Raw genomic sequence first — 115,343 nt, 5'->3', positions numbered from 1 at the left:
GGCTCCGATCACCTCACAGCCGTCCAGACATACAATGGTGTCTATGATAATACTGCTTATATACTGCTTCGCCATAACGCTGGCTGCCTCTGCCGCCTCACTCATTCGGGTCTTCATTGTAGTCAGGTCAATATACTGGTTAATATGGGAGTTACTGGTTGCAAAATGCCCGTGAATAATCTTCATTGCTACTCTCTTGTTCATGGGTGCATAAATCCGGATTGCTCTACTTTCCATTGAATTCCCCCTTCGGTATACATAACTGCATGATCGGCACCTGAAAGCTACTGATTACATTCCTATTATATTCCATAAACCATGTGAAAGCAAGCTCTTCTGCCCATAGAAGGGTGTCAGGCACCATAAAACGAAATCATTTTATGGTGCCTGACACCCTTTCTCTTCTTATGACAGCCACTCCAGCACTCGCTGTATTTTCTCATCCCAGTATTTCCACTGATGGTCACCAGGCGACTCCTCATAGGTCAGATCATAACCCAGCTCCTCCAGGCGCTTTTTTGCGGCACGGTTCTGTTCATAGAGAAAATCCTCCGTTCCGCACCAGATATACACCTTGGGGAGGGGCTTTTTGCTTTCCTTCAGCCTTCCGGCAGCCGCCATCAGGTCATTCTCCGAATTCTCCAGCTCCTCAGGAGATCCGAAAATATTGAGGAACAGCTCCTTATGGTTATCCATCTGACCGCTTCTTAATCCTCCTACCATGTCCAGAGCACCGGACAGACATGCTACCGCCCCAAAGGTCTCCGGGGCGCAGAGCCCCAGCTTCAGGGCCCCATACCCTCCCATGGAAAGGCCGGCGGCAAAGGTATCCTCCCTCCTGTCGGAGATATTCGGAAAGAACTCCCGGCAGATGCCCGGCAGCTCCTGGGAGATGAAGGTCCAATATTTTAACCCGAATTTCATATCCGTGTAGAAGCTGAGATGCACCGCGGGCATCACCACCGCTATCCCCATCTCACTCACATAACGTTCAATCGAGGTTCTTCTCTGCCAGATGGTGTGATCGTCACTCATCCCGTGCAGCAGATACAGCACCGGATATTTGCCGTCCCGACGGCTTCCCTCCATTCCTATCTGCCCTCTTGTGCGCTGGGGCAAAATCACATCCATATTCATATTCATTCCTAATACTTCCGAAAAAAAGTTTACATGTAACAGTGCCATAATTTCTCTCCTCTCATATTACTTCAGCATGCATATTCCAGCCCGGCCCTCCGTATCGGAGATCTTGTACGCCGGAAATATACTTTCCTTTGTATTCGCTTTTATTATAAATGATCCGTCTGTCAAATTCTATAGTATTTTCATGATATCTCTGTGCAGCGGCGGCTTCCCTCAATTAATTTGCCGCCGCAGAATACAGTGTGGTATAATGTCCACGATGAGCAGATTAGTCCTTGAGTTCCTAATCTGCGGATGTTATGATCTAATGAAAGCGTACAAGCTTTACCACAGAAGGAGGCCGCATCGTGTATTATCAAATCCAAGGGAAAATCAGCAAAATTCATCAGAAGGATGTCAATCCCGAGATCTTAACCGTTGGTATCATCAGCCTGGAGGAACTGGAAGCCTGCTATGCGAAGTTCGGCTTTTCCAATCTCACCCTGACTGAATGCAAGGGTGATGGCAGACAGATTCATGGCCCCTTAAACACTTACAATGACTATCTTTTCGGAACGATTACCGGGCTTAATCCGGACCGGATTATCCAGGTTCAGGACCGGATCGCCATTTATATCAAGAAAAACCTGCTGCTGATCGCGGTTATTGAAGACCGGGACGACAGCACCAGAAGAAAGCTTCTGGACCTGATGAAGCATCTGAATCTGTCTAAAATTTCGCTGGAACGCCTGATCTCCGGCTTCCTGGAGCTCTTTATCAATGAGGATTATGTGCTGCTCCTGGGCATTGAGAAGGAGATTGGCGAGCATGAGGAAAAGATCAATGAAGGCCGGCTTGAGAAGAATTTTCAGCGTGAAATTACGGACATAAGAAAGAGACTCATCCTCCTTTATAATTATTATCAGCAGTTCACCGCCGTGGGTGAGGAGCTGGAGGAGAACAGCGCAGACCTCTTTACCGGAGATGCCCTGCATTTCTTTCATATTTTTTCGGACCGTGCCCGGCGCCTGAGTGATAATACCCGGATGCTTCAGGAATACTGCGTCCAGGTCCGGGAAGCATACCAGGCACAGCTGGAATACAATCTGAATAAAACCATGACGATCTTCACGGTGATCACCGCTGTCTTTCTGCCCCTGACCCTGATCGTGGGCTGGTATGGCATGAACTTCACCACTATGCCGGAGCTCACCTGGAAATACGGATATCTCTATGTCATTGTATTAAGTACTGTCATTGCGGTCCTATGTCTGCTTCTTTTTAAAAAGAAAAAATTGCTGTAGGGACTTGTTTTGCCGTTCCGTCACTCAGGCATGGGACAGCACCGGAAGTCCGCCCTTTTGAATAAAATTGTTCCCCATTACAAAAAAGGTGTCCTCTGTGTCTAATAATTCACACTGAAAGGAAGCGGTATCCAAGGGGGTAAAGCCCAGCGTAACCTTTCTCTCCGGCTGGTCCAGCAGGCAGGAAATCACCTCTTCCAAGGAAAACTCCCTGGTACTGAAGATTTCATTGACAGTCATACTCTCTTTTTCATACTCCACTACCGCTGCCAGATCCAATTTCTCGCAGTAATAAATGCACTCCGCCAGGAAGGAGGTCAGATAGAACATGGGCAGATACGGGTTATCCACTAAAGTATACTTTGCAGAAGGCACATTATTCTGCAAGAGCCTCAGCAGCAGCTTCTGATTCTCCGGGGATCTCCCGTCCAGCTTTCGGAAATGATACCCCGATTTCCTGGTGCAGGTTTTGGAATAGATGTACTCCTCCGTCTTCTCAAATCCAAACCGGGGATAGAATTCCCTGACAGAGGAATTGGCGTACAGATAGATCAGATCATACTTCCCCTTGTGCTCCGCAAGAACACACTCAAGCAAGACCCGGCTCAGCCCCTTGTTCCGGTAATCCGGATCTGTCATAACCGTGCCGATCTGCAGGGTTCGGTAGCGCTTTCCCTCAACCGCAAATTCCATGGGATTCACGGATACATTTGCAACAATCCGGTTATTACGTACCAAGGAGTAAGGACAGTACCGATGTGTCCAGTATCCCAGGCTGTACCAGGTCTCAAACTCCAGACCAAAGACTTTCTCTGCCAATTGGCTCATTCCGGTCCGGTATTCGGGAATTTCTTGATACCCGCTGATTAATAAAAAATCATCCTCACCTATCCTTGTCTTTGTTCCCGTCTCTGTCTTCATCCCAGATTCCATATAACCAACCCTGCCTTTCCTACTCTCTGCTATCTGTAGATATCATGAACAAAGACATGTCCATGATATCCTGCTCCAATCGCATGATTAGAAGCAAGCTTGTATCATTCTCATCCCGCTTTATTATTTTATAGATATCATCCGCAGATTAGGAACTCAAGGACTGCGTCCTTTCGTTCATGCTGCGCTTATCCATAACAGCTATAGCATTGATTTAAACGAGCTTGATCAATGCCACACCTGTCATGGACTAATCTGCTCACCGTGGACATTATACCACAAAAAAACCCGGAAGCCTATAGCGTCCCTCCGGTGTACAAGGGAAATCCATAAGCCTCCAGGCCCTCTTATAATACAGCACACACTTATTCATCTGTTCTGCTTATCTTTATCCTTTTTATCCGGGTCTGCCCAGTCAAGGATATCGTTTGCCTTCTCCGCCATCTCTTCCTTCATGTCCTCCAGCTTATTCCCTGCCTTGGATTTCATTGTTTGAAGCTTGCCTTTCAGCTCCAGGCGGTCATTATCCATATACTGCCCCGCAGTTTCCTTTACCTTGCCCATAAAATTATCCTTTGAATTTTTCAAATCCTCTTTTAGCATAGAAACCTCCACAATATCTGCAAAACCCTTGATCCCTGTTTCCGCTGCGGTCTGGTCAAACCGCAGTCCAGGATTATGTGGTTAGGATGTGTAAAAACAGGATAAATATACGGATTTCCTCAGCCTTTTATAGCTCCTGCCGTCATTCCTTTGATGATATACTTCTGCAGGAAAACATATAAAATCAAAATCGGAATTACTACCAGCGTCACCGCAGCGGCCATCAGACCATAATTGGTTCCCTCCTGGGAGGTCAATTGATTCAGCAATACGGTAATCGCCCATTGATTTTTTGTACGCAGGAAGAACATCTGGGTAAACAGATCATTGTAGCTCCATAAGAAGGAGAAAATGGCTACCGTGGCGAAGGACGGCTTTGTCAAAGGTACGATAACCCGGAAGAAGATATGAAGAATATTGCAGCCCTCCATATATGCCGCTTCTTCCAATTCGATAGGAATACTCTTTATATATCCCATTAATACAACAATGGCGAAGGACATATTCCCGGCAATCTGCGGAAGAATGGTGGAAAGCAGGGACAGCCCCAGCTTGTTCGTGTTCACGATTCCCCAGGAATACTGCATCTGGAATACCGGAATGATGGTTGAGAACACGGGAAACATCATACCTGCGATCACTAAACTATATAGCGTTTTTTTAGAAAAGAATTCGTAACGAACCAGCACATAGGATGCCAGGCCTGCCAGCAAAAGTACGATAATTGCCACACTGCCGGAGATAATCAGGCTGTTCTTATATGCGCTTAAGATATTAACACGCTGAAATGCCAGCCGGTAATTGTCCATCGTGAAGAATTCGCCGAAGGGAAGGCGAAAGGAATTGGACAGGATCACTCTTCTGTCCTTAAAGGAGTTCAATACAACCCAGATAATCGGGTAGGTGGTGGTTAAGGCCCAAATACTCAACAAGATAAAAATCAAGGGCTGCCCTAAGGATATTTTGCGCCGTTTTCTGACTTCTGCAGTTTTCATAAGCAACCCTCCTTTTAATATTCTTTTTCTTTAAAGATTACATTTACAGCCTTAGACAGCAGAATTCCCAGCACTACTATAATAACCGCTATGGCCGAGCTGTAATCCACATCATTTGCATTAAAAACCTTATAATACATATAGGTTCCCGTAAGCCAGGTCTCCCCGCTGGGCATTCCCTTCGGGAACATGGTCCAGGGAAGGTCAAACACCTTAAGAGAACCGGTAACAGCAAGAACAATACAGCTGTTAATTACATTGCGAAGAAGGGGAACGGAAATCGATATTACCTGCTGATATGGTGTTGCTCCATCAATTGCCGCTGCTTCATACAGCTCGGCAGAAATGTTATTCAGCCCGGTAACCAGTATAATAAAATAAAAGCCTACATACTGCCACATAACCGGCGTCATCATTGTAATCAGCGCCAGGCTGTTGCTCTTAAAATCAACCAGGCCGGTTGCTCCGAAGACCTGGCGAAGCTGGTTAATCATTCCTTTATCATAAAGGAAAATCAAATTAAACAAAAGGCCGAGAGCTGTTGCAGAAATAACAATCGGGAAGAAATAAACAACTCGGAAAAACTTCGCACCATGAGCAACACGATCCGTTAACAGAGCAAGGATAATCGCAATGCCTACCTGACCGAATACCGTAACGAGCAGCATAATCAAAGTATTTCTGAATGCCATCCACATTTCCGCATCTTTGAATAAGTCAACATAATTACTGTACCATGGATCCAGCCATCCCTTCGCTGCCGTTCCAAGTCCGCTGATCTCCTGAAAGCTGTTAAAAATATTCTTGATAAACGGATAATACAGGAATACAAACATAAATAGAAACGCCGGCGCCAGGAAAAAAATAATTGGTTTTTTATTTTTATAAATATGAGCTGTCATAGTTTTCTCCATTTCTGCGCACGCGCATGAATGCGCGGACTCTTCGCTTATGACTTCTTTTCTTTCGTAAGGCCAGAGAAAGTACATCTCTGGCCTTACCTTACTATTTCATTTATGAGGGTATCTTATTTTTTCAGAGAGGTTATAACCTCATCTACGGCAGCTTTGATATCGCTCTTGCCTGTTACCAGGTTGGGCATACCGTCAAAGATCGGAACTCTGTTCTCAGCGGGAATCTGATCCTGAACAGCGCCTGCCATACCGGTAGCTCCCTGTACTAACTTAAGACCATCTTTTGCCAAAGAGGACAGCTTGGATTCATCCACCTTGGAACCATTCTTCAGCGCGGTTGCGGAAACCTGAGCAAACTTGGAAACCTGCTCGTCAGTGGTCATGTAGGTAACAAAGCTTACAGCAGCGGCACGCTTATCGGGATCATCCCATGCCTTCTTGGTGATATAATATCCGCTGGATAATCCGCCGATAATATCAGTTGCTTTTCTGTTATTCTTGCCAGGAACATAAGTTACCGTGAAGTTATCAATATTGGTGGTTAAGCTCTCGATACCGCCAACCTTCCAGGAGCCGTCAATTAAGAAAGCAGCCTTGTTATCGATAAACATCTGAACGGTTTCATCGTCGGTTCCGCTTAAGGTGTTCTCAGGGAAAAAGCCTTTGTCATAGAGGTCCTTGATATCCTGCAGACCGCTTACCCATGCCTTGCCATGCTCATCATCAACGCTTCCGGGAAGAATGTTGTGTGTTGCAGGTGTTAAATGGTTGTAAATAGTGAACTCGAACCAATAGTGGGGTACGGTAGCCAGGGATGCAGCAATGGGAGCATATCCGGCATCTTTGATCTTCTGGCAGATGGTCATGAACTCATCCCAGGTTGTGTTGGGGCCGGGAATTTCAACACCGGCAGCCTTACATACTTCTTTGTTTACAAACATGCCTTCCCAATATCCGTTCACCGGCACGGAATAGTTCTTTCCGTCTACCGGGGAAGCACCCAGCATACCATCCTTCATGTTCTTTGCATAGTCGGGATACTCCTTGCGGATGGTATCAACGGAGACTACCTTGCCGGCCTGTACAAAGGGGTTGGAGTCCACGCCGTTGAAGAAGAACAGTACATCCGGCTCGGAACCTGTTTCAAAGTCTGCCAGTATTCTGGCTTTGAAGGTCTCGTCGGAAGTAGCGGAGGAATCATTCACCTTGTTTCCGGTCTCCGTCTGCCAGGCAGCTATCGCATCCTGGAAGTTCTGAGCGTTTCCGTCATTTCCTGCGTATGTAGTAGTAACGTTCAAGGTAACCTTTTTGGGTTCTTTCGCTGCGCAGCCAACCATAGACATTGCCAGCGCAAGCACTAACAATAATGCAAGTAATTTTTTCATAAAATACCTCCTATAAATTTGTTAGATGTTTTCCATCTCCTATTGGACGTCAGACTCCGCCTTTTCCCAGAGGCGGATATCTTTCATCTACTGATATCATACCCTAAGATGGATAAAAGGTTAATGCCTCTAATTGCTATTATTTGTCTTTCCTTGTTTTGTTTAATTTGACCATATTTGTCCCAGCTTTCAATTCTCCTTTGTTACTTTATTATAATTGCTTGCTTCCTATATGATAAAAGGCACATCCCTGTCCGGATGTGCCTTTGGTTCTTCCTGCTGCTGATTTTATTTAACTAAAATTAAGGCTGAGATGGGCTCCGTCTCCACTTCCCCGCCGGGATGATGTCCCAGCACCGTGGTTCCTGCCTCCAGTCCCTTTCCATAGATCCTCCAGTCCCCTTCCGGGATGGTTAATTTCCTGCTCTCCCTGCTTGCGTTATAGACCACACAGATCGTCTCTTCCTCACCGGAGAGAAGAAACGCTGCGGTACACGGCAGGGAAACCTCCAGGAAATCCAGGCGGGCCCGCATCTCCTCCGCCGCGGCCAGCCGCAGCAGCCGATGCGCCTTCCGAAATGCAATCAGCCCCTTATAATATTCCACAGCCACCCTGTATTCATGGCAGCGGTTCCACTTCAGGCTGTTAACGGAATCCGGGGAACGATAGCTGTTCTCCTCAAAATCGGTTTCCTCCTCATTCAGCGGCTTACTGCGCAGGAATTCCTCCCCTGCCTGGAAGAAGGGAAGCCCCTGGCAGGTGAAGATAATGGCTGCCGACAGCAAATTCATCCGAAGCCTGTTCTCCAGACTCTCTCCGGGATTGGACAGTGCCAGCTTATCCCATAGGGTCAGATTGTCGTGAGCCGAGACATAATTAACGGTCTGCAGCGGTCCGGATGTCCAGGGCGCGATGCAGGAAGACAGGACTCTTCCATAGTCCACCCCCTGGTGCCAGGCTGAGCCCGCAACGCCGAATTTGATGGTTTCTTCCAGGCCGCCCCTTCCGCTGACAAAGCCCTGCTCCTCCTTTCGGAACACGTTTCCCTTCACCGCATCCCGGAGATCGTCGTTAAAAACCGCAATCCCCGAATTCATGTTTTTAATATTGGCCTTCAGGGCTTTCTTCCAGTCCGGGAGGGGTGACGGGCCCCCGGTCCAGCCTTCCCCGTAAACAAGAATGCCGGGGTCGATTTCATTCAGCACCCTCCGTACTTCGTTCATGGTATGAATGTCATGAATACCCATGAGATCAAAACGGAACCCGTCGATATGGTATTCCCGAACCCAGTACAGAACAGAGTCAAGGATGAATTTGCGCATCATGGCACGCTCCGAAGCGGTCTCACTGCCGCAGCCGGAAGCACTGGAGAAGTCCCCTTCCGGAGTAAGACGGTAATAGTATCCCGGAACAATACGGTTGAAATTGGATTCCATACTTTCTGCCGTGTGGTTGTATACTACATCCATGACCACACGGATGCCCTTTTTATGCAATGCCTGAACCATCTGCTTGAATTCTCTGATTCTTACCTCTCCATGATAGGGATCCGTGGAATAGGACCCCTCCGGAACATTATAATTCCTGGGATCATAGCCCCAGTTGAACTGCTCCTCCGGCTTCCTCTCATCCACCGTATGGTAATCAAAAGCGGGCAGCAGATGTACATGAGTAATGCCCATATCCGCCAGATAGTCCAGCCCGGTCTTCTCTCCGTAGGAATTCACCGTCCCTTCCTCGGTAAAGGCCAGATATTTGCCGGTATAGCGCATTCCCGAACTGGCGTCCGCAGAAAAGTCCCGGATATGAAGCTCGTAAATCACCGCATCCGCCGCATTTTTAAATTCAGGAAGCTTCTCCTCTGTGAAGCCCGGAGGATTGGTGGAGCTCAAGTCGATCACCATTCCCCTCTCTCCGTTCACTCCCACGGCCCTGGCATAGGGATCTGCCGCTTCCCGGGTCTCACCGTCCACCGTTATTTCATAGGTGTAATAGACTCCGTTGAGATCTCCGGCAACCTCCGCTCTCCAGGTCCCTTTGTCATCGGGAAGCATTGGGACACATTCCAGAAGATCCTCTCCGTCCCCGGTACGGTATAACTTTACCGCAGCCCGGCCGGCCGTAGGCGCCCATACCCGGAAGCAAGCGGACTCAGCCGTCCAGACCGCGCCCAGGTCATTCCCCCGGTAATCATTTGCCTCCTCAAACTCTTTTGTCATGAACCTATGATAATATTCCAGCATTTTCTGTTTATCCAAAGTAGCTATACCATACCTTTCTAACACCCTGCGCTCCTTACTCCTGCACAGGCTTAAAATTTATGACCAACCGCTCTCATCAACGGTCCCATTTATCACAAAGGGAATTAATCTGGCTTGTCAGCTTGGCCAGGTCCTTGTTGGCCCCTCCCTTGTTATGCAAAATGACTGCCATAAGGCGTTTGCCGGCCTGTACCAGACGGTCATAAACCGTATCGGCCCTGTCACTGGGTACCGCCCCCTTAGCCTCCACAGGAATGCGGACTCCTTCCCGTACGCATTCATTGGTCATCAGGTCATAGCTGGCACCGCTGAAGGGAGCTACTGCCGAATACCCCAGCTCCTCCTTCAGATGCTGTGTAAACAGCTCACACACCTGATCATCCCCATGGGTTACAAATACTCTTTCCGGCTTCTTCTCAAAACCGGCCAGCCACCGGAGCAGACCGTCACGGTCCGCATGACCGCTGACTCCCGACAGCCGCCTGATCCGGGCATGCACCTGAATGGTCTCTCCAAAGAGCTTAACCTCCTGGACGCCGTCCAAAAGTGTGCGGCCCAACGTTCCCACGGACTGGTGCCCGACAAATAATACCGTGCTGTCCTCCCGCCACAGATTATGTTTTAAATGATGGCGGATTCTGCCTGCATCACACATACCCGCCGCCGAAATGATTACCTTGGGATCCTCGTCAAAATTAATGGCTTTTGATTCATCCGCGGTAATGCTGGTCATAAGGCCGGGGAAGGAAAGGGGATTCACTCCCTTATTTACCAGAGTCATAGCGTCCTGGTCAAAATACCCTACCATATGATCATGGAATATCTGAGTTGCCTCCACAGCCAGGGGACTATCCACATAGACCTTGAAATTGCCATGCCCCTGTACCAAACGGTCGTCCTTGATTTTACGGATATAATATAAAAGTACCTGGGTTCTTCCAACGGCAAAGGAGGGAATCACCACATTGCCGCCCCGGTCAAAGGTGGATTGGAGAATCTCCGTCAGCTCAGCCACATAATCCGGGCTTACACTATGGTTGCGGTCCCCGTAGGTAGATTCCATTACAACATAATCCGCTTCCCGGATATACTGGGGATCGTTGATCAGCGGCTGGTCAATGTTGCCGATATCCCCGGAAAATACGATTTTCTTCGTTGTATCTCCCTCGGTGATCCATATTTCAATACTGGCGGAGCCCAGCAGATGGCCCACATCGGTAAAACGAACCTCAACCCCGTCAAAAAGCCGGAAGGTCTCCCCATATTCATGGGATACGAATCTGCGTATGGTAATCATCGCATCCTCCATGTTATAGATGGGCACCGCCGCCTTATCCCCGGACCGCTTTCCCTTACGGTTCTTCCACTCCGCTTCCGCCATCTGAATGTGGGCACTGTCACGAAGCATGATATTGCACAGGGCACTGGTGGCGGAAGTGGCGTGAATATCGCCCCGGAAGCCTTCACTCACCAGCAGCGGCAGCTTCCCTGAATGATCCATATGGGCATGGGTCAGAAGCACTGCGTCAATTGCGCCGGAAGCCACCGGTATGCTTTGGTTCTCAAAAGCATCCTTGCCCTGCTCCATGCCACAGTCAATCAGAATATTCTTTCCGCAGGCCTCCAGATAATAACAGCTTCCCGTAACCTCATGGGTTGCCCCCAAGAACGTAACCTTCATAGAAAATTTCCTCCTTTTTTGGGGTGTCAGGCACCGGCACCCGCCGGTGCCTGACACCATTCCCATCACTTTGCCATCCGGTTCAGCTTTTTCTCGTCAAGTATATCAATTGTTCCCCGATTCAGAAGAACCATCCCTTCATTCTGAAAATACTTCAGCATCCTTGTAACCACTTCCCTGGCCGTCCCAAGATGATTCGCAATCTTTTCATGCGTAATTTCCAAAGTATTGCTGCCTTCCATGACCTGCTGCTCTGCCAAAAAACCGGCCAGGCGCCTGTCAAAGCTGGTAAACAGCGCCTGCTCCATAATCCACATAACCTCGGAGAAGCGGGAAGCCATCAGCTCATTGGTGAACGCCTGCACCGGAAGAGACTCCCGGGACAACCGGTCAAATATGGATACGGGAATGAGATAGGCCTCCGTCTCCTTCTCTGTTTCCACGTAGATGTCAAAGGAAATGTTCTTCATCATACAGGAGGCCGAAAAGATGCAGACATCCCGTTCCAGCAGCCGGTACAAAGTTATTTCCTTACCGCTTTCCGATACAATATAGGCCCTCACCTGCCCGCTCCGGATTAAAAACAGGCCGGAGCAGTGATCCGATCCGCCATGCATGGCTTCACCGGCTGCAAAGGTTTTCTTCAAAATCAGCTGCTCCAGGTTATTTCTCTGGGCATCTGTCAGCTCCCGCCAGAAGCTCAGAGTCTCCTGCAGGAATCTTGCATCCTCCTGTGATATTGCCAACGCCTTCACTCCTATTCTTTTCGTCACTTCTTTTATCTACATTATTTCATTGCTGCCTTCTTTATGATTATAAACCAATAATTGCATTTTTGCAACGGATGAGATGGTATCAGGCACCGCATCCCGATCATCAAAAAACTGCATATAAGGCCGTATCGGAAAAGATACAACCTTATATGCAGCTATGAACAGTTCTTCCCTAATTATGACTTATAGCTCTGTTTTCCATAGACCATGGATATTACAGTACTCGTATACCGCAACCACCTCATCGTCGTCAAGAGCAAATACGGCCGCGGGGGTATCTCCCGGGTTTAAACATTTCCTCTGTCCGCCGTGCTTCGTCTGTACGTAAATCCACTGGATGTAATGCTTCTCCTCCATCGGATGGGGCGCGCCGCCTACTTCTACCTTTACCGTATTGCCGACGATGGATACTACCGGAACATGCTTTTCTTTCGATGCATCAACGGTGTTGGCAACCAATTCTTCCATCTCTTCCCCACAGCAGACAACGGGAACTCCGGAACTGTGGATCATTCCTATGAGGTTGCCGCAGTGCTTGCATCTGTAGAACTTGTGCTCTTTACACATCGCTATCTCTCCTTTTTCGGTATTGTAAATTGTTTCTGGAGGGAGCAGCCTGCTTCCTTCAGCCTGCCTTCCCGTGAAACCATCATAAAAGGGAAGAAATTCTTCGCACTTTTATAAGTAAATTATATATCAAATCTCCAACATTCTCAAGATGTCTTTTTTCGGACGAGCACCAACCGCCTGGGCGGAGACCTTTCCGTCCTTCACTACCATCAAAGTGGGAATGCTCATTACGCGGAAGCGGGATGCCAGCTCTGATTCCTCGTCAATATTGATCTTGCCCACCTTGGCGGTACCGGCAACCTCTGTTGCAATTTCATCCAGGGCAGGGGCCACCATACGGCAGGGGCCGCACCAGGACGCCCAGAAATCCAGCAGGATGGGCTCCTTAGAATTTAATACCTCTTCCTCAAAATTGTTCTTGGTAATTTTAATCGTAGCCATGATATATTCCTCCTATCAGATGATTGTTAAGTTTCGATTAGAACCTGCAAGCAAGCCTGCATTTCTTCACTACGCTTTCACTATATCATGAACATAAGACATGTTCATGATCCTTAGCTCCGCTCAGAAATTACAAGTAAGCTTGCATTTCTTCACTACGCTTTCACTATATCATGATACGCAAGGAACTTCTGTGATGTTATCACTAATTTAACAGGAAACAGACCTATTCCCGAAACTTTACTCCGCCCTCTTCCGACATGGAGTCGATAATTGCCAGAGATTCTACCCGGACGCCACTGTCCCGCACCATCCTGCCTCCCTCCTGGAAGCCCTTCTCTATGACAATTCCCGCTCCCACCAGGGTGGCACCGGCATCCTGCACCAGCTTGATCAGGCCCAATAATGCGGCTCCGTTGGCAAGGAAATCATCAATAATCAGAATCTTATCCTCCGGACCCAGGAAATCCTTCGATACGATAATATCATATATTCTGCCATGGGTAAAGGATTCCACCTTGCTGGTATATACATCTCCTGCAATATTCTTTGTCTGGTTCTTCTTGGCAAAGACCACCGGAACCTGAAAATACTGGGCTGCAATACACGCAATTGCAATACCGGAGGCTTCAATCGTCAAAATCTTGGTGATTTCCTCACCGGCAAACCTTCTTTTAAACTCCTTGCCGATTTCTCCGAATAACGCTGTGTCTAGCTGATGGTTTAAAAAGCTGTCCACCTTCAGTACATTTCCGGAACGCACCTTGCCGTCCCGCATGATCCTATCCTTTAATAGCTGCATTTGTTTTCCCCTTCGCCTATATTGATCTTTTACTACATCTTATCCTGTGTTTTGACATTTTACAATTTAGCAAAACTTATAAATAATATTATCGCCGCTTATATATCACGAAGTCTCCTGTTATCTGCACGGCAATTTTGCAAGAGCTGTTTCTTTAATACCTTTGCATCCTTTCCAGACGCTCGTGGAAGCCTGCCAGCCTCTTAAGCTCTTCCTCCCGGCACACCGGGCGGCCGGACTTGTAGTACTCTACCAATCCATGGTTTTTCTCCAGCAGCTCCCGCTCCTCCAGAATCCTTTTCAGATAATTCACGGTTCCGGCATTGCCGTCAATAAAGGCAACCTCCTCCGGGAAAATCCTCCGATAGGAATCCTTGAAATAATTAAAATGAGTGCATCCCAGAATCAGAGCCGCGTAATCCTGCAATCGGTAGGGAGCCAGTTCCTCTCTCAGATACCGTTCCACCTCCGGCCCCTCAAACTGTCCGGCTTCAGCAAAGCTTACCAGACCGGGCAGGGCAAGAAGGTCGATGCGATGATCGTCATCCACCTGTTCGATCAGGCTGCGCAGCTTCTCCTCCCTGACGGTAACCGGCGTGGCAATGACCATGACCCGCTTTCCGTTGCTTCTGGCAACGGCAGGCTTCACCGCCGGCTCCATGCCAAGAATGGGCAGGGTGTACTTGCCCCGAACATATTCCGCTGCCGCGCTGGTGGCCGTATTGCAGGCAATCACAATCGCCTTCACGCCCTTTCCTACGAGAAATTCTACTGCCTTGTCCACATAACCAATAATTTCTTCCCTGCTCTTCGTTCCGTAGGGCACATGGTCGACATCCGCATAATAAATATAATCTTCTTCCGGCAAGGTCTGCAGCGCCTGATGAAGTACCGTAAGTCCGCCGATACCGGAGTCAAAAATCCCTATCTTCAATATAACCTTCATCCTTCCTGTATATCCGCATTTATATCCGCATTCTGAACTGTTCCGTCTTCCGATCTGATATCGCTTATCTGCGCAGCCCAGTCTGTAGATGCCAAACTATATCATTCTCTTTATTGATCTCTCTCCATCATAATACGAAATGAAAAAAATGCAAGGTACTATTTCAATTTACCGGCACAGACGAACTGCTTGTACCTTAGTGACATACAAATCCAGTCCCATCTCTTCCATCCTGTGTGTGAGGGAGCACCCTGCTCTCCTCTCTGCTTCCAGACTGAGCTGTTACGTCCTTTCCCGGTACTCACTGGGTGACATTCCCACATATTTGCGGAAGATTCTGCTGAAATACAGCTGGCTGTCATATCCTACCATACGGGATATATCGCCGATTGACAGATAATGATTATTCAGCAATTCCCTGGCATGCTGCAGACGGAGATTGGTAAGGTACTGCTTGGGAGAGCTTCCGGTATACCGCTTAAACTCACGGATAAACCAGCTGCAGCTGATATGGTACTGCTCCGCCAGCTCCGTTATATTCAATTCCTTCTGATATTCCTGATGAAACCGGTTGATTACCTCGTCAAACATGGAGTGGTAGCCCGGCTTCTCCCGGAATCCGCCGCGAGCGGCCCTGGCTGCTGTCACCAGCAATTGGCGGAAATACGCCTCCGCTATTTCCGAATTATAATACCGCTCCACTCTCAGCTCCATGATAATCTTATCAAAAAGCTCGGCCAGTTCTTCCGCCCCGGACAGCTGCACCGGCTGTTCCGCTGTCAGCCCCAGGCTGTCCAGAAGCGGCCCCGCCGCCCTTCCGGAGAAATGAAGCCAGTAAATATCCGGTTTTTCCTTCAGCACATAGTAATAATCCTGAGGAGTTCCCGGCCGGTAGATAAAAATACTGTCCTTTCCCACATCATATGTCCTATCTTCCAAATCAAAATGTGCATATCCGTCGGCAACGTACAAGAGCTGGTAATCCTGCCGCCCGGCAGGTCGCCGGGTTTCCATCTTCTTAAGATGAAGTAGCCTGTAGTGACCGCAGCTCTTCACAAAAAGTTCTCTGTCCTCTTGAGGGAAATCATCATCTGTCTTGTTATGATATCCCGAATGATTCAGCATATACCTCCCACCGCCTTGTCTCTCTTTTTTTAGTTCCATTTTGTCCTGTATTGCATCAGACAATACAGGATGTTATTAACTTAATGGTATCAAATCTGTACTGTTTTGTCCATATATTCAGCAAGAATGATTATAGTCAATTCCAATCCCGGTTGCTACAATATTCTCATCTAAGTTCCTGCTGCCAGAAGGACGCTTCTATCAACCATTTCAGATTAAGGGGTGCAAGACGATGAAACTCACAAAATATTTTGAAGATACGAAAAATCTTCATGTAGGCACCATGGCAAACCGTGCCTACTATATTCCGTATGATACCGCCAGCAAAGCAGAACGCAGGCATTTGCTGAACGGCACCTGGAAATTCAAATACTTCCGCAACCGTTTTGACGCAGAGGAGGGCTTCTATCAGCCAGGCTATGATCTGGGCAGCTTTGCCGACCTCCCTGTTCCCAGCTGCTGGCAGAACCATGGCTATGACCGGCACCAATATACCAATGTGAATTATCCCTTTCCCTATGACCTTCCCTATGTTCCGGAGGAAGACAATCCCTGCGGCTGTTATGTGCATACCTTCCAGCTCAGCCCGGAGCAGCTGTCCCAGCGCAATTACCTGAATTTTGAAGGGGTTGATTCCTGCTTTTACGTGTGGATAAACGGCACTTTCGTGGGCTTCAGCCAGGTCTCCCACTCCACCAGCGAATTTGATGTCACAGAATATCTGAAACCGGGCGCCAACACTCTGGCCGTATTGGTTATGAAGTGGTGTGCAGGCAGCTATTACGAGGATCAGGACAAATTCCGTATGTCCGGCATCTTCCGGGATGTGTACCTTCTGACCAGAGCAAGGGAACATATCCGGGATTACTTTGTGAAAACGGAGTTGAATGAGGATTGTTCCATCGCTTGTGTAAGCGTGGAGTTAGAATACCTGAATCAAAGCGTTCCGGTCAAGGCTGCCCTGTATGACTGCAGCCAGAGGTTAGTGGAAGAAAAGTCTGCTACGGGCGGTCCCATTGACTTTACCGTGAATGCTCCCCTGCTGTGGAACGCGGAAGCACCGAATCTCTATACTTTGGTTCTGACCACCGCCGAGGAGGAGATTATCCAGAAGGTGGGCATTCGTGAGGTTGAGATCAAAAACAGCGTGATTCTGCTTAACCGCGTCCCCATCAAATTCAAGGGTGTGAACCGGCATGACAGCGATCCGGTTACCGGTTATACCATCAGCAGGGAGCAGGCTCTTAAGGATCTGTCATTGATGAAGCAGCATAATATCAACGCGATCCGTACCAGCCACTACCCTAATGCCCCCTGGTTCCCCCAGCTGTGCGACGAATACGGCTTTTATCTCATTGCGGAAGCGGATCTGGAATGCCATGGCGCCGCCGCCTTTTATTCCGGCTCTTCAGAACATACTTATGGGGATATCGCCATGAACCCCATCTCCGATTCCATTATCCTGGACCGGCAGCAGCGCAATGTATGCAGGGACAAGAATCATCCCAGCATCCTGATCTGGTCCATGGGCAATGAAAGCGGCTGGGGTGCCAGCTTTGAAAAAGCGGGCCGCTGGGTGAAGGAATACGATCCCAGCCGTCTTCTGCACTATGAGGGAAGTGTTCATATCACCGGCGGTCATCAGGCGGATCTCTCCATGCTGGATCTGTACAGCAGGATGTATGATTCCATCGCCGGTATTGAGAACTATATGAGCGATCCTAAGAATACCAAGCCCTATGTGCTGTGTGAGTTCTGCCATGCCATGGGTAACGGCCCCGGGGACCTGGAGGACTATATGGAAGTGATCTACCGGGAGGACCGGATGGCGGGCGGTTTTATCTGGGAATGGTGCGATCACGCCATCTATCTCGGAGATGCTCCCGACGGAAGAAAGCGATATGCTTACGGCGGTGATTCCGGCGAGTTTCCCCATGACGGTAATTTCTGCGTGGACGGACTGGTTTATCCCGACCGCACGGTAAGCACCGGACTGCTGGAATATAAGAATGTAATCCGTCCGGTTCGTGCCTCTCTCCTTGATGCAAAGCGCGGCCTCCTTTGCCTGGAGAACAAGCTGGATTTCATCAATACAAGGGATTTACTCTCTCTTACCTATCAAGTGGAGAACAACGGAGTGGTAATCCAGGAAGGCAGTGTGGAGGAGCTTGACATCCCCGCTCATGAACGCCGCCAGCTGACCCTGTCTCTCCAGATACCGGAGCAGGGCATTACCTGCCTTAAGCTTACCTATGTACAGAAGTCAGACCTGCCCTTTACCAGCGCAGGCTATGTTCTTGGCTTTGATCAGCTGTTATTGAAGGATGGAGATCTGAAGCAAGCAGAGGGCAGCTCCCAGGGAACCGGGCTTTCCTATGAGGAGGATGAGCGCCTTCTCACAATCCAGGGGGAGAATTTCATTTATGTCTTCCATAAGCTGACCGGCCTTTTCTGTGATCTTCGCAAGGATGGGCAGAAGCTTCTGGAGCTTCCCATGGAATACAACCTCTGGAGAGCTCCTACGGACAACGACCGGAATATCAGACATGAGTGGCAGCACGCAGGCTACGACCGGACCATGGCAAGAGTATATACTTCTGCCGTCCAGGCGGACGCCTCCGGCAATCTCATCATCCGGTCCAAGCTTGCCATCCATGCCATCCAGCGGGAGCATATGGTGGACCTGGAAACCGTCTGGACGGTTACTCCCGACGGCCGGCTGCTGTTCCAGGCGGATGCCTGCCGCAACACAAAGATGCCCTACCTTCCCCGGTTCGGGCTGCGCCTCTTCCTGCCGAAGAAATACGACCGTGTGCAATATTTTGGCTATGGTCCTTATGAAAGCTATCTTGACAAGCGCCAGGCCTCTTACAGGAGTCTTTTTGAGGAACGGGTCGAGGATATGTTTGAAGACTATATCTTCCCCCAGGAGAATTCCTCCCATTGCGGCTGCAAATATCTCAGCATCGGAGCTTCCGATACCGCCGCTCCTCTTATTGTGACCGCGGGCCAGGACTTTGCCTTCAATGTATCCGAATACACCCAGGAGGAGCTTACCGCTAAGGCACATAATTACGAGCTGGAGAAATCGCCTTATACTGTTGTATGTATTGATTATAAGCAGAGCGGTATCGGCTCCAATAGCTGCGGGCCGCAATTGCTTCCCAAGTACCGTTTGGAGGAGGAAAGCTTCCATTTCGAGTTTCACTTTTCTATCTAATACCGGTTATCACCTATCGCTATAAGTAACATAAACCAGGCAGGAGGGTATTGTAAAAGGATTGTTCCTTTTGACAATGATCCCTCCTGCCTGGTGTTATCCGTTCTCTGCTGTTATGCAGGGCTTTATTCCTGTAACCTTTTGCAGCTCCCCGTGTTCCAATCTCAGTGGGAAGTCTCCGTTTCCAAAACCCCGCGCAGGATCAGCAGCCCCTTCATCATAGTGGGAAAGCCCGATGTGGGCCCCACCAGCAGAATGGCATGCTCGATCTCTTCCCTGGTACAGCCGCTTTGCAATGCCTTCCGAATATGGGTTTGCAGGGAATATTCATTCTTGCAGTCGGCGGAAAGGGCTACCTTGATCAGCCATCTGGTTTTCTCATCCAGCGGGCCGCCCTTCTCATGCACCAATTTTCCATACTTCTGGTAAGCCTCATAAATCTCTCCGTGCTGCTCCATGAAATAGCTCAGGTTTCCTTCAATTAAGGGATTGTTCTTGATATTCTCATCCATAAACAGTGCCTCCTTTTTCCTTTGATTCTTGCCAAAACAGGCGGGAATAAACACAGATGTCCATAAATTGATTTTACCCCTTTTTCCGCAAACTTTCCATTATGTAAAAGAAGCGGTGGGGATTTTTCCTCACCGCTTTACTCTTTCCTTATCCCACCGCCTGCTATGGCCCGGTTTATTTTCTGCTGGTCATAATATTGCGGACAATCCGTGTACTATTTACCAGCTCTTCCACCTCGGTGTATTCACTGCAGGAATGAACCTGGTTCATGGCATTAGAAAGCACCAGCCCGTAGATTCCCTTCGCCGCAAAAGTATTGCAGTCACTGCCCCCAAGGGTTCTGACCAGTTCCGCCTGCAGGCCTGCCTCCTCACAAGCAGCCTTGTAGCGCGCGGCTGTGCTTCCCCCGGTATCCGTCTCAAAGGCGCGGCAATTGATTACCTCTTCCCAATCAATCCCCCCTCCGGCCCGGTTTGCTTCCGTCAGAAACAGCTCCTTGGTCTCCGAGAGTATCCGCACTGCCGTCTCATGGCGGAAGCTTCTGATCTCTCCTTCCACCCGGCAGTTTTCTGGAACAATATTGGTAGCCGCTCCGCCGGAGATTAAGCCGATATTCACGGTGGTGTCTTTATCCATTCTACCCAGCTTCATCCGGCTTATGACATCGGAAGCTATGGCTATGGCATGAATGCCTTCCTCCGGCGAGAAGCCCGCATGTGCCGCCTTTCCCCTTACCACCGCAGTAAAGCTTACAATGGTGGGTGCCGCATAAGCCGCACGGCCCACCTTGCCGCTCAGATCCAAAACATAGGCCTCCTTCGAGCGTATCCGGGAATAATCAAAGACGCTGCTTCCCTTCGCATAAGGCTCTTCGGCAACGGCAAACAGTATCTCAATGCTTCTGTGGGGAAGCCCTTCCTCCCGCAGGCTGCGAACCGCTTCCAGGATGGAGATCAGTCCCGCAATATCATCCGCCCCCAAGACCGTATCTCCCCCGCTGGTAATCCTGCCGTCCGGCTGAAGAACCGCTCTCTTATTCAAGGCAGGAGGTACCGTATCCATATGAGCCGAGAACAGAAGCGGCTCCCCTTCCAGCTCTCCCTCCAGATATCCGTACAGATTGCCGCAATTGCCGCCAATCGCCTTGCCTGCATCATCCTCGGATACGGCAAAGCCCAGCTCCTTCAGCTTGATTATTAATAAATCAGCAATCTCCCGTTCCCCAAAGGAAGGAGAGTCGATTGCCGCCAACTGGATAAATTCCTCAATAATCCGGTTTCTATTCATGATATTACCGCCTCCGCTCTAAGAGAGTGTTATAGACTATTCCTGCTGTGGATTGTCACTGTTATGGATTATCCCGAAATGTCCGAAAGTTTTCTACTTCTTTTATATAAAATATTCTATGGATTTCTCAGGAGTCCTCCTGGTATTGGTATTATACAGCAGCATGGCCTCCCTCCCCTGAACCTCGCCCAGGGCATAGAAACCGTCATCCTCACCGTTCATAATATCCCTTTTCACCTTGCGGTTCATCTTCTTCGGAAATCCTTCCACACAGACCACTGTCTCCCCATCCACAGGCTCCTCCCAATCATAGGGATCGAATAAACAGAGATACTCCTCTTCTATATCCGTGAGCAGTACATAATGCTTTGTAGGACCCAGCCACACACAGATCACCACTGCCCCTCCCTGCTGGAGACATTCCGTAATCCTGCTGTTCTGCCGTACCCAGACCTGCTCATCGATTACCAGCTCCGTATATACGGGATAATTCTTCGTCCGGCCAAACTCGTTCAGCCAGTTGGAGAGGAACATCATAGCCATCCGGGACGTTCCGCGCTTCCCGAACTCTCCGTTGCTGTCATACAGGTCAAGAGTGTAAAGCGTTATTGTCTTTATGATCTCCGGCAGGATTTCTTCCCGCTCATAGAGATAACGGATCGCGTTGATCAATGTGGTGGGACCGCAGTCATATTCCGAGGTCTGATAATTTAGTATGTTTTTCATGCCATATCTACCGTTCCTATCCTATGATCGTGTTATAATTTTTATCAGCCTTACCTTCCGGAGGTATCAAAGGCATCCCGCAGGGCATCTCCAATGAAGTTGATGCTGATCACCAGGAGAATAATTAATAAACCCGGCGGAATCCACAGCCAGGGCTTTGTAGTCAGCACAGACAGGGATTGCGCCCCGTTGAGCATATTGCCCAGGCTGGCCTGGGGAGGCTGAATTCCCATACCAAGAAAGCTCAGAGCCGCTTCGTCCAGCATGGACAGGGCAATTACCGAGGTGGCATAGACAAGTATGGGAGCCAGGGTATTCGGCAGGATTTCCGAGAACAGGATATAGCTCTTAGGCATTCCTGCTACCAGATCGCTTTTGATAAATGCCGTTTCCCTGAGGGACAGCACATTGCCCCGAACCAGCCTTGCCACTCCGGGCCAGTCCACAAAGCCCAGAATCAGGACGATATTCCATAATCCAGGCTCAAATATGGCTGCTGCAACAAGAACCAGAAGAATATAGGGAAAGGACATAACCATGTCCGTAAAGCGCATAATAACCATATCGATCCACCCCCCGAAATAACCGGAGATCAATCCCAGAACCACTCCCAGAACGGTGGAAACCACAGTTGCGGCAAATCCCACCAGAAGAGAGATCCTGGTGGCATAGAACAGCCGGCTGAGCACATCCCTGCCCACCTGATCCGTTCCCAGAAGGAATTTGGAGGAGGGGCCTTCCCCAAAGCCGCCTACCGGCATATTGGGATCATAGGGCGCCAGCACCGGGGCCAGCAGCGACAGAATAATGACGGCCGCCAGAAATACACTGCTGACGACCGCCAGCTTATGTCTCCGGAAACGCTTCCATATCATTTTACCGTAGCTATCTCCCGATTCCTCCGGTCTATCCTCATACTGCTTCATCTTAAAATCTCCTCTTAACATTACATGCGGCCAAATCCTGCGAATTTGGGCGGCAGCACAAATTTGCCGTATGAAAATTGCTTTTCATTTTCAGCTATCCCTCTTGTGAATATTGAATGGTGGGATCCACCAATGCATATAGAATATCCGTAATCAAATTCGCCGCCAGAACCACCAGCGCCGACATCAGGCATACGCCCATAATCACCGGATAATCCCGGTTAATAATGGCATTCATCGTCATAAGCCCCAGTCCCGGCCAGGAAAAGACCTGCTCGGCAATAATCGCGCCGCCGAACAGAACCGGTATCTGCATGCCAATAATGGTAATGACCGGAATTAATGCATTCTTAAGAGCATGCTTATTAATCACACGAAACCGGCCCAGCCCCTTTGCTCTGGCTGTCTTCAGATAATCCTTCTGAAGAATCTCCAGCATGGCGCTGCGGATATACCGGATATTGGTTCCCGCCATGGAGGTAGCCAGGACAATCACCGGCATAATCATATGCTTGATAATATCCAGAGCGTCCTTATCCTGCCCCAGGGTAGACATGCCGCTGGAGGGAAGCCAGCCCAATTTGACGGTGAAAATATAAATCAGAAGCAAAGCCAGGAAGAAGCCCGGCACACTGGTTCCCAGAAAGGAAAGGGATACCAGGGTATAATCTCCCGGCGAATACTGGCGTACCGCACTGTAAATTCCCGCGGGTACCGCAATGAGCAGGCTCACTGCCAGGGATACCCCCATCAGCAGAAGCGTGGGCCCGATATACATGCTGATCATCTGGCTTACCTCCTGGTGATTCCGCATGGAATACCCCAGATTCCCCTGAAGGAGCTGCTTTAACCATTCAAAATACTGTACATAAACCGGCTGATCCAACCCCAGAAGAATCCGCCTGGCCTCCACCGCCTCCTGGGATACTCTGGCTCCCTGCAGCATATCCAGCGGACTTCCGGCCAGACTCATGATCAGATAATCAATGATTGTAATTCCAAATAATACAGGGATTGCAATCAAGATACGCTTTATAATATATTTTATCATCTGACCGTTCCTTTCTTTCTCCGTTTTCTGCTTTCTACCAGGTTTCTCTTTTTCTTATTTGTTTCCTTCTGCCCCGTCCTTCACCAGGCGGCAGGCCGCCATATGATACCCTTCGGAAACCACGGGCTCCAAAACCGGCCGTATTTCCCGGCATTTCTGTATCGCATGGGGACAGCGGGGATGAAAAGGACATCCCACGGGAGGTGCCGTATTCGAAGGAATCTCTCCCTGGATAATTACTCTCTCCCTCTCTCTCTCCTTCGGGTCGGGAATCGGAGCCGCGTTGCACAGCGCCTGGGTATAGGGATGTACCGGATTCGAGAACAGCTCCTTTGCGTCGGCAATTTCCACAATCCTGCCCAGATACATCACCGCAATCCGGCTGCTGATGTAACTCACCGCATCCAGCCCATGCCCGATAAAGAGATAGGTCAGCCCCAGATCCTTCTGCAGGCTCCGCAGCAGATTCAATACCTGTGCCTGAATGGACACATCCAGAGCGCTTACCGGCTCATCGCAGACAATCAGCTTCGGCTGCAGAGACAATGCCCGCGCGATTCCAATCCTCTGCTTCTGCCCGCCGGAGAATTCATGGGGATATTTCTCCTTGCTGCTGCGCGGGAGCCCCACCAGCTCAAGAAGCCGGTCCACCTCTTGATGAACCGGCTTTTTTGCCGCAAGCTTATGGTATCGCATGGGTTCGGAAATAATATCAACAATTCGTTTTCTAGGATTTAACGAAGCAAAGGGATCCTGGAATATCATCTGAATCTGCGTGCGTATCTTTTTCATCTCCGCCGCCGAAAGCTCATCCAATCCCCTGCCCCGGTAGATTACCTTTCCCTCCGTAGGCCGCTCCAGCCCTACGATCTGTCTGCCCACCGTGGATTTGCCGCACCCCGATTCGCCTACCAGACCCAGGGTGGTCCCTTCCGGAATCTCAAAATCAACCCCATCCACCGCATAGATTTTACCGATGGCATGGGGAATGATTCCTCCATAGATGGGGTAATGCTTTTTCAGCCCCTTCACTTCCAGAAGAGGTACCTGTTTCTGAAGCATTGGTGCATTCCTCCTATTTATCCTGATATCCGGAAGCCGGCAGTATTCCCTGCCTCCAGCAGCGCACCGGATGACCGCCTTCCCGGCTGCGCAGCTCCTGCTCCTGCCCGCACTCCCGGCTGACATAGGGACAGCGGTTGGCAAAACGGCAGCCCTCCAGCTCATCGTAGCGCTCCGGTACGGAGCCGGGAATAGAAGCCAGCTCCCTGTCCTGCTCATCCCGGATACTCGGTATGGACTGGAGCAAGGCCCGGGTATAGGGATGCTGCGGTTCCTGGAAGAGGGTGAACACATCCGCCTCCTCCACGATCTGCCCCGCGTACATCACCAGCACACGGTCAGCCATCTCCGCTACCAGACCCATATCATGGGTAATCAGTACAATTGACATATGAAGCTCCTTGTTCAGTCCCTTGAGAAGCTGCATAATCTGCGCCTGTATCGTTACATCCAGCGCGGTGGTGGGTTCATCCGCAATCAGGAGCTTGGGGTCACAGGCCAGGGCCATGGCTATCATGACCCTCTGCCTCATTCCGCCGGACAGGGTATGGGGATATTTCTTCATAATATCATGGGGATCCGGAAGGCCAACCTTCTTCAGCAGGCCTATGGCCCTCCGGGCGGCTTCCTTCCGGTTCAGCTTCAGATGAACCTTCATGGTTTCTATCATCTGCTGCCCTATGGTAAACACCGGATTCAAGCTGGTCAGAGCATCCTGAAAAATCATCGCGAGACTTCTTCCCCGAATCCGGTCCATCTCTTTCTCCGATTTATCCAACAGGTCTTCCCCGTCAAAACGGACACTGCCTCCCACTACCTTGCCGCCCCGCCCAAGAAGTCCCATAATTCCCAGGGAGGTGACACTCTTGCCGGAGCCGGATTCGCCCACGAGGCAGACAATCTCTCCGGCCTCCACACGAAAGCTTACCTGGTCAATGCTTAATACCTCTCCCTTGTCTTCCTGAAAGGCGATCTCTAAATCCCCAACCTCCAATAATGGCATTACTGCGTCACATCCCACTCATGAATATTAATAAAGGAACCATACACGTCCGGCACCGCATTGGTCAGTCTCTTATTCACCGCACCAATGGCACTGATTACATAAGCCGATATCATCGGCACTTCCTGCTGGACAATAGTATCAATGTCCAGATACCGGCTTCGTATTCCCTCAATACTGCTCTCTGTCTGGGTTGCCTCCAAAGCCTCCAAAACTCTCTCATCGCTGTATCCCGTCCAACCGTCGGCAGACAGCAGCCAGTTTACATCGGGATAAGGATCCACGGGTGCATAAGTATACTGTACCGCCATAAGATCAAATCCCTTATTGCCGGCTACCGTCATAAGGGAGGCCAGATTCTCGGTTTTAATCTGAACGCGAATCCCCACCTCTAAGAGCTTTGCCGCAATATAATCCGCTGCCCTTCCAAAGGTTGTGTCTCCGCTGTTAATATAGAAATTTAACACCTTCGAGGTATCCCATCCGTCAGCCGCCGCCTCGGCAACCAGCTGCTTTGCCTTCTCCGGATCATAGGGCGTCGGAGTCAGACTTGCATCATAGAAGGGACCCACGCTGGAAAGGAAGCCATCCACTATCTCGCCTTTCCCGTTAAGAAAGCCCTTCAGCAGCTCTTCACGGTCAATTCCGTACAGGATAGCCTGACGTATCCTGGAATCCGTAACTGCCGCAGTGTTAAAGAAAATAGACTGGTTCGTCACCGGCGCCCCGTAATTAACCGTTATATTCGCCAGGGCTTCCACACCGGCATAATCCTCCTGCAAAATATTGCCCGTAGTCTGCTGTACGAAATCAATCTCACCGGACTGAAGACCGGTTAAAAGCTGTGCGGGAGTAACAATCTTGATGTTGAGCTTATCAACCTTCGGTGCCCCTTTCCAATACTTGTCATTGGCAACATAGGTCACATAATGCTGCGGGTCAACCGCCGTTGCCCGGTAAGGGCCGTTTACTACGGTAGGAGCATTAAACCAGGTATAACCTGCCAGCTCTCCTTCCGGTACATCCTTCAGGATATGCTTGGGCACAGTAAGAATATAGCGCCCGTAAGTATTCTGGAATGTGGTAAGGGCGATGGGGTACTTGGTGGTGAATTCCACTGTCTTGCTGTCCACCGCCTTGACACCGGCAATTTCGGTGGCTCCTTCTTCCACAAATCCGTCGTCCCCGGTACCCTCAAAGGCATAAAGAGCCATACTGGTATTGGCCAGGGTCGGGCTTGCCAGCCTTAACACGGTAAATTCCACATCCTCCGCCGTAACCGGAGTTCCATCCGACCAGACCGCATCCGGATCAATCTTGACGGTAAAATGAATGTTATCCTCCGTTGTAACGGAAGAAGCCAGCATCCCCACAAACTCCAGCTTGCTGTTCAGCTCCACCAGAGGTAAAAATTCCATTGCCGTGGCATATTTCAGTACCTCTGTTGCATCCATCATCAAGGGATTCAGACTGGATAAGCTGTCTGACATTCCTATATTCACAATCTTCTCCCCTTTATTCGGGGTTCCCTCACCGGAACCGCCTGGGATGTCCTTCGTCCCCTTCCCGCAGGCTGTCAGGGAGACTGCCAGTAGTATGACAAGCATCAGTGCCATCCATCGTTTTGAATTCTTCATAAATAAAACCATCCTCTCTTCTTATGACAGTCCATCTATCATAGCTTCCCATCCACATCCGGCAGGAAGGAACTGTCACATATCATATTATCAATCTCCAATAATTCATATATGTCTTATATGAATTATATGATTTTGTTTATTCTAATACTGTTATACCCATTTGTCAATCACTTTATCATAAAAATCAAGCGGCAAACACAGATTACAAATAGAGTTTCTCCCCGTGTAATAATAGGCTTGACCCATAATTATACCAGGAAGAAACCCCGATGTATAAAATCAGTATAAATTATATCCTAATAAAATGCAATAGGCTGAACTTCTAACTATGTATCCTCGAAAGAAGCGCTGATCTCAAAGGCCCATTGGGTGGCTTCAATGTATCCGTCCGAAATCCCTTCCGTATCCAGCTCAATCTCCGCGGCAATCCGGGATACCTCTGTCCAGTTTCCATGCTCATAGGCTAATACCAGATCACAGATGGGCTTCAGCGCTCCCTTTTTATAAACCAGGGCATCATATACATCCTGGGGCAGCATCATTCCATCCAGCGCTTCCCCCATGGGCTGATCTAAAATCGCATCCAGAGTGCTGAACAGACACATCATCAGAATCTCATCCTTCCTCTTTCGGAACTTGCTGTTAATGGCCAGATACTCACTGAATTTGGAACGGACTACCGACAGGAGCACCAGCTCCAGGGGCTTTTCCTCCCCTCTTTCCTGGAGCATCATGATATTGACCCAGCGCTCCAGCTCCTGAAGCCCCATAATCAGCAGCGCCTTCTTAATCGTAGGATAGAATTTCTCCGTCCTCTTATTGCTCATTACCTTTAACAGACGATAGGCCAAGCCTACATCTGATTCAATAATCGCCGCCAGGGTGTCAAAGGAGGGCTCCGCTTTTCTCAGTTCCGTAAAAATCTGCGTATACTGTATTCTGGAGGGCCTTTGTATCACTGATCCGCCGATTACCTTCGGCTTGCTGAAAAAATATCCCTGAAACAGATGAAATCCCATGGCATGGGCCTTCTGATAATCCTCCTCTGTCTCAATCTTTTCTGCCAGGATTATCTTTCTTCGGGACAGGGCACGGGATACTTCCGTTTCCAGGGAATCCAGGGGTGTGGCAAGAATGTCATACTTTATAATATCCGCAATGGGTATCATGGGATAGGAATTGACACTCTCGCTAAAATCATCCAGCGCAATCTGGTACCCGGCCTTCCTCAGAGATTTGATCCGTTCCAGCAGGGCTTCATCCTCCTTGACAGTCTCCAACACCTCGATTACAAGAGTATCCGGGCTGATCAGCTCGATCACATCCGACATCAGAAATTCATAATCAAAATTAACAAATGCCTTCGCTTTTCCAACCACACGGTCAATCCCGTTCTCAAACAATCCTCCGAGAACTGTCGCCGTAGCAGAAACCGGGTTAGTGCTCCTATAGGTGTTCTGCTTGGCATCCGATCGGAACAAAAGCTCATATCCATATATATTCATTACTCTGTTAAATATTGGCTGACGGGCAATAAACAACTCTTTCCCTTCTTTCCTCCACTTGTTTATAACAATCCGACGGTCTTCGCGCCCCTTTGCGCTCAACAAAATCCCGTCAAATACTCCTGACGGGTCTTCCTATCAGATACTGCTGCATTCTTAACAAATCACACATCCTGTTCTATTTATCATGCCCATTTTATCACGAAACTCCCACATATTCAACAAGAATCGCCTAAATACTTCCTCTTCTCGGAAATCACTCCGATGGTTTTTGGCTATGCATCCCGGACCACCCTCCATATTACCCCGGTATTGGGGATGAATCGATTGGGCATATCCGGATGATTGATTCCGCTGTCCAGAATATACATGGCTCCATCCTTGCCAAAGGCGACTCCGCAGGGCCTTGATAATCCTCCGTCCCCGGTAACGGATGCGGAAAAACCGGATTTGTTCATGGCAAAGGTATTGATACTCCTGGAATGGATATCTATCCTGGATATCTTATGTCCCACAGACGGGTACTGCAAAGGGAAATAGGTATCCCCATCCATACTGATGCTTCCGAACTCTGCAATATAAACATCCCCTATATTGCCAAAGTTCCGGTTATAATTAAAGGCAAATCCGGTAATAGTGGACTCCGGCGGAAACAGTGCAAAGGGTTTCGGCGGTATATTGGGATGGCAGGCCAGCAAAAACTGAGGCTGCACCCCTCCTTCCGGCCGGAAGCGTTCCATGGTTACCGGCTCTCCGCCCGCGTAGTCCGGCCATCCATACCATTGTCCCTCCGTAATCAGCCAGAATTCATCCGGGGCGTTGGCAATGGGTCTGCTTCCTCTCACATCATAGCCGTGATTGGATACATACAACCGGTTGGACCGGTCAAATTCCAGATAAGAAGGGCAGCGCAGCCCCCACACCACCTGCTCCAGCTCCGTACCGTCCGGATTTGATCTGAGAATGCTGCCGGAAGCCTTTATGATTGCCTTTCTCTGCTCAAAGGGCTGGTTCGGCTCCCCGTAGGCGGAAAATGCACCGGTGAGAATTTCCTCCTCTGCCATCAGCAGCATGTTCCTGGTCTTGTAATTCTCCCCGTTGAGTATAATATGGTATCCCGGATTATCCCGGCACAGAGGGAATCTGCACACCCAACGGTTATCATTGCCTACCACTCCGGAATTCGTAGCGGTTCCCAGGCCAAAATACATCTTATTGTCCATTCCGAAGGCTACCCTGCTGTTGCCGTGATCCCCCTGGCTGGGCAGCCCCCACAGGAGATTCTGTTTGCTTCCGTCTTCCTTCAGCAGGGTAATCACACCCTTATGGGATACATAAATATCCCCGTTTCTATAATTTATCCCGGTTATGGGTCCCTGGAACTGATCGCCAATTAGTTCAAAGGTAGAGTTGATGAAACGATAAACACCCGGATCATCGCCTTTACCCAGGGCCGTAACCAGCAATTCCCCTTCCTCCGTAAACAAAATGCTGGTCGGAATATTCAGCCCTTCCGCAAAAACATCAATCCGATATCCTCTTTCAATCAAAATCGCATCCGGATTCAGATACCTGACCGTGTTATCGCCGTTTAAATAGTCATTCAATAGATTGTATTCGTCATTATAGCGCACATCCTTAACCCCAATCCATTTATTCCTTATATTATATTCCAGCACTGAAAATGTATTGCCGGATTTTTTCCACTCTTCTCTTTTTCGAAAATACTCCTCTTTTTATTTTCACAATTTCAGAAATAGAATGGACATGAACCGCTATATGCTATATAGTTATTTTTAGCCATATCGTTGTTGTTTTTAACTTTCTATTTTTATGCATTGGAGGCTTTCAAATGAGGATTAATTGTAAATCCAGTTACAATTTGGATGTGCTGTGTTTTCTAAACGCACTTTCATCGGATCAATATTATGTCAGCAGGCATAAAGAAGCATATGATTATTTTTATCCGCTGCTCAGCGAAAATACGATAGCAACAATAAACAGGATGGTTGAATGGAATAAGTCCCCTGTATTTGCCCCGGCTTTTACATTGCTTATATCAGCAATTCCATCATTTTCAGACAGAAGCATATATGAATTATTGGAAGCCCGGTCTGAGATTGAAGAGGGGATTTCCAAAACTCCATACCAATTCGATGATAATGAATACGAAGAAATCTTTGCCCGTTTTTCAGATATTGTTATCCCTTTAATTCATGAATTAGAGGAGAATGGTTTTAAGAATTATTGGAATACCGTAAAGCTTCCCATCATCCAAAATAAAATATTTGAGCTGAAACCTTTTCTTATTCAATATAATCCGGAAGCCCTTATCGGAGAATTTAAAGATTTTGACGGTGATGAAATGGATGTGTACATTTGCTCTTTTGCCAATCCCCATGGAATCAAATTGTGCGGTAATACCCTGCTGTCAGATGCCGTATATAGCAAGGAGACTATTTTGGCAAATATGACACACGAAGTATTTCATCCTCCGTATGTCTATCATGAGGTGAAACGTAAGCCGGGACAGTCAATGAATGATTATTTTATTGATTTCGTTAAGACCGTCGGCATTAATATAGAATAGAGACCAAAGATTTAGCCTCATCTTATTTACTACCGGGAACTATCTTAATAAATATTATCAAATAATCTCCACTCCTTATTGGCATAATAATTAAATAAGTTTATCTTGTTAAAAAAATATGCTAACAAGGAGTGTATATATGAATACAACCGAACATGTAACGAATAAAGGTCAGAAAACAACTCGTATCCCCAATAAACTCATTGATGAGAAATCTCCCTACTTACTACAGCATGCCTACAACCCTGTCAACTGGCATCCCTGGAGTGAAGAAGCCTTTGAAAAGGCCACAAAGGAGAATAAGCCCATCTTCCTTTCCATCGGCTATTCTACCTGTCACTGGTGCCATGTCATGTCCGAAGAATCCTTTGAGGATGAAGGGGTCGCTGCCCTTCTGAATGAATTCTTTGTCTGTATCAAGGTTGACCGGGAGGAACGCCCGGATATCGACACCGTCTATATGAATATTTGCCAGGCTACTACAGGACAGGGCGGCTGGCCTCTGACCATCCTCATGACCCCATATCAAAAGCCCTTCTATGCCGCAACCTATCTTCCGAAGCATACCCGGTACGGCATTCCCGGCCTGATGGAGCTGTTGGATCAGGTCGCTGTAACATGGGGCAGGAATCCCACTCCCATACTTCGGACCGGCGACCAGATTGCTGAGATCATGAAACGGGAATTTGAGGTTTCCTCGGATAGCGCCATGGTTACCAGGGAATTGGCGGCTCTTGCCGTAACCCAGTTCAACCAGAACTTTGACCATGATTACGGCGGCTTCGGCAATGAGCCCAAATTCCCCGTCCCCCACAATCTGATGTTCCTGCTGCGCTACGCAAGGCTGGAAAAGGATGAAACCGCACTCTTTATGGTGGAGAATACCCTGATGAATATGTACCGGGGCGGCATCTACGACCATGTGGGATACGGCTTCTCCCGCTACTCCACCGATGCCAGATGGCTGGTGCCGCATTTTGAAAAAATGCTCTATGACAACGCCCTGCTGGCAATGACCTATACGGAAGCCTACCAATACACCGGCAATCCCATCTATCGGACCGTGGCCCAGCAGATTCTGGAATATGTCCGGCGGGAGATGACTTCTCCGGAAGGCGGCTTTTACTGTGCCCAGGATGCGGACAGTGAGGGCGGGGAAGGAACCTATTATGTATTTACTCCCGATGAAGCGACCGCTGTTCTTGGAACGGAGGACGGTTCCTTCTTCTGCGAATACTTTAACATTACAAAGGAAGGGAATTTTGAAGGCGCTTCCATCCCCAACCTGATTAAATCCAGGGACTTGAAACCGGAGAATGAGCGGGTGCAGCGGGTCTGCGACCGCATGTATTCCTACCGCCGTGACCGCCGGCAGCTTCATAAGGACGACAAGCTTCTGACCTCCTGGAATGCTCTGATGATTACCGCCTATGCAACTGCCTCCAAGGTATTTCAACGGGAAGATTATGCAGAGGCCGCGCAGCAGGCGGCGGAATTCATCCGGACCAGGCTTACGGATGAATCGGGACGTCTCTATGTCCGGTTTCGGGAGGATAATGCCGCTTATTACGGCTTTCTTGACGATTATGCCTATTATTGTATGGCATTGTGCTCCTTGTACGATGCTACCTTTGAAATTAAATATATACAGGAGGCGCTTCGCCTGGCCGGTGATATGCTGGAGTATTTCTGGGATGATAAATACGGCGGCTTTTTCCTCAATGCAACAGATTCGGAGCAATTAATCTACCGGCCGAAGGAGCTTTATGACGGTGCCCTTCCCTCCGGCAATTCTGTTGCAGCCTGCGCCCTCCTGCGGTTAGCCCGCCTTACCGCCGATTCCAAAATGATTGAATACGCCGACAAGCAGCTCCGCTTCCTGGCCGGTCAGGTAAAGGACTCCCCCTCTAACCACAGCTTTGCATTGATGGCATTCCTGGGTGTTCTCCACCCTTCCAGAGAGATTGTCTGCGTCACCGAGCACAGGGAGAAACACCCCTCGGAGAAACACTCCCCGGAGAAACATTCCTCAGAGAAACAGGTTTCAGAGAAATACCTCCTGAAAAAATATGTTACGGAAAACACTTCCCCTACAAATATTCCCCAAGAGGATCTATTTCAATTGAAGTCCTATCTGTCAGAGCATTATGAACCGAATACCGTCGCACTGGTGAAGACACCGGAGAATGAAAAAGATCTTCTTTCCATCGCAGGATATACAAGGGATTACCGGACTATTAACGGGCAGACCACCTATTATATCTGTGAGAATTACCGCTGTCTCCCCCCCACCAACCAATTACTTTCTCCGGAATGCAGCCTTTAACGCCAATCCCGGATGCCTTAAAAAGAGGATGGAGGACAAGGCCTCAGCTATCCCGGCCCTGCTCTCCGTCCTCCTATTCTGTTCCTTATACCAGTCTAACCATCCTCTACTTTCCGGTAAGCCTGCTGCCTGCCGCTCTCCATTCCTCAATCAATTGCCGTATCGATTGCTGCCGCAGACGACGGTCGTCATTGACGGCTTTCTTAGCAACTGTGTACAATTCATCACTCAAAACCCACTTATCCCGTGCATTTTTATCATCTTCCGCAAAGAATACAAAGGCGGTGGCTCCCATAGCATACACATTACTTATTTCATCGACCACTGCTCCGCTTCTCTTTTCCTCGGGTGCCATTAGGGAAGGATCCCCCCATATACCGCCGTACCCGTTCATGTAGTATTGCTTTGCATAAAAGTCGATGTCACAAATGAGGAATTCGCCGTTGTCGAAGTTATATAAAGTGGCTTGGTCATTGAAATCAATTGCCGTATACCCGCAAGCGGCAGCATGGGCGTGGAACTCCAAGATGCCTTCGTATACACGTTGCTTTTCTTCCAGGGGAAGCGCCATGAACTTCGCACACATCTCCCGTTGAGGGTATCCAAAGCTTTCTCCGTTGAACCAATCAAAGACCGTCATAAACCCGCCGCCGACTTCAACCGCATCAACCAGATTTACCAGCAAAGGATGTTTCATTTCTTTGTACTTCGGAACGGAATACTTGAGCCGAAGGATAGTGTCTTCGACGTTCCGCAACGCATCATTAGCGGTGTGTGCGCCTGCGAACTTGAGGAAATAACGCTTTCCTTCCTTTTCCATGCCAAAACAGATACACCCGGAGCTGGATTGATCGAACACCTTGAATACTTTGCCGTATTTGCTCAAGAATGAAAAATCAAACGGCGCTTTGAGTTTATAAGGCACTCCATCTATCCATTGGATGTATAAATCTTTGAGATACCACGTCGGAACGGGGTTGTTCATGTTTTCGAACCAGCGCAGTACATTATCCAAATGCCGTCTGCCTTCTTCCGCCTCGCCTTGATTATTAACCGATGTATCACACAAAGCCGCCAGCGCGTCATAAGCAAGGTAGTATCTGTGCATTTGAAAAAACTCGCTTGGCGGGGAACCGCCGAAGTATCCATTTATCAGACCTGTGCAAAAACAGGCGTTAGGTTCGCTGCCCCAATTCGTCGGGTCAAACTCCCACCACGGATCGCCGTGGTCCCTGTTATAAGCATTGAAATCAATTACGCCGATTTGACGGTCCGGCATAACCATCAGATTTGACTTGTTGAAGTCGCCGTGGTTGAAGGATTGCGGCCTATTATCGAGCAGATACTTGTTGTGCTGCAAAAAATATACAATTTTGTCGCCTTTCTCAGTTTTTATGGGATTTGCATTGTAAAAATCTATCCGTCCCTGCACTTTACGATAAAACCAATCACCCCACGGCTCGGCGTTCGCCGGCGCAGGTATGGTGTGAATCTTTCGCAGCGTTTCTCCGGCTTTCCATCCTACAACATATTGCTCGGTTTCAGACATAAACGGCAGGGCTTTTTCGGCATCCTCTCCGTCGAGCCAGCCGGATAGGGAATAGACACTTTTTCCACCGGCGCACAAACCAAAGCCAAGGGGTTGCGGGGTGAGAATGCCAAGTTCATACACACGCTCCATCATGCAATATTCGGTCTTTTTGCGGTCATGTTCTTCATCAGAAATGCGCAGGAGCATACGTTGACCGTCAGCGGTTTCTATATAATATTTTTTATCGTTTGACCAGCCTTTGTTAATGGGTTCGATTTTTACGAATATTTTTCCGAAGTTCTCCCATATTTGTGCAAGCCTAAGCACCTTCAAGCAGAACTCCGTTTTACCGTCACAATACGCAACACGGTCGTTTTTATACTTTTTCACCAACTCCAATTTAACACGTTCATATTCATATGCCGCGTCGGGATGACTGTTCAAATAATCCCTGAACAAAAGATAATCCATCCAATTTTTCCTGTCACCTTTCACAACATGAATATTGTGTGTTCGGATGTCATTTTCAAAATCGTGGCAAACAAAGTAAACCTGCCATTCGTCATTGATTTCAGATTTATGGATAAATCCCTCATTTGTGAGCGCGGGTATCAATTCCATAACCTTATCAAAATCCTCCACCCCAACGGCAATCTCAATAATCGGTTTTGCTTTGATAGGATGGATAGCCGTGCTGCCGACGTGCTGTATATCCTTCGCCACCGAACCGAAGACGCGCCAAAGCCGCCCGATGGTGTCGCGGGCGATTTGTTCCCATTCCGGGTCATGATCGGCGAGTTCTACAACGCCGCATTTCAATCCGATTGCCATTGTGCCTCCTATCTATCCTCATCGTCATCAACTTTAGGTTCTAAAAAGTATTCCGGCGCACCTTGTCCAGATACTCTCTCATACCGTCCTCCTCTTCCTGCCGGTAGGAAAATCCAAAATGCTCCGCAACCGGAAGGGCGAGGGTATGGAACAGGCCGCACATGGTGAAAACCGCCGCCCAGACAGCCTCATAATCACTGCCGGAATAGGTATCACAATACTGCCGGTACAGCTCCTCCGGCAGGTATTTCTTGAAATATTTACCTGACTTACCGGTGGACAGCTCAAAACCGTTTCGGGTGCCGATATACCAGTTGATCATATCGTGCAGCTCGCTTCGGACCACCTCATTCAGCATATGCATTGCATAGGACAGTTCATCCCGCGCAATTCCCTTGCCTACATTATTAAGGCACCACCAGAAGTTATTGCAGCAGGAATAATAAAACAGTTCATCCGGCGGCACGATATGCCAGTGCCGGTCCGTAGGTTTTGGCAGCTCCGGGAGAAAACCGTCCTTATTCAGCAGAACAATGGCCGGTTCTCCGTCATCAATATAAGGGGTAAATTCAAAGCTTAAATCAATGCGGTTCCCGTCCGGGAAGATCATTAAATAGGTAAAATGCCCGTCACCCTCAGGATCTCTCATAATTTCCGGCATCTGCAGGATGAGCGGCTTGCCGAAATGCTCCTCAATCCATTGGGTGTTGTTATAAAAAGGTCCGACATCTTTGACAAAATAGCCGATATCATAATCCTGATAAATATCCTTCGGCACACAGGGATTCGCCCTGGAACCAACCAGTAACACCCCGCGTATCCTCTCATCCGCTCTTGCCACATCTAGAATCAAGTTCATCATTTCCTGCTCGCTTCGCATCATTCCACCTCTTAAGGCCACTTAATCTGCCGTCTTATTAACAAAATCGATCTCATTTCTGGTTCCTGTATGGGCGTCATTCCACAGGCCCTTTGTCAAACGGATGCGCAGCAGGCATGTGTTGGGGTCTTCGTCATTATTGGCTTCGTTATACCATGCGGCGAATATTGTACGCAGCTTTGTCATCATCTCCGCATTTTTCTCGTCACACACCCAGCCCAGGTTTTCACCGATACCGTCGGCGGTGAAGTTTTCGACGATGATACAAACAGCGACTTCGGGGTTTTGGGCAATCTGCCGCATCTTGCCTGAGGTCGCGTAGGTGACGGTGTAGAACGCGCCGTCCTCATAATAGGCATCCACAATGCGGGCGGCAGGGCGGCTTTTGCCATCGGCCCCCGGTTCCAGCGCAATGGTGGACAGAGAGATCAGGCCATCCTTATTGCCCACTTTTTCGTCCAGCAGCTTCATGGCTTCGTCATACTTGTTCATTTTACATCCTCCTAATATTGGGTTATCATTTCCTTTGTCCGAACAGAATCCAAGTTCGCCTTATGGACTAAAACGTACTTTCACTCATTCTACCACATAAATCCAGCCCTGTCTCCCTTTCTCTGTTTCGGATTTCTATAAAGGAGGCTTCTATGAAATAGTGCAGAAGAAGACCATATAACCCTGGTCTCTTCTGCACTAAATTATAATGGTTCCCTTCCGGGAACACCTTGGGCAATCAACCCAGATATTTTTGCAGAGTGGCTCTTACTGCCCCGGGTCCTGCGATCATTTCCAGGAACATCCCTTCAATCTTGCCGCCAAGCCCTGCCTCATAGAGATTCACAGCAAATATCTTCTCATTAGAGAGAATTGGCTTGAGCACATCCTCCGGCAGCGTCTTATCTCCAAGACGAATCCCCTTTACATATTCTGAAACCTCAGAAAGCAGCGGATCCGGGCTTGGGGTGAAGGAACTTCCGTTATCGTCTATCCCCATGAGATACCGCAGCCAGCCTGCCAGCGTCAGGGGAATATAGACCAAATCCGAAGCCTTCCGCTCATTACTCTCATGATATGCCTTGATTGTCTCACCAAAGCGGATGGGCAGCTTCTGGGAGGTGTCCGTAGCAATTCTCTGGGGAGCATCGGGCATAAAAGGATTCGGGAGCCGACGCTTTAATACTGCCTCAATAAATTCCTGGGGATCTAGTACACCAGGGTTTACCACAACAGGCATTCCTTCTGTGTAACCAATCTCATTCACCAGCCGAACCAGCTCCTGATCCCGCATCTCCTCCCAGATGGTCTGGTAGGAAAGCAGGCAGCCAAAGATCGCCAGAGCGGTATGCAGAGGGTTGAGACAGGTGCATACCTTCATCTTCTCCACCTTATCAACGGTTTCCCGGTCTGTAAACAGAATACCCGCCTTTTCCAGCGGAGGTCTTCCGTTAGGGAAACGGTCCTCTATCACCAGATACTGTGTCTCCTCTGCGTTAACAAAGGCCGCCGTATAGGTATTCTTCCCTGTGATGATCAGATCGGTGTCCTCAAAGCCGTCATCCTGGAGCATTTTCTTTACCTTATCGTCGGGTCTGGGCGTGATCTTATCAATCATGCTCCAGGGGAAGGATACCCTGTTCCCATCGGTCACATAGTCCAGGAAGCCCTCCGGAACAAAGCCCTTCTTAACCCAGTGTCCGGCATATTCCGCCACTGCTGAACACAGCTTGTCCCCATTGTGGGAGCAATTATCCATGCTCACCATAGCCGCCGGTGCCGCCCCTGCCAGGTACCTCTCATAGAGCAGCGCCGTAACCTTGCCCATGATATGCCCTGCCTTTGCCGGCCCCGCTTCAAAGTCAGCCTCAGCAACACCCAGGTAAGCTCCCTTGGAATCGTATAAGCTGTATCCCTTTTCGGTTATTGTAAAGCTTACCATCTGCAAGGAGGGATTGCGGAAGATTTCCTGAAGTCTCAGCCAATCCGTCCCGCAGGAGCTGTCCGCCACCAGGGATTCCACAACACTCCCAATCACCCTTTTCTCGATGCTGCCATCCGCCTTCAGCACCACCAGAAGGCTCAGGTCATCATAAGGCCGGTACGCTTTCTCAATAATCTCATAATCAAAGCCTTCCGCTACAATAACACCCTTATCATAGCTCTTGCTGTTGAGCAGCTTCTGTAAATCCGCCGCCGGAAAGCCCCGGAATATATTCCCCGCCCCAAAATGCAGCCAGGCCGGACTTTCCGCCGTGTTTTTTCTTATCTGATCTCTGTCATACTCCGGCAGCTCATAGCCTTTTTCCTTCCAGGACTGCTCATATTCTATTAATTTCATCTCTGCCTGCTTCCTTTCTACATATAGCTTCCTATATATCTTCCTATTATACCGCAACAAATACATCCTTTTACGGTTTTTATTACCATTCCTTTGTTTATTTCTCTTAATTTACCACTCTTTGTTTACCGCTCCTTATTTACTACTGTTCATCTGCTGCTCTTCATTTGTGCTTTTCATTTGCTACTTTTCATTTTCCGCTCTTATCCACTGCTTCCCACAATCCGTTCAGATATGCCACACCCAGGGCCCGGTCATACAGACCATAACCCGGTCTGGCCTGCTCTCCCCAGATCATTCTTCCGTGATCCGGGCGTATTACTCCGTCAAATCCTGTCTCATACAGCGCTTTCACAATTTCATACATGTCAAAATTGCCGTCCGAGGACAGATGGGAGCTCTCATGAAACACGCCCTCCCCGTCAAATTTCATGTTTCTGAGATGGGCAAAATGAATTCGTTTACTGATCTTCGGATTACGGATAATCTCCGGGAGATTATTCTTCAAATTGCTGCCCAGAGAACCGGTGCAAAGAGTAAAGCCGTTATAAATGCTGTCGTTTAAGGATGCAATCTCCTCCAGTGCCTGCTGGCTGGTCACAATCCTGGGCAGCCCGAATACGCTCCAGGCCGGATCATCCGGATGAATCGCCATCTTGATCTGGTATTTTTCACAGACCGGCATAATCGCATCCAGAAAGTATTTCAGATTCTGCATCAGCTTCTCTGCGGTAACATCCTTGTATTGCTCAAAGAGCCCCATAATCTCATCCCTGCGGTTGGGTTCCCAGCCGGGCAGAATAAAACCGCCGCTCTCCTTCTCCATGCGATCAAACATGTCCGCAGGCTCAATGCCCTTGATCCTGTTCTCATCGTATGCCAATACATAGGAGCCATCCTCCAGCTTCATGGCCAGATCCGTCCTGGTCCAGTCAAAGATGGGCATAAAATTATAGCACACCAGATGGACATCCGCTTTCCCCAGGTTCTCCAGTGACTTCTTATAGTTCTCAATATAATGCTCCCTGGAAGGAAGTCCGATCTTAATATCCTCATGGATATTCACGCTCTCAATCCCGATCAGCTTAAGTCCTCCTGCTTCCACGGTTTTCTTCAGCTTCAGAATATCCTCCAGCTCCCAGGCTTCGCCTGCCGGGATATCATGCAGGGAAGAGACCACTCCGCTTACACCGGGGATTTGCCGGATATGCTCCAGCGCAACACTGTCATGCTTTTCTCCAAACCATCTTAATGTCATTATCATAGCTTTCATCCTCCTTATCAAACAACGATGAATTGCAAACCATTCATCTTATGTTTTCAACGATGAGCATAAACCACTCGTCCTGCGTTCCATTCTTCAGGCGTTTTCATCAGCCTGCAATCCATACATATCCTATCCCCCTATCCACTGAGGAATAGAAAAGCGATAATTCTAATTAAATTATAACGGTTATTTGACTTTCTGGCCATATAATATATAATTATATTTGTACTATCTCACTATTAATAATAAATTATGATTGGAGAACGGTTATGATAAGAGATCCCAAAGAACATTTCAATAAAATATCTACCACGGTATCCTCATCTCAGGAAAACGATCCGGGGATTTCTTCTGAAACGTATCCGGAGATATATCCGGAGATATTATATGCCGTTGACAGAAATGCCACCCCCTCCTGGAGGATTGACGATTATATCAAATGCTATAACCTTATGCTGATCTATGACGGCAGTGCGGAATTTGAATATGATCATGTAAGCTTCCGTGTCTCCCGGGGTGATCTGGTCTTTTGCAGACCCGGCACCCGCCGCAGGATGCACACCTTTTCCGATAACCTTATGAAAGCCTATGCCATTGATTTTCAATATATCTGCCCTGTTTTCAGGGATAATGCCTGGGAACTTCTCCACCCGGAGCTTCCCTTTTCATCGCTGCAAAGGATCGAAGATGAATATCTTTTGCTAAAGCTGTTTGACATGTTTTCAAAACTCACAAAATCCTCACTGTCGGGAAAAAGCTATGATCCCTTCCGGAACCGCGCTCTCCTTGCGGAGGTTCTGACCCTTCTGATTCAATACAAGGGAAGCAGCCAATACAACTACTCCAGCCTCCGAAAAGTGAATGCGGTAATCAATTATATGACCGAGCATTACTCTGGCAGTATTACCCTAATGGATCTGGCAGATTTTGCCCGGATCAGTCCCTCCTACCTGGGCAGCATCTTTAAGAAGGTGACCGGCAAACCGGTGATCGATTATCTGATCGGAATAAGAATAAATAAAGCAAAAGCCCTGCTGGCAGACGGTTTTTCTATAACCGAGACAGCAAGGCTGGTAGGCTTTAATGATATCTTTTATTTTAGCAGGGTTTTCAAGAAACAGGAAGGCATCAGCCCTTCCCAATATAAGTCTTCGCTGCAGATATGATCTTATCTATAAATTAAACATCTATGCCAGTACAACAGTCTGTCCGGAATACAAGGTCTTGCAGTACGGCTTCCTGCCCGTCAGCTCAATACTCCTGGTATCCGGCTGACAGCTGCCGATATACAGCTCATATTCTCCTTCTCTCAGCACCAGCTTCCCATTATTATCATATAATCCGAAGGCTTCCTCCTTCAGCGTGACAGTAACCGTCTTGCACTCGCCCGGCATCAGGAAAACCTTCTTCAGCCCCTTTAGCTGATGATTGGGGGCTCCCTCTGCCTTAACCTTTACATATACCTGAACCGTCTCCGCTCCGGCAACCTTTCCCGTATTCTTCACATCCACACAACAGGTTACAGTCTGGCCCGGCTTAAGCTCATCCGCATCCACACGGATATTCTCCATCTCAAATTCCGTATAAGATAACCCATAGCCGAAGGGATACAGCGCTTCTCTGGACATGTAACGGTAGGTTCTGTCCTTCATGTTATAATCCGTGAATTCCGGCAGCTCTTCGGAGGTGCGGTAGAAGGTCACCGGCAGCTTGCCTTCCGGAGAATACTCCCCAAAGAGCACCTCTGCGATAGCCCTGCCGCCCTGTGCTCCGGGATACCAGCCCTGTACGATGGCGGGTATATGCTCCTCTTCCCAGGGAATGCTGATGGCGCTGCCGGACAGCAGTACTAAAATCACCGGCTTACCGCTTTTCCACAACTCCTGAATCAACTGGCCCTGAATTCCGGGAAGGTTTAAATTAGGCTTGTCACCGCTGGCAAATTCATTCCCCTGGTCGCCTTCCTCTCCCTCCAGCCCCGGATCCAGACCGAAGCAGGCAATAACCACATCACTCATATCACATACGGCACGGGCTTCCGCAAGACGGTCATTCTCCGTACTAAGTCCCTGAATGCGATTTTTAAACAAATGGCAGCCCTCGGAATAGTACACCCGGACATCCTCTCCAAGGTAATCCTTGATTCCCTCCAGAACCGTAATATATTCAGAGGCCGTGCCCTCGTAATTGCCGACCAGTGCTTTTCTATTATTGGCATTCGGCCCGATTACACCTACCGTCCTTATTTTGCTCTTATCCAGGGGCAGCAGATGATTTTCATTCTTTAACAACACGATGGACTTCCTTCCGGCCTTGCGGTTCAGCTCCTTATGCTCCGCGCAATCCACCTTCTCATAACCGATGGTGCTAAAGGGCACCTTGCTCTGGTCATCAAACAATCCCAGCTTCATGCGGGTGGTGACCAGCCTTGTTACCGCCCGGTCGAGGGTCTCCTCCTTGACCAGACCGTCTCTTACGGCATAGAGCAGATTGCTGTATAAATTGCCGCAATTAAGATCGCAGCCGTTGTTCATCGCCAAAGCTACGGATTCCACCGGTGTGGAGGTCACCATATGCCCTTCATGGAAATCCTTGATTGCCCAGCAGTCGGAGGTCACATGCCCCTCAAAGCCCCATTGCTCTCTCAGGATATCCTGAAGCAGGGTCTTGCTTCCGCAGCAGGGTTCCCCGTTGGTCCGGTTGTAAGCCCCCATCACCGCTTCCACCTCAGCCTCCTGAACACAGGCCTTAAAGGCCGGAAGATAGGTCTCATAAAGATCCTGGACGGATACCTCCGCATTAAAGCTGTGTCTGATATCCTCCGGACCCGAATGCACGGCAAAATGCTTTGCACAGGCCGCCGCCTTTCTATATTTCTCATCATGTCCCTGGATGCCCTGGACAAACCGGATGCCCAGCCTGGAGCTGAGATAAGGATCTTCCCCGTAGGTTTCATGTCCCCGGCCCCACCTGGGATCACGGAAGATATTCACATTGGGGGACCAGAAGGTCAGCCCCTTATAAATATCCATGTCATTATATTTCTGCTGCATATTGAACTTTGCTCTGCCCTCCGTGGAAATGGCATCCGCCACCTCCTCCAGCAGATCCTCGTCAAAGGTGGCCGCCATGCCGATGGCCTGAGGGAATACCGTAGCCACTCCTGCACGGGCCACTCCATGCAATGCCTCATTCCACCAATTATACGCCTTAACGCCAAGTCGCTCAATTGCCGGAGCCGTATAAAGCGTCTGGAATACCTTCTCCTCCAGAGTCATTCTGGATACCAGGTCTTTCGCTCTTTCCTCAAAGCTCAGGGCTTCGTTCCTGTATGCCATATTATCCTGCATTTAAACACCCTCCTATTTCCGTTTCTATGATGATGTACCTGTTATTTTCCGTTACAATTCAGTTGAACCTTCCCCATAATCGGCTGATTTGAATCAAAAAAGTAATCCTCACTATAAGTTTAAATTAATTTTTTCTTTTTAGCCAATCATATATTGCTGGAATAATCTCATTATTTGCGCTTATACGGTGCCTGACACCTGGAAAAGGTGTCAGGCACCGTATAAAAATTATAAAGTAACTTGATTTTATAAACCCACTGTTATATAATAGTCTTAAAATTTAGTATCAAATGCAACCATAGTATTCATTATCCTCTCTTACAGCATTCCGGTGCCAAAGGACAGGATTTATTAAGGAGGTATCCCAGGCATGAATCTCTTTACCGGCAATATCAGTTTTATTTTAGTATTTACAGAAGGAATCCTTTCCTTTTTCTCTCCCTGTGTCATTCCGCTGATTCCCATCTATCTGAGCTATCTGGCCGGAGGCGCGAAGCAGACCGCGGAGGACGGAACCATCACCTATAAGCAGAAAACCGTATTTTTCCATACCGTATTCTTTATTCTTGGAATATCCTCGGCGTTTTTCCTTTTGGGTCTGTCTTTCACTGCACTGGGAGGCTTCTTCAAGACAAACCAGATGCTTTTTACCAAAATAGGAGGAATTCTGATCATCCTTCTGGGTCTGGTACAGATAGGCTTTTTAGAAATCAAGTTTCTTCAGCGGGAACGCAAGCTTCCCTTTAACCTGGGAGATCGCCGGATGAACCCCTTGATCGCATTTGTAATGGGCTTTACCTTCAGCTTCGCCTGGACCCCCTGTGTCGGTCCGGCACTCTCCTCCGTATTGATTATGGCCTCCTCCAGCACCAGCCCCATGCTGGGCAACCTCCTGGTGCTCCTTTATGCGGCAGGCTTTGTTATCCCCTTCCTGGTTCTGGGGCTCTTCACCACCCAGGCCCTGAACTTCTTGAAAAAACGCAGAAACCTGCTGAAATACACAGTGAAAGCAGGAGGAGTGCTGCTGATTATAATCGGTATCATGACCTTTACCGGCTGGATGAATACGGTCTCCTCCTATGTAAACCGTTTTGTGCCGCAGGTTGGCAGGAACAGCCAGACCTCCGGGGAGACCCCTTCGGAAGTCACCGGCAACAGCGACGGCTCTAAAAATAATGCTTCCGGAAATACATCAGGTAATGCGGATAAGGATACTCCAGATGATAAAACAGGGACGGCGGAAGACGCCGAAAATAACAGCCCGTCTTCACCGGATTCCGGCGGAACAGCTTCTTCCGAGGAAGACGCTCCTTCCGATGACTCCTCCAATGACACCGCGGAGCCAAAGGTAATTCCTGCCTTTGATTTTACCCTCACGGATCAATACGGCAACGAGCACACTCTGTCAGACTATAAGGGCAAGATCGTATTCCTGAATTTCTGGGCTACCTGGTGTCCTCCCTGTCAGAAGGAGATGCCGGATATTGAGGAATTCTATCACGATACCGGAGCAAATCAGGAGGATATTATCGTACTTGCCGTAGCCAATCCGGCGAGTGCCGAATACCCCAAGAACAGTGATGTCTCCAAGGAGGAGGTTATCGCCTTTCTCGACGAGAATAATTATACCTTCCCTGTAGTATTTGATGAGACGGGCCAGGTTCTTGCGGATTATTATATCTCATCCTTTCCCACCACCTTCTTCATTAACACGGACGGCAATATCTTCGGCTATGCCCCTACCATGATGACGCGGGATATGATCGACAGCGCCATCCAGCAGACCATTGATTCCACAAAATAAGAGAGGTGCCAAATGATGAAGAATACCTATCATCTTCCATGCAGTATTGCACAGACTCTGAATCTCATCGGTGACAAATGGACTCTTCTCATACTCCGTCAGCTTAAACTGGGGCATGACACCTACAAAGAGATTCAGGAGCGGTTGGAGGGAATCCCCTCCAATCTGCTCTCGGAGCGGCTGAAGACTCTGGAGGCGGACGGGTTGGTCACCAGCCGCCTCTACCAAACCCATCCTCCCAGATACCAGTATATTCTCACACAGAGCGGCGATGATCTCGATGATATTTTTCACAGTCTCATGCTATGGGGGGAGAGGCATCTGAAGGACTGTCCCGGGAATCTGGTACACAGCCAATGCGGCCGCCCTGTTGAACAGCAGTATTATTGCAGGCATTGCGGGAGAACCATTCTAAGGGAGGAAATATCCGTAGAGGAACGGGAAACATGATTTTATCCTTTACACTCATAAGGTATTATGATACAATTCATTCTGTAAAATAAATTAAACCATTTTTAAGTTTGGAAAGGACGGTTTTGATGTCGGTATTATCTGTAAATGAGGTTAATTTTAGATAGCTGCAGGCTGTTTAAATTTGTGCCGGCTGTCAGCTATATCAATGGACGCTGACAGGCATTCAATTAAACCAGTTTGGATACACTTGCTGTATCCTGCGTTTTGTTGTACTTTTCTTTATTAAAGCAAGGTACATCCTATTAACGTATACCCAGCTTCCGCCTTTACAGTAGATACTCAAAGCTGTCTTGTAATAGAGAAAAATCACCGGATTCGCCGATTTTCTTTTGAATGTTGCAAGGCATGGCAGGTTATTGCCGTGCCTTTCTTTATTCTATTTTCTGATCATGCAATGATGTGAGGATGCAAGACATACATGCAAACCGGAATTTGCGATTTGCCCCAGGAGTACTCTACCCATTTAGATTGGCGGAATATTCTGCGGGCTTATTTTATTGCAAAAAAAGTGAAGATTAGGAGAATAGAAAGTGACTGAAAAATCAAATAATGCATTGGAATTTAATAAAATACTGGATAGGCTGAGCGAATATGCACTATCCCAGAAAACGAAGCAAAAACTGCTGGAGCTGAAGCCCTATCTTAAGGAATGGGAGGTGAACGCCCGGATCAAGGATACCACGGAAGGCCGCAAGATACTGGATCACCTGGGCACTCCTCCGCTGACCGTTATGAAGGACACCGCCATGCTGCTGGAGCTGGCGGAGAAGGGCTCCATGCTGACACCGGAGCAATTAACCGATATCCTTCTCTTTATAAATGCCTGCCGGCGCATGAAGCTCTTTCTGAAGCGCGCCGAATTCCTGTCCGTGGGTATTGCAGGCTATGGCGGCTCCATTGACGATTTATCCTCCCTGGCAGGCGAGATCGAAGGAGCCGTCCGTAATAACAGAATCGAGGATAATGCCTCTAAGGAACTGAAAGAGCTCCGGCGCAGGATGGAACAGCTGCGCACGGAGATGAGGGTAAAGCTGGAGAGCCAGCTCCGGAGCAAGAAGGAATGGTTTACCGACGGCTATGTCTCCACAAGGAACGGGCATTTTGTCCTTCCGGTCAAGAAGGAATTTAAACACATGATCAGCGGCTCCGTCCTGGACATTTCCTCCAGCGGCTCCACCTACTTCATTGAGCCAGTCAGTGCCGGTAAGCTGAGAGAAGAGCTGTCCCTCCTTGAAATTGCGGAGAGCAATGAAGAGCGCAGAATTCTGTACACTCTCACGGCCCTGGTAAGCGATGAGGCGTTTCGGATACGCCTGAATATGGATGCCATGGAGGCCTTGGACTTTATCTTTGCCAAGGCGAAGCTCAGTGCGGATATGGATGCAATTCCTGCCGCATTCAACACGGACCGCTGTATCCGTATTCGGAACGGACGGCACCCCCTGCTTCCGGCAAAGGAATGCGTTCCCCTGGACTTTGAACTGGGCGGCAAAATCTCCGGCATTGTTATCACCGGACCCAATACCGGCGGCAAGACCGTCGCCTTAAAAACCGTGGGCCTGCTGCAGCTGATGGCCCAGAGCGGTCTTCATGTTCCCTGCGGGGATGCCCTGCTGTGCATGAACAGCCAGGTTCTGTGCGACATCGGGGACGGGCAGAGCATCACGGAGAATTTATCCACATTCTCCTCCCATATCACGAATATCATCCACATTTTACAGCACGCTACTGTGGAAAGTCTGGTTCTTCTGGATGAACTGGGTTCCGGCACCGATCCTGCGGAGGGAATGGGTATTGCTATTGCTATTCTGGAGGAATTAAGGAAAAAGGGCTGCCTGTTGGTGGCTACCACTCATTACCCTGAGGTAAAGGAATATGCAGCCAAATCGGAGGGCCTGGTTAATGCAAGAATGGCATTTGACCGGGAGAGCCTGAAGCCCTTGTACCGTCTGGAAATCGGTGAGGCGGGCGAGAGCTGTGCCCTGTATATCGCAAAGCGTCTGGGCTTCCCCAGGCATATGCTGGAGCGCGCCTATCAGGAGGCCTACTGCAGGGAGGAGAAGAATTCACAGACCGGCACCAATCAGGATATTTTAGAAAACATACTGGAGGGTCCGGAGGAAAGGCTCTCTCCCGCCGCTGCTCCCTCCATCGAAAAAACCAGGCCGCCAAAGCCTGTCAGCACCCGGAGCCAGCGTTTTCAGATCGGAGACAGCGTAGTGGTATATCCCCAGAAAAAGATCGGAATTGTATTCCAGACAGCAAATGAAAAGGGGGAGGTAGGGGTTCAGATTCAGAAGAGAAAAGATTATTTCAATCATAAGAGGCTTCAGCTCAAGGCAGCCGCTGCTGAAATGTATCCGGAGAATTACGACTTTTCCATTGTATTCGACAGCGTTGCCAACCGCAAGGCGAGACACAGGATGGAGAAGGGGCATCAGCCAGGTCTGGAAATCAAATATGAGAATATTGCTCACAAGCATCAGAAAAATGCAGAGTAAAGCAACCAGGGGTCCTGTCTTAAGGACCCCTCCAGGCGGCCATTGTGTCCAGCCGGCTTAGTTCACGCTGTAAAGCATCTCCCCATAGGTGGGCAGGGGCCAGTGCTTTTTAGCAACAAGGGTTTCAAGCTCATCGACCACCAGACGCAGTTCGGACATCGCCCCAAACACCTTCTCACGATACAGCCTTGCCAGTACGAGCCAGTCGCCTTCGTCCTCTGTTTCCAGAATTGCCCGTTCAAGAGCATCCAGCTTCTCAATCAGACCGGCGGACAGTCTGGAGATCTTGCCAAGGAAACGCTCCTCTAACGTGCAGTCATATTCCCCGCAGGACTTCTTGCTGCAAAGGAGCTGGGAAAGCTCGCTCTGATAGCCGACACAGGCAGGGACAATTTCTTTCTTCACCATATCCGCCATTGTAAGCGCCTCAATCCGCAGGGTCTTACAGTAGCCCTCCAGCAGGATCTCATATCTGGAATAAAGCTCCGCTTCGGTAAACACATGATGCCGGGTAAAGACCTCCCTGCTCTTCTCGGAGACAAAGGCCGGCAATGCATCCACCGTAGTCTTCAGATTGGACAGGCCTCGCTTTTCGGCCTCCCGCACCCATTCGCCGGAATAGTTGTTGCCGTTAAAAATGATGCGCTTGTGCTCACGGATGCTTTTCTTAATCAATGCGGAAAGCTCGCTCTTAAAGTCCTCCGCATTTTCCAGGATATCCGCAAATTCCCGCAGTACCTCGGCCACGGCGGTGTTCAGGACGATGTTGGGACCGGCGATGGAGAATGCGGAGCCCAGCATACGGAACTCAAATTTATTGCCGGTAAAGGCAAAGGGTGAAGTCCGGTTACGGTCCGTCGTATCCTTCGGGAAATGCGGCAGCACCGTAACCCCGATTTCCATCTCATGCTTTTCCCTGCCCCGGTAAGCTGTTTCATTATCAATCGCTTCCAGAATCTCCGTCAGCTCATCTCCCAAAAACATGGATACAATGGCCGGGGGTGCTTCATTGGCACCCAGCCGGTGATCATTCCCTGCGCTGGCAACCGACACCCGCAGCAGATCCTGATATTCATCCACCACCTTGATGATGGCCGTTAGGAACAGCAGAAACTGGGCATTTTCATAGGGTGTTTCCCCCGGCTCCAGCAGATTGACGCCGGTATCGGTGGAAATGGACCAGTTGTTGTGCTTTCCGCTGCCATTTACTCCTGCGAAAGGTTTTTCATGAAGCAGACAGGCCAGCCCGTGCTTATTGGCAATGCTCTTCATCAGCTCCATGGTCAGCTGGTTGTGATCGGTGGCAATATTGGTGGTGCTAAAGATCGGAGCCATCTCATGCTGTCCCGGAGCCACCTCATTATGCTTGGTCTTGGCCAGAACACCCAGCTTCCATAGCTCTTCCTCCAGCTCCCGCATGAAAGCGGATACGCGGGGCTTGATGGTTCCAAAATAATGATCGTCCAGCTCCTGGCCCTTGGGAGGCCGCGCGCCGATCAGCGTCCTTCCGGTATAAACCAGATCGGGGCGCCGTAAGTAGACTTCCTTATCAATCAGAAAATATTCCTGCTCCGGACCTACTGTTGTAATGACACGCTTCGCCGCCGTATTGCCGAAGAGGCGGAGGATACGGATTGCCTGCCTGTCAATGGCCTCCATGGAACGCAGGAGCGGCGTCTTCTTGTCAAGAGCCTCTCCGCTGTAGGAGCAGAAGGCTGTGGGTATGCACAAGGTACCATCCTTAATAAAGGCATAGGAAGTGATGTCCCAGACGGTGTAGCCTCTGGCTTCAAAGGTGGCGCGCAGTCCGCCTGACGGAAAGCTGGAGGCATCCGGCTCGCCCCGCACCAGTTCCTTACCCGAGAACTCCATAATAATCCGGCCGTCCTTATCCGGAGTAATAAAGCTGTCATGCTTCTCCGCGGTAATTCCGGTCATGGGCTGGAACCAGTGGGTAAAGTGAGTGGCCCCCTTCTCAACAGCCCATTCCTTCATAGCGTTGGCCACCACATTGGCAATATCCAGCTCCAAATGTGTCCCCCGTACCATGGTCTTTTTCAGTGCTTTATAAGTATCTTTCGGTAATCTGGCCTGCATGACTGTCTCATTAAATACCATGCTGCCAAACAAATCAGGAACATTCTTCATCCTAAAACCTCCTTGTGCTCATTTTAATTTCATAAAAAAAAGGCGCTGCGGATTCATAATCCACGGCACCTTTGCTGTTCATGCGAATTACACTAGCACATTGTTTTTCAATTGTCAATCCTCTTTTCACTTTTATTTTGTCCTTTTTCATTTTTATTTTGTCCTTTTGGCTGCCCTTCGTAACAGCTCAGACGGGGTACGGGAGGAGAACATAATACCCCCGTAATGCACTGTATGTAAGACACAGGATGGGACTTGTATGCCATAGACGAACAAACGTGTACGGATATGACATACAAATTCCATCCTGTGTCTTACGTCCTGTGTGTGAGGGGGTATTATGTTCTCCTCCCGTACCCCGTCTGAGCTGTTACTGCCCTTTTAATTTTTTGCTTGACAAATTCTCATCCAAGCTTTATAATTACGCAAATTGAACGAAGGCGTTCATCTATCATGTGTATCTCAGCGAAGGAACCGGCTCTCCATCCGGTCTGCAGCTGTCCGCATGATACGATGTACGCTTTTTCTTTTTAAATGATTTGTGTCTGCAGCCCAAGGCTCTTGCAGGCTGTATCACAGGCGAAACAGCGGCAGAAGGGACATGGAAAATCTATGAATATCATCGACAACAGACTTAATCTGATTCTGGAAAACGGCGCGGTTTTTGAAGGACAGAGCTTCGGCGCAGCCGGCGATATCACAGGAGAAATCGTATTTACCACCGGCATGACCGGTTATTTGGAAACCCTTACGGATCAAAGCTACCATGGCCAGATCGTCCTTCAAACCTTCCCCCTTATTGGCAACTACGGCATCATTCCCTCGGATTTTGAAAGCGTATCCGTCGGCCCTCTGGCCTATATTGTAAAGACTCCCTGCCAGGACCCCTCCAACTTTCGAAGCGAGGGAACTCTTGGCACTTTTTTAAGGGAAAAGAACATCGTGGGGCTCTGGGGCATCGACACAAGGGCTCTCACAAAAATCATAAGGGAGCAGGGTGTGATGAACGGCCGGATCACAAAAGAGCAGCCGGATAAAGCCATGCTCCGGCAAATCCGTTCCTATCAGATCAAGAACGCCGTACAGAAGGTTTCCTGCACCGAGCCCATGCTCTATAAAGCAGAAGAAGCAGCGCACAGCACACTTCACAGTTCATCCCCATGCCCTGCAACGGCGGCCCTGGCTGCCCCTCTCCCGCCTTCTGCAACATACATGGTAGCTATGCTGGACTTCGGACGGAAGGAAAGTATGATTCGGGAGCTGACAAAACGCGGATGCGATGTGCGGCTTCTCCCCTGTGACTCCCCGCCTGAGGAGATACTCCGCCTCTCCCCCGACGGTATCATGCTTTCCAACGGTCCCGGCGACCCTGCCGACAATGGGGATATCATCCGCCGCCTCAAAGTCCTGCTTGAAACCAAAATCCCGATCTTCGGCATCTGCCTGGGTCATCAGCTCCTGGCCCTGGCCCACGGATTTAAGACCGGCAAGCTGAAATACGGGCACCGGGGGGCCAACCAGCCGGTGAAGGATCTGAAAACCGGCCGGGTCTACATCAGCAGCCAGAACCACGGATACACCGTAGACCCGGACAGCATCGACCCCGGCATTGCGGACCAGTGGTTCATCAATGTCAATGACCAGACCTGCGAGGGGTTATACTACAAGCAGTCGCCCGCCTTCTCTGTGCAGTTTCATCCCGAAGCCTGCGGCGGGCCCCAGGATACCTTGTTTTTATTCGATTTATTTATAAAGAAGATGGAGGCCGGAAGATATGCCGCTGAATAAATGCATTAAAAAGGTTCTGCTCATCGGCTCGGGGCCGATTATAATCGGTCAGGCCGCGGAATTTGACTACGCCGGCACCCAGGCCTGCCGCGTGCTGCGGGAGGACGGCATTGAAATCGTGCTGGTGAACTCCAATCCCGCCACCATCATGACCGATAAAAGCAGCGCCGATAAAATCTATATTGAACCGCTGACTCTGACCACCATTAAGCGGATTATTGAGAAGGAACGCCCCGACAGCATCCTGTCGGGACTGGGCGGGCAGACCGGTCTTACCCTTTGTATGCAGCTGGCAAAGGAGGGCTTTCTCGACCGGATGAACGTGCGGCTCCTGGGAAGCTCACCCCAGACCATCGACAAGGCGGAGGACCGGCAGCTCTTCAAAGAAACCATGGAGCAGATCGGCCAGCCGGTGGTGGCTTCCGTCATCGCCACCGATGCGGACACCGCCCTTGCCTTCGCAGAGGAAATCGGCTATCCTGTTATTATAAGACCCGCCTTCACCCTGGGCGGCAGCGGCGGCGGAATCGCAGACACCCCTTCCCAGCTTCTGGAGATCGCCGGAGGCGGCCTGTCCCTGTCCCCCATCCATCAGATTCTGGTGGAGAAATCCATCGCGGGGTGGAAGGAGATCGAATTTGAAGTCATGAGGGACAGCGCCGGCAACGCAATTACCGTCTGTTCCATGGAGAACTTCGATCCCGTCGGCATCCATACTGGCGACAGCATTGTGATCGCTCCCGCCGTCACCCTGGCGGATAAGGAATACCAGATGCTGCGCACCGCCGCGCTGGATATCATTCAGGCCCTCGGCGTTGAGGGAGGCTGCAACTGCCAGTTTGCACTGAATCCCCACAGCTTCGAATATGCGGTTATCGAGGTCAACCCCCGTGTCTCCCGTTCCTCCGCCCTGGCCAGCAAAGCCACCGGCTATCCCATTGCAAAGGTGGCCGCGAAAATTGCCATCGGCTACACCCTGGATGAAATCATCAACGCCGTTACCGGCAGCACCTTCGCCGCCTTTGAGCCGACCCTGGATTATGTGGCGGTAAAGCTTCCCAAATGGCCCTTTGACAAATTCGTCTATGCCCAAAAGGAATTGGGCACCCAGATGAAAGCCACCGGCGAGGTCATGGCCATTGCGGATACCTTTGAGGAAGCGCTCCTGAAAGCCGTCCGCGGTGCGGAAATCGGGCTGACCTCTCTTCATCATCCCCGCATCGCTTCCAAAACGGATCAGGAAATCCGGGAGCTGCTGCGCACCGTTACCGACGAGCGCCTGTTTGTGCTGTACGAGGCCATCAAACGGGGGATGGGCATTGAGGAGCTTCATGCCATGACCATGGTGGACCGCTGGTTTCTCCACTGCCTTAAGAACCTGACCACAGCCCCGAAGCCGTCAATGCCGCTTATTTATAAAATGGTGGATACCTGCGGCGGGGAATTCGCCGCAAAGACCCCTTATTTCTACTCCATTCAGAATACTGGTGAGAACGAAGCCCTTGCCTTTATTAAAAAATCGGAAAAGCCCCGGATCATCGTTTTAGGCAGCGGGCCGATCCGCATCGGGCAGGGCATCGAGTTTGACTACGCCTGTGTCCACTGTGTCCGTACCTTGAAAAAGCTGGGATACGAGGTAATTGTCGTCAATAATAATCCTGAAACGGTGTCCACCGACTTTGACACCGGAGACCGGCTGTATTTCGAGCCCCTCTGCCTCGACGATGTGACGAGCATCGTTGAAATGGAAAAGCCCCTGGGCGTCGTAGCCGCCTTCGGGGGCGGCACCGCCATCAAGCTCACCAAAAAGCTGCAGGAACGCGGGATTGCCATTATCGGCACCTCGGCGGACAGCATCGATATCTGTGAGGACCGGGAACGGTTTGACCTGCTTCTTGCACAGCTGGGCATACAGCGGCCCCAGGGCTGCTGCGTCACCAATGAGGCCGAGGCTCTGGAAGCGGCGGATCAGCTGGGCTATCCCGTCCTGATGCGCCCCTCCTATGTCCTGGGCGGACAGAATATGATTATCGCCTTTGAGCCCGCGGATATCCGGGAGTATATGGAGATCATCCTGCGCCAGAAGCAGGAAAGCCCCGTGCTGATTGACAAATACCTCTCCGGCCGGGAGATTGAGGCGGACGCCATCTGCGACGGCGCCGATGTGCTGATTCCCGGCATTATGGAGCACATCGAGCGCACCGGAATCCATTCCGGGGACAGCATCGCCGTCTATCCCGCCGCCGGTATCGAGGACGAGCTGGCGGAGCGTATCTTCGAGGTTACCAGAAAGCTGTGTATGGCGCTGAAGGTCAGGGGACTGGTCAACATCCAGTATGTGCTTTACCAAAACGAGGTCTATGTCATCGAGGTCAATCCCCGGGCCTCCCGGACGGTCCCCTACATCAGCAAGGTCACGGGTGTTCCCATGTGCGAGCTGGCTGCCAGTGTCAGCGTGGGCAAGCGGCTCACAGACCTGGGCTTCGGCTCCGGGATTGCCCCCATTCCTCCCTATGTGGCGGTCAAGGTGCCGGTATTCTCCTTTGAAAAGCTCACGGATGTGGACACGCATCTGGGGCCTGAGATGAAATCCACCGGCGAGGTGCTGGGCATCGGCAAAAACCTGGAGGAGGCGCTGTATAAGGGACTGGTCGCCGCCGGTTACCGGCTGTTAAAGCACGGCGGCGTGCTGATTACCGTGCGGGACAGCGACAAGCCGGAGATTCTCCCCATCGCAGAGAAGCTCTGCAAATGCGGCTTTCAGCTTTATGCCACCAGCGGCACGGCAAAGCTGTTAAAGAGCAAAGGCTTTGAGGTGGAGACCGTAGGAAAAATCCATGAAGGTATCGCCAACAACACCGCGGACCTGTTAGCCAGCGGCAGGATCAGCTACATCATCTCCACCTCCGCCAAAGGCAGGCATCCCGCTTCCGACGGTGTGAAGATACGAAGAAGGGCCTGTGCCCTGGGCATCCCCTGCCTGACCTCGGTGGATACGGCAAACGCCCTGGCGGACAGCCTGCTTTCCGGATACAGCGAAATCAACACCGAGCTGGTTGATATCAATCACTTAAGAACCCGCCGCATGGAGCTTCCTTTCACTAAAATGCAGGGCTGCGGCAATGACTACATCTACATCAACTGCTTTGATCTTAAGATCAACTCGCCGGAATCCCTGTCCGTCCTCCTTGCCGACCGGCATTACGGCATAGGCGGCGACGGTGTTGTGCTGATTCTTCCTTCGGATACGGCGGATGCCAGAATGCGGATGTTCAATCTGGACGGCAGCGAAGGAAAGATGTGCGGAAATGCCATACGCTGTATAGCAAAATATCTTTACGACAACAATATTGTACGTAAGCTGGATATGACCATCGAGACCCTCTCCGGCATCCGGCGGCTGAATTTATACACCAGGAACTCCTTCGTCTCCACGGTCCGGGTAGATATGGGCAGGGCGGAGCTGCACCCCAGCCAGATTCCTGTCAGGCTGCCGGGGGACTGCGTTGTGGCAAGGCCGGTAACCATCGGCGGAAAAACCATGGAGATCACCTGTGTGTCCATGGGCAATCCCCATTGCGTGGTATTCTGCGAGGATGTGGCACGGCTCAGGCTGGCCGAGACCGGCCCGCTCCTTGAGAATGACAAGCTGTTCCCCGACCGGGTAAACGCCGAATTCGTAGAGCTGATGGGAAGAAACTATTTGAAGATGAGAGTCTGGGAGCGGGGCAGCGGCGAAACCATGTCCTGCGGCACAGGCGCCTGTGCTGCGGCAGTGGCCGCGGTGCTGAACGGATACTGTGACAAGGATAGCGACATCCGGGTTGTGCTGCCGGGCGGTGAGCTTACCGTCCGCTATACCGAGGATGCGGTATTCATGACGGGAGACTGTAAGAAAGTATTTGACGGAATAGTAGAAGGCTAAAAATGCAAAATACATCAATAAAATAGATCAAGCAAGAGAAGGCCGGTCCATGCCGGTATAATCATAGTGATTTATATGTCAAAAGGCATGGATCTAATTATGAGTGAGGTGAACGATATGACAAAATTTATCTTTGTAACAGGCGGAGTGGTATCCGGCCTTGGAAAGGGCATCACCGCCGCATCCCTGGGGCGGCTCTTAAAGCAGAGAGGGCTCAAGGTGGTGGCCCAGAAGCTGGACCCTTATATGAATGTTGATCCCGGCACCATGAGTCCCTTTCAGCACGGCGAGGTGTTTGTCACCGACGACGGTGCGGAGACGGATCTCGATCTCGGGCATTATGAGCGGTTTATCGATGAAAATCTGACTAAGCTTTCCAATCTCACCTCTGGCAAGGTGTATTGGAATGTATTAAACCGGGAACGAACCGGCGGTTATCTGGGCGAGACGGTACAGGTGATTCCTCATATTACGGGAGAAATCAAGGATTTCATTTACAAAGGCGCTAAAAATAGCGGAGCCGACATATTGATTACGGAAATCGGCGGCACCACCGGCGATATTGAAAGCCAACCGTTTTTGGAAGCGATCCGTCAGATTTCCCTTGAGGTAGGGCATGAAAATTGCCTGTTTATCCACGTAACCCTGGTTCCGTACCTGAAGGGCTCCGACGAACACAAGTCCAAGCCCACCCAGCACTCGGTGAAAGAGCTGCGTTCCATGGGCATCTCCCCTAATATTATTATCGCCAGAGCCGATGTGCCCCTGGATGAGGGGATTAAAGCGAAGATCTCCCTCTTTTGCAATGTGAAGCCCGATTGCGTCATTGAGAACCTGACCGTGCCCTGCCTGTACGAGGCACCTCTTATGCTGCATGAGAACGGGTTGGACCGGGTGGTCTGCCGGGAGCTTTCCCTGGATACTCCCGAACCGGATCTGCGGGAATGGAGAACCATGACCGCAAAGGCCGCGGCAAGGAAGAAAGATGTAACCATCGCCATTGTAGGTAAATATGTACGGCTCCATGATGCATACCTCTCCATCATAGAGAGCCTGAACCATGCCGGATACGAAACCGGAAGCAAGGTGAACCTCCGCTGGGTTGACAGCGAGGAGGTGACCCCCTCCAATGCAGGGGATCTGCTGGGGGGAAGCCAGGGCATCATCGTACCGGGCGGCTTCGGCGACCGGGGTATCGAAGGAAAGATCACAGCCTGCCAATATGCAAGAGAACACAAAATACCCTTCTTAGGTATCTGTCTCGGCCTTCAGATAGCCGTCATTGAATTTGCCCGCCATATCTGTGCCTTAACCGACGCCCACTCCGGCGAATTCAAGGAGACGGCTTTTCACCGCGTGATTGATATCATGCCGGAGCAGGCCGGAGTGACGAAAAAAGGCGGAACCATGCGCCTCGGCGCCTATCCTTGCAAAACGGTGTCAGGCACCCTGCTGCACAATCTGTATGCCTCCGATGAGATCAGCGAACGCCACCGCCACCGTTTTGAGGTGAACAACGAGTACCGGGATATTCTAACGAAAAACGGCCTGTCTCTCAGCGGCACCTCACCGGACGGACGGCTGGTGGAAGCCGTGGAGCTGCCGAAGGAGGCCCATCCCTTCTACATCGGCGTGCAGTTTCACCCGGAATTCAAAAGCCGTCCGGACAAACCTCATCCCTTGTTCCTTGGACTTCTCCGGGCCGCCTTAAGCATAAAAAACCAGTAATCCAAAAAAGGAAACAAAAAAAGGAAAGCATATTTCTAGCCGAACCATGGCAAGGGTATGCTTTCCTCTTAATATGATTTTCTTACAATACGGTCTTCCTCAGTGTGACCCTGCAATACGGCCTTCCTCTCAATATAAGATTTCTCTCAATATAATCTTCCGGATCATATCATTTCTTTACCAAATTCTATAATTCCCGCTCAATGCCAGATACGCAAACACATACAGGCAATTATCATAATACCTTCGCTCACCCTTGCGCATGGGCTGGTCCCAGAACCTCTGTGCCCACTCCCTTGCCAGCCGGCCCGCTTCCGACAGCTCAGAGCTGTCCAGACGTTCCTGAATGGCCAGGGTTCCCTGGGCAGTCGTTGCCAGAATAGCAACCGGATGCAGGGCCTCCTTTTCCAACGGGGCTCCGTCCACTTCAAAGATCAGATACGGATTCTCCCGATGTACCACCCCAAGAGTGTACTGCAGTCTCTCAGCGGCAATTCTCTGCCCCTCATCCACACCGCACCATTCGTAATCCAAACCGATATTGGCAATTGTGCGGTAGGCATCGCTATAGAACCAGTCATGACGGTCCCCGGACCAGCGAAGGGACCTCCTCATAGGACTGCCGTCAAACTCCGCATATTCCGGGGACATTCCCGTCACCGGATGGCAGGACTTTGCCAGGTATTCTCTGCTGGCCTTTGCCGCTTCCTCCCAGAAGGGTCGGTCCTCCTCATAGGACCACAATGCAAAGAGCTCATAGAAATGGGGAAGATGATAGGAGGGATCGGTAAAATCGATGCCGGGAACAAACAGAATCTGCCTGTTGTCACGGTTCCACATGGGCTTCCCCGGTCTTCCCCCTTCTCCTTTATGGATGCAGGCCCGCAGAATTTCCCTGGCCTCCTTCTCGTAATCAAAAATCCCTTCGCCGTTTCCCCACCGATGGGCGGCAAAAAACAGTGCCATGGCAAAGAATTCCTCGCCGTCGGGAGCCGGTCCTTGAGAATTCCTGGTCCCGTCCGTCTTGCAGGACCAGGCAAAATAGCCCTCGTTCTCTCCGGTATCCATCCACATATAGGTCTTGGCCCATTTCCAGATCCGGTCAAATTCTTCCTTCCTATCCAGCTGCACGCAGATCATCATCCCGTAAGACATGCCTTCCGTCCGTACGTCCCGGTTGCCGGTATCCTCAATATATGCCATCTCTTTTCCTGCCGGAAAATATATTTTTTCTCCTTCCTTATTAAAAAAAGTATCTGCAATCTGTTCCAGCCTTTCGGCAATCTCTTCCTCCGTCTTGCCCAGTTCCAGAAATACATTGCGATAATACTGCCTATCCCTCATTTCCATTGCTCTCCCCATTCCTTCGTATTGTAAATTTTCTATGCTTCCACCCTATTTCCGCCGTTTCGTTTTGCCTCCTGAAGCTTCTGATTCGCTTTCTTAACAAGTTCCTCCACGGTAAAGCCCAGCTCCGGAATCACGGCGGCCGCACCAAAGCTGACGGTAATAGGAATTTTTACTTCCTCGCATTGGATCACCACCTTTTCCAGGCTTGTCCTGATCTTCTCCGCCATCTCCATGGCAAAGCCGAGAGGTGCTCCCGGCAGACAGACCAGAAATTCCTGGCTGCCGTAACGCGCCGCCCAGTCATTGTCCCGTTTCAGACTGCTCTTCAGAAGCTCCCCAACCTTCTTCAGCACACAGTTCCCTGCCGATTTCCCGTAGGTCTCCCTGATGTCCTCGAAGGAATCAATATCCGCCATGATAACCGATATGCTGCAGCTGGTCAGATTTGCATTGACCAGATCAATCGGAAGCTTCTCCTCCAGATAGCCCCGGTTATAGAGGCCGGTCAGGGAATCCTTGCGTGCTATGTAGTTCAGATTGCTCAATACCGCATACAGCTCACTGCTTAAGCCGCCCTCGTTGAGATTGTTGAGATTCACGCTGATGCTGTCCGTGGCATTCTTAATCAGCTCCAGTACCATCTTCCGGTCAGAAAACTCGATGGGAATGGCAGTTACCAGATATATCTCATTCATGTTATATTCCAGCTTTACGAAAGTCCTCTGCTCCCGGTAGGACTGCATGGAAATACAATTTTCACATGCTTCCTCCCTGCTCCAGAAATCATAGCATCGGATTCCAGAATCAAGGGGGGTGTTCTCCTGAATATAAATCATCCTATTTTTCACCGGGTCTACAATCCGGACATTATCATAAGCATTGGAAAGAATGTTTATCTTATCCAAGACCTCGTTTATTTCCTGGTCATACATTGTTATTCCACCCTTCTGCAGTGCGAAAATCAAATGCACTTCTGCCTCCGATAAAATCGCTTATTTTTTCTTTATATTAACAGATAAACCTAGATATGTCAAAAGAATACAAACAAGGATTCTTTGCAATCAGATATGGGACTGCTGCAAACAACAAGCCGGCCGCGTGATGAGCCGCTCTTATGTTGAATAAATACTGCAGCAGTCCCATATTTTACAAACACAAGACCAATATTTTACCCCCTGCTGTCCTGAGTACAGGCGGGGTCTGAAAACAGTTCTTCATAATACTTTCCGTATTCTCTGATGCTTCGCTGCCAGGAGGCGTCATAATCCATACAATTCTTCACATATCCGCTCCAGGCAGAAGTTCCATATGCCTCCAGCACCCGGCTCAAAGCCTCCTTCAGAGCCTGTCCGCTCTGTTCCCGGACAGAAAAGCCATTATTCGCAAAATCTTTTAGTCCGCCCGCCGGATATACCACCGGCACCGCCCCGTAACGCATGGCATAAAGCGGCCCCAGGCTGCAGGGCTCATGCCGGAAAGGCATAAGATAAATATCCGCACCGGCATAGATTCTCTTTGCCTTGTCCGGGCTGTATTGACAGTCCACAGCAACGCTTCCGGAATAACCTGCGGTAATCCCCTTCAAAAGTTCTTGATAGTAGGAAGAAGCAGAACCTCCGGTTCCCAGAATCATAAGTTGGATCCTGCTAAAATCAAGAAAGCTCATCACGTTCAACAGAGCATCGATTCCTTCCGAATCCTCCAGCCGGGTTATCATCGCGGCCAAAGGGCGGTCATCCTCCGGGAGGCTGTAATGCTGCCGCAGCGACCCCCGATTCCTCTTCTTAAGCTCCCATCCATCCCGGTCATAGGGATATTCTACCTGTCCTCCGGCCTCCGGATCATAGTCCCTCACATCAATTCCATGGGAAATACCCACCATGGGATGCTTGCGCTGCTTCAGCAGCGGTGTCATTCCGCACCCCAGCTCCGGCTGCATAAGCTCTTCACAATAGCCTGCGCTTACCGTCGTCAGCAGATCCGCATACAGAATTCCCGCTTTCATAAAGTTCAGCCCCTCCGGCCCTCCAAGAAAATACTGCTCCGCCGCAGTCAGCTTGACCGCCGGACAGGAGGCCGGGATGCTCCCCTGATAGGATATATTATGAACCGTGTACACGGTTTTAATCTTCGGGAACTCCTTCTTCAGCAGAAGGGGCAGCATCCCGGTATGCCAGTCATTAACATGGACAAGCTCCGGCAGGTACGGGAGCCTGCGTATCAGCTCCAGCACCGCCTTGCAGAAGAAAAAGAATCTAAGCCCGTCATCCTCATACCCATAGATCTGATCCCGGTAAAAATACCGGTCGCAGGTGATAAAATAGGTCTGTATATCCCCGGAAGCCTCTGTCTTAACCACACAGGTATCAAAGCCTTGTCCTATTTCCACAGGATAATCCATCCGGTAGCACAGGTCTGCGCCCGCGGATTTGTAACAGGGCATAACCCGGCTCACCTCATAGTCCCCATATTCCGCCAGACTCTTTGAAAAGTCCCTTCCAATCTCCCCGAGACCTCCCTCTCTGGCATAGGGGGCAAGCTCTGCCGTCACATAGAGCAGCTGTCTCTTCTTCATTCTAACTCTCCATATAACTCCATATATTTGCCCGCCGGCACCTCCCAGCTGTTATTGCAGGACATGGCAGCCTTCATCAATTTGACACGCAGGGTCTTCTTACGGTAGATGCCCAGCGCCCTCTGGATTGTATAAAGCATATCGTGTGCATTATAATTGGTAAAGCTGAAACCATTGCCCTCTCCTGTCACTTCATTGTAGGACTGGACCGTGTCCCGCAGGCCGCCGGTCTCCCGGACGATGGGCAGGGTTCCGTAGCGCATGCTGATCAGCTGGCCCAATCCGCAGGGTTCAAAGAGGGAGGGCATCAAAAAGAAGTCGGAGGCCGCATAGATTCTCTGTGCCCTGGGATCGCTGTAGGCTATCTTTACCGCAACGCTTCCCGGATACCGGTCTACGGCATTTTTAAATAATTCTTCATATTTTCTATCGCCGCTTCCCAGAATTACAAACTGGACGCCTTCCTTCATGATCTCGTCAAAGACGCATTCAATCAGCGCCAGCCCCTTCTGATCCGTCAGCCGGGAGACCAGACCGATCATGGGAATCTCCTCGTCCACCGTCAGACCCAGCCGTTTCTGCAGCTCCACCTTATTCTGCTTCTTTTCCCGGATGGTGGACTTGGTATAATTATGATAGATAAAGGGATCTGTCTTCGGATTGAAGGCCTCGTAGTCAATGCCGTTGACAATTCCTCTCAGCTCCTGTTCCCTGGCCTTCAGCAATCCATCCATACGCTCCCCGTAATAAGGATCTTTAATCTCCTGGGCATAGGATTCGCTCACTGTTGTGATCCGGTGGGAATAGGTCAGCCCGCCCTTCATAAAGCTGGCGGCCCCATAGAACTCCAGCTTATCCGGAGTAAAGTATTCCTCCCCCAGTCCGAACCATTCCTTCATCTCAGAAACTCCGCAGACTCCCTGGAATTTAAGGTTATGAATGGTGAAAACCGTCTTAATATTCCGGTATTGCTCCAGGCCCCGGTACTGTGACTCCAGCAGCACCGGAATCATTCCCGTCTGCCAGTCATGGCAATGCAGAACCTCCGGTATGAAATCCAGATAGGGAAGAACCTCCAGCACGGCCCGGCAAAAGAATGCAAAACGCTCCTCATCATCCCCATAGCCATAGCAGCTGTCCCGTTTAAAATAGAATTCATTATCAATAAAATAATAAGTAACGCCCCGATACTCCGTCTGTTCTATTCCGCAATACAAGCTGCGCCAGCCCAGCCTTACATAGATCTCACCTATATGCCGGAGAACCAGATCCTGTTCCCACATGAGCTCGGACAAAGACGCCCTGTCTTCCGTCTCCTCCAGCTCCCCTGTTGCCTCATCCCTTACAATCCTTTTGGATTTGCCTGCATATTCATATTTGGGCATAATCACCCGGACATCCGCACCCAGCTGCTTTAACGCCTGGGGCAGTCCCCCGATTACATCGGCCAAGCCTCCCGTTTTTGCAAAGGGGCTGGCTTCCGATGCCGCCATTAAAATTTTATTCATCATATCACGGTTCCCTTTCTAATCACCACCGGATAGCATTCCTGCCCTACCAGGTGCTTTCCTTTGCGGACAATAACTTCCTTATCCAGAATCACATTCTCCAGCACGACCCTTTCCTGAATCTCCGCATCCTGCATGATCACACTGTTCTTCACAACAACTCCTTCTGCGATCTTTACTCCCCGGAACAGAACACAGTTCTCCACCTGTCCGTTGACCACACAGCCATCGGCCACCAGAGAATTCTCCGCCTTGGCATTCATGCCGTATTTGGCGGGAACCTCATCCCTTACCTTGGTATAGACCAGGCCGGAATCATGGAACAGCTCATAGAAATTCTCCGGCTTCACCAGCTCCAGATTATGCTTAAAATAAGACTGGATATTATCCATGTTGGCCAGATAACCGTCATAGGGATATCCGTAGATCTTCAGCTTATTCAGATTCCGTCTCAGCGCGTCCTTGATGAAATCAAACCTTCCCCTTGCCTCACACTCATCCACCAGATACTCAAACAGTCTTTTCTCGATGATGTACATTTCCATACACAGCTTGTTGGAGATGGGGTTGGTGGGATTCACCTCCAGGTCGGTAATCCGGTTGTCACCGTCGGTATTGATAATCGTATGCTTGGACAGCAATTCCTTATCCGCCTTTTTCATCTCCTTGTAGATTATGGTAATATCCGCGTTATTGGCCTTATGAAACTCCATGGCTCCGTAGTAATTCAGATTGCACACCATGGAACTGCCGGACAGAACCACATATTTCTGAGGACTCTTGCGGATATAGGACATATTGCTGTGAAAAGCCTCAATATCCCCCCGGTACCAGCCCCGGTTCTCATGGCTGACATAGGGCGGAAGAATGAACAAGCCGCCTTTCTTCCGGTCCAGATCCCAGGGTTGGCCGGTATCCAGATGATCCATCAGGGAGTGGTAATTGTTCTGTGTGATGATTCCCACATTAATAATTCCCGAATTCACCATATTCGATAAAATGAAATCTATAATACGGTATCTTCCCCCAAAGGGCAGCGCCGCAACGGACCGCTTCAATGTAAGCTCCTGCAGGCTCACATTGCTGTCTCCGGTATAAATAATTCCCATTGTGTCTCTCATAAATCCTCCATTCTGCCATTTTTACAGCATTCTTTATTCTTCTGATCAAAATACTATTCTAAGATGCCGCATTTTCCCATCCTTTTCACACTACGGCCTGATAAGACCGGTAATTATCCGCATCAATCATGCTTCCCTGCTCCAGACGGAAACCGGAGGCAATCACCAGATTTTCTCCAACCACGGTAATCTCTCCCTGATTTTCTCCCTGATTTTCTCCCTGCTCCGTCCCGGTATCCGGCTTCATGGAACAACCGATGCTGCAATTGTCTCCAATCACTGTGTTCTCGGCAATAATAGCGTTTTCGATCACCGTATTCTCTCCGATCTTTACATTGGGCATAAGAATGGAGTTGCTGATTTTGCTGCCCCGTCCTACGGTTACACCGGCAAACAACACGGAATGATTCACATCCCCGTATATAATTCCGCCCTCTGTTATGATACAGCGCTTTACATTGGCTCCCATGGCAATAAAATGAGGCGGTTCCACGGGATTCCTGGAATAGATCTTCCAGCCGGTATCATAAAGATCCAGTTCAGGCTCCTCTTCCAACAGATCCATATTGGCTTCCCACAGGCTCTGGATGGTTCCCACATCCCTCCAGTAGCCCTTGAAGGGATAGGCGTACATACGCTCCCCCTCCTTCAGCATCTTCGGGATGATATCCTTTCCAAAATCATTATGGGAGCCGGGAGTGTTCATATCCTCCACCAGATAATGCCTCAGCTTCTTCCAGCTGAATATGTAAATTCCCATGGACGCCTTGTTGCTGATGGGCTTTTTGGGCTTCTCCACGAATTCATAGATTTTATCGTCCTCCTCCGTGTTCATGATGCCAAAACGGCTGGCATCCTCCCACGGCACCTCGAGAATCGCGATGGTAACATCCGCCTTCTTCTCCTCATGGTAGTTCAGCATGGCGTTATAATCCATCTTGTAGATCTGGTCACCGGAAAGGATCAGAACGTATTCGGGATCATAGGCTTCTATGTATTCAATATTCTGGCAAATGGCATTGGCCGTGCCGGAATACCATTCCCCGACGGTCTGCTTCATATAGGGAGGAAGAATGGTAACGCCGCCGTTGAGACGGTCCAGGTCCCAGGGCTGGCCTATTCCGATATAGGAATTTAATTTTAAGGGCTTATACTGGGTCAGAACCCCAATCGTATCAATGCCCGAATTCGTACAATTGCTGAGGGGAAAATCAATGATTCTATATTTTCCTCCGAACGGAACCGCAGGCTTTGCAGTGTTTTTCGTCAGTACTCCCAATCTGCTTCCCTGCCCTCCCGCGAGCAGCATGGCCACACATTTTTTTGTTACCATAACAAGTCCTCCTTTATTCTTCTTTCTTTACAGCCTCTTTTTTAACCGATCTTCTCTTCTGCTTCGCCGGCTGGTAAAATACCACCGACAGGGAGGGCAGTCTCACTGTGATCGACTGCTCATACCCATGGCAGGGGATTTTCTCAACCTTGACAGCCCTGTGCTCTCCGCAGCCATCCCCCCCGAAGCAGGCATCATCCGAGCTGAAGACCTCCTGATAGCTCTTCGCCGCAGGAACTCCAATCCGGTATTCCGGCCTCTCGACCGGGGTGAAATTTATCGCTACCAGAAGATAATCCCCGGCATCCCTGCCCTTTCTTAAAAAAGCCAGCACGCTCTGGTTGTTATCCTCCGGGCAGACCCATTGAAAACCGCTCCAGCCGTTGTCATCCTGCCACAGGGACGGCTGTCCGATATAAAAATGATTTAATGCTCTCACATAATCCTTCATCTTCTGATGCATCTCATAATCCAGCAGCAGCCAGTCCAGCCCGGCATCATAGCGCCACTCAATAAACTGTCCGAATTCTCCGCCCATAAAGACCAGTTTTTTACCGGGATGGGACATCATGTAGCCGAACAGCGCCCGAAGCCCTGCAAATTTCCGCCGGTATTCTCCCGGCATCTTATTTAACAGAGAACGCTTTCCATGCACCACTTCGTCATGAGAGAGGGGAAGGATATAATTTTCAGAAAAGGCATAGACTAAGGAAAAGGTCAGCAGATTATGGTTCCATTTACGGTAAACCGGATCCATTGAGGTATATTTCAAGGTATCGTTCATCCATCCCATATTCCATTTGTACAGAAAGCCCAGTCCTCCGCTGCTGGTAGGCGCGGTAACCAGCGGCCACTGGCTGGAATCCTCCGCAATCATCATTGTTCCCGGATACTGGGAATACACCACCTCGTTCAGCCTTCTGAGCAAAGCGGCAGCCTCCAGATTCTCATTGCCCCCGTACTGGTTCGGCAGCCATTCCTCCCTGCCGAAATCATGGTAAAGCATACTGGTAACCGCATCTACCCGGAAACCGTCCACATGATAATACTCCAGCCAGAAGATGATGTTGGAGATCAGAAAGCTCTGGACCTCATGCCGTCCATAATCAAAGATCAGAGTTCCCCACTGGGGATGCTCCCCTCTTCTCGGGTCAGGATGTTCATAGATAGGAGTGCCGTCAAACCGTGCCAGTCCGTGAGCATCTCTGGGGAAATGCCCCGGCACCCAGTCAAGGATGACACCGATTCCCTTCCGGTGGCAATAATCAACGAAATACATAAATTCCTTCGGTGTTCCGTACCGGCTGGTAACGGCATAATATCCGGTAACCTGGTATCCCCAGGAGCCGTCAAAGGGATGCTCCATAATGGGCATCAGTTCAATATGGGTATATCCCATATCGGCCACATAATCCACCAACTGGGCCGCCAGTTCCTTATAGCTTTGGAAGGACTGATCCTCCTTCCTCTTCCATGATCCCGGGTGTACCTCATAGATCAGCAGAGGCATATTCAGGGGAAGCCTTGCATCCCTGCTCTTAATCCACTCCTCATCCGTCCAGGCAAAACCCTCCAGCTTATAGACAACAGACGCCGTCTTCGGACGTAGCTCGCTATAATAGCCGTAAGGATCGCTTTTATAGAGTATCTCCCCCCGCTGGGTCCTGACCGCATATTTATACAGCTCTCCCGGCATGATGCCCGGAAGGAATAATTCCCAGATATCCGTCTCTTCCTTCCTCTTCATCGGATGAAGTCCCGGATTCCACTGGTTAAAATCTCCCACAACACTGACTCCTTCGGCATTCGGAGCCCACACGCTGAAACGGACTCCGGCCTGACCGCCCTGTTCCATACAATGAGCTCCCAGCATACGGTAGCTCTTGTAATTGGTTCCCTCATGGAAGAGATAGATCTGTTCCTCCCTTATCTCCTCCGCCGTCTTTCCGGCGGTCTTCCCGACAGTTCTTCCCGCTGCCCTGCTCTTTGCTGCTCTGCCTTTCACCGCCCGGCCTGCAGACGTGTCATCCGCCCCTGTACCATCACGCACTATGTAATCTTCTGCCATCCGCCTTCACCTCCCAATATTCTGCCGCCTGTCATCCGCCCCGTATAATTTCAACATTCAAAATATATGACACTGAAGCCAAAATTATTCCTAAAACTTTTCCCGGAAAAATGCGTTCCATGGGATCAAAAGCCCCCGCTCACCCCGCACTTAAATACCTGCTGCACTCCGGCGTATACGCATAAATGCATGGGTATAATGTCTATCGACATTATACCACAGTTGTCGGAATTTGTAATGGTTTTTTTTCATTATTCTAAATATTTTATCTATTTTTTTGTTTTGTTTCTAGTCAATAAACTTTTATAAACAATTTTTATGTAATTCCCGGCCCCAATTCATAAAAACGTAAATAAATCTTAACATATATTGTCTTTACTTCTCTCTCTCTCCTATTATATAATGGAGGCGTAGGCAAACAGTGCGATCCTTGACAGAATTAGATAAAGGAGTTCCCCTTATGAAAAAAAAGATGCTGATCATCGGTGCCGCATTAGCAGCTGTTCTTGTTATTGCAGTATCCGTATACTTTATATTTTTCCGGATGAAATCCGAACAGGTGAATAATCCGGAGCCCTTTCCCGGCCCCACCGGGCTTCCCTCCCCCACGGTCTCTCCCACGGCTTCGCCGCTTCCGGAGGATGCCGCACAGGAAGTGCAGTTATACCCCGCATACACAAAATCAGGATGTGTCACTAAATTTGGTTATATAGACCGAAGCGGCAATTTTGTCATTGAACCCGCTTATGATCATGCCGAGGATTTTGCGGAAGGTATGGCAATTGTGATTCAAGACGGGATTTATAAGGTAATTGATTCAAAGGGTACCGTAATTTATGAAAATGATAACCAGATACGCTCTTTCCGTAATGGAATGGCGGCTTTCCTCCGCTCAGTGGAAGACAACATGCTCTATGGCTATATCAACCGGAAAGGGCAGGAGGTGATTCCTCCCTCCTATCTCTTTGCTGATGATTTCAGCGAGGACGGCCAGGCTTATGTGGCTCTTCCCGACGGAAGCTCCTTCCAGCTCATCGACCGGACCGGCAGCGTGCTGGAGAACAGCCAGGTAACCCTGGGTAACGGTTATGTGAGTGATTTTCAGGATGGATATCTGATTTATTATGATTCCGACATCATGCTCTATGGTGTGAAAAGGGTGGATGATACTCCCGTATTTGACCCCATATACAGCAGCATTGACTATCTGGGCAGCAATCTCTTTGCCATTAAGGATCCTTCCGTGGAGTCCTATAAGGCCTCCTTTTATCCGGCTGCTATTTTTAATGCCCAGGGGGAACAATTAACCGAATACAACTTATATGACCTGCAGCCCTTTAACGGAGATTATTCTTCTGCTGCCGATGAATCTGCCGTGTTCTTCATCGACAAGACCGGCCAGGAGGATTCCTCCCTGCCCAGCTATGACGGCGGCGGCAGCCTTACCCTTTTGGGAGATATCGTAAAAGCGGAGATAGACGGTGATCTTGCATATTATAATTTGGATAATACCGTGCTGTGGAAGGCTGATACCACCTTCCGCCTGGACTCAGGCATTCTGGTAAAGCAGCTTCATTTCAAGCCCCTGCGGTCTGTGATGGTCCGCTACCCCAAGGTGGAGGGCTTGCCCGACCCGGCGGTTCAGCGTCAGATTAACGAACAGCTGGAGAGTATTTTCACGGATGCAAGAGCCAATATTACGGCGGAGGATTATCTGTCCGTCGATGACCGCTTCCAGGCCTCTCTTCTGGATCAATTGCTGGTCATTCAGATGAACGGCTATGATTATTTTGCCGGAGCCGCCCATGGAATGCCTCTCAAGGAATACTATTATATTGATATTGCAACCGGCAGCTTCTACGAATTAAAGGATTTATTCCTCAAGGACAGCGGCTACAAGACCGCAATTAATGAAATCATTCAGGCCGAGCTGGAAGGGGCCTCCGAGGATAACCTCTATCTTCCTGACAGCTTTACAGGAATAACCGATGCACAATATTTCTATCTGACGGAAAACAGCCTTGTCATTTATTTCTATCCCTATGAGATTGCCCCTTATGCCGCAGGCTTTCCGGAATTTGAGATTTCCTTTGACGACCTGGCGGAGTATCTGAATACTAACGGAGACTTCTGGAAGGCATTTCATAACAAATAATAACCACCGCTATTATCTTCTTTTTCATATTTCTTAAAACAGATTCCGCCCGGCCGGCCTGGATACGAAGTATCATTCAGGCTGACCGGGCGGAATCTGTTGTTTATACCAGTGCCACCTTATCCAGAATATCACTCAGATAAGCGATGGTAATCCCATAGTTAGTCATGGGAACATTTTGAGCCTTGGACTGCTCTACACGGTTCATTACATACTTGCGGTTAAACATACAGGAACCGCATTGAATAACCAGATCATAAGGGGTGAGATCCCGGGGGAAATCATTTCCGCTGACATTGACCACCGTCAGTCCCTCTCCTGCTTTCTTTCGCAGCATGCGGGGCAGCTTCTCCCTTCCGATGTCCTCCTCCAGAGGCACATGGGTGCAGGCTTCCGCAATCAATACCTTAGAGCTTTCCGTCAGTTGATCCAGAACCTTTGCACTCTTTACAAAATAATCAATATCTCCCTTATGGCTTGCAAACAGCACGGAGAAAGAGGTTAGCAGGCTTTCTGCCGGTTTTTTCTCATATACTGCCGGAAATACCTGAGAGTCCGTGATAATTAATTGGGGCGGCCGCGCCAGGCTTTCCAATGCCTGCTCCAGCTTATCCGCGGTACTGCTTAGTACAATGCATTTTTTGTCCAGCAGCTCCCGCAGGGTCTGAACCTGGGGCAGGATCAGACGTCCCTTCGGCGCCTGGATATCCTGGGGCATGACCAGAAGAACCGTATCTCCCTCTCTTACCAGATCGCCGGTAATGCTCTTTGCCTCAAAATCCTCCGGCAGCCGGCGGATGATCTCTTCCCGGATTCTTTCCATGCCAAGCCTGGATATGGCGCTTATTTTCACCGGTTCCTCTCCCAGCGCTTCATATATTTTATTCCGAATGCGATCCGTATTGCTGATCTGGTCAACCTTATTGATTACCATGATCACCGCGGCCCTATGCTTACGGAAAGCCTCTGCCCATTCCAGCTCCTGGGCAATCTCCTCATTGCTGCATACAATCAGTGCCACATCCGTCTTCTCCATGGCGAGACGCGTCTTTTCTACCCGCATCTGGCCCAGGTAGCCGCTGTCATCAAAGCCTGCCGTATCAATCAGGACACAGGGACCGATGCCATGGATTTCGATGCTTTTATAGACCGGATCCGTGGTGGTTCCCGCCACGTTGGACACCAGCGCCGTGTTCTGCCCTGTCAGGGCGTTGATCAGGGTGGACTTTCCGCTGTTGCGTTTTCCGAAGATGCCGATATGGAGCTGATTTGCTCTGGGGGTGCCGTTTAAACTCATATATTAACCATTCCTTTCCTGGAACTTGCTTTGTCAAAATCGGGGACCTTTTCCTTAAAATCTGAAGTCCCTGCTGCCTCCCGCAATTTTCTGCAAATTTTCCTTCGCTAATTGCAGCACCTTTTCATTAGGGATATTGCTCAGTTCCCGCTCAATCAGGGCTTCCCCCTTCGCCTTTGTATCCGGGGAAGCGTAATCCTCCAGATACTCCTTCAGTGTCATCAGCGCGTTGGGCTGACAGCAGTTGGCGATCTGCCCGGATTTCACCAGGCTCATAAAACGGTCGCCGGTTCTGCCCTCCCGGTAGCAGGCGGTACAGAAGCTGGGAATATGCCCAAGGGACAGAAGCCAGTTCACAATCTCATCCAGTGTTCTGGTATCCTCCACATCAAACTGTGCCGAGCTCTCTTCCTCCGGCTCCGGCGTATCGTAACCTCCCACGCTGGTCTTGGAACCTCCGCTAATCTGGGATACTCCCAGCTTAAGGGCCTTTTCCCGGCTCTTCTGGGATTCCCGCGTCGAGACTATGATTCCGGTGTAGGGTACCGCAATTCTAAGAATCGCTACAATTTTCTCAAATATCTCATCGGATATGGAGTCCTTGAAGCTGGAGGCATCAATATCATCCGCCGGGCGGATTCTGGGCACGCTGATGGTATGGGGCCCCACACCCATGGCCGCCTCCAGATGCTCCGCATGCATCAGAATTCCCGCGAAATCATAACGGTACCTATTCAGCCCATAGAGAACTCCCAGTCCCACATCATCAATCCCTGCCTCCATGGCCCGGTCCATGGCCTCGGTATGGTAGGCATAATTATGCTTTGGTCCGGTGGGATGAAGCTTCTCATAATTCTCCTTGTGATAGGTCTCCTGGAAGAGGATATAGGTTCCGATGCCGGCCTCCTTCAGCTTCCGGTAATCCTCCGCCGTAGTTGCGGCGATATTGACATTCACTCTTCGGATAGCGCCGTTCTTATGATGAATGGAATAGATGGTGCGGATGCTCTCCAGAATATACTCCAGCGGATTATTCACCGGATCCTCCCCTGCCTCCAGGGCCAGTCGCTTATGTCCCATGTCCTGGAGGGCAATTACCTCCCGGCGGATCTCCTCCTGGGTCAGCTTTTTCCGGGGAATGTGCTTATTGGTATAGTGGTACGGACAGTAGACACAGCCGTTGACACAGTAATTGGACAGATAGAGGGGAGCAAACATGACAATACGGTTGCCATAGAATTTCTCCTTAATCTTAACCGCCAGGTCATACATACGCCGGATCTGGTCCTCCTGCTGACACTCCAGAAGGACGCTGGCCTCCCGGTGGGTAATGCCCTTCAGCTCCTCTGCCTTGGTCAGAATGGCATCGATCAGCTCCCGGTTGTTCTTATTGGCGCTTGCGTATTCCAACGTGGACAAAATCTCCTCATGATTGATAAATTCTTCCGCTTTCTTAGACCTTACATCATACATGCTTCCAGCTCCTTTTCTTTATAATCACCGCGGTCAACCGCCAGCTCATAGCCAATCTTCTTCATCCGCCGGTCAAGGCAGAAACGGCATTCCGCCGCTTCGTCCCCCGTACAGATTTTATTATCATACAGCGCATAATTCTTGCGCACCGAGGTGGGGGAGAGATTGGGCATAACCACATTGGCCCCGGACAGGATTCCCTCTTCTCTTCCATTGGGATGGATGGTTCCCAATGCCGTAGTGGCAGGGAGCAGGGAGTCAGGCAGCATCAGTCTCAGAATACTGATCAAAACCAGGGTCAGCTCCATGGAGCCCTTCTCCTCCTGTGCAAAGGGTGTGTCATGATGAGGAAGAAACGGGCCTATTCCTACCATCTGCGGGGCAAGCTCCTTAAGGAAGAACAGGTCATCCACAATATGCTCCGGCTTCTGTCCGGGCGAACCCACCATGAAGCCCGCTCCCACCTGGTATCCGATCTTCTTCAGATCCAGCAGGCACTGCTTGCGGCTTCGTAAGCTCAGATTGGACGGATGAAGCCTGGCATAATGCTCCTCATTAGCGGTTTCATGCCGGAGCAGGTACCGGTCGGCTCCTGCCTGGTAATACTTCAGGTAGCTTTCATAGCTTTTCTCGCCGATGGAAAGGGTCAGGGCACATTCCGGGAAGCCTTCCTTGATCCCGCGAATTATCTCCAGTATGTCCTCATCCCTATAGCCGCCGTCCTCCCCTCCCTGAAGCACAAAGGTACGAAAGCCCAGCTCATAGCCATCCCGGCAGCAGCTTAAGATCTGTTCCAGGTTCAGCCGGTAACGGGTGGCCCGGAGGTTGCTCCTTCTTATTCCGCAGTAATAGCAATCATTTTTACAGTAATTTGTGAATTCAATCAGGCCTCTGGTATAAATACGGTTTCCGAATCGCCGGAGAGCGACCTCTCTTGCTCTTTCCCGGAGATACAGCTTCTCCTCCGTACCCATACCGGTCAAGAGGGCGAGGAATTCCTCCCCTGTAAGCATTCTCTGTTCCTCCAGCCGGTCAATCAGCTGAATGCATGACGAGCCGTTTTCTGTTCTTGATTGTTTTTTGATATCAGACATAATCCTCTCCATTTTCCTTATAAATCAGCGGACAATTTACATCCTTTGAGGCATAAAAATTCCTCACGTCATTTCGGCTGTAAGGAATCCTTACGCCCTAAGGTCATAAAAATTCCTCACGTCATTGCGGCTGTAAGGAATCCTTACGCCCTAAGGTCATAAAAATTCCTCACGTCATTGCGGCTGTAAGGAATCCTTACGCCCCTAAGGTCATAAAAATTCCTCACGTCATTGCGGCGTAAGGATAGAGTGTTCTAATAAGGATAGTGCCTCACCCGAGAGCTTTAGCTTAATGCTCAACTTCGGAGGATTCACAATCCCAATCAGCGGTGTTCTATTCTTCGCCTTTCACGCGGGCGCACCCTGGTGGTCAGAACGATTTTATTTCTTTGTTACTTGTTTAACAATTATAACTCAATTATTGCTTTTCGTAAACAAGATTTTAATATTAGCTATTGACAAACATATAAGGTTCGGATATAATCAACCGCAAGAACAGCAAAAGCGCTATGGGTGACATGCCCGCAGCGCTTTTATTTTGCACAGAAAGGGCGGGGATAATAGGAAGGAGTACTCCGGAGTCTTCCGGCAGATTCTGCTCCGAGGAGAAAGGCAATCTGTTTTAGAAAGGTTAGGATAACTGTTGGAAACAACGTACACAAAGGTGTGTGTTCTATTGATTGGCATCTGCTGATGCGAGCAATAAAATACACACCCATTTTTTATGGGAGGAAACGTCTATGAATATTACAATGATTATTGACACTCTATGGGTACTGCTTGCGGCTGTGCTGGTATTTTTTATGAATCTCGGCTTTGCGGCAGTCGAGTCCGGCATGGCCAGATCGAAAAACACTGTAAACATCCTGTCCAAGAACTTTATCGTGTTCGCCGTCTCTTCGCTGGGCTTCATGCTTCTGGGCTGGGGGCTGATGTTTGGCGGGGATAACCCTTTGATCGGCACACAGAACCTGTTCATTCTGGGCAATTCAAATCTTGATTTCTATCAGAATACCTTGACGCCCAATGTGCCCTTCTGGGGAAAATTATTCTTCCAGCTGGTATTTTGCGGCACCGCTGCCACTATCGTATCCGGTGCGGTTGCAGAGCGCGTCAAATACCTATCCTTTATTCTGTTTTCCTTTGCTCTGACCCTTGTCATCTATCCCATCGTCGGCCATTGGATCTGGGGCGGAGGCTGGCTGGCAGACCTGGGCTTTCTGGATTTTGCCGGTGATACCGTCGTCCATTCCGTCGGCGGCTGGGCAGCCCTCTCCGGTGCTCTTTTGCTCGGACCCCGTCACGGAAAATATGACAAGAACGGAAAGCCCAAAGCTATTCCGGGCCACAACATGTCTCTCGCGGTAATCGGTCTTTTTGTACTTTGGCTTGGCTGGTTCGGCTTTAACCCCGGCTCCACCATGAGCTTTCAAAATCCCGCAGATGTGGTACATATTCTCGTGACCACCAATACCGCTGCCATTGCCGCTGTTCTGACCGCTACTGCCACATCATGGATCTTCATCGGCAAGCCGGATCTGGGCATGACCATCAACGGCTGTCTGGCCGGCCTTGTGGGTGTCACCGGCAGCTGTGCCTTTGTCAGCGTAGGAAGCTCCATGATTATCGGTGCCATTGCCGGCGTGATTGTGGTATTTGCCGTTATTATCTTTGACCGGGCCAAGGTGGACGATCCGGTTGGAGCCACCTCCGTTCATCTCGTCTGCGGCATTTTCGGAACCATCTGTGTCGGCCTGTTCGCCCAGGAGGGTGTGACCAGCCTCTCCACCGTCAACGGTCTGTTCTTCGGCGGCGGCTTCCGGCTCCTTGGCGCGGAGCTTCTCGGCATTGCCGCCGTCGGCGCATTTGTATTTGCATCCTCCTCTCTGGTTTGGTTCCTGCTTAAAAAGACGGTCGGTATCCGCGTCACCCTTGAGGAGGAAATCCAGGGACTTGATATCGGCGAGCATGGGAATTCCGCCTATCCTGACTTTTCCATTATTGCTCCTGTGATGGAAATGGATAACGGAAGCGAAGCTATGGTAACCGCCCCGGTTAAAATGCCGGAGCATTTATTCGGCCCTGTTGCGCCGGAGGCTGCCATCCCCGTCGTGAACCGCGCACAGCCGGGCGCAAAAATGACCAAGGTCACCATCCTCACGAATCAGGATAAGTTCACGAAGCTGCAGGCCGCTCTCGACAAGCTTGGCATCACCGGGCTGACCGTCACCAATGTCCTCGGATATGGCATGCAGAAGGGGCATACGGAATACTACCGCGGTACGCCGGTCAAAACAAGGCTTCTGCCGAAGGTACAGGTTGACATCATTGTATGCAAGATCCCTACAAAAACATTGATTGACACCATCAAGCTGGCACTGTACACGGGAAGAGTGGGAGACGGTAAGATTTTCTTATACGACGTGGAAAATGTCATCAAAATCCGCACAGGAGAAGAGGGGTTCGATGCTCTGCAGGATGAAGAGGGCGAATAGGTAATCTCTTTCCTGAATCGAGAAAGCCCGGGATAAGCACATTGCTCCTCTTCCGGGCTTCCTCTTTATTTCTTATATTTTTGTTTGGAAAGCAGACAGGGGGAAATCATTTTTCATTTTTGGAACTTTCCAGGCAGGATAAAACATAAGCATCCAGCGTTACATTGCAGGTATAAGCGTCTCCCGACGCAACACCTGATACCCCCATCCTCATAAGCGCTTCCTCTTTCTCTATTGGCCAGTCTTTCCTGCTTTTCTGATAAAACGCTGCAAGCCGGCCGTATTCCTCCTCCGGCAAAGTATCAAGCCTCCATTTATCGCTGTAATATATTTTATTAAAGTAGTCTGGAGCACCTTTTTGCAGATCGAATTCAATCTGGCTGGTTTTCTCAATTAAGCTCCCATAAAATGCGGAAAGCTTCTTAATGGTGGTTTCCTTCGTTGCTTTATCAATTTTCATCTCAATAATACTGAGCCCCTTGGGTGCTGCTTCCTGTATTTCAACAGCTGCCACGCCGCTCCCTACATGCAGGATTATTTCCGAACAAGAGCCCATTTTACTGGAAACCGGAGTATTATAGGTTAGAATATCTTCATACCCCTTATTGTCTTCCATCAAGGCCGGATCTCCCATCACGGTTATGATTTCCTCTTTGCTCATTCCCCATCTCAGCTTTCCGCCTCCAACCGGAATTTGATAACAGCTATACGTACTCTCCTTCTGCTTATGCAGCACCAGCAATACCCCAATTAGTATCAGACATACGCACAATAGTGAAACAGCCCCAATTTGTACTGTTTTTCTCCTCATGATACATTCCTCCTTATAAAAGATGGTGAACAAATTAGAGAGCAGCCCTTTTACTTGAAAATCAAGCTATCACTTATTTCATAAAGCTTCTAATTATAATAATACTATTATATTATTTTTTGTCAATCTATCCCTCCTGCCCCAGGTAAATACATTTTAAATACAATGCTTCCTCTGGCAATCGTTTGATGTAAAACGCCGCAGTCCCGCTGATAGAAATACCTATCGATGTTTATCATTTTGCTCTTGAAGCATTGTCCTTATTATGTTAATCTTTCTTACATACTACTGAATGAAAATGCTGACAGATTCATTGATACAGCAGGAGAAGAACATGCAGGCTAAGATTGAAAAAATAAACATACCTTCCAACAGACGAATGATTGTTATCAGCGATATTCACGGCCATTACGATCATCTGAAAAATATTTTAAAAAAGATAAATTTCATACAAAACGATATTCTATTTATTGTAGGGGATATTCTTGAAAAAGGGCCTTGCAGCCTCAAAACACTTCGCTATGTGATGCAGCTATGTGACAGCCATACCGTTTATCCCCTCATGGGAAATGTAGATGCCGCCAGACTTTTAATGCTTGATCATAATACCGTCGACGACAGTGAGTCACTTTTTCAATATACGGAATGGATGAAAAAACATTACGGCGGCTGCTTCTTTTTAGATATGTGCCATGAGCTGGACATGGATATTCATAGCCCTGCGGATGTTCCAAAGGCAAAGGAACAGATCAAAGAAAGCTTCCGGAAAGAGCTTGATTTTCTGCGCAGTCTTCCAACTGTGATCGAAACCCAGAACTATATCTTCGTTCACGGAGGTCTGCCGTCCAATGGTCCTGAGCTCTTTCATGAAACCGATGCATTTCCTTATCTGAAAAACGATGCCTTCATGGAGAAGGGCCTGGAATTTAATAAATATGTTGTTGTCGGCCACTGGCCGGTACCCCTGTATAACGATAAAATTGCATCCTTCCTCCCCATTATAAATAAAAAGCAGAAAATTATAAGCATCGATGGCGGGTGCGGAGTCAGACAGGACGGACAGCTCAATGCCCTCATTATTTCCGATATTGACTCCGGGGATATTACCTTTGCAGCTTATGATGATTTTCCCGTAGCTTACGCCCGGACGCCGCAGAAAAAGTCGGAAGGCTCCATCAATATTCGCTATATTGACAACAAAATCGAGATTCTCGAAAAAGGCGAAGAATTTTCATTCGCCCGGCATAAATCCACCGGCTACCGCCTTTGGATTCACAATGATTCTATCTACAGCTTCGATGAAAACGCAGGATGCTATAATTATACTGATTACAGGCCGCCCGTAGACATTGGAGATGAATTATCTATAATGAAGAAGACATCAAGAGGCTATTTTGTAAAAAAAGATGGGATCAGCGGTTGGTATTGCGGAAGCATTGATTATAAAAGCCAATGACAAGGATTAGCTGCACAGGAGTTGGAATTGGTAAGATCAAAAATAATATAGGAGGATCGAGAAATGGGTGAATTATCAAAGCTGCCGAATATTGCCGCGAAGCTGGAAGCACAGCTTGCGGATGCAGGCATTGCCACTGAGGAAGAGTTGAGGGCTGTGGGCAGCCGTGAGGCATGGCTGCGAATTCTCGCCCAGGACCCGTCTGCCTGCCTTATGCGGCTTTCGGCACTGGAAGGTGCAATTCAGGGAGTACGCTGGCATTATCTTGACGAGGAAACGAAGAAATCTCTGAAAGAATTTTACACCGGGCACAAGATCAGCGATGGCGTCTTATTCTCTCACGGGACTGGATATGATCTTGATTTTACTGCGGGAAGCCAGGATGGAAGGAAATAAAATACAGGAATGAAAGGGGGAGAGCCATGCCGGTATTTTTATGGCGATTTGTGCAGTGAAGGGCATGGACCCAATTATGACAATACGGAAAATGAACATTTCAGACTATGATGCAGTATATGAACTATGGCGTAATACTCCGGGAATGGGGCTGAATGATATTGATGACAGCCGCGAGGGCATTGAACGCTACTTGAAGCGCAACCCATCCACTTGCTTTGTTGCCGAGCTTGAGGGAAAAACGGTGGGAGTAATCATATCCGGCCACGACGGGCGGCGCGGTTATATCTACCATACCTGTGTTGATCCCCGGTTGTGGGGCAGGCAAATCGGAACGCAGCTTGTGAATGCCGCACTGGATGCTCTCCTGGCAGAAGGGATCACCAAAGTTGCCCTCGTTGTATTTGAACGGAACGAGCGCGGCAATGGTTTCTGGGAGCGGATCGGCTTTACCTCCCGCACCGACCTTGTTTACCGTAACAAAGCCCTTGTGCAGCTGGAGCGCATCGACACATAGAAACAAAACATCACAGAAAGGTAATATTAGCATGAATATCGGGATAAAACAGGTTGCCGCCGACGAGAAGGAAATATTAAGAAACCTCCTGGAGAAATACGATTATGAATTTTCACAATGGAACAACCGCGATGTCAATAAACTAGGTTTATACGGATACGACTACCTTGATAATTACTGGACGGAGGAAAAACGATGGGCCTATTTTATTTTGGTTGATGGTTGTCTGGCGGGTTTTGCAATGGTGAATGATTATCCCGAGGCTTCTGAGGCTACTGATTACTCCCTGGCCGAGTTCTTCATAATGTATAAGTATCGACGGAAGGGTATCGGAAGAATAGCCGCTTGCAGGATTTTTGATTTATTCCATGGGAAATGGCAGTTGAAAAGGCATCCGCATAATATTTCCTCGGTCCATTTTTGGAATAATATCGTTTCGGATTATACAAAGGGAAACTATCGCTTAGCGGAAGCCTGTCCCAATACGGAATATGAGGACGGAACGCTGGGGGATGTATTCTTTTTTGAAAACTGATTTTGATGCAGGGTGAGCAAATGGCCTTTGTGCGTTCGGATGAAGCCGGTAAGCTTCTTGCTTTTTTGGCTGGCAGCAGATTATACAGGGGTCATTAACGGAAGAATATGCAGATAAACTGGAAGGTGTTTTTGGAACCCTTCAAACTGGTCCATAATTGACCAGTTTAAAGGGTTTGTTATAACTGTGTTCCCTATTTCATACACTTAACCGGTCTCATCTCGATATAACCGCGCCAGCCCATGGGAGCAAGCTGCATTTTCGGCGCTAACTCATTGGCATATTGATAGCCGTAAACTTCCGGATTGAACTTCTCAATATGCCTCATGCAAAGCCCCACCGCATCCTGATAATATTCGTCATCATAGGACTCACCTTGAAACACCAGCAGCATACACGGTTCCAGCTCGATCACGTCAAACCCGTCCGGTATCTCTCCTGCATAATCGTAAGGAACCTCAACCCCGTGGGCATATATTCCTGTTCCGGCAGGCCGCATATTCTCCGGCAGCCATACTCCAACGGGTTCATAAAGAGCCTCCCTGATGCCGCAGAGAATATCCCAGGGCGCCGGTGCCTCAGGCGTTCCGCAGCCAACCTCTTCGCAATAAGCGAAATATTCATCCGCCTGTTTACTGCGCCGCAGAATGAGCTTACGTCTCGGACGTTCAATAATTTGAGTAAAGATAACCGCTGTTTGTTCTTTCATAACTGATCCCTCCGTTTTTAATTTTTGGCGGTTGAGATAACGATAAGGGATCTGCCAGCCTTTAGGGGCAGTATAGTTCGCATACCTCTTAGGCGTAATGCCAAAGGCATTGGTAAAAGCACGGGTGAAGCCCTCGTGACTGTCGAAGACAAAGTCCAGCGCAATATCAAGCACTTTTGTGTTACCGCTTCGCAAAGCGTGTGCGGATTGAATTAACCGCTGACGGCGGATGTATTCAAAGGGTGACAGACCCGTCTCCTCTTTAAACAGCCTTCCCGCATGATACTGCGAATATCCCGCTGCCTTCGCTATATCCCTTGCAGTGATAGGATCTTGCAGGTGTGAAGATATATATGCCTGCATCATTTTCACAGATGGGGATATATCCTTCTTTTCCTCACTCATCGTTTCTCACCTCCTGCAATCCATTATCCAGGAAATCAGTTCAATTTTCTTGACTTAAAATGCTGCGTTATCAATCATCCTCGTCCTCTTCTCCCAATCCGGAAGCAGGGCAATGCAATAAGCAAATTCCGCAATCCGCCATTTCCAATTCTCCAAAAGGACAGGAACTGATACAGGCGGAGCAGCCGGTGCAGCATCCGCTGCTTACACAATCATCAATATTATTCATGATATCAATCCCCCATGCAGATAGTTATCATAAACCATAGTTCAGGCTCATAATTACCAGACCGGCACCTGCACTGACAAGATTAGCCGTAATTGCATACAGAACCCTTTTCAGTCTCCCCTGTCCTTTCAGCAGCAGGGCAAATACAATGCTCTCCACAATGATAATCACAATTTCAACCGGTACAAACAGGAAATACGCCGACAGACTGCCCTCCCTGGCAAAGATAATTCCGACGGTGGCAGTCAGTGCCAGCTGGGTGAGAAAATTAATAAGCAGAAATACCTTCCAGTTGGCTTTCAAGGAAAAACCGAACAGGAGCAGCAGTACGCCTTCTATCAGCAATGTGGAGATACAGGTCTCCAGAAACTGCTTGAGATACGCCAGCATAACATTTTCCATTGATACGGAGTTCGTCAGATAGTCATAGGTTACAACAGTCTTCAGCGTCTCCCTGTGAATCTCCTCCGATACGACAATCTGCTGATCCGGTGTCACCAGAATCAGTTTAAAATCATCCGGCACACCCATGTACCAAAAGCGGTGCTTCATTCCATAATCCGTTTTCTCACCGGTCAAAGCTCCCCACATCGGCCTGGAGGTGCCGTGAACCAGAGCCGCTTTCCAGCCATCCTCCTCATAATTCTCCAACAGGGCCAGCTTGGCCTTGTCATAGCGCTGTGTCTGCAGGCTCTGATATCCGTTTTCTTCCTTCGATAATAAATCCAGATAGTATTCCCCTCCCGGAGGATTCAGCACCCTCACCTCAATCTCAGGTTTCGGTCCCATATCAGCATTTGCCGTAGCTGCCGGAAGTAAAAGCAATACCGATAAAAGTAATATAAGTACGACAACTAATCTTACTTTCCAACTGTACTTTCCCATAAAACCCCTTTCCCCAGATACAGTTTTATCTTATTGCTTGTATTCTATCATTTTCCGGCTGGGTTATGCAAGAGCCTCCGGATAGCTTTAAGAAATCCTTAAGATTTGCAATCTCCCTTATTTGCACCTCCATCGCAGCACATTCCAGGAGTGTTTCTTCAGGACTACCTCAATCCTTCCGTCCTGGGTGCCGGCAAGCTCTTTTTCACGGGGGACCACCCGGAATTCATTATCAAAAGTATTTTTTGCATAGGGATCCTCGTCATACAGCTCCCTCCATACGATCCCCTCCAGCGTTCCAAAGGAGCCGAAATTCAGCTGCAGACCCAGTTCCTCCTCCATATCACAATTCATGGCAAATACCGTGAGTTCTCCGTCTTTCTCGTTATAGACACAGGCAACCGCTGCTGTTTCCTGTTCTCCGTGATGGTTGGTCACGCGCTTCGGCAGCCGGGCATTCCCCCTCAGTGCGGTTCCCCGGCCGTATTTTGCCGCATCCTGGAAGGGATAATAAGTGGTCTGGCGAATCGCTTTTCCCTTTGGATCCGTGGTAATCATTCCGCCTTCGTTCACCAGCAGGGACTGACACGCTATCTTAACCCGGTCCGCATAATTCAGGAAGGTACAGAGCAATCCTCCGTAAATCACCGCATCCAGCTCTTTGAAATTGGCAAACCCGTATTCCTGAGCCACGCCTCCCGGAACAGCGCCCGTATCCGTGATCACACCCCATTCGTCAAAGGAGATATGAATCGTCTTATCACTGCGCTTCTTTCCCTTCACAAAATCACACGCGCTGATGATCGTATCCAGGAAATTCTTCAAGTCCCGGAAGAAGAAAGGGATATCCGTTTCATCCTCATGCATGGGATAGAACAGATGCTTCCCCGGATCATAGTTAAAATAGCGGTGCAGGGACAGATAATCAATGTAGTCATAGGTTTCCTCCAGGACCGTCAGATCCCAGTCGCCAAAGCTGTGATGCCCCTCCTCATTGGTACAGGTTCCGCAGGCAATCAGTTCAATGGAAGGATCCATCCACTTCATCATCTTCGCCGCTTCCTTTGCCTTCCTTGCATATTCACCGGCCTTCAGCATGTTAATCTGCCACTCGCCGTCCATCTCGTTGCCAAGGCACCACACACGAAAATCATGGGGCTCTTCCTTCCCATTCTTTCTTCTTAAATCGCCCCAATAGGTTCCTCTTTCCGTATTGCAATAGTCCACCAGCTCGGCGGCTTCCTTCGGCGTACCGGTTCCAAGATTGGCCGCCATAATCAGCTCCACGTTACATTCCTGTGCAAACCTGGCAAATTCATCGGTTCCCACCTCATTGGTCTCCAGCACGTTCCAGGCCATGTCCTTGCGCACAGGCCGCTTTCTCTTCGGTCCAATTCCATCCTTCCAGTCATAGCCCGACACAAAATTACCCCCGGGATATCGTATGGCGGTCACCCCCAGCTCCTTAATCAGCTCCTTTACATCCTCACGGAATCCGTTCCTGTCCGCCGACCGATGCTCGGGCTGGTATACGCCGTTGTATACGCAGCGGCCAAGATGCTCGACAAAAGAACCGTACATCCTCCTGTCCACTTCGCCGATCACAAAATTTCTGTCATATATAACTTCTGCTTTCTTCATTTTTCTAATCACGCCTTTCTTCCGTATTCACTGTACCTATGCTCTTACATATACATCCGCAACCGCTGCTTCAATGAGCGCAAGCCGGTCTGAAATCTGCCTGGGGCAGAGATTTAAGATCTGCCGGCCGCCGTGGAGGGGCAGGATGCACTGGCTGTATCCGCTAAAGCCGCGGGTATTGTCGATCTCCACCAGACTGTCCATTTTTACAAAGAAGCCCTCTCCCATGTTGCTGTTGGCCAGGATGTGGGAGAAGCCCCTTCCGGTCACCAGAATGGTTCCCTGCTCCCCTCCCTGGGGAATCCAGGTGACATAGGGAGTTCCCGTCAGATAACTGCCATCGGCTGTGCACACCGGGTTTCCTATAAAATCAAGCTCTCCCCAGTCCTCGATGGATTCTGAGAGACGGAAATATACGGGAATCCTGTCCTGATTTACGATCTCATATACCATGATGAACTTTCCTTCCGGCAGAGCCGCCACGATCGGCATGCCCGGCCGCAAGTGACCGTCCGCAAATGCAACGTCAATCTTCTCCTCGCCCCAGGTGTATCCGCCGTCCTCCGAGACCTTATGGGCAAGCATCTGGTTGTATTTCCTGCCGGATGCATAGCGTTCATCGGAATAAAAACAGATGAGCTTTCCTTCCGGAGTAAGACTTAAGAAGGGTTCCCAAACGGGGCGGTTTTCGTCCGCCTCCTTCGGGTCTACATGGGCACGTCCTCCGGTGATAATCCCGCTCATGAACTCCCAGCTCTTCCCGCAATCGGTACTTTTATAGAGATGCAGGGACGAGGAGGAGAAATCACCGGGAATAATATTTCCTGCACACAGAACCGTTCCCTTTCTCAGTTCTTTGCAGTCTGCCGGCAGCTCGTACAGATGGGGCTGGAACCGGCAGCCGAAGCCCTTTTCCTCATCTCTTATTTCCGAAAGCTTGTGCCAGCTCCTCGCATCGTCCCCGCTTTCATAGATGGGAAACACAGGGGTATCATGACTGTAGCATTCAAAGGAGGCCAGAAGCGTTCCGTTCTTCTCCCCGTTATGCTCCAGGCAGATGCAGCGCGGGTACATGGCTCCGGGCGCCTTTTCGTCCTCCTTCGGACAATAAACCACACTGTTGCGGCGTTTCTTTAACAGGATGCCGCATTCCTCCTTCGTCATTTTAAAATTGCCGTTTTTCTCAAACAATGTATCATGTACAGAATAATTCCTCATCTCTTCTTATTCCCTTTCTCCGCTTTATCCCTTCAATCCGCTTGTTGCCTGACCTTCTACAAAATACCTCTGTCCGAATACATAAAGAACCAGCATGGGAAGCAGTGAAATTGCCGCTCCCGCAAAGGCTGCACCGTATTCAATGGTACGTGCGCCGACAAAAAGAGCAAGACCGTTGGAAAGAGTTCTCATGGACGCATCCGATGTGATGATCAGAGGCCAGAGCAGATCGTTCCAGTTGCCGTTCACACTTAGAATAATCAGGGTAATCATTGCCGGCTTAATTAAAGGCATCATGATACGGGCATAAATCCCGAACTCGTTCAATCCGTCAATTCTCGCCGCCTCCTCCAGCTCTCCCGGCAGTCCCGAGAATGCGGACCGCATCATAAAGATCCAATAGGCTGACGCAATTCTGGGAATGATTAATCCCGCATAACTATCATACATCCCCAGGGCATGGACTTCAAGAAAGGAGGGAATCATAATAACCTGGAAGGGAATCATCATGGTCGCAAGAAAAATCACAAAAATAATATCCTTTCCCTTGAAGCGGTATCTGGCAAATGCATACCCTGCCATGGAATTAACGATCAGAGATGGGATTGTGGCTCCAAAGGAATAGACCACGGAATTCTTCAGGTACACCCAGATATCAATACGCTTCGTACATTTTATAAAGTTCTTAATGGTATAGGACGACGGAAGCAGGGTGGGAGGATAACGTATTATCTCACTGTCCGGCTTAAAGGAGCTGAACATCATCCAGACAATCGGAAGCAGCATTATAACGGCCAGGCAGACAAAGACGAGCAGAATGGGAATCTGCAATAATCTTCTGTTTAATTCTCTGCTTTTCATACCTTTTTCCTCCTTTAATATTCTGTTTTCTTCATAATCCGGTACTGTATCAGGGTAATAACCATGATAATCAGAAACAGGAACTCAGACATGGCTGTGGCGTATCCCATCCGGTTGCCCACATCAAAAGCACGATTATAGACATAGGTAACCAGGGTCTCCGTCGTAAAGTTCGGTCCTCCGTCCGTCAGGGTGAATACCAGATCAAATACCTGAAGGGAGCCTATGACTCTGGTCATAAGCAGGAACCAGAAAGCAGGCATGATATTGGGCAGCGTAATGGAGAAGAACTGGCGCACCTTCCCGGCTCCGTCAATATCCGCCGCCTCATAATAATCCCCGGGCACATTCTGCATCGCTGAAATCAAAATGATGGTGGAAATACCAAAGGTCCTCCATACGGACACAAAGATAACAACACCCAGGGTAAGCCCCGGCGTATTGAGAAAATTCACCTTTCCAAAGCCCAGCAGTCTCACCCAGTAAGTAATCAGCCCCACATTAGAATGCAGAATAATCTGCCACATAATGCCGATGGCGGTGGCGGAGCAGACGATGGGCAGGAAATAAATGCTGCGGAACAGCTTATTGGTAAAGGTATTCTTCGTAAGCATGGCGGAAAGCGCCAGGCCCAGCACCATCTGAATCGGCACCTCGATTGCGGTGAACTTAATGGTCACAATCAGACTGTTGATGAATCTTCTGTCTGTCAGGGCTTCCTTAAAATTGGCCAGCCCCACAAATTTTGCGCTTTGAAAAGAAATCCCCATATCCAGCGTACTGATGACAAAGGATACGAACAGGGGCAGCACATTGAACACCAGAATTAGAAGCGCAGCCGGCAGCAGGAACAGATACGGCGCATGCTGGGGCTTATTCCAATAGGAACGGATATTGCTGAATTTATTACTCAAGGATGCTCCTCCAATCATAATTTACTTTTAGAAGAAAGGGAGAACCGGGCAGCGCCTCCCGTTCTCCCTTCCTGAATTTTATGGTTCGGTCAGTGATACCTCAGTGCCGCCAGCCGAACTGCAGCTTTTCGATTATTTTACGAGAGCGCCTTCTCCCTCGTTGGTGATAACCGCTTTTTCCGCGTCTGCCTGGGCCTGGGCCATGGCCTGGTCAATGGGTGTGTCAAATACGATCGCCTGACTCATATTTCCAATGATACCCACCAGCTCGCTCCAGCCCTTGAATTCCGGAGATGTGGTGATCCAGATGGACTCCTTGCTGTTGTCATCCAGATTCAACGCCGCCAGTCTCTCATTGTTTTTATAAGCATCGGATTCTGCAGTCGGGGTATAGGTGGTAGGGAAGCCCAGCTTTAAAGACCAGGTGGAGACAGCGGTATCCTCTACCGAAGTGCCTTCCTTGCCCATGTACCACCATTGCAGGAATCTTTCGCAGGCGAGCTTTTCCTGGTCCGTCGCACCCTTGGTAACAAAGAAGCCGGCTACATCACCCAGGGGCTCCTTGCCGAAGATCTTGCACATGCCGAAATTAATTCCCGCTTCATCCGCACCGGGAGCAAGCCAGGGACCATTGACCATGATACCGATCTGTCCGGCCTTGAACATGGAGTCAATCTCATTCTCCTGTGGATTGTTGCCGCTGGTATACATGGCCTTCATCCATTCCAGATATTCTTTAAAGCCTGCGTTTCCTGCGATATTAACCTTATATTTGCCGTCCTGCTGGCGTTCCACCGCAAGACCGCCCTTCTGCTGCATCAGGCACATCTGATGGGTGCCGTATGCCATAAATAATCCTGATCCGTAGACATTGCTGCTAGCATCCGTAATCTTTGCCGCCATCTGGGTCCACTCCTCAAAGCTCTTCGGAGGCTGCTCCGGGTCCAGGCCGGCCTTTACAAACAAATCCTTGTTCCAGTACATATAGTAGAGGGAATTCTGGAAAGGCAGTGAGTACAAATCCTCTCCTATCTTGCCGGTATCCAGGGAATTCGCATTGAAATCCTCCGCCTTTAAGGTCGTGTTGGTCCATACATCATTGATGGGGAGCAAATACTCCTGATATTTGAACCGGTCACCATTTCCCATAAGAATCAGCGGACTTGCATCGCCTGTGGGAAGGGAGGTGGATAGCTTCTCTCCGAAGGAAGCGCTGATATCCATCTTAACGGTAATCTTCCAGGGATTCTCTTTATTAAACCGGTCTACTAACTCTACCAGAGTGTCGCCGTCCGGCCCTGTCCATGAATTCCAGAATTCAATGGTGATTGGTGTCGCCTCCCCGGCACCATTCTGTTCGCCCGAAGTCGGCTTCGGTGTTGCAGTTCCTGAGGGTTCGCCTTGCTTCTTGCCGCAGGCCGCAAGCGAAGTTACCAGCAGGGCCGCACACAATAAAATTGCGAGTTTTTTGATTTTCATGATAATTCCTCCTCTTTGATTTTCTGCATGTCTCCGTATGTCACAGCAGAATACTCATAGTTCGCTTCGCTGCTTCCTTATAATATTACAACAGCTCAGCTTCTGATAATATTATAGTATGGACATACTTTCACCTCTTCATCCGCAAGCGGATGAATGTTCACGTGTACATTTTAAAATAAATATAAATCGCCATAATCATGGCGCTTTTATACATAATCCATAAGTATTTATAAATTGTTCACGTGAACACTATGGTTTATGTATAAGTTATATCATACAACATGTCCTATGTCAACAGTTTTTTTGCAATTTTTTTAGTACAAATCACAACAACGGGTTACAGCGCCTTCCAGGGTATATGGAAAATAACATCGCCCGGAATGCACGGTAACCCATGATATGCCCTGCGGCATCTTTGTTCCTTGGATAAATCAGGAGGGCAGCTTCTTCTCTGCCATGAGAAACAGCTTCTTAAGCCTGCAGCTCTGCCAGAGATAGAATAATTCTATCTACATTTTCCCCTTCGATATAGAGGGCCATGCTCTCAATCCCCAGGGTGTCACGGAGCGAGATTGTAATCTCCTTCTCTGAACCGGCATCCATCTCAAAATAGTTGTCACTGTAGTCCGCCCGCTTATCCAACAGATTCACCCGGACATTGCACGCATAGGCTTCGGTTCTCAGCCTCAGGGTTATTAAGGTATTTTTTCTCCAGGCACCAGTGATACGAAGACCGGAGGGTGTAAGCTTCAGTTGGTTGATTTCATATATGTCCGTGAACAGATACCTGTTTTCAAACAGGTTATCCTCCGTCTGGAATTCAATCTTCAAATATTCATTGCGGGCATCTGCCACAGCCAGCTCCTCCGAAGCGATCTTGCACAGGAGTGCCGAGCTGTCCTTCCCTGCCTTGCAGCGCAGCTCCTTCGTGAAATAGATATTGCCCTGAAAATCCCGGTGGGTAACCACCAGCCATCCATCAATATCCTCCGTCAGCTCACTGCACGAATATACCTCATAGCCTCTGTCACTTTCCCTGCACACCACAACCAGATCCTCGTAAGCCCTGCGGGTATAATAATAGGTCATTTTCGTGCGCCGGAACATATCGACCGTGGACATATGGGAGGGGAAGATTCCGCCCTTGGGCGGGTCTGCCACCGGATCATTGAATTTCCAGTACAGGGAACCGCCGCAGGTCCATTTGAGGCTCCGGAAATACTCAATCCAGTATTTCAATGCCATGGAATTATACACCTGGCTGTAATAGATTGCCTTGTCATGCTCCGCCTTCTCCAGGTACTCCCCGGCAAAGGGCAGGAATTCCATGAGCTCCTTCCTGTCCCGGATCGGCTCCCTTAAGAAATTATACTTGTAATAGGTATCCTTTTCGGGAAAACAGATGAAGCCGAATTCGCTCATAAAGCGGGGCCGGAAGCCTCTGACCCGCTTGTAGTAGTTTTTCCCGTAATCCCGGTATTCCCTGACACCGGGGTCCGCTGACATGATATATAAATGCATGTCCCCCTGATAGGGTGATTCCGGGTTGTCGCCGCCCTTATAGAATTCATCGGGACTGCAGGGCGAGGTGGGCAGATAAGGCCGATGTAGATCGAGGCGTCCGCAGGCTTCCTTCAGGATCACATTGCTGATCCTGTCCTCCTGGAATTCATAGGGTCTTCCCGCCCATCCGTAGGCCTGGCCGTTCTCGTTATCACCGGCCCAGATCACCAGGGAAGTATAGTTCCGGTATCTTTGGATGACATATTCGGCCTCTCTGGCTACATTTCCAAGGAATTCTTCATTCTGGGGATAGATGCCGCAGGAAAGCATGAAATCATTCCAAAGCATAATTCCCTTCTCATCGCACAGCTCAAACAGTCTGGGGCTCTCATAAATGCCGCCTCCCCAGATTCTTAACATGCTCAGGTTGCCCTGCACGGCATAATCAATCAAGTCTTCATAATCCTCATCGGTAATGTCCGTGTAAACCACGTTCAGCGGCACCCAGTTGGCGCCTCTGATAAACAGCCTGCGCCCGTTCACCGCAAAGAGGAAGGATCTTCCGTCCCCCTGATCCTCCTGAATGATCTCAATTGTTCGGATGCCGAACCTCTGATGCTTCTCGTCAATGACTGTACCATTCTTCTTCAAAATCAGGCGAAAGTCATAAAGTTCAGGACTTCCATAGGGTCTGGGCCACCAGAGAACCGGATCGGCCACCCTGATATCCAGTGACTTAAACTCCTCCAGTCTGCCTTCCTTACTGAATACTGTATGGAAAAATTTTTTTCCTGCTGCCTCTTCCTCCTGAACCGACATACCGGAACCCTCTATCGAGCAAGCTGTCACGGTATATTCCGTGTTTTCTCTACCCGCGTTATCTGCAACGCTGCTCCTTGTCAGACAAGCCATTAAGGTGTATTCTGCCCCGCAGCCCTCCAGACCATCCAATTCCGCCGTAAGACCGAGAACCGCCTCCCCCTCCGTGATACTCTTCGTATAAAGATAATAGGAGCCGATCACTGCATCTTCCTGCGCACATATGGTAACGTCCTTCCAGATACCTGTGGTAACACACCGTCCGCAGAAGTCCCAGGAATAATTCATTTGAGCCTTACGGGCCAGTATCCGGTCGCTGGTGGTAATTGAGAAGATTCCCTTTTGATCCATGTGTTCCACGTGCTTCACCGGGGAATAGAAGCGAACTGCCAGAACATTCCGTTTTCCGTATTGTAATGTCCCGGTCACATCCACCTGCACCGGAAGGTGCATATTATTGCCCGTCCCGATCTTCACCCCGTTGAGGAAGATATCGCAGAAGGTATCCAGTCCCTGAAAATCAATCATTACTTCCTTCGCTTTCATGGTGTCAGGCATGTAGAATTCCTTATAATACACCCAGTCCGCCTCTTCAATCCATCGCTCTTCCTCTGTGTCCTTGCTGTAAACATGCCCGCGGATGTAGCCCGCTTTCCTCAGCGTGCTGTGGATCTCCTCGGGAATCTTTGCCTCAAGCCATCCCTCCGGTATAAAGCTCTCTTCCAATATGTCCGATATGGGATGATTATATGGAATATGATTTACCTTCCAGGTTCCGTTTAATGATAGAATCATTTTGATACCTCCAAATTTATATTTCATGATAAAAGCACGGCAAATCTCCTCTCAGACCAGATTTCGCCAAAAGAGACTCATTGATAAATATAATTTTGAAGAGTTCTTATGTAATCCTCATAATATTCGCAGTTCTGAAACAGAAAGGCTTCCGGCAGTGCCAGGATTTCCTCCTTGGTGAGCTTTTCAAGGGCTGCCTTCAGCCAGTACTTTTCCTGCAAGCGGTATACGATAGCCCGTGCGGCAAAGCGAAGATGATACCGGTCGTCCTCCGTTGCTTCCGGAAAATTCCCGGCGCACAGTTGATCCATTACCTTACCGGCAATGTCAATATCCAGGTAATGGTTCCAATAGCCCCCGATTTCAGATACCAGCTTCATCCAGGGTGAATCCGATTTCGGATAGGCAATCCCGATCAGCTGGGCATCCTTATAGGACCACAGGATCCAGGAAACCTTATACTTGAGAAAAAGCTCCAGGGTGTCCTCTACCAGACTTATGGTAAAGGAAATGTCCTCCCTGTCCATATCATAACCTGCCTCGCCGCAGAGAATCGGGCGGTCAAACTGCTCTCTTATCTGAATCAGCTTCAAAAATACCTTCTCAAATTCCTGCTTTCTCCTCTCCCTGCTATAGCTCTTATCCAGCAGCTCCTGGTTCCAGACCGTGGGATAAAAGTGGAAGGTCAGCGCCGTCTGTTCGTCGGTAATTTCATGAAAGCAGCAGAAATCCATAGCAAAGAAATCACCCTCCAGAAAAATAATGTGATTTTGATCCACCTGTCGGATCGCCTGGGTTACCTCCTCATAAAACTGGGCTATGCGGTCCTCCTTAGGGATCAGAAACGGCTCGTTCAGCAGATCATATCCCAGCAGATAAGGCTCCTCCTTATATCTGGCTGCAATCGCCTGCCACAGACCCGCCATCTGGTCGCGAAACACTTTAAAATACCAGAACTGGGGGGAGCCGGTCTGATTATCGCTGTGCCAGTCCGGATTCTGTCCTCCCGGAACCGAGTGGAGATCCGGCAGGAGATAAATCTGATATTTTCTGGAGAGCTCCATCAAACGGTCAAAAACCCGAAAGCCTTCTTCTTTTAACACACCCGGATTCTGATCATCGATAAACAAATGATAATGAAAGGGGATACGGAGCAGATTAATTCCGATTTTCTTCAGAAATGCAAAATCCTCGTCGGTCACAAAGCAATCCGTAAACCGTTTAAAAAATTCTCTGCCGGTCTCCTCCGTGAAAACGCTGTCAAAGGTCCTTCTGATCTGGCTGTCCGTCGTTGGTATGCCGATCATAAAGTGTTCAAGGTTTAACCAGGAGCCTATTCCCAGACCGGAAAACAGAATCTCCTTCCCTTCGCGATAAAATGACTTCCCTTTTATTTTAACAAAATCCATCGTTACCATCCTTCCTGCCGCTTGCTATTTCCTCATAGCTACATGCGCCTCCATGATTCCACGAAATTTCTATATTTTCATGTGGCTTCCATATTCCCCTGCAAGCCTGTATTCCTTTGCAACCCTTATATCTCTTGGCCATTCTTATATCTTATGGCACCCCATATATCTCCTAACAGCCCGTATATCTTTGGGTAGACCTTATGTCTCCTGACAGTCTCTGCCGTATTTCTTTACCGTCTCTATATTTCCTTGCTCTGCTTGCTGATAAAATCATTCAAATTCATTGAATTAATCATTGCAATGACCTCTTCAATGGATTTTTTATTAAACTTCTGCAATATATTCCTGATCTGTGTTTTCACCGTTGACATTTCCACACAGCGGATTCTACATATCTCTTTTCTCGTCTTACGCATTAACAGCAGGCTCAATATCTCCAGCTCAGTGCCCGTCAGGGAGCTAACGATACTGACAGCATACAGAAAGCTGCTCTCATAGGATTTGACCCGCTTGAACTCCCCCAGGATTTTAGTTGCCAGCTCCGGCCTCAGGGGGGCATTCCCCTCATATACATTGCGGATGCTGGTGACCACATCCTCCGCCCGGGCATTTTTCAGGATATAGTCACATACGCCGAACTGAAATGCCGTGTAAATCAGCTCATCCTCTTCATAAACCGTCAATATGATTATCTTCAGCTTCGGAAAATGCATCAGCAGCTTCTCCGCCGCCCGCAGTCCCGCATCCTTTTCCTCCATCTCAATATCCATCAGAACGATATCCGGACGCTTTAACAGAGCCTGCTCCACCGCTTCCCTCCCGCTGGGGACATCGGCAATCACCTCGATATCCTCGGCCTCCGACAGAATCCTCACATATCTCTTCCTGATAGGTTCCATATCCTCTGCGATCAATACGCGAATGCTCTTTTCTGCCATCTCTCCGGTCCTCACTTTCCATATATCCTCGCAAAACACAGCACTGCCCACGATTTTCACCAACCTAATAGGAAATATATTTCCCTATATCCGGCAGGAATATCTTAAAATCCGTTCCCGCATTTTCCTGGCTCTCTACCTCGATCTTCCCGTCATGGGCCATGATGATCCGATGTGCCAGCGCCAGCCCGATTCCCCAGTGCTTCGCAATGGATTTGGAAGAATAAAGGGGCGTGAATATATTCTTCATGTCCTTCTCGCTGATACCGGTTCCCGTATCCTGAATGGATAGGACAATCCAGTTGCTGGCCCTCTGGAGCCGGACCGTTAATTTCCTCTGCTCCGGCGGCACCGCCTCCATGGCGTCCAGGGCGTTCTCGATGATATTCTTTACCGCCTGTTCAAAATACATCTGGTCAAGCATCACGCTGACGGCCTCCACCTCCAGGCTGACCGCCAGCTCACAGCTTCGGAGATTGATCTTCATATTCTCAAGAATGCCTGTAATATACTGGCGGATATCCGTTTCCTCCAGGTTCAGCTTCGAGGTCTTCGTCCCCCGGTGGATGGTATCCAGCCTTTCATACAAATGGCGGCAGCGGTTCAGCACCTCCTTAATACCCTCCTCATTTTCCCGGGAGGGGTTTAGAATCTCAATTTCGGACTGGATTGCCAGTATCTCATTCTTCATATAGTGGCAGAAAATTTTAGAGGTAGTATCTGCCGCGTCGATCTGCTTCGTGATGGTGAACTCCTTCTTAGCCATCTGCCTCTTGATTTTAGCCAGCTCATAGATGCAGAAGGCGCATGCCAATGTGGTAACCGTCAGATAATAGGGATACGCCGTATAAATGACCCGGTTCCTGCTCAAGGGAATGGACAGGTACACCACATAATCGGCAACCTTGGACACCTTGGTCAGATAGGAGGGGGAAAACCAGAAGATGATGATATAGGAAATCATAATCAAGGTATAGCAGACTCCCTCTCCGATGAGGTAGGTTCTCAAAAAACGGAGCAAATGCACTTCCCGGTAAGACAGTCCCAGCTGCACGATGCTGTACAGGATCACTCCGATATTAAATGCAACGGTAATTCCATGAAACGCCTCCATGAGAGTATGGATGTATCTCAGCGGCAAAAACCGGGGGTATGCTAGAAAATAAAAAAAATATTGTATGTCCGGATCATAGGCAAATATCTGCAGGCCGAGGAGCACCGGAAGAATTCTTCGGAAATCAAACCACCGGTACATGGCAAGCTTCTTGCGGTAGGAGATGGAAAAATGGTAACCGAAATAAATCACCGCCAGGGAGGAAAGGTTTAATAAACGGATGATGATATTCCTGGGAACATCAACAAACATCAGATATTTCCACACTGACTTGGGCAGGGAGAAGTAGTTATCCACAATATTATAATAATACGAGTCCTTGGACAGATAAAATATCATCGAAAAAATTACCGCAACATAAGCAATCAGGGTTGCCGCCAGGTATTTTGAAGACATCCTGCCGTCCCTCTGCAGCAGCAGATAAACCAGCACAACGATTACCACAATGATAAATGAAAGCATGACATTCCCTCCCGGCCCGGATTACTCACTCCGCACGATTTTCATAAGCTTGACGCCTTTCTTAATAATAACTATAATATAGTCAGGCTAAAAACACAAGAAAACCCACCGTACAGTCAGGAGGAATGATATTATGCGCAAATTTCGATGGATCTTACCGGTTCTGCTCATTGCCGGAATCCTAATGGTCGTTCTGATTCAGCTAAGGAGCGCCGGCGGACCCGACACCGGTTCCTCCTCTGAGATAAGCGGTTCTCCCCAGGAGAAGGTGGTCCTTGATTATTATTTCTGGGACGATGAGATCTCCTACATCCGTCCGGTTGCCAATGCCTATACGGCCTTTCACCGGAATGTCAAAATTAATCTCCATGCCCTGGATAGTGATTACTATATTGATGTCATCAAGCTGCTTCTGGACGGAGATACCAAGATTGATCTGGTGGGTGTCCGGGGAATCTCCCTTTTGGTTCAGATGAAGGAACAGCTTCTTAATATTACCTCGGATATCATTAACAATCAGATCGATGTAACCGCATACGGCAACATGTATAACAATATTTCAATTGACGGGGAGTACTACGGCTTGCCCACCAGAAGCACCTGCTGGTTCCTGCTCTACAACAGGGATCTCTTTGATCAGGCAAGGGTGGCCTATCCCGGACAGATGACCTGGGACGAATACCGCCGCCTTGCCCTCACCATGACCCATGGCACCAATAAAAACAAGGTGTACGGCGGCTTCTGGCCCCCGTGGCTCTTCAACTTCGGCGCCATCCAGCGGTCCTCCTATCTCATTGATGATGATCTGACCTATACAAAGCAGTCCCTGGAAATGCTGAATAATTTCTATAACGTGGATAAATCCCATATCAGCTATACACAGATCGCAATTACTAACGATATCATCGACTATCTCTCCATTTTTGAGGAGAATCGAATCGCTATGATGCCCCAGGGTGAATGGATGATCAACATGCTCATTGAATACGAGAAGGATCATACCGACTGTGTCAACTGGGATATCGCACCCATGCCCGTCTTTCCGGGCCAGGACCCCGGCGTCACCTGGGGCCAGTACCAGTTTGCCGGTATCGCAAAGGATACCCGGTATCCCCAGGAGTGCTTCCAGTTCCTGCAATTCCTCTGCGGAGAGGAAGGCGCCCGCATTTATGCGGAGAACGGTATCATTCACGCTTACTGTGATGATGAAATCAAACCCATCTATCTGAACGCGGTGGGGAGGGAATCCGCTTCCTATTTCTATGAAGCCAAAAAGGTTCAGGAGGAAGTGACTGCCCCTTATTACCAGGAGATCATTGTGGACTTTAAGCCAATTGCCCAGGACTATCTGCTGGGTAAAATATCCCTGGAACAGGCCATGCAGCAATTGGAGGAGGCACGCGCCCGTATCTACGGCAGCCAGCCCTAGGAGCCCCGGGGCCGGGAAGGAGAACGGCTCAGCCCTTCATTCCGGTATAGGCAACACCTTCCACGATGTATTTCTGGGCAAGGGCATATACGATCACCACCGGGATCAGGGAGATCACCGTACCTGCCATGATGGCGCCGTAATTCGTATCATATTCCCGCTTGAAGGTAGCCAGCCCCAGCTGGATCGTCTTCATCGTATCAGTATCCAGATAAATCATGGGTCCCATATAATCATTCCAGACCGAGGTAAAGGTAAGGGCTGTCAGGGTAGCCAGGCCGGTCTTGCTCAAGGGCAGGATGATCCTGGTATAGATCCGGAAGGGCCCGCAGCCATCGATTTTCGCCGCCTCATTCAGGCTGTTGGGAATACTCATCATATTCTGGCGCATGATGAACACGCCGAAAGCGCTGAAGGCTCCGGTTAAAATCAGGGACCAGTGGCTGTTGTACAGCCCCAGCCTCTGGATCACGATGAACTGGGGTATCATGATGGCATGCCACGGAACCATCATGGTTCCCAGGTAGGCGAGAAAAATCTTATCTCTTCCCGGAAACTCCAGCTTGGAGAAAGCATAGCCTGCCATGGAGCAGGTAATCAGCTGCAGCCCTGTAACAATAATACTGATTTTCGCCGTATTGAAAAAGTATACCGGAAAGGGAATGTGATTCCACACGGTATCATAGTTCACGGAGCGGAACACTCTGGGTATCCATTGAATCGGAGTGGTAAAAATCTCGGCCTTCTCCTTAAAGGAGGCGCTGACCATCCAAAAAAACGGAATTATCATGGATATCCCCACGATCAGGCATAGAATGTAGATCACTATGGTGCCTGGTTTTATTTTTCTTTTCTTTTTGGTTATTATTTTCTCAGTCATGAAGCTTTCCCCCTGTCTTTCTTGTTTAGATATCTTCGTTCACCCATTTTTTCTGGGCTCTCCACTGGATGATCGTAAGCAGGAACACGATGAGAAACAGGAAATATCCGATGGAAGAGGCATAGCCCATTTTCCCGTAGCGGAAGGCCTCCAGATAGACTCTCATGACCAGAACGCTGGTCTCCCGTCCGGGACCTCCCTCGGTAGTGACATTAATGATATCAAATACCTGGAAGGATGCGATAAAGGTTAATATCGTAACCATGAAGGTGGTGGGCGACAACATGGGCCAGGTGATGTAGCGGAAGGTCTTAAAGGCCGAAGCGCCGTCAATCTTGGCTGATTCATACAGATGGGAGGGAATGCTCTTTAAGCCACCCAGGAACATAATCATATAATAGCCTGCCTGCTTCCAGACCACCACAATGACAATGGAAGCCATCGCTGTGGAAGTCCCCCAGAACCATTTCGGCGGATTCTCTATTCCAAACCGCATCAGCAGCTGATTTACCGGTCCGTTCTTAACCTGGAACAGTTGCAGCCACACACAGCCCACCGCAACCATGGAGGTCAGGTTGGGAAAGAAATAAATTGTTTTAAAGAAGCCACCGCCATACAATTTCCTGTTGAGCATCAGGGCCAGCAGCAGGGAGAACAAGATGGTCAGCGGTACGGTGGATATCGTATAGAAGAAATTATTCTTTAAGGAAATGGTAAAATTGCTGTTCTGAAACATATTGATATAGTTCTGAATTCCGATAAAATTCAGTTTGCCAAAGCCGGTGTAATCGGTCAAACTGATGACCAGGCCCATTACCACCGGAATGGCCGTAAAAATTAAAAAGCCGATTAGATTGGGCAGCAAAAACAGATAGCCGGCCACCCATTCCTTTCGATTCAGCTTACTGCTTCTTCTTTTCTTAAGCATCTGCTCTGCCATCATGCATCCTCCTGTCTTCGGTCAAAGAATAAGGGCCGCCGCACATACTTGTTGAAACAGCACAACGGGAAATATGCAGCAGCCCCTATGAATTATTTGCCTACAACCTCGTCCCGTCTCTGGGTGAAGGTATCAAATGCTTCCTCCAGGGTACAGTTGCCGATCAGAGAGTTCTTCAGCTCCTCCTTGAAGGCATCATTGATCTCATTATAAAAGGATTCGATTCCCTGCTCGGAGGCTACCTTGGAAGAGAACACATACTCGGTGCCGGCAGCGGTTACGTTCTGCTTATAAACCCCTAATGCCGCATCCGAAGGATAGGCCGGCACGCAGGAATACTTCGCGTAGATCTTGGCACCTTCATCACTATAGCAGCAGAATTTGATGAAATCATATACCTCTTCGGCATGCTTGCTGTTGGCTGCGATGCTGAAGCTGGAGGAGCTGCCGACGGTGGAGCCCTCGGGTGTCTGCTCAAATCTGGGCAGAGGAGCGGCACACCAGGTAAAGTCGGTCACAACATCAGGTAACAGCAGGAATTCCCAGTCGCCGTTGATCATCATATAGGTATTGCCTTCTGCAAAATAGGAGTTAATATCAAAGGAGCCTGACATATCCTCAATGCTTGGATGGCTCTTATCCGTTACATACCATCTCTCAAGATGCTGTGCATACTGCTTCGTCAAGGCAAGGCTCTCATCGGTTAAGTATTCCCCTGCTGCCACAGAGCCCTGGTTCATCATCCAGTCGGGACATACCGCTCCCATCTTGCCGTCTGCGGTTAAAGATTTTGCCAGATCCGAGTACTGATCCCAGGTAAGGTTGATGGGGTAATCCATTCCTGCCGCATCAAAGAGATCCTTGTTATACCAGAGGAGCCAGCAGGACTTGCTTGTCAGCAGACCGTAATTCTTGCCGTTATAGGCGAAGGCTTCAATCATGGAGCCGTATTTGCTTACATCTACGCCGTTGGCTGCGTTCAGATCATCCAGAGCAAGCAGCGCACCCTGCTCGGCAAGCTGTCTTGCGGCACTTCCGCCGCGGAGCCAGAAGCCGTCCAGGTCGGCACCGCCGGAAAGCATAACCTTGATCTTATCATCGTAATCGTCATTGGCAATCAAGGTCAGATTTACCTTGATACGGGTGCTCTGCGCATTGTAGGCATCCACCAGGGCTGTCATAACCTTTTCATTGTCCGTGTGCTCATAGAAGTTCACCGTAACCACCTCATCAGAAGCGGCTCCCCCCTCCGCTTTGCCGCCCTCCGAAGAACCGCCGGTGGGTGTATTCCCTGCGGAACCGGGGTCCTTGCCGGTGCAGGCCGCAAGACTTACCACAAGTACCAAAGCCATGATAATTGCAATAATTTTCTTCATAAATTTATCCTCCCTTAAATTGATTTGGTGATCAAATCATAACACCGCTCCTGCGGCATGCATAGGCTTATATTTTATCATCCCTGCTGCCTGCAAAGTGTGGAACCAGATGCCCAAAAAATCAGGCAGAATACGTGATCCTGATCTCCCCTCTCCGGCTGCTTTCCGCTATTACCTCCCCCTGGAGGAGAAGCATAGCCGAGTTACCATTCAGGTTCTTAAGAAGCCCTTCTACGGCTCCTTCTTTATTCCAGGAATACGACAGCTCAAAGCCCCCTCTGAGCTTAAGCCCCTTCACATAGCCCTCCGAAAGCTGCTTGGGCAGGGCAGGCTTAAGGTAAATCACGGTCCGCATGCTTCCATCCTCCAAAATCTCTGCCCGGTCATCCGCAAGCATTAAAGCAATCCCTGCCGAATGGCCTTCATTGCCATCCATCTGGAAGGGGTAGAAATTATGAGCAATATCCGGGAGCTCCGGTTCCTCTGCCGTTTCATCACAGTGAAAGGCCAGATTCAGAAGATTCTGGCAGGTAGCTGCACGAAATGCCATGGTCAGGGCCTCGTAAGCCTTATCCGGGTCACGCAGCTTTGCCCAGGCTGCCAGCCGGTAGGCATTGGCCCACCCTGCGGTGGTAACTCCCCGAACCTCCAGGGATCTGGCTGCCGCCCGGGCCAGCTCCGGCGTCTCCTCCCTGGAGATCAGAAAGCCGGGATAAAGTCCCCACAGATGGGAAAGATGGCGGTGGTGCACCAACGCTTCCTCGTACTCCTTCAGCCACTCCATGATCCGTCCGTCTGAGCTGATCTGAATCGGGGCCATCCGCTCTAAGGTATCCTGAAGCTGATTTACAAATTCTTTGCTCCTGCCAAGAAGTTTTTCCGCCTGGATACAGTATTCAAACAGGCTTCGGACAAGCTCCGTGTCATAGGCCGGGCCCATGCAGAGCGCCGTCCTCCTTCCGGCTTCGTCATAAAACCAGTTCTCCGGGGAGCTGGAGGGGCTGGTCACAAGGTAATGGCGCTCCGGCTCCTCTACAAGCATGTCCAGATAGAACAGCGCCGCCTCCTTCATAATGGGATAGGCCCACTCCAGGTATTGCTTATCACAGGTATAAAGGTAATGATCCCAGAGATGATGGCACTGCCAGGCCGCACTTCCCGTTGTCGATCCCCAGGAGGCATCCTCACAGGGAGAAGTAAAGCCCCATGGATTGGTGCAGGTATGGGCCATCCAGCCCCGCATATTATAATACGCCCTTGCCGTTCTTCTGCCCGGCTCCGTCAGCTCCTTCGTCAGCTCCAGATAGGGCATATGACATTCCGTGAGATTCCCCGTCTCCGCCAGCCAGTACAGCTCCTGCTGGGCGTTTAAGTGCCAGTCCCCGTTCCAGGGTGTCTGTATCTCCTGTGCCCAGATGCCCTGGAGATTGCAGGGAAGCCCGCCCTCTCTGGAGGAGCTGATCAGCAGATAGCGCGCATAATGGTAGTAAAGCTCGATAAGGCCGTGATCCTCCTTCTCCGGGGAATACTCCAAAATTCTCTGCTTTAAGTCCATGCCGCTATTATCCCGAGGCTTGGCAAAGGCAATTTCATTCCGCTGGTACAGAGCCTGAAAATCCTGTAAATGATCCCGTTGAATGGCCTCCCAGTCCTTATTCTTCGCCGCATCCATTTCCGACAGCGAGGCTGCAACCTCATCCGTCAGGTTACGTCCCAGAAAGCCCTGCATATTGGTCGCCGCAGTAACATAGACCGTGGCCTCATCCGCGCCTGTCACACACAAGCGTCCGCTGTTTGTAAATACCTTGCCGCCGACCGCCGTGATTTTCACATGACAGGCATATTTCACTCCATGGCCCTCCTTGCCGTCATGGAGCCGGCCCGTCATCTGCAGGGTCATATCCGGCAGGATGCTGGTCTCAAAGTTCTCTTCCCGGTCCAGTGCCACGGCAAAATGAATGCTTCCCGGCTTCTTCGCCGTAAAATGTGCTGCTAGAACCTGATCCGGGCAGGAACAGAGATATTCTCTGGTATAATCACCGGTGTGGTTGCGGAAGCGGATTCTGGCCATTCCTTCCTCCAGATTAAGCTCCCGGGTGTAATCCCGGATATCGTCGCCGGACTGATGGGAGAAGCTGGTGGCCTGGAAGAAAAAGAAGCGCAGGCTTCCCAGCACCTGATAGCAGCCGAAGGCCCCATTGGCCGCGTTGGCAAACATGGTGCCCTCACCCTGGCAGGTAAAATGCTGTGAGAACAGTTCCTGCGCTTCGTGATTCCTTCCCTCCATCAGCAGCCTTCTGATTTCAGGAAGATGCCGGTGGGCATCCGGCCTGTCGCTGTCCTGGGGACTTCCTGACCACAGGGTGCTTTCATTGAGTATAATCGTATCCTTCTGGGGATGGCCGAAGATCATTCCCCCCAACCGGCCGTTGCCGATGGGAAGCGCTTCAAAAAAACTGTCGGCGTGAGCTTTATAATGCATTACATGTTCCGGGCGGATTCTTGTATTCATGGCTTACTCCTTTCCAAATTTATATTACTGTCTATTTACTATCTATGGCTATCATATGGGCGGAATCAAAAAAATAAAAGGTTGATTTTATATCAACCCTTCACATAAGAATCCGTATGCTGTTCCCGCTTTACCCGTTTGACCGCAGACGGGAGATCCTCCCGCCTCATTAGCCCCTATCTATTATATGGTTTCTCCCTCTACAATGGTTGCAGCCATTTTTCTATGAAAGGAAATCTCCTTTCCCTCAATCATATCGATCAGCATACCCGCTGCTTCGTACCCCATCCTTTCCACATGATTATCCACTGTGGTCAGCTGGGGGATAAAATCCTGATACATCTGTATCCGGTCAAAGCCCATGATACCATAGTCCTTTGGAGGAAACAGCCCCTGTCTGTAGAAAGCGCTCATCACATTGCCGGCAAAGACATCACCGGAGCAGATGAATGCGGGCTTGGTAAGGCTCTCCGCCTTCTTGTACCTTAAAGCCTGCTCCGCATAATCCTCTCCGTGTATTACAATGCAGCGGCAGCCCAGCTTTCCGGCAGCCGCTTCCACTCCCTCTTTTCTCTCTCCGTGTCCGGTATTTAGAAAGCCTTCCCGGTCATACAAAGGAGGAACGACGAACACCACCTCTTTATAGCCCTTGGATACGACAAATTCAACAGCCTGATAGGCCGCCTCATATTCATCTATGCCAATGGTATGGCAGTTTTCAAATAACCGATAGCCCAGAACCACATAAGGAAGACCCAGGCCCCCCAGCATCTCCTGGAATGCCGCATCCTTATTAATGCAATTCAGAATCAATCCGTCAGCATGATAACCGGCCAGGGCACGGACTAATCGCTTTTCTTCCTTTTTATCATCCCCATGCAGGGAAATATTAAGAATATATCCCGATTCCTTGGCACGTCTTACAATGGCATCTATCATCTGAGGAAAGTACTGGTTTTTCAAATCAACAATGACGGTACCGATCATTTTGCTCCGCCCTTTTACCAGGCTCCTGGCCATCAAATCCGGCTGGTAGCCCAGCTTCTTTGCTGTCTCCAGTATCATTTGCTTTGTCTCTGCTTTGATGCTGCCTGTGCCGTGCAGGGCTCTGGTGATGGTTGCTCTCGATACACCGCATATCCTGGCCAGGTCTTTCGTTGTCACCCCCATAGCGGTCCTTCCCTCCTTCCTGGCTCATTTCATTTCATGGAATGAAACAGCCGGGTATACACAGGTATTTATAACACCTTGTGCCGGTGCGCCGCCGCGTTCCTCTCAAAACGGACAGCACTGTTCAGCTAATTATGGGCAAGACAGCCCACTAGCTCTGCAGCACGGCTTCGATTGCCTTCAGCTCTTCTTCCGTAAACTTAGCGTGGCAGGCGGCCTCCGCATTCTCCTGAATCTGCGCCGGACTGCTGGCTCCAATTAATACCGTCGTCACGGCTCCGTCACGCAGAACCCAGGACAAGGCCATCTGGGATAGCTTCTGTCCTCTGTCCGCGGCAATTTGGTTCAATCGATTCAGCTTCCCAATCATCGCCTCATTCAGTTCATTCTTAATCCAGGTGCTGCCCTTGCCGATTCTGGAATCCGCCGGGATACCCTTCAGATAACGGTCCGTGAGGAGTCCCTGGTAGAGAGGCGAGAATACCGCCAGGCCAAAGCCTTCCTTCACCGCAAAGTCCTTCAGTCCATCCTTCTCCACCCAGCGGTTCATCATGGAATAGGAGGGCTGGTTTACCACGAAGGGCGTGTGCAGCTCCCGGAATATCTTTAAGATATCCGCCGTCTGCTGGCTGTTATAATTTGAGATGCCGACATAGAGAGCCTTTCCTTGCCGTACCGCCTGATCCAGTGCCAGAGCGGTCTCCTCCGGCGGAGTGTTGGGATCGAATACATGGTGGTAAAAAATATCCACATAATCCAGCCTCATTCTCTTTAAGCTCTGATCCAGGGAGGAGAGCAGGTATTTGCGGGAACCGTTCTTGTCACCGTAAGGTCCCGGCCACATATCATAGCCCGCCTTGGTGGATATGCACAGCTCATCCCGGTAGGCTCTCAGGCCGCGGTCCAAAATCGTTGCGAAGTTCTCCTCCGCCGAACCGTTATAGGGATGCCCGTAATTATTGGCCAGATCAAAATGGGTGATGCCCAGATCAAAGGCCGTATGGCACATGCTCTCCATATTTGCCAGGTTGTCCTTATATCCGAAGTTCTGCCATAACCCCAGGGATACGGCGGGAAGCTTCAGGCCGCTTGCTCCGCAGCGGTTATAGACCATCTTCTCATATCTTTTTTCATTGGCTGTATACATTATATCCTCCTGTCCGGCTCTGCTCGGCCGCGTAAATTTATTCTATGTTACATATGGGGGAAATCCAATGGTATGTGCATTGCATTCTCCCGGCCATCGGGACGGCACAACCGTCACTATGCTTGAATCAGCCCTGCCACGCTGGCATGAATCCTCTTCGCAATATAGGAATTATTCATGGTATACAGGTGAATTCCGTCCACACCCTGGGAGACCAGATCTACGATCTGATCAACGGCATAGGCAATCCCCGCGTCCCGCATTGCCTCCGGGGAATGCTCAAAGCGCTGCATCATCTTCGTGAATTTGGCTGGCAGGCTGGCGCCGCACAGCGTAACCATGCGCTCAATCTGCACCTTATTGACCACCGGCATAATTCCCGCCTCAATCGGCACGGTAATTCCTGCAATCCGCGCCCGCTCCAGGAAGGAATAGAAATAGCTGTTATCAAAGAAAAGCTGGGAGATCAGATGCTGCGCCCCTGCATCCACCTTGTTTTTCAGGTTATGAATATCCGTAATCAGATGATCCGAATCAATATGCCCTTCCGGGTAACAGGCCGCAGATACATGAAAACCGCCCCGTTCCCGGATATAGGATACCAGCTCCTGCGCATACCGGAATTCATGCTTGGGAGGAACAGCCGGATTAATATCTCCCCGGAGAGCCAGAATGTTATTAATCCCATTCTCCTGGAGAAGGTCCAGAATCCGGTCAATCTCCTCCCTTGTATAGTTCACGCAGGTGAGATGTGCCAGCGGTTCTATCCCGTATTTATGCTTAATTGCAGAGGCAATATCACAGGTGGAAGTATCCCCTGCATTTCCTCCCGCTCCATAGGTAACGCTGATAAAATCCGGCTTCAGCCCCTGCAAATCATCCAGGGTCGCATAGATGGTATCGATGGAACTGGTCTTCCTGGGGGGAAATACCTCAAAGGACAGCACTGTCCGCTTTTTTGTAAATAATTCTGCTATCTGCATCAAAACTCTCCATTTCTTTTCTCTATGGTTCTCACCCAGCAGCGGCGGCGTTTATGCTGCCTGGTATCATAATGCTTCCACAGGGCCTGCACCTGATGGTTATTCTCCAGCTCGGGACCGGTCTCCGCGATTTCAAAGCCGTTCTTCCTGGCGGATGTTGCCATGGAATTCATTAAAACCGCCGTCATACCTTTATTCTGCATGTTCGGCAGCACTCCGATCAGATACAGGTCCAGCACCTTTGTCGTCTTTGCATAGGGAGCCCGGATGATCCGGTACCATCCAAGGGGCAGCAGCCTGCCGTTGCTTTTCTTTGCCGCCTTATTCAGAGACGGCATGGCAAGGCCAAAGCCCACCACCTGCTCCTCCTCATCCACCAGAAGCTTCAGATATTGGGGATTAATCATTAGAATAAACTGTTTATAATATTTCATGATCTGCCGGTAGGACAGCTTCACCGTACCGTATAGATTCTCATAGGTGATATTATATAAATCAAAAATCTTTGTAAGATAAGGCTTGATTTCACTCCGGCTCTTGGGTTCGATCAATCGCACCTTATACTTTTTAAGTACCGCGGCAGAAAGCAAATCAATCTTCTCATTGGACTCCTTCGGAATCTTCACCTGAAATTCCACCCAGTCGGTGTCCCTTTGAAATCCCATGGCTTCCATATGCTTTACATAATAGGGATGGTTGTAAATCGTAAGGAACATCCCTTCCTCCTGAAAGCCCTCCACCAGCATTCCTTCCTGATCCATGTCGGAGAAGCCCAGGGGTCCGTGAATCTCTGCCAGCCCTTCCTGCCGGCCCCATTCCATCACCGCTTCCAGCAAGGCTTCCGAGACCTTCGGATCGTCGATGAAGTCCAGCCTGGAGAAACGGATTCTCTTGGTATGCCATTTTTCATTGGCCGCTTTATTAATAATACCTGCAATTCTTCCGACACACCGGCCGTCCCGGTAAGCCAGAAACTGCTTCGCCCTGCAAAATTCGTAGGCAGGATTTTTCTTCGGACGAAACATGTCCCGCTCTTCCGACACCAGATCCGGAATGGCCTGCGGAACCTTTCCGTACAGCACCGTGGGAAATTCAGCAAATATCTTCTGTTCTTTCCTTGTTGTAACTTCTCTGATCTCTATCATCGCTATCCCCCTATATTTCGCTAAGCCCTATGACCTATTTTATATCAGGAACGACAATCGTGCAATCCTATGTTGATTTTTGTCTATAAAAATTATTTCCATCCGGCATTTCTTCCTTATTTGACTTCCAATCCCTGGAACTGTATAATTTGTACTAATCTGATCTAAATTTTTTTCAAAAGATCTGTAAGATATTTTTCTTTCCGTAGTCTTATAAACAAAGGGGTGAGAAAGTGACTGACATAGAACAAATCTATAAAACCTATTTCAACGACGTGTATTTCTTTATGTTGAAATTATCCCGGGATGCCCATATCGCGGAAGAAATCACTTCAGAAACATTTTTTAAAGCGATGAATTCCATTGATGATTTTAAAGGTAATTGTGAATTAAGGGTTTGGCTATGCCAGATCGCCAAAAACTGTTATTATTCCTATTTGCGCAAAAACAAGAGGATTGACACAGCACACGGCCTTAAAGAAGAAACGGTGAATATCGATATTGAGCAGACCCTGCTTGATGCCGAAGCGTCCATGACAATTCATAAAGCCCTGCATCAGCTTGACGAGCCTTACAAAGAAGTCTTTACCCTGAGGGTTTTTGGTGAATTAAGCTTTCGGCGAATAGCACATTTATTTGGAAAGACCGAAAGCTGGGCTTGTGTCACTTATCACCGGGCCAGGAAAAAAATTATAGACGGATTGGAGGATTATATATGAAAATGACCTGCGATGTGATAAAGGACTTATTACCATTATATGTTGAAAACATATCAAGCAATGATACCCGTATATTAATTGAAGAACATATTATCTCCTGTGAAAGCTGTAAAAAGGAGCTGGAGAAATTATATACGCCGAAAGAGCTTCCTCTTGATACCAATGCACTGCCCCTGAGAAAATTACAGAGAACCTTGTTCAAAAGAAAATATCTCACTATTTTCTTCTCAGCCCTGCTTACCGTACTGGTGTTGATTATAGCTATGGGATATATAACGGCTCCAAAATATATTCCTTACTCTGAAAATCCCATAACCATTACAGAGGATAATCGCTCTGTTATTGTACATTTTAAAGCTCCCGGGGCCAGATATCGAATTAGCAAATCCCGTGCGGAGGATAATTCCGGGTATGTCTATTCCATTTCGCTGTGGGACAGTGTATGGATCAGAAGTGTGTATAAAGATCCTTTTAAGGATTTTATATTAAATCCAAATGGGGAAACGGTATCCGGCGTATATTTTTCTTCCAACGATGGCAGTGAGGATATTTTAATATACGGCAAAGACCCGAATCCGGGCGGCAAAAGGATTACACTGCCCCGTTTGCTTTTATCCTATTACGCTCTCCTTGCTGCTCTCCTTGCCGCGATAGCTGGGACTGCCATGTTCTTTTTCCGCAATCATCAAAGGATAAAATCGATTGTATATAAATTTTTTGCATTGCCGGCGGCATATCTTTTGGGACATCTTTGCATTAAGGGCTTCTCTTTCCTCTCATACTCTGCTTCCCGTGATTTTTTTGCAATATTATTAGCTATGCTTCCGATTTACTACATTATGCTGATAATTGAAAAAATTACGGTCCGGCAGAAGGTTAAAGCAAAGCAAAACAAAGCGTGATACCATGCTATAACAGGCGTTCTTCGATAGAAGCCAGAATAGATAGAAGAACGCAGCTGCAGCAAATAAGACAGGGACATTCAGCCCTGTCTTATTTGCCATCATTTCAAATTAATTCCATCCATGTTATATAGCCTGAATATCAGTCATTCCGCTGTATCAGTCCCAGTCCTTATCATCTGTCTCATAGTCCATGATCGCACCGGTAACGGCATTCACCTCATATTCATACTCGGTTCCGTCAATATAAAACTCTATCTCATATACGGAAACACCGTCTTCCTTATCCAGCTTGGACTTTGTGAAGGTCACCTGGGATGCCTTATATCCGGCATGGCTCAGTACCTTTTCCTTGGCCTTGGTAATCCCAATCCGATCAGAGGCCTTGGATTTCGATTTTGCCTGTTTTGCTTCCTTTTCCTTGGAGGCGGACTTCTTCTGCTTCATTTTCTCCTGGGAATACTCTGTGATCCTGCCATTGGATGCATTGATCTCGTACTCGTATTTCTTATTGTCCCAGGTGAACTTGATTTCGTATTCCTCAGTTCCGTCCTCCATCTCCAGCTTTGCCTTCGTGAAGGTTACCTCTTTCGACGACGCTCCCGCATGATCGAGAGCCGTCTTCTTCGCTGTCTCCAAACTGATGCGGGAGGGAGCGGCAGATACGGAAAAAGCCGGAAGGCTGACACACAGCAGGAGCGCTGCTGCAAATACATATATTTTTTTCTTCCTGTTATTCATAAAAACACCTGCTTTCTATATGATTTATACTCATAGCATATCCCACAAAGATTAAAGCTACATTAAAGCAGATATTTTTTTTATTTTTATTTTACCGGAAGGCGAAAGGTAAAGATACTTCCTTTTCCCAGGGTGCTCTCCACCCCGACCTCACCCCTGTGGAGCCTGGCGATCTGTCTCACCATAGCCAGTCCCAGCCCCATGCTGCCGCTCTCATCCGCCGTACGGGCAGGGTTGGCCTGATAAAACCTGCTCCAGATCCGATCCAGATCCGCGGTGTCGATTCCAATTCCGTCATCCGCTACAGAAAGGAGGATATGGCTCCCCTCCCGTTCCAATGTCACCCGTATATTTCCCCCCTCTCTGCCGTACTGATAGGAATTGCTTAGCAAATTACTGAGCAGCCTTGTGATCAGGGTGCGGTCAACCATGGCATGAATGCCCGGTTCTATCTCCGCAAAAAGGCGGATCCCCTTTTTACCGCTTCCGGTCTGCTCCTCGCAGATCATCCCGGTAAGCTCGCTTAAATCCGTGTCCTCGAAGACCGCCTTGTCCACTCCCTGCTCCAGCCTCGTAAATGCCAGCAGGACGGAAATGATCTGCGACATCCGAACCGTCTGGCGCTGTACCGTTTCCAGGGCTTCCCGGTATTCCTCTTCCGTGAGAGAGCGCTCCAAAGCATACTCACATTGGGTAAGTATGACTGAAACAGGCGTGCGCAGCTCATGGGAGACATCCGAGGTAAATTGCTTTTCCTCCTCAAAGGAGACCTCCAGACGGCGGAACATGTGATCAAAGGTATCCGCCAGGCGATGGATCTCGTCCCTTCCTTCTCCCAGCGCAATTCTCTTGGAGAGATCACTGCCCTCGCTGATCTCCCCGGCAGCACGGATAATCCGGTCAATGGGACGAAAGGAGCTTCTGGTTATCTGATATCCTGCCAGTGCGGCAATCAGCACAATAAAAGGCAGCAGAATAAACGCCGCTCTCATAATACTTCCAATGATCCCGGCATTTTCATCGGCAGCAATAACTCCCCTGATCCACAGCTCCCCTCCCCCTTCCAGGACAACCCGCCGATCATAGCAGAAGAACTGCCGCCCCTGGGATTGAACCGTATGCAGCGTTTTGTCCTGCAAGGGTTCCTCCGATTGAAACCCGGAAGGGATATGACCGTCGATCCGTTGTTTCTCCGCAGAATATATTATGGAGCTGACACCGCTTTTATAGAATGCAAAATCATCATCGATCTCTATCTCCCCATCCTCATACTCCAGTTCTTCCATATTGTCTTCCACTGCTCCGATCAGAGCATTCTTCGTGCCCCGTTCCGCAATATATTCACTGACAAACACCATGAAGCCGAGGACCAGCCCTGCCAGCAGCAGCATGAGCAGGGAATACCACAGAGTGACACGCAATTTGATGGACAGTTTATTCATAAATATAACCCTACGTTGCCGGCAACGTATCCTTTCTCACAGACTGCAGACCTTTATATCTCCCGCAGGACATAGCCGCTTCCTCTTATGGTATGAATCAGCTTCGGATCAAATCCGTCATCGATTTTCTTGCGCAGATACCGGATATAGACATCCACCACATTGGAGCCGCCCTCGTAGTCAAAGTTCCAGATATGGTTTTCAATTTTTTCTCTGGAGAGGACGATGCCTTTATTCCGGATCAAATATTCCAGCACGGAGAACTCCTTGGCCGACAGGAAAATCTCCTGCCCGGCCCGCTTCACCACATGCCGGGTGCAATCCACGGATAAATCAGCCACAGTATACACATTGGTTGACTCCCCTGCGCTTTCTCTTGTCAACACACGGATTCGCGCCAGAAGCTCCTCAAAGGAAAAGGGCTTCACCAGGTAATCGTTCGCTCCCGCGTCCAGCCCGGACACCCGGTCGGATACCGCGTCTCTGGCTGTCAGAAACAAAACCGGAGTCTTGTCACCTCCAGCCCTCATATGCTTCAGAACAGAAAGCCCATCCCTTTTGGGCATCATAATATCTAAGATCACCACATCATATTCCGCCATTCTCAGGCAGTCAAGAGCCTCCTCTCCGTCAAAACAGGCATCCACGCCGTAACCCTCCGCGGTCAGCTTCTTTAAGATAAGCCGATTCAAATCCCGCTCATCCTCCGCAATCAGTATTCTCATAGGAAGTCTCCTCTCCTGTGTTCTTGATTCATTATAACGTCACACAGCAATAAATTCAAATATTTGTTATAATTCAGCCTGCCGGGGCAGTTGTAACAAATATTTAATTAAAAAACCCGTTTTTTATTTACTTATCACCAAATTGTGGTACAATATTTGGTAAGGGCTGCAAAAATAGCGACAAGTAAGAAGTCCTTTAATTCTAACTAAAAGCAAAGGAGTGGAATGATTGTATGGTACTTGAAGGTAAAGTAGTTGTAGCACAGGGTGGAGGGCCCACTGCAGTAATCAATCAGTCTCTGGTCGGGGCCGTGCTGGAATCAAGAAAGTTTCCACAGATAACAAAGGTATATGGCGCAGTAAACGGTGTATCAGGCATTATCAACGAAGACTTCCTGGATCTGACCCAAGAAACAACCCATAACCTGGAGCAGGTAGCAATCACCTCCTCCTCTGCTCTGTTTTCCACCAGGGACAAGCCGGACACAGCCTACTGTAAGGAAATCTTCCGGGTATTCCAGGCTCACGGAGTCCGGTATTTCTTCTACATCGGAGGGAATGACTCCGCTGATACCGTCCGGATTGTTAATGAACAGGCGGAATCCTCCGGCTACGAGTTCCGTGCGATTCATATCCCCAAGACCATTGACAATGATTTGATGATGAATGACCATACTCCCGGCTATCCTTCCGCCGCCAAATTCGTCGCACAATCCTTCATCGGTCTGAACCTTGATAACCGGGCGCTTCCCGGTGTCCATATCGGCGTTGTCATGGGACGGCATGCGGGCTTCTTAACCGCAGCGGCCTCCATTGCACAGAAATATCCCGACGACGGCCCTCATTTGATCTACCTGCCGGAACGGCATTTTGTAATAGAGAATTTTGCAAGGGATGTAAAGGAAGTCTACGATAAATACGGACGCTGTATCATAGCAGTCTCCGAGGGAATCCAGGATGAGAACGGAGTTCCCATCGTAACCCGGCTGGTGAAAAGAGATACCGATGCCCATGGCAATACCCAGCTGTCCGGAACCGGCGCCCTGGGCGACCTGCTTGCACAGGAGATCAAGAACCGCCTGGGCATCAGCCGGGTGCGTTCCGACACCCTGGGCTATCTCCAGCGTTCCTTCATGGGGTGTACCTCCGAAGTAGACCAGCATGAAGCGCGAGAGGTGGGGGAGAAAGCGGCACAGTTTGCTATCTGGCATAATATAGACGGCTCCATCGTCATTAACCGCACCGGTTTTTATTCCGTGGATTACAAGATGACAGATCTTCGCAATGTTGCAGGCAAGACGAAGCTGATGCCCGACAACTTCATCAATGAGCGGGGCAATAATGTGACGGATGCCTTCAAATATTATCTGCAGCCTCTGCTGGGCAGTGATATGCCCCAGGCTCATATGCTCCGTGCACCGAGAGCGGAGAAGATATTGAATAAATAATAGACAAAATTCCCTCTTTTATCTGTTAAAAGAGGGAATTTTTCAACTTATTTCTTCTTTGTGGAACCTGCTGCCGCTGTTGCACCGCCTTTTTTCTTGGGGGCCTTTTTCGGATTCTTATCTCCCATGATGCCACCTCCTTTGTTTGATTTTATGCCGTACATTAAGGCTATTGTACCTTCAATTCAGCATAAAGTCAAACAAATTTTACCCACATAATTCGTCAAGGTGCTATTGGGTGTCAGGCACCCTTACTCAGCTTGGCGATGACATATAATATTACAAGAACCACAAGCGAAATGATAGTTCTGACCAGAAACTTTTCCTTTGTTCGTATCCCTATTTCTCCATGCATTGATCGATTTATCCCTGCAGAAAAATTAAGCATTGGGTGCTTCCTGTATTCGTTTATTTTTCTTTTCTCCTCATCTCTTTTATCCATTCCTTACCTCCCTCTTACAGCACAGCCAGAGGTGGATTTCACTCCTCCTCTGGCTGTTATTTTTCATTATTTTAAGCCTGCGCTTTGCCTATTTTAATAACCACATCACCGTCATCCGCTTGCACCGTCACCGTTGTCACCGGATCAGCAACACCTTCCAGCCTGCTTAAGGTTTCACGGCAGATATATTCTGCCCAGCCCTCGGGGAATTCACCCTCCGGCTCGATCAGAATCGTATCCATGATATCGCATCCCATCTGCTTTCTGGCATCCTGGATATTACGAACGATGTCACGGGCCAGACCTTCCCGCTTCAGCTCTTCTGTAATGGTCAGGTCCAGGGAAACCACGATCCCCTGATCGCTTGCCACATGCAGGCCTTCCTTCGCCTGATAGGTCACAAGAATAATATTCCCATCAAAGCTTTCTTCCCGGCCGTCAATATTTAGAAGGACTTCACTGCCTCTGAATTCAAAGCGCCCGCTTTTCACCGCCTTAATGATTTCAGGCAGTCTCTGAGGGTATCTGCTGCGGATCTCATTGAAATTAGGATCATACTTCACAGCCGCAACGCTTCCGATCTCATCCAGTATTTCTACATTCTTAACGTTCAATTCCTCCGCTATCACATCCTTAAATTCCTCAATCGTAGTATTCATGGCGAAATCTGCCACAACGACCTTAAGCACGCTTAAGGGCTGGCGGTTCTTAATTCTGTTCTTATTACGAATGGTTCTGGACAGATAGATGATTTTCTGCGTCAAATCCACCTGCTTTATTAATGCCTCATCCTTGAATGCCTCCGGAATCGCCGGCCAGTCCTCCAGATGAACAGAGAAGCCTCCCGTCAGGGTCTTATAAATCTTCTCCGCCATGATGGGCGCCGCGGGTGCAAATAATTTTGTCATATTGACCAGCACATAATAAAGAGTCTCGTATCCGTTCCGCTTGTCCTCCGACATACCGCTGCCCCAGAATCTTCTTCTGGACCTGCGGATGTACCAATTGGTAAGGCCATCCACCAGGGTTAGCAGTTCGCCCACATACCGGTTCACCTGATATGCATCCATGTTGGCAGTAACCGTCTCCGCCGCATTATAAAGCATAGCCAGAATCCACTTATCCAATTGGTTATTCGTCTTCGGTTCAACCAGGGCGTCAGGTTTGAAGCCGTCAATATTAGCATAGGAAATATAGAAATTACATGCATTCCAAAATGGCAGGATAATCTGCTGATACGCTTCCTGAATTCCGCTTTCATCAAAAAGCAGATCCCCGATCAGCATGGCATTGGTCTGGTACAGGTACAGCCGGAAGGCATCTGTTCCATGGGTTTTCATTAACTCCATGGGGTCCGTATAGTTCTTGGAGGACTTGGACAATTTCTTGCCGTCCTTCGCCAGAATTGTTCCGTGTACGATACAATTCTGGAAAGCGGGCTTATCAAATAAAGCCACCGCCAATACATGGAGATAATAGAACCAGCACCGGATCTGTCCCGTATACT

At 49.3% G+C, this 115,343-nt stretch carries 89 protein-coding genes and 1 pseudogene (2 of these 90 running past the window's edge); 22 read left to right on the top strand and 68 right to left on the bottom strand.

The window, feature by feature from the left end:
* Together HNQ56_RS03685 and HNQ56_RS03680 are read right to left on the bottom strand one after the other, a co-directional pair.
* Nucleotides 1-237, bottom strand: the start of a protein-coding gene (locus HNQ56_RS03685; protein ID WP_429142922.1) for a phosphoribosyltransferase. 405 nt of this gene lie to the left of the window's left edge; 237 of the gene's 642 nt are visible here — the first part of the coding sequence; it begins with the start codon at nt 235-237; its stop codon lies off the left edge, out of view.
* A 168-nt stretch (nt 238-405) separates the two neighbouring features.
* Nucleotides 406-1,185, bottom strand: coding sequence for an alpha/beta hydrolase (locus HNQ56_RS03680; RefSeq protein WP_429142920.1), 780 nt, complete (start codon nt 1,183-1,185; stop codon nt 406-408).
* Between the two features lie 305 nt (nt 1,186-1,490).
* On the opposite strand from HNQ56_RS03680, the gene HNQ56_RS03675 reads away from it, so the two are divergent.
* Nucleotides 1,491-2,426, top strand: coding sequence for a magnesium transporter CorA family protein (locus tag HNQ56_RS03675; RefSeq protein WP_429142919.1), 936 nt, complete (start codon nt 1,491-1,493; stop codon nt 2,424-2,426).
* A 24-nt stretch (nt 2,427-2,450) separates the two neighbouring features.
* Here HNQ56_RS03675 and HNQ56_RS03670 read toward each other — a convergent pair whose 3' ends face one another.
* From HNQ56_RS03670 to HNQ56_RS03610, 13 genes are all read right to left on the bottom strand, one after another.
* Nucleotides 2,451-3,359 carry a GNAT family N-acetyltransferase gene (locus HNQ56_RS03670; protein WP_429142918.1) on the bottom strand — a complete coding sequence of 303 codons (909 nt, stop codon included), beginning with the start codon at nt 3,357-3,359 and terminating at the stop codon, nt 2,451-2,453.
* Between the two features lie 369 nt (nt 3,360-3,728).
* Nucleotides 3,729-3,962 carry a CsbD family protein gene (locus HNQ56_RS03665; RefSeq protein WP_429142917.1) on the bottom strand — a complete coding sequence of 78 codons (234 nt, stop codon included), beginning with the start codon at nt 3,960-3,962 and terminating at the stop codon, nt 3,729-3,731.
* Nucleotides 3,963-4,081: 119 nt separating this feature from the next.
* A complete protein-coding gene (locus HNQ56_RS03660; RefSeq protein WP_429142915.1) occupies nt 4,082-4,957 on the bottom strand; it encodes a carbohydrate ABC transporter permease in 876 nt (291 codons plus the stop codon).
* 14 nt (nt 4,958-4,971) lie between these two features.
* Nucleotides 4,972-5,859, bottom strand: coding sequence for a carbohydrate ABC transporter permease (locus HNQ56_RS03655; RefSeq protein WP_429142913.1), 888 nt, complete (start codon nt 5,857-5,859; stop codon nt 4,972-4,974).
* A 125-nt stretch (nt 5,860-5,984) separates the two neighbouring features.
* Nucleotides 5,985-7,256 (bottom strand): ABC transporter substrate-binding protein, encoded by a 1,272-nt coding sequence (locus HNQ56_RS03650; RefSeq protein ID WP_429142911.1) that lies wholly within the window; start codon nt 7,254-7,256, stop codon nt 5,985-5,987.
* 288 nt (nt 7,257-7,544) lie between these two features.
* Nucleotides 7,545-9,515: a type I pullulanase gene (pulA, locus tag HNQ56_RS03645; RefSeq protein ID WP_429142909.1), complete on the bottom strand. Its 1,971-nt coding sequence runs from the start codon at nt 9,513-9,515 to the stop codon at nt 7,545-7,547.
* Nucleotides 9,516-9,594: 79 nt separating this feature from the next.
* Nucleotides 9,595-11,199 carry an MBL fold metallo-hydrolase RNA specificity domain-containing protein gene (locus HNQ56_RS03640; protein WP_429142907.1) on the bottom strand — a complete coding sequence of 535 codons (1,605 nt, stop codon included), beginning with the start codon at nt 11,197-11,199 and terminating at the stop codon, nt 9,595-9,597.
* A gap of 65 nt (nt 11,200-11,264) precedes the next feature.
* Nucleotides 11,265-11,972, bottom strand: a complete 708-nt coding sequence (locus HNQ56_RS03635) for a Crp/Fnr family transcriptional regulator (RefSeq protein ID WP_429142905.1) — start codon at nt 11,970-11,972, stop codon at nt 11,265-11,267.
* A 183-nt stretch (nt 11,973-12,155) separates the two neighbouring features.
* Complete coding sequence (locus HNQ56_RS03630) at nt 12,156-12,539, bottom strand: desulfoferrodoxin (RefSeq protein ID WP_429142904.1); 384 nt, start codon at nt 12,537-12,539, stop codon at nt 12,156-12,158.
* A 129-nt stretch (nt 12,540-12,668) separates the two neighbouring features.
* Nucleotides 12,669-12,983: a thioredoxin gene (gene trxA / locus HNQ56_RS03625; protein WP_429142902.1), complete on the bottom strand. Its 315-nt coding sequence runs from the start codon at nt 12,981-12,983 to the stop codon at nt 12,669-12,671.
* 226 nt (nt 12,984-13,209) lie between these two features.
* Nucleotides 13,210-13,785, bottom strand: coding sequence for a xanthine phosphoribosyltransferase (locus HNQ56_RS03620; protein WP_429142901.1), 576 nt, complete (start codon nt 13,783-13,785; stop codon nt 13,210-13,212).
* 154 nt (nt 13,786-13,939) lie between these two features.
* The gene (gene murI, locus HNQ56_RS03615) at nt 13,940-14,719 is read right to left on the bottom strand and encodes a glutamate racemase (RefSeq protein WP_429142899.1); all 780 of its coding nucleotides are present in this window, start codon (nt 14,717-14,719) and stop codon (nt 13,940-13,942) included.
* A gap of 294 nt (nt 14,720-15,013) precedes the next feature.
* On the bottom strand, nt 15,014-15,856 hold the full coding sequence (locus HNQ56_RS03610; RefSeq protein WP_429142897.1) for a helix-turn-helix transcriptional regulator: 843 nt from the start codon (nt 15,854-15,856) through the stop codon (nt 15,014-15,016).
* A gap of 232 nt (nt 15,857-16,088) precedes the next feature.
* Here HNQ56_RS03610 and HNQ56_RS03605 point away from each other — a divergent pair, with 232 nt between their 5' ends.
* A complete protein-coding gene (locus tag HNQ56_RS03605) occupies nt 16,089-19,076 on the top strand; it encodes a glycoside hydrolase family 2 TIM barrel-domain containing protein (protein WP_429142895.1) in 2,988 nt (995 codons plus the stop codon).
* A gap of 164 nt (nt 19,077-19,240) precedes the next feature.
* Here HNQ56_RS03605 and HNQ56_RS03600 read toward each other — a convergent pair whose 3' ends face one another.
* The 10 genes from HNQ56_RS03600 to HNQ56_RS03555 all read right to left on the bottom strand — a co-directional run bounded on the left by HNQ56_RS03600 (nt 19,241) and on the right by HNQ56_RS03555 (nt 30,468).
* Nucleotides 19,241-19,588 carry a carboxymuconolactone decarboxylase family protein gene (locus tag HNQ56_RS03600; protein WP_429142893.1) on the bottom strand — a complete coding sequence of 116 codons (348 nt, stop codon included), beginning with the start codon at nt 19,586-19,588 and terminating at the stop codon, nt 19,241-19,243.
* Between the two features lie 175 nt (nt 19,589-19,763).
* Entirely contained in the window at nt 19,764-20,876 is a 1,113-nt protein-coding gene (locus HNQ56_RS03595) for a M20/M25/M40 family metallo-hydrolase (RefSeq protein WP_429142891.1), read from the bottom strand.
* A 102-nt stretch (nt 20,877-20,978) separates the two neighbouring features.
* Complete coding sequence (locus tag HNQ56_RS03590; protein ID WP_429142890.1) at nt 20,979-21,602, bottom strand: peptidase C39; 624 nt, start codon at nt 21,600-21,602, stop codon at nt 20,979-20,981.
* 50 nt (nt 21,603-21,652) lie between these two features.
* Entirely contained in the window at nt 21,653-22,477 is an 825-nt protein-coding gene (locus HNQ56_RS03585) for an ABC transporter permease (protein WP_429143018.1), read from the bottom strand.
* 145 nt (nt 22,478-22,622) lie between these two features.
* Nucleotides 22,623-23,579 carry an ABC transporter permease gene (locus HNQ56_RS03580; RefSeq protein ID WP_429142888.1) on the bottom strand — a complete coding sequence of 319 codons (957 nt, stop codon included), beginning with the start codon at nt 23,577-23,579 and terminating at the stop codon, nt 22,623-22,625.
* Between the two features lie 54 nt (nt 23,580-23,633).
* Nucleotides 23,634-24,641 carry an ABC transporter ATP-binding protein gene (locus HNQ56_RS03575; RefSeq protein ID WP_429142886.1) on the bottom strand — a complete coding sequence of 336 codons (1,008 nt, stop codon included), beginning with the start codon at nt 24,639-24,641 and terminating at the stop codon, nt 23,634-23,636.
* A gap of 13 nt (nt 24,642-24,654) precedes the next feature.
* Nucleotides 24,655-25,644: an ABC transporter ATP-binding protein gene (locus HNQ56_RS03570; protein ID WP_429142884.1), complete on the bottom strand. Its 990-nt coding sequence runs from the start codon at nt 25,642-25,644 to the stop codon at nt 24,655-24,657.
* Entirely contained in the window at nt 25,644-27,281 is a 1,638-nt protein-coding gene (locus HNQ56_RS03565) for an ABC transporter substrate-binding protein (protein WP_429142882.1), read from the bottom strand. Before HNQ56_RS03565 ends, HNQ56_RS03570 begins: the two co-directional genes overlap by 1 nt.
* 329 nt (nt 27,282-27,610) lie before the next feature.
* The gene (locus tag HNQ56_RS03560) at nt 27,611-28,789 is read right to left on the bottom strand and encodes an EAL and HDOD domain-containing protein (RefSeq protein WP_429142880.1); all 1,179 of its coding nucleotides are present in this window, start codon (nt 28,787-28,789) and stop codon (nt 27,611-27,613) included.
* A gap of 275 nt (nt 28,790-29,064) precedes the next feature.
* On the bottom strand, nt 29,065-30,468 hold the full coding sequence (locus HNQ56_RS03555) for a PQQ-dependent sugar dehydrogenase (protein ID WP_429142878.1): 1,404 nt from the start codon (nt 30,466-30,468) through the stop codon (nt 29,065-29,067).
* A gap of 173 nt (nt 30,469-30,641) precedes the next feature.
* Between HNQ56_RS03555 and HNQ56_RS03550 the strand changes: the two genes are divergently transcribed.
* Together HNQ56_RS03550 and HNQ56_RS03545 are read left to right on the top strand one after the other, a co-directional pair.
* Nucleotides 30,642-31,379: a hypothetical protein gene (locus tag HNQ56_RS03550; protein ID WP_429142876.1), complete on the top strand. Its 738-nt coding sequence runs from the start codon at nt 30,642-30,644 to the stop codon at nt 31,377-31,379.
* A gap of 139 nt (nt 31,380-31,518) precedes the next feature.
* Nucleotides 31,519-33,705, top strand: a complete 2,187-nt coding sequence (locus HNQ56_RS03545) for a thioredoxin domain-containing protein (RefSeq protein ID WP_429142874.1) — start codon at nt 31,519-31,521, stop codon at nt 33,703-33,705.
* 106 nt (nt 33,706-33,811) lie between these two features.
* On the opposite strand, the gene HNQ56_RS03540 is transcribed toward HNQ56_RS03545, so the two are convergent.
* From HNQ56_RS03540 to uxuA, 5 genes are all read right to left on the bottom strand, one after another.
* Nucleotides 33,812-36,067, bottom strand: coding sequence for a GrpB family protein (locus HNQ56_RS03540; protein WP_429142873.1), 2,256 nt, complete (start codon nt 36,065-36,067; stop codon nt 33,812-33,814).
* A 40-nt stretch (nt 36,068-36,107) separates the two neighbouring features.
* On the bottom strand, nt 36,108-36,950 hold the full coding sequence (locus tag HNQ56_RS03535; protein WP_429142871.1) for an aminoglycoside 6-adenylyltransferase: 843 nt from the start codon (nt 36,948-36,950) through the stop codon (nt 36,108-36,110).
* 18 nt (nt 36,951-36,968) lie between these two features.
* A complete protein-coding gene (locus HNQ56_RS03530) occupies nt 36,969-37,439 on the bottom strand; it encodes a pyridoxamine 5'-phosphate oxidase family protein (RefSeq protein ID WP_429142869.1) in 471 nt (156 codons plus the stop codon).
* Between the two features lie 238 nt (nt 37,440-37,677).
* Nucleotides 37,678-39,279, bottom strand: coding sequence for a mannitol dehydrogenase family protein (locus tag HNQ56_RS03525; RefSeq protein WP_429142867.1), 1,602 nt, complete (start codon nt 39,277-39,279; stop codon nt 37,678-37,680).
* A gap of 190 nt (nt 39,280-39,469) precedes the next feature.
* A complete protein-coding gene (gene uxuA, locus HNQ56_RS03520) occupies nt 39,470-40,543 on the bottom strand; it encodes a mannonate dehydratase (RefSeq protein ID WP_429142865.1) in 1,074 nt (357 codons plus the stop codon).
* Between the two features lie 272 nt (nt 40,544-40,815).
* Here uxuA and HNQ56_RS03515 point away from each other — a divergent pair, with 272 nt between their 5' ends.
* Nucleotides 40,816-41,712 (top strand): AraC family transcriptional regulator, encoded by an 897-nt coding sequence (locus HNQ56_RS03515; protein WP_429142864.1) that lies wholly within the window; start codon nt 40,816-40,818, stop codon nt 41,710-41,712.
* A gap of 21 nt (nt 41,713-41,733) precedes the next feature.
* Here HNQ56_RS03515 and HNQ56_RS03510 read toward each other — a convergent pair whose 3' ends face one another.
* Nucleotides 41,734-43,896 carry a glycoside hydrolase family 3 C-terminal domain-containing protein gene (locus tag HNQ56_RS03510; RefSeq protein WP_429142862.1) on the bottom strand — a complete coding sequence of 721 codons (2,163 nt, stop codon included), beginning with the start codon at nt 43,894-43,896 and terminating at the stop codon, nt 41,734-41,736.
* 370 nt (nt 43,897-44,266) lie between these two features.
* On the opposite strand from HNQ56_RS03510, the gene HNQ56_RS03505 reads away from it, so the two are divergent.
* The 3 genes from HNQ56_RS03505 to HNQ56_RS03495 all read left to right on the top strand — a co-directional run bounded on the left by HNQ56_RS03505 (nt 44,267) and on the right by HNQ56_RS03495 (nt 48,675).
* Entirely contained in the window at nt 44,267-45,700 is a 1,434-nt protein-coding gene (locus tag HNQ56_RS03505) for a cytochrome c biogenesis protein/redoxin (RefSeq protein ID WP_429142860.1), read from the top strand.
* Between the two features lie 12 nt (nt 45,701-45,712).
* Entirely contained in the window at nt 45,713-46,150 is a 438-nt protein-coding gene (locus tag HNQ56_RS03500; protein WP_429142858.1) for a winged helix-turn-helix transcriptional regulator, read from the top strand.
* 554 nt (nt 46,151-46,704) lie between these two features.
* Nucleotides 46,705-48,675: an endonuclease MutS2 gene (locus HNQ56_RS03495; protein ID WP_429142856.1), complete on the top strand. Its 1,971-nt coding sequence runs from the start codon at nt 46,705-46,707 to the stop codon at nt 48,673-48,675.
* 57 nt (nt 48,676-48,732) lie between these two features.
* Here the strand turns inward: HNQ56_RS03495 and HNQ56_RS03490 are convergent, their stop codons facing one another.
* Entirely contained in the window at nt 48,733-50,823 is a 2,091-nt protein-coding gene (locus HNQ56_RS03490; RefSeq protein ID WP_429142854.1) for a glutamine synthetase III family protein, read from the bottom strand.
* Nucleotides 50,824-51,435: 612 nt separating this feature from the next.
* Between HNQ56_RS03490 and HNQ56_RS03485 the strand changes: the two genes are divergently transcribed.
* From HNQ56_RS03485 to pyrG, 4 genes and pseudogenes are all read left to right on the top strand, one after another.
* Nucleotides 51,436-52,611 (top strand): carbamoyl phosphate synthase small subunit, encoded by a 1,176-nt coding sequence (locus HNQ56_RS03485; protein WP_429142853.1) that lies wholly within the window; start codon nt 51,436-51,438, stop codon nt 52,609-52,611.
* A pseudogene (carB, locus tag HNQ56_RS03480) lies at nt 52,598-55,684 on the top strand (carbamoyl-phosphate synthase large subunit); the annotation flags it as partial. The gene HNQ56_RS03485 and the pseudogene carB, both read left to right, overlap by 14 nt.
* Nucleotides 55,685-55,696: 12 nt before the next feature.
* Nucleotides 55,697-56,536 (top strand): diaminopimelate epimerase, encoded by an 840-nt coding sequence (gene dapF / locus HNQ56_RS03475; protein WP_429143016.1) that lies wholly within the window; start codon nt 55,697-55,699, stop codon nt 56,534-56,536.
* Nucleotides 56,537-56,653: 117 nt separating this feature from the next.
* Nucleotides 56,654-58,264, top strand: a complete 1,611-nt coding sequence (pyrG, locus tag HNQ56_RS03470; RefSeq protein WP_429143014.1) for a CTP synthase — start codon at nt 56,654-56,656, stop codon at nt 58,262-58,264.
* Nucleotides 58,265-58,441: 177 nt separating this feature from the next.
* Here pyrG and HNQ56_RS03465 read toward each other — a convergent pair whose 3' ends face one another.
* From HNQ56_RS03465 to glgB, 7 genes are all read right to left on the bottom strand, one after another.
* Nucleotides 58,442-59,614, bottom strand: coding sequence for a family 8 glycosyl hydrolase (locus HNQ56_RS03465; RefSeq protein ID WP_429143012.1), 1,173 nt, complete (start codon nt 59,612-59,614; stop codon nt 58,442-58,444).
* A gap of 32 nt (nt 59,615-59,646) precedes the next feature.
* Nucleotides 59,647-60,546 carry a GGDEF domain-containing protein gene (locus tag HNQ56_RS03460; protein ID WP_429142851.1) on the bottom strand — a complete coding sequence of 300 codons (900 nt, stop codon included), beginning with the start codon at nt 60,544-60,546 and terminating at the stop codon, nt 59,647-59,649.
* Between the two features lie 236 nt (nt 60,547-60,782).
* Nucleotides 60,783-62,189 (bottom strand): glycogen synthase, encoded by a 1,407-nt coding sequence (locus HNQ56_RS03455; RefSeq protein ID WP_429142849.1) that lies wholly within the window; start codon nt 62,187-62,189, stop codon nt 60,783-60,785.
* Nucleotides 62,186-63,697 (bottom strand): glycogen synthase GlgA, encoded by a 1,512-nt coding sequence (gene glgA / locus HNQ56_RS03450; protein ID WP_429142847.1) that lies wholly within the window; start codon nt 63,695-63,697, stop codon nt 62,186-62,188. The genes HNQ56_RS03455 and glgA overlap by 4 nt, the downstream gene beginning before the upstream one ends.
* Nucleotides 63,697-64,818: a glucose-1-phosphate adenylyltransferase subunit GlgD gene (gene glgD, locus HNQ56_RS03445; RefSeq protein WP_429142845.1), complete on the bottom strand. Its 1,122-nt coding sequence runs from the start codon at nt 64,816-64,818 to the stop codon at nt 63,697-63,699. The genes glgA and glgD overlap by 1 nt, the downstream gene beginning before the upstream one ends.
* 85 nt (nt 64,819-64,903) lie before the next feature.
* Nucleotides 64,904-66,151 carry a glucose-1-phosphate adenylyltransferase gene (locus HNQ56_RS03440; protein ID WP_429142844.1) on the bottom strand — a complete coding sequence of 416 codons (1,248 nt, stop codon included), beginning with the start codon at nt 66,149-66,151 and terminating at the stop codon, nt 64,904-64,906.
* 13 nt (nt 66,152-66,164) lie between these two features.
* A complete protein-coding gene (gene glgB / locus HNQ56_RS03435; protein ID WP_429142842.1) occupies nt 66,165-68,219 on the bottom strand; it encodes a 1,4-alpha-glucan branching protein GlgB in 2,055 nt (684 codons plus the stop codon).
* A gap of 460 nt (nt 68,220-68,679) precedes the next feature.
* Here glgB and HNQ56_RS03430 point away from each other — a divergent pair, with 460 nt between their 5' ends.
* Nucleotides 68,680-70,374, top strand: coding sequence for a WG repeat-containing protein (locus HNQ56_RS03430; protein ID WP_429142840.1), 1,695 nt, complete (start codon nt 68,680-68,682; stop codon nt 70,372-70,374).
* A 103-nt stretch (nt 70,375-70,477) separates the two neighbouring features.
* On the opposite strand, the gene hydF is transcribed toward HNQ56_RS03430, so the two are convergent.
* The 3 genes from hydF to hydE are packed head-to-tail and all read right to left on the bottom strand — an operon-like array spanning nt 70,478 to nt 74,238.
* A complete protein-coding gene (gene hydF, locus HNQ56_RS03425; RefSeq protein WP_429142838.1) occupies nt 70,478-71,671 on the bottom strand; it encodes a [FeFe] hydrogenase H-cluster maturation GTPase HydF in 1,194 nt (397 codons plus the stop codon).
* 54 nt (nt 71,672-71,725) lie between these two features.
* Nucleotides 71,726-73,144, bottom strand: a complete 1,419-nt coding sequence (gene hydG, locus HNQ56_RS03420; protein WP_429142836.1) for a [FeFe] hydrogenase H-cluster radical SAM maturase HydG — start codon at nt 73,142-73,144, stop codon at nt 71,726-71,728.
* Nucleotides 73,132-74,238, bottom strand: coding sequence for a [FeFe] hydrogenase H-cluster radical SAM maturase HydE (gene hydE / locus HNQ56_RS03415; RefSeq protein ID WP_429142835.1), 1,107 nt, complete (start codon nt 74,236-74,238; stop codon nt 73,132-73,134). The genes hydG and hydE overlap by 13 nt, the downstream gene beginning before the upstream one ends.
* 740 nt (nt 74,239-74,978) lie before the next feature.
* On the opposite strand from hydE, the gene HNQ56_RS03410 reads away from it, so the two are divergent.
* Nucleotides 74,979-76,733, top strand: coding sequence for an ammonium transporter (locus tag HNQ56_RS03410; RefSeq protein WP_429142833.1), 1,755 nt, complete (start codon nt 74,979-74,981; stop codon nt 76,731-76,733).
* A gap of 106 nt (nt 76,734-76,839) precedes the next feature.
* Here the strand turns inward: HNQ56_RS03410 and HNQ56_RS03405 are convergent, their stop codons facing one another.
* Entirely contained in the window at nt 76,840-77,544 is a 705-nt protein-coding gene (locus tag HNQ56_RS03405; protein WP_429142831.1) for a hypothetical protein, read from the bottom strand.
* 334 nt (nt 77,545-77,878) lie between these two features.
* Between HNQ56_RS03405 and HNQ56_RS03400 the strand changes: the two genes are divergently transcribed.
* The 4 genes from HNQ56_RS03400 to HNQ56_RS03385 all read left to right on the top strand — a co-directional run bounded on the left by HNQ56_RS03400 (nt 77,879) and on the right by HNQ56_RS03385 (nt 80,448).
* Entirely contained in the window at nt 77,879-79,000 is a 1,122-nt protein-coding gene (locus tag HNQ56_RS03400) for a metallophosphoesterase (protein ID WP_429142829.1), read from the top strand.
* A 63-nt stretch (nt 79,001-79,063) separates the two neighbouring features.
* A complete protein-coding gene (locus tag HNQ56_RS03395; protein ID WP_429142827.1) occupies nt 79,064-79,396 on the top strand; it encodes a TfoX/Sxy family protein in 333 nt (110 codons plus the stop codon).
* Nucleotides 79,397-79,472: 76 nt separating this feature from the next.
* Nucleotides 79,473-79,913, top strand: a complete 441-nt coding sequence (locus HNQ56_RS03390; RefSeq protein ID WP_429142825.1) for a GNAT family N-acetyltransferase — start codon at nt 79,473-79,475, stop codon at nt 79,911-79,913.
* A gap of 31 nt (nt 79,914-79,944) precedes the next feature.
* Nucleotides 79,945-80,448, top strand: a complete 504-nt coding sequence (locus tag HNQ56_RS03385) for a GNAT family N-acetyltransferase (RefSeq protein WP_429142823.1) — start codon at nt 79,945-79,947, stop codon at nt 80,446-80,448.
* Nucleotides 80,449-80,641: 193 nt separating this feature from the next.
* On the opposite strand, the gene HNQ56_RS03380 is transcribed toward HNQ56_RS03385, so the two are convergent.
* The 12 genes from HNQ56_RS03380 to HNQ56_RS03325 all read right to left on the bottom strand — a co-directional run bounded on the left by HNQ56_RS03380 (nt 80,642) and on the right by HNQ56_RS03325 (nt 95,835).
* Nucleotides 80,642-81,562, bottom strand: a complete 921-nt coding sequence (locus HNQ56_RS03380) for a helix-turn-helix transcriptional regulator (protein ID WP_429142821.1) — start codon at nt 81,560-81,562, stop codon at nt 80,642-80,644.
* 70 nt (nt 81,563-81,632) lie between these two features.
* On the bottom strand, nt 81,633-81,791 hold the full coding sequence (locus HNQ56_RS03375) for a hypothetical protein (RefSeq protein ID WP_429142819.1): 159 nt from the start codon (nt 81,789-81,791) through the stop codon (nt 81,633-81,635).
* Between the two features lie 27 nt (nt 81,792-81,818).
* Entirely contained in the window at nt 81,819-82,580 is a 762-nt protein-coding gene (locus HNQ56_RS03370) for a hypothetical protein (protein ID WP_429142818.1), read from the bottom strand.
* 213 nt (nt 82,581-82,793) lie between these two features.
* Nucleotides 82,794-84,317: an alpha-N-arabinofuranosidase gene (locus tag HNQ56_RS03365; protein WP_429142816.1), complete on the bottom strand. Its 1,524-nt coding sequence runs from the start codon at nt 84,315-84,317 to the stop codon at nt 82,794-82,796.
* Nucleotides 84,318-84,353: 36 nt separating this feature from the next.
* The gene (locus HNQ56_RS03360; protein ID WP_429142814.1) at nt 84,354-85,535 is read right to left on the bottom strand and encodes a sialidase family protein; all 1,182 of its coding nucleotides are present in this window, start codon (nt 85,533-85,535) and stop codon (nt 84,354-84,356) included.
* A 24-nt stretch (nt 85,536-85,559) separates the two neighbouring features.
* Nucleotides 85,560-86,396, bottom strand: coding sequence for a carbohydrate ABC transporter permease (locus tag HNQ56_RS03355; RefSeq protein WP_429142812.1), 837 nt, complete (start codon nt 86,394-86,396; stop codon nt 85,560-85,562).
* A gap of 14 nt (nt 86,397-86,410) precedes the next feature.
* A complete protein-coding gene (locus tag HNQ56_RS03350) occupies nt 86,411-87,310 on the bottom strand; it encodes a carbohydrate ABC transporter permease (protein WP_429142810.1) in 900 nt (299 codons plus the stop codon).
* Nucleotides 87,311-87,442: 132 nt separating this feature from the next.
* Entirely contained in the window at nt 87,443-88,789 is a 1,347-nt protein-coding gene (locus HNQ56_RS03345) for an extracellular solute-binding protein (RefSeq protein WP_429142808.1), read from the bottom strand.
* A gap of 474 nt (nt 88,790-89,263) precedes the next feature.
* The gene (locus tag HNQ56_RS03340; protein ID WP_429142807.1) at nt 89,264-91,909 is read right to left on the bottom strand and encodes a glycoside hydrolase family 2 protein; all 2,646 of its coding nucleotides are present in this window, start codon (nt 91,907-91,909) and stop codon (nt 89,264-89,266) included.
* A gap of 77 nt (nt 91,910-91,986) precedes the next feature.
* Entirely contained in the window at nt 91,987-93,318 is a 1,332-nt protein-coding gene (locus tag HNQ56_RS03335; protein WP_429142805.1) for a glycoside hydrolase family 5 protein, read from the bottom strand.
* A gap of 242 nt (nt 93,319-93,560) precedes the next feature.
* Nucleotides 93,561-94,259 carry a response regulator gene (locus HNQ56_RS03330; protein ID WP_429142803.1) on the bottom strand — a complete coding sequence of 233 codons (699 nt, stop codon included), beginning with the start codon at nt 94,257-94,259 and terminating at the stop codon, nt 93,561-93,563.
* Between the two features lie 64 nt (nt 94,260-94,323).
* Nucleotides 94,324-95,835 carry an ATP-binding protein gene (locus tag HNQ56_RS03325; protein WP_429142802.1) on the bottom strand — a complete coding sequence of 504 codons (1,512 nt, stop codon included), beginning with the start codon at nt 95,833-95,835 and terminating at the stop codon, nt 94,324-94,326.
* 133 nt (nt 95,836-95,968) lie between these two features.
* On the opposite strand from HNQ56_RS03325, the gene HNQ56_RS03320 reads away from it, so the two are divergent.
* Nucleotides 95,969-97,264: an ABC transporter substrate-binding protein gene (locus tag HNQ56_RS03320; protein WP_429142801.1), complete on the top strand. Its 1,296-nt coding sequence runs from the start codon at nt 95,969-95,971 to the stop codon at nt 97,262-97,264.
* 28 nt (nt 97,265-97,292) lie between these two features.
* Here HNQ56_RS03320 and HNQ56_RS03315 read toward each other — a convergent pair whose 3' ends face one another.
* The 8 genes from HNQ56_RS03315 to HNQ56_RS03280 all read right to left on the bottom strand — a co-directional run bounded on the left by HNQ56_RS03315 (nt 97,293) and on the right by HNQ56_RS03280 (nt 107,417).
* A complete protein-coding gene (locus HNQ56_RS03315; RefSeq protein ID WP_429142799.1) occupies nt 97,293-98,144 on the bottom strand; it encodes a carbohydrate ABC transporter permease in 852 nt (283 codons plus the stop codon).
* 25 nt (nt 98,145-98,169) lie between these two features.
* Entirely contained in the window at nt 98,170-99,084 is a 915-nt protein-coding gene (locus HNQ56_RS03310; protein ID WP_429142797.1) for a carbohydrate ABC transporter permease, read from the bottom strand.
* 92 nt (nt 99,085-99,176) lie between these two features.
* Nucleotides 99,177-100,460 (bottom strand): ABC transporter substrate-binding protein, encoded by a 1,284-nt coding sequence (locus HNQ56_RS03305; RefSeq protein ID WP_429142794.1) that lies wholly within the window; start codon nt 100,458-100,460, stop codon nt 99,177-99,179.
* Nucleotides 100,461-100,581: 121 nt separating this feature from the next.
* Nucleotides 100,582-102,972 (bottom strand): glycoside hydrolase family 95 protein, encoded by a 2,391-nt coding sequence (locus HNQ56_RS03300; protein ID WP_429142791.1) that lies wholly within the window; start codon nt 102,970-102,972, stop codon nt 100,582-100,584.
* Nucleotides 102,973-103,155: 183 nt separating this feature from the next.
* Complete coding sequence (locus HNQ56_RS03295; protein WP_429142788.1) at nt 103,156-104,142, bottom strand: LacI family DNA-binding transcriptional regulator; 987 nt, start codon at nt 104,140-104,142, stop codon at nt 103,156-103,158.
* Between the two features lie 151 nt (nt 104,143-104,293).
* Nucleotides 104,294-105,289 carry an aldo/keto reductase gene (locus tag HNQ56_RS03290; protein WP_429142786.1) on the bottom strand — a complete coding sequence of 332 codons (996 nt, stop codon included), beginning with the start codon at nt 105,287-105,289 and terminating at the stop codon, nt 104,294-104,296.
* Between the two features lie 116 nt (nt 105,290-105,405).
* The gene (gene metF / locus HNQ56_RS03285; protein WP_429142785.1) at nt 105,406-106,272 is read right to left on the bottom strand and encodes a methylenetetrahydrofolate reductase [NAD(P)H]; all 867 of its coding nucleotides are present in this window, start codon (nt 106,270-106,272) and stop codon (nt 105,406-105,408) included.
* A complete protein-coding gene (locus tag HNQ56_RS03280) occupies nt 106,272-107,417 on the bottom strand; it encodes a hypothetical protein (protein WP_429142782.1) in 1,146 nt (381 codons plus the stop codon). The genes metF and HNQ56_RS03280 overlap by 1 nt, the downstream gene beginning before the upstream one ends.
* 233 nt (nt 107,418-107,650) lie before the next feature.
* On the opposite strand from HNQ56_RS03280, the gene HNQ56_RS03275 reads away from it, so the two are divergent.
* On the top strand, nt 107,651-108,136 hold the full coding sequence (locus HNQ56_RS03275; RefSeq protein ID WP_429142781.1) for an RNA polymerase sigma factor: 486 nt from the start codon (nt 107,651-107,653) through the stop codon (nt 108,134-108,136).
* On the top strand, nt 108,133-109,038 hold the full coding sequence (locus HNQ56_RS03270) for a zf-HC2 domain-containing protein (RefSeq protein WP_429142779.1): 906 nt from the start codon (nt 108,133-108,135) through the stop codon (nt 109,036-109,038). Before HNQ56_RS03275 ends, HNQ56_RS03270 begins: the two co-directional genes overlap by 4 nt.
* A gap of 159 nt (nt 109,039-109,197) precedes the next feature.
* Here HNQ56_RS03270 and HNQ56_RS03265 read toward each other — a convergent pair whose 3' ends face one another.
* The 3 genes from HNQ56_RS03265 to HNQ56_RS03255 form a co-directional block, all read right to left on the bottom strand.
* Nucleotides 109,198-109,779: a PepSY domain-containing protein gene (locus tag HNQ56_RS03265; protein WP_429142777.1), complete on the bottom strand. Its 582-nt coding sequence runs from the start codon at nt 109,777-109,779 to the stop codon at nt 109,198-109,200.
* A gap of 86 nt (nt 109,780-109,865) precedes the next feature.
* Nucleotides 109,866-111,221 (bottom strand): sensor histidine kinase, encoded by a 1,356-nt coding sequence (locus HNQ56_RS03260; protein WP_429142774.1) that lies wholly within the window; start codon nt 111,219-111,221, stop codon nt 109,866-109,868.
* A gap of 53 nt (nt 111,222-111,274) precedes the next feature.
* Nucleotides 111,275-111,946 carry a response regulator transcription factor gene (locus tag HNQ56_RS03255; RefSeq protein WP_429142772.1) on the bottom strand — a complete coding sequence of 224 codons (672 nt, stop codon included), beginning with the start codon at nt 111,944-111,946 and terminating at the stop codon, nt 111,275-111,277.
* Between the two features lie 233 nt (nt 111,947-112,179).
* On the opposite strand from HNQ56_RS03255, the gene HNQ56_RS03250 reads away from it, so the two are divergent.
* Nucleotides 112,180-113,394 carry a 6-phosphofructokinase gene (locus HNQ56_RS03250; protein WP_429142769.1) on the top strand — a complete coding sequence of 405 codons (1,215 nt, stop codon included), beginning with the start codon at nt 112,180-112,182 and terminating at the stop codon, nt 113,392-113,394.
* A gap of 241 nt (nt 113,395-113,635) precedes the next feature.
* Here HNQ56_RS03250 and HNQ56_RS03245 read toward each other — a convergent pair whose 3' ends face one another.
* The gene (locus tag HNQ56_RS03245) at nt 113,636-113,836 is read right to left on the bottom strand and encodes a hypothetical protein (protein ID WP_429142766.1); all 201 of its coding nucleotides are present in this window, start codon (nt 113,834-113,836) and stop codon (nt 113,636-113,638) included.
* 71 nt (nt 113,837-113,907) lie between these two features.
* Nucleotides 113,908-115,343: the 3' end of an isoleucine--tRNA ligase gene (gene ileS, locus HNQ56_RS03240; RefSeq protein ID WP_429142764.1), read on the bottom strand. The gene runs 1,684 nt beyond the window's last position; the window shows 1,436 of its 3,120 coding nt (coding positions 1,685-3,120); its start codon lies beyond the right edge, outside the window; it ends in the stop codon at nt 113,908-113,910.

This window comes from Anaerotaenia torta, assembly GCF_050433395.1.
In the GTDB taxonomy this organism is placed as follows: Bacteria; Bacillota; Clostridia; order Lachnospirales; family Lachnospiraceae; genus Mobilitalea; species Mobilitalea torta.
This window is presented reverse-complemented; position numbering and strand designations above follow the sequence as displayed.

Bases quoted from the DNA above. Each gene is read 5' to 3' on its own strand.
- HNQ56_RS03490 (WP_429142854.1), bottom strand. From the start codon at position 50,823: ATGAAGAATGTTCCTGATTTGTTTGGCAGCATGGTATTTAATGAGACA.
- HNQ56_RS03245 (WP_429142766.1), bottom strand. From the start codon at position 113,836: ATGGATAAAAGAGATGAGGAGAAAAGAAAAATAAACGAATACAGGAAG.
- HNQ56_RS03655 (WP_429142913.1), bottom strand. From the start codon at position 5,859: ATGACAGCTCATATTTATAAAAATAAAAAACCAATTATTTTTTTCCTG.
- HNQ56_RS03580 (WP_429142888.1), bottom strand. From the start codon at position 23,579: ATGATAAAATATATTATAAAGCGTATCTTGATTGCAATCCCTGTATTA.
- HNQ56_RS03540 (WP_429142873.1), bottom strand. From the start codon at position 36,067: ATGGCAATCGGATTGAAATGCGGCGTTGTAGAACTCGCCGATCATGAC.
- HNQ56_RS03590 (WP_429142890.1), bottom strand. From the start codon at position 21,602: ATGAAAAACATACTAAATTATCAGACCTCGGAATATGACTGCGGTCCC.
- HNQ56_RS03395 (WP_429142827.1), top strand. From the start codon at position 79,064: ATGGGTGAATTATCAAAGCTGCCGAATATTGCCGCGAAGCTGGAAGCA.
- HNQ56_RS03305 (WP_429142794.1), bottom strand. From the start codon at position 100,460: ATGAAGAAAATTATTGCAATTATCATGGCTTTGGTACTTGTGGTAAGT.
- HNQ56_RS03600 (WP_429142893.1), bottom strand. From the start codon at position 19,588: ATGGATGAGAATATCAAGAACAATCCCTTAATTGAAGGAAACCTGAGC.
- HNQ56_RS03315 (WP_429142799.1), bottom strand. From the start codon at position 98,144: ATGACTGAGAAAATAATAACCAAAAAGAAAAGAAAAATAAAACCAGGC.
- HNQ56_RS03500 (WP_429142858.1), top strand. From the start codon at position 45,713: ATGATGAAGAATACCTATCATCTTCCATGCAGTATTGCACAGACTCTG.
- HNQ56_RS03650 (WP_429142911.1), bottom strand. From the start codon at position 7,256: ATGAAAAAATTACTTGCATTATTGTTAGTGCTTGCGCTGGCAATGTCT.
- HNQ56_RS03330 (WP_429142803.1), bottom strand. From the start codon at position 94,259: ATGGCAGAAAAGAGCATTCGCGTATTGATCGCAGAGGATATGGAACCT.
- HNQ56_RS03270 (WP_429142779.1), top strand. From the start codon at position 108,133: ATGAAAATGACCTGCGATGTGATAAAGGACTTATTACCATTATATGTT.
- HNQ56_RS03320 (WP_429142801.1), top strand. From the start codon at position 95,969: ATGCGCAAATTTCGATGGATCTTACCGGTTCTGCTCATTGCCGGAATC.
- HNQ56_RS03335 (WP_429142805.1), bottom strand. From the start codon at position 93,318: ATGGATTTTGTTAAAATAAAAGGGAAGTCATTTTATCGCGAAGGGAAG.
- HNQ56_RS03265 (WP_429142777.1), bottom strand. From the start codon at position 109,779: ATGAATAACAGGAAGAAAAAAATATATGTATTTGCAGCAGCGCTCCTG.
- HNQ56_RS03605 (WP_429142895.1), top strand. From the start codon at position 16,089: ATGAAACTCACAAAATATTTTGAAGATACGAAAAATCTTCATGTAGGC.
- HNQ56_RS03370 (WP_429142818.1), bottom strand. From the start codon at position 82,580: ATGGGACCGAAACCTGAGATTGAGGTGAGGGTGCTGAATCCTCCGGGA.
- HNQ56_RS03660 (WP_429142915.1), bottom strand. From the start codon at position 4,957: ATGAAAACTGCAGAAGTCAGAAAACGGCGCAAAATATCCTTAGGGCAG.
- hydE (WP_429142835.1), bottom strand. From the start codon at position 74,238: ATGTCTGATATCAAAAAACAATCAAGAACAGAAAACGGCTCGTCATGC.
- HNQ56_RS03565 (WP_429142882.1), bottom strand. From the start codon at position 27,281: ATGAAGAATTCAAAACGATGGATGGCACTGATGCTTGTCATACTACTG.
- hydF (WP_429142838.1), bottom strand. From the start codon at position 71,671: ATGAGTTTAAACGGCACCCCCAGAGCAAATCAGCTCCATATCGGCATC.
- HNQ56_RS03430 (WP_429142840.1), top strand. From the start codon at position 68,680: ATGAAAAAAAAGATGCTGATCATCGGTGCCGCATTAGCAGCTGTTCTT.
- HNQ56_RS03530 (WP_429142869.1), bottom strand. From the start codon at position 37,439: ATGAACAAGTATGACGAAGCCATGAAGCTGCTGGACGAAAAAGTGGGC.
- HNQ56_RS03345 (WP_429142808.1), bottom strand. From the start codon at position 88,789: ATGAAAATCAAAAAACTCGCAATTTTATTGTGTGCGGCCCTGCTGGTA.
- HNQ56_RS03515 (WP_429142864.1), top strand. From the start codon at position 40,816: ATGATAAGAGATCCCAAAGAACATTTCAATAAAATATCTACCACGGTA.
- metF (WP_429142785.1), bottom strand. From the start codon at position 106,272: ATGCAGATAGCAGAATTATTTACAAAAAAGCGGACAGTGCTGTCCTTT.
- HNQ56_RS03405 (WP_429142831.1), bottom strand. From the start codon at position 77,544: ATGAGGAGAAAAACAGTACAAATTGGGGCTGTTTCACTATTGTGCGTA.
- HNQ56_RS03300 (WP_429142791.1), bottom strand. From the start codon at position 102,972: ATGAATACAAGAATCCGCCCGGAACATGTAATGCATTATAAAGCTCAC.
- HNQ56_RS03465 (WP_429143012.1), bottom strand. From the start codon at position 59,614: ATGGAAATGAGGGATAGGCAGTATTATCGCAATGTATTTCTGGAACTG.
- HNQ56_RS03310 (WP_429142797.1), bottom strand. From the start codon at position 99,084: ATGGCAGAGCAGATGCTTAAGAAAAGAAGAAGCAGTAAGCTGAATCGA.
- HNQ56_RS03460 (WP_429142851.1), bottom strand. From the start codon at position 60,546: ATGTATGACCAGGAAATAAACGAGGTCTTGGATAAGATAAACATTCTT.
- HNQ56_RS03340 (WP_429142807.1), bottom strand. From the start codon at position 91,909: ATGATTCTATCATTAAACGGAACCTGGAAGGTAAATCATATTCCATAT.
- HNQ56_RS03595 (WP_429142891.1), bottom strand. From the start codon at position 20,876: ATGAATAGAAACCGGATTATTGAGGAATTTATCCAGTTGGCGGCAATC.
- HNQ56_RS03455 (WP_429142849.1), bottom strand. From the start codon at position 62,189: ATGAAGAAGAGACAGCTGCTCTATGTGACGGCAGAGCTTGCCCCCTAT.
- HNQ56_RS03380 (WP_429142821.1), bottom strand. From the start codon at position 81,562: ATGAGTGAGGAAAAGAAGGATATATCCCCATCTGTGAAAATGATGCAG.
- HNQ56_RS03560 (WP_429142880.1), bottom strand. From the start codon at position 28,789: ATGAATATATATGGATATGAGCTTTTGTTCCGATCGGATGCCAAGCAG.
- glgD (WP_429142845.1), bottom strand. From the start codon at position 64,818: ATGAGAGACACAATGGGAATTATTTATACCGGAGACAGCAATGTGAGC.
- HNQ56_RS03400 (WP_429142829.1), top strand. From the start codon at position 77,879: ATGCAGGCTAAGATTGAAAAAATAAACATACCTTCCAACAGACGAATG.
- HNQ56_RS03620 (WP_429142901.1), bottom strand. From the start codon at position 13,785: ATGCAGCTATTAAAGGATAGGATCATGCGGGACGGCAAGGTGCGTTCC.
- HNQ56_RS03260 (WP_429142774.1), bottom strand. From the start codon at position 111,221: ATGAATAAACTGTCCATCAAATTGCGTGTCACTCTGTGGTATTCCCTG.
- hydG (WP_429142836.1), bottom strand. From the start codon at position 73,144: ATGTATGATGTAAGGTCTAAGAAAGCGGAAGAATTTATCAATCATGAG.
- HNQ56_RS03610 (WP_429142897.1), bottom strand. From the start codon at position 15,856: ATGCTGAATCATTCGGGATATCATAACAAGACAGATGATGATTTCCCT.
- HNQ56_RS03325 (WP_429142802.1), bottom strand. From the start codon at position 95,835: ATGCTTTCATTTATCATTGTGGTAATCGTTGTGCTGGTTTATCTGCTG.
- dapF (WP_429143016.1), top strand. From the start codon at position 55,697: ATGGAGCTTCCTTTCACTAAAATGCAGGGCTGCGGCAATGACTACATC.
- HNQ56_RS03670 (WP_429142918.1), bottom strand. From the start codon at position 3,359: ATGGAATCTGGGATGAAGACAGAGACGGGAACAAAGACAAGGATAGGT.
- trxA (WP_429142902.1), bottom strand. From the start codon at position 12,983: ATGGCTACGATTAAAATTACCAAGAACAATTTTGAGGAAGAGGTATTA.
- glgA (WP_429142847.1), bottom strand. From the start codon at position 63,697: ATGAATAAAATTTTAATGGCGGCATCGGAAGCCAGCCCCTTTGCAAAA.
- glgB (WP_429142842.1), bottom strand. From the start codon at position 68,219: ATGGCAGAAGATTACATAGTGCGTGATGGTACAGGGGCGGATGACACG.
- HNQ56_RS03535 (WP_429142871.1), bottom strand. From the start codon at position 36,950: ATGATGCGAAGCGAGCAGGAAATGATGAACTTGATTCTAGATGTGGCA.
- HNQ56_RS03410 (WP_429142833.1), top strand. From the start codon at position 74,979: ATGAATATTACAATGATTATTGACACTCTATGGGTACTGCTTGCGGCT.
- HNQ56_RS03505 (WP_429142860.1), top strand. From the start codon at position 44,267: ATGAATCTCTTTACCGGCAATATCAGTTTTATTTTAGTATTTACAGAA.
- HNQ56_RS03255 (WP_429142772.1), bottom strand. From the start codon at position 111,946: ATGAGAATACTGATTGCGGAGGATGAGCGGGATTTGAATCGGCTTATC.
- HNQ56_RS03510 (WP_429142862.1), bottom strand. From the start codon at position 43,896: ATGCAGGATAATATGGCATACAGGAACGAAGCCCTGAGCTTTGAGGAA.
- HNQ56_RS03390 (WP_429142825.1), top strand. From the start codon at position 79,473: ATGACAATACGGAAAATGAACATTTCAGACTATGATGCAGTATATGAA.
- HNQ56_RS03375 (WP_429142819.1), bottom strand. From the start codon at position 81,791: ATGAATAATATTGATGATTGTGTAAGCAGCGGATGCTGCACCGGCTGC.
- HNQ56_RS03485 (WP_429142853.1), top strand. From the start codon at position 51,436: ATGAATATCATCGACAACAGACTTAATCTGATTCTGGAAAACGGCGCG.
- uxuA (WP_429142865.1), bottom strand. From the start codon at position 40,543: ATGATAATGACATTAAGATGGTTTGGAGAAAAGCATGACAGTGTTGCG.
- HNQ56_RS03585 (WP_429143018.1), bottom strand. From the start codon at position 22,477: ATGATATGGAAGCGTTTCCGGAGACATAAGCTGGCGGTCGTCAGCAGT.
- HNQ56_RS03360 (WP_429142814.1), bottom strand. From the start codon at position 85,535: ATGAGGAATTATTCTGTACATGATACATTGTTTGAGAAAAACGGCAAT.
- HNQ56_RS03680 (WP_429142920.1), bottom strand. From the start codon at position 1,185: ATGGCACTGTTACATGTAAACTTTTTTTCGGAAGTATTAGGAATGAAT.
- HNQ56_RS03295 (WP_429142788.1), bottom strand. From the start codon at position 104,142: ATGGGGGTGACAACGAAAGACCTGGCCAGGATATGCGGTGTATCGAGA.
- HNQ56_RS03250 (WP_429142769.1), top strand. From the start codon at position 112,180: ATGGTACTTGAAGGTAAAGTAGTTGTAGCACAGGGTGGAGGGCCCACT.
- HNQ56_RS03355 (WP_429142812.1), bottom strand. From the start codon at position 86,396: ATGAAAAGCAGAGAATTAAACAGAAGATTATTGCAGATTCCCATTCTG.
- HNQ56_RS03365 (WP_429142816.1), bottom strand. From the start codon at position 84,317: ATGAAGAAAGCAGAAGTTATATATGACAGAAATTTTGTGATCGGCGAA.
- HNQ56_RS03545 (WP_429142874.1), top strand. From the start codon at position 31,519: ATGAATACAACCGAACATGTAACGAATAAAGGTCAGAAAACAACTCGT.
- pyrG (WP_429143014.1), top strand. From the start codon at position 56,654: ATGACAAAATTTATCTTTGTAACAGGCGGAGTGGTATCCGGCCTTGGA.
- HNQ56_RS03550 (WP_429142876.1), top strand. From the start codon at position 30,642: ATGAGGATTAATTGTAAATCCAGTTACAATTTGGATGTGCTGTGTTTT.
- HNQ56_RS03290 (WP_429142786.1), bottom strand. From the start codon at position 105,289: ATGTATACAGCCAATGAAAAAAGATATGAGAAGATGGTCTATAACCGC.
- HNQ56_RS03665 (WP_429142917.1), bottom strand. From the start codon at position 3,962: ATGCTAAAAGAGGATTTGAAAAATTCAAAGGATAATTTTATGGGCAAG.
- HNQ56_RS03570 (WP_429142884.1), bottom strand. From the start codon at position 25,644: ATGCCATTATTGGAGGTTGGGGATTTAGAGATCGCCTTTCAGGAAGAC.
- HNQ56_RS03640 (WP_429142907.1), bottom strand. From the start codon at position 11,199: ATGAAGGTTACGTTCTTGGGGGCAACCCATGAGGTTACGGGAAGCTGT.
- HNQ56_RS03630 (WP_429142904.1), bottom strand. From the start codon at position 12,539: ATGTGTAAAGAGCACAAGTTCTACAGATGCAAGCACTGCGGCAACCTC.
- HNQ56_RS03525 (WP_429142867.1), bottom strand. From the start codon at position 39,279: ATGAAATTAATAGAATATGAGCAGTCCTGGAAGGAAAAAGGCTATGAG.
- HNQ56_RS03280 (WP_429142782.1), bottom strand. From the start codon at position 107,417: ATGATAGAGATCAGAGAAGTTACAACAAGGAAAGAACAGAAGATATTT.
- HNQ56_RS03385 (WP_429142823.1), top strand. From the start codon at position 79,945: ATGAATATCGGGATAAAACAGGTTGCCGCCGACGAGAAGGAAATATTA.
- HNQ56_RS03575 (WP_429142886.1), bottom strand. From the start codon at position 24,641: ATGCTTCAGAAACAGGTACCTCTTCTGGAAGTGAAGGGGCTGAAAAAG.
- HNQ56_RS03440 (WP_429142844.1), bottom strand. From the start codon at position 66,151: ATGGTAACAAAAAAATGTGTGGCCATGCTGCTCGCGGGAGGGCAGGGA.